Raw genomic sequence first — 113862 nt, 5'->3', positions numbered from 1 at the left:
TCGACCTGTATGCGCCGAGCATTCCGGCCATCGGTCGAGAACTCAACGTCATGCCGAGCATGATGCAGAACACGATCACGATCACGCTCGTGTTCTATGCGATCGGCCAGCTCGCGTTCGGCATGCTGGCCGACTGGTGGGGCCGGCGCCCGTCGGTGCTCTTCGGCCTTGCGCTGTTCATCGCGGGCAGCGCGCTCGCCGTCGTCGCGCCGTCGTTCGAGGTGCTGATGGCGGGACGCGCGATCCAGGGCTTCGCGATCGGCTCATGCCAGGTCGTCGCGCGCGCCGTGCTGGTCGACCGGCTGAAGGGCGACCGCTTCCGCGTCGCGATCGTCTACCTCAGCCTGGCGTTCGGGCTCGGCCCGGTGATCGCGCCGTACATCGGCGGACACGTGCAGGAGTGGGCCGGCTGGCGCTGGAACTTCGTCGTGTACTGCGGCTACGGGCTCGTCGTGCTGTCGTTCGCGTTCGTGGGCCTGCGCGAGACGCTGCGGCCGGAGTTGCGGCGCACGCCGCGGCAAACCATCGCGGGCTATCGCGAGATCCTGTCCGATTCGCACTTCCAGTCGGCTGTCGCGATGCTCGGGATGAGCTTCTCGGCGTTCCTGATGTGGAACGTGATCGGGCCGTACATCGTGCAGTTCCGCCTCGGGCATTCCGCGTCGTACTTCGGCTCGACCGCGCTCGGCGTCGGGCTGTGCTACCTCGGCGGCACGACGCTGAACCGGAGCCTGATCCGGCGCTACAGCGGCGAGCAGCTGATGCGCGGCGGCATCGCGGTCTTTGCGCTCGGGGTGGCGTGCGTGGCGTCGAGCGGCGGCGAGCTGATCCTGGTGACCGCACTCGGCGGGATCATGCTGATCGCGTTTGCGCAGGGCTTCATCTTCTCCAACGCGATGGCGCGCTCGATGGCCCTGTTCCCGGGCCGCGCGGGCGCCGCCGCGAGCCTGCAGGGGTGCCTGATGCTTGCGCTCGGCTCGATCGTGTCGGGCGTCGTCAGCGCGCTGCCCATCGAGACGAATGGGGCGATTGCCGTCATGTTCGCGTGTCTGCTGGGCGTGACCATGATCGGCTTCAGGCAACTGCATCGCCTGCATCCGCAGGTGGCGCGATGAAGACCGCCGTCGCGCTCGCGCTGCGGCTCGTCCTCGGCGCGTTCTGGATCTGGGCCGGCTCGACGAAGATCGTCGGGCACTTCGATGCGGGGCCCTTCCTGGCCGCTGCCGTCTCGCGATCCACGGTGGCGCCCGAAGCCGTGCGGCTGGTGCTGGCCGGCGCGATCGGACACGTCGCGCTTCCGCACGTCGTCGCGGTCAACCTGGTCGTGCCCTGGCTCGAACTGGCGGCAGGGCTGTCGATCCTGCTCGGCATCGCGACCGCGTGGGGGGTTGCCGGCGCGGCGGCGATGTCGGTGCTGTTCCTCATGTGCGGGGCGGTCAGTACCAATCCATTGCTGCTGTTCGGCGCCGTCCTGTTGGCGATGTTTCACCCGTATGCGCGCGCATGGACCCTTCATGCGTCGCGATCGCCTGCCACGACTATCTGATCTCGTGGCGGGTGTCTTTTCGCCGCATGTCCCGTTCGTCGCGGGCATGCGGTTTTTTTCGTGTCAGGCGTGCGAAATATTTAAACGGGGATTCAAAAAATTGACATCCGGATGAAGCCGCTCCACACACACTGATGTCATGACTGATTCATTGGGGAGATATCGGTGAGACGCTCAATGTTTTTTACCGCGGGCGCGTTGATCGTCCTGTTTGGCGCGTTGTTCCTGTGGCGCACGGAACGTGTATCGGCTGCCGACCGGCCCGCGTCGCCACCGGCGCCGTTGCCGGTCGAAACCATCGTCGTGAATCCGGAGGCGACGGCGCCCACGCTCGACGCGGTCGGCTCGCTCGAAGCGGTACGGCAGGTGACCATCGCGCCGGAAGTCGCGGGTCGCATCGTCGGCATCCAGTTCGTCGCGGGCTCGCGCGTGAGTGCCGGGCAAACACTCGTGCAGCTTTACGATGCGCCCGAGCAGGCGAAGCTCGCCGGGCTGCAGGCGAAGGCGGACTATACGCGCCGGCAGTTCGCACGCGCCGAGCAGCTCGTGCCGAACGGCGCCGAGCCGAAGGCGACGTTCGACGCACGCCGCTATGAACTCGACGCCGCGCGCGCCGATATCCGCGAGACCCAGGCGGTCATTACGCAGAAGTTGATCCGCGCGCCGTTCTCCGGCGTGATCGGCTTGCGCCGCGTGAACCTCGGGCAGTACCTGAACCCGGGCGACGCGATCGCGACGCTCACGGATCTCGACGTGTTGTACGCGAACTTCACGGTGCCGCAGAAGGCGTTGAGCCGCGTGGCGCTCGGCCAGACCGTGCGCGTGACGGCGGATGCGTATCCGGGCCGGACGTTCGAAGGGCGCGTGACCGCGATCGAGCCGCAGGTCGGCGACGAGACCCGCAACATCACCGTGCAGGCCACGGTGGCCAATGCCGGCCAGTTGCTGCGCCCGGGGATGTATATCGACGCGCATCTGGCGCTGCCGGGTCGCGACGCGGTGATCAGCGTGCCGGATACCGCGGTGCAGACCTCGCAGGCGGGCGACACCGTGGTCGTGGTCGAGCAGCGCGACGGGCGCGGTGTCGGCGTGGCGCGCGTGCGCCAGGTGCGGACCGGCGCGCGCGAGCGTGGCCGCATCGTCATCGACGACGGGCTGCGCGCCGGCGACGTGGTCGTGACGACCGGGCAGTTGCGCGTCGCGCCGGGCGCGAAGGTGCAGGCGCTGGCCGATGCGTCCACGCAACGGGAGACGGTGCGATGAGCCAGGCCACGCAAGGCGCGCGTTTCACCGACATCTTCGTGCGGCGGCCGGTGCTGTCGCTCGTGTGCAGCCTGCTGATCCTGCTGGTGGGCCTGCGCTCGCTCGGCGCGCTGCCGGTGCGCCAGTATCCGATGCTGGAGAGTGCGACGATCAGCGTCGAGACGGCCTATCCCGGTGCGTCACAGGCGTTGATGCAGGGTTTCGTGACGACGCCGATCGCACAGTCGATCGCGACGGCGGACGGCATCGAGTATCTGACCTCCACGTCCACGCAGGGCAAGAGCATCGTGAAGGCGCGGCTGCGCCTGAATGCGAACGCCGACCGCGCGATGACGGAAATCATGGCGAAGGTGCAGGAGGTCAAGTACAAGATGCCCGAGGGCGCGTACGACTCCGTGATCACCAAGCTCACCGACGCGCCCACCGCCGTCATGTATCTGGGCTTCTCGAGCGATACGTTGTCGATCCCCGAGATCACCGATTACGTGGTGCGGGTGGCGCAGCCGCTGGTCACCACGGTGCCGGGCGTCGCGTCGGCCGACATCGTCGGCGGCCAGAACCTCGCGATGCGGGTCTGGCTCGACGCGTCGCGGCTTGCCGCGCACGGGCTGTCGGCCGCCGATGTGTCGGCCGCGCTGAAGGCGAACAACGTGCAGGCCGCGCCGGGCCAGTTGAAGGGCGCGCTGACCGTCGCCGACATTTCCGCGAACACCGACCTGACCGACGTCGGTGCGTTCGGCAACCTCGTCGTGAAATCGGATGCGAACGGCAGTTTCGTGCGGTTGCGCGACGTCGCGACGATCGAGCTGGGTGGCCAGCAATACAACGCGAGCGCGCTGATGAACGGGCACCGCGCCGTCAACATCGCGATCAACGCGACACCGTCGGGCAACCCGCTCGACATCGTGCGCGGCGTACAGGCACTGTTGCCGACGATGGAGCGCAGCAAGCCGGCCAGCATCAGGATCGGCGACGTGTTCGACGTCGCGCGCTTCGTCAACGCGTCGATCGACGAGGTGCGCGAGACGATCATCGAGGCGATCGCGATCGTCGTGGTCGTGATCTTCCTGTTCCTCGGCTCGTTCCGCGCGGTCGTGATCCCTGTCGTGACGATTCCGCTCGCGCTCGTCGGCTCCGCCGCGCTGATGCTGGCCGCCGGTTTCTCGCTGAACCTGCTCACGCTGCTCGCGATGGTGCTGGCGATCGGGCTGGTGGTCGACGACGCGATCGTCGTCGTCGAGAACATTCACCGGCACATCGAATCCGGCGAGCCGCCCGCGCGCGCGGCGTTGCTCGGCGCGCGCGAGATCGCATCGCCGGTGATCGTGATGACCATCACGCTCATTGCGGTGTATGCGCCGATCGGGCTGATGGGCGGGCTGACCGGCTCGTTGTTCCGTGAGTTCGCTTTCACGCTCGCAGGGGCGGTGTGCGTGTCCGCGGTGATCGCGCTGACGCTTTCGCCGATGCTGAGCTCGCTGCTGCTCGACAGCCGGATGTCGGAGGGGCGCGTCGCGCGGGCGATCGAACACACGCTGTCGCGCGTCACGCACGGGTACCGGCGCCTGCTGCACGCGAGCCTCGGCGCTAGGCCGGCGGTGCTGGTGTTCGGCGCGGGCGTGCTGCTGGGCATCGGCGTGCTGTTCAGCGGCGTGAAGCGCGAACTGGCGCCGCAGGAGGACCAGGGCTCGATCATGCTGCAGGTGAAGGCGCCGCAGTATGCGAACCTCGACTATCTCGAACGCTATGCGCCGCAGATCGAGAAGGTGTTCCGCTCGCTGCCGGAAGCGGATACGAGCTTCGTGCTGAATGGCGTCGGGGGGGCCAACCTCGGCTTTGCCGGCGTGAACCTCGTCGACTGGTCGAAGCGTACACGCGGTGCGGCCGACCTGCAGGCGCTCGTGCAGGCGCGTGCGAACGCGATCGCGGGCGACCAGGTGTTCACGTTCCTGCTGCCGTCGCTGCCCGCGTCGAGCGGCGGCCTGCCGATCCAGATGGTGCTGCGCGCGCCCGCGGACTTCAAGGACATCTTCGCGACGATGGACAAGCTGAAGGCTGCCGCGACGAAGAGCGGACTGTTCGCGGTGGTCGACAGCGACCTGACGTTCGACAGCCGCGCGGTCGGCGTGACGATCGACCGCAACCAGGCGAATGCGCTCGGCGTGACGATGAAGGACATCGCCGATACGCTCGCGGTGCTCGTGGGCGAGAACTACGTGAACCGCTTCGACCACAACGGCCGCTCGTACGACGTGATTCCGCAGGTCGCGCGCGCGGAACGCCTGTCGTCCGAGATGCTGAACCGCTACTACGTGAAAACGCGCGGCGGCAAAATGGTGGCGCTGTCGACCGTCGTGCGCGTGTCGAACGGCAGCCAGGCGAACGCGCTCACGCAGTTCAACCAGTTGAACTCGGCGACATTGTCGGCGGTGGCCGCGCCCGGCGTGACGATGGGGCAGGCGGTCGAGTTTCTGCAGAAGCAGCCGCTGCCGGCCGGCTACGACATCGACTGGCTCGGCGAATCGCGGCAATACGTGCAGGAGGGCAATCGGCTGACGGTCACGTTCGTGTTCGCGCTCGTCGTCATCTTCCTGGTGCTTGCCGCCCAGTTCGAGAGCCTGCGCGATCCGCTCGTGATCCTCGTGTCGGTGCCGCTGTCGGTGTGCGGCGCGCTGGTGCCGCTGTACCTCGGCTTCGCGACGCTGAACATCTATACGCAGATCGGGCTCGTTACGCTGATCGGCCTGATTTCGAAGCACGGGATCCTGATGGTGAGCTTCGCGAACGAACTGCAACGCACGCAGCATCTCGACCGGCGCGCGGCGATCGAGCACGCGGCCGCGGTACGGCTGCGGCCGATCCTGATGACGACGGCCGCGATGGTCGCCGGGCTCGTGCCGCTGATTTTCGCGCGCGGCGCGGGCGCGGCCAGCCGCTTCGCGATCGGGATCACGGTCTCGACCGGGATGCTGGTCGGTACGCTGTTCACGCTGTTCGTGCTGCCGACCGTGTACACGCTGATCGCGAAACGCCATCGCGAGGCGGCGACCAGCGAGCGCGCCCGCGTGCTGGAGGCCGTATGAGCATGCAATCTGAAACGCGCGCCGCGGCGGTGCGCAACGGGAGCAACATGAGTCGAATTCGCCTCGCGGCCGTTGCGGCGGCCGCGCTCTTCGCAACGGGCTGCACGATGGCGCCGCGCTACACGCGGCCCGACGCACCGGTGGCGCAGGCGTTCCCGTCCGGCGGTGTCTATTCGACGCAGCCGGGCGCGGCGGCGGGTGCGCGCAGTGCGAACGGCCAGGCGGCGACCGCCATCGGCTGGCGCGAATTCTTCGCCGATCCGCGCCTGCAGCGGCTGATCGAGATCGCGCTGACGAACAATCGCGATCTGCGCGTGGCGGTGCTGAATATCGAGGCCGCGCGTGCGCAGTACCAGATCACGCGAGCGGGGCTGTTCCCGACGCTCGACGGCGTGGGGACGGGTAACATCCAGCGCTATCCGCAGGGTGTTTCTCCGACCGGGCAGGCCACGATCACCCGGACCTACGACGTCGGGCTTTCGGCGTCGTGGGAACTCGACCTGTTCGGCCGCGTGCAGAGCCTGAAGGACCAGGCGCTCGCGCAGTATCTGTCGACTGCCTACGCACGGCAGGCGTCGGAAATCTCGCTCGTGTCGCAGGTGGCCGACCAGTATCTGACGTTGCTGTCGACCGACGATCTGCTGAAGGTCACGGAGAACACGCTGAAGACGGCGCAGGACTCGTACAACCTGACGAAGCTGCAGTTCGACAACGGCACCGGCACGGAACTCGACCTGCGCCAGGCGCAGACGGTGGTCGAGCAGGCGCTGTCGAACCAGCAGGCGCAAGCACGGGCACGCGCGCAGGCGTTGAATGCGCTGGTGCTGCTGGTTGGCGAGCCGCTGCCGGACGACCTGCCCGCAGGCATGCCGCTCGACGCGCAGAACCTGCTGCCGGACGTGCCGGCCGGTTTGCCGTCGGATTTGCTGACGCGTCGCCCCGACGTGATGCAGGCCGAGCAGGCGCTGCTGGCTGCGAACGCGAATATCGGCGCGGCGCGTGCGGCGTTCTTCCCGAAGATCTCGCTGACTGCCGCGTTCGGCACCGCGAGCCCGACGTTGGGCGGCCTGTTCAAGGCCGGCACGGCGGCATGGTCGTTCGCGCCGAACATCGCGCTGCCGATCTTCGAGGGCGGGAAGAACATCGCGAACCTCGATCTCGCGAACGTGCAGAAGCGCATCGAGATCGCGAACTACGAGAAGGCGATCCAGTCGGCATTCCGCGAAGTGTCGGACGGCCTGGCCGCACGCGGTACGTACGACCAGCAGATCGCCGCGCTCGAGCGCAACGCGCACGCGCAGCAGCGCCGCTTCGACCTGTCGGACCTGCGCTACAAGAGCGGTGCCGACAGCTATCTGTCGGTGTTGACCGCACAAACGGACCTCTACACGGCGCAGCAGTCGCTGATCAATGCGCGTCTGGCGCGCTGGACGAACCTGGTCAGCCTGTACCGGGCGCTGGGGGGCGGATGGATCCAGCGTAGCGGCGAGATGCCGCGTCCGGCGGATCAGCCGATCGCATCCAGATAGGTGGAGATGCTCGACGAACGCGGGCCGCTGCAATCAGGCGGCTTGCGTTCGTTTCTGCTTGATCGCGAAAACAGCGGCTACTCGATTGCTCCCTGAAGAAGCAACACGCGTTTCCGCACGCGATGGAATGACAAGACGATGAAACGCGTCCTTGTTTATCGAAACATTCCATCGTAATTATCTGATTCAAAAGCGATTTTGATAAAAATCAAGACTATGTCGCTTGATTGATCGGATGTAATGCAACCGTCAATACAATGATTCGCGGCGGAAAGACCAAACGGCCTTTTCTGAGTTTCGCCCGGTGAAAAAATACGATCCGAGGTTTCGCGATGACGAATGACGACGTGCGCGGGCCGCGCGCGCCTGGCACTGGCATGCGGCCGCTCGAAGGCAAAAAGGGAATCGTCGTCGGCCTGGCGAACGAGCAGAGCATCGCCTGGGGATGTGCGCGCGCCTTTCACGCGGCGGGGGCCGAGCTGGCCGTGACCTGGCAATCCGACCGCGCGTTGCCGTACGTCGAGCCGCTGCTGGAGCAACTGAAGCCGGCGATCGCGATGCCGCTCGATGTCAGCCGGGCGGACCAGATGCGCGATGTGTTCGACACGATCGGCGAGCAGTGGGGCGGCCTCGATTTTCTGTTGCATGCCGTGGCCTTCGCACCCAGGGCCGACCTGCACGGGCGGGTCGTCGACAGTTCGCCGGAAGGGTTCGCACTCGCGATGGATACCTCCTGCCACTCGTTCGTCAGGTTGGCGAATCTTGCCGAGCCGTTGATGACCGCCGGTGGCTGCCTGATGGCAATGACCTATATCGGCGCCGACCAGGTCATCGCCGAGTATGGCGTGATGGGGCCGGTCAAGGCGGCGCTGGAGGCCGCCGTTCGCTATCTGGCCGTCGAACTGGGGCCGGCAGGCATCCGCGTGCATGCGGTTTCGCCCGGTGCATTGCCCACGCGCGCGGCCTCCGGGCTGCCGAACTTCGATCACCTGCTCGACGACACCGCACGGCGTGCGCCATTGCGCCGGCCGCTCGACATCGACGACGTCGGCGCGCTGTGCACCTTTCTCGCCAGCGATGCCGCACGCGCGATGACCGGCGGCGTTCACTACATCGATGCCGGGATGCACGTGCTCGGCTGACGCGAGACGGCCGCTCCCGGAATGTTTCGAGATTCACCTTGCCCCTCTGGAGGACAGTGTTATGGATGCTGCCACGCAACTGGCGCGCAGTCATGAGATCGCCGCGGAGATTGTCCACGTCCTGCAAAAGCGCACGCAGCACGCGCTGGAACAGTACGGAAAGCGGTTGAGCGAAGCATTCGACGGCAGCGACAGCCTTGGTCACGACCCGGGCGCCGCCCCTTTCGCCACGCCGTTTTCGCCGCTCGGCGCATGGCATTACGCGGTCGACGCCGTACAGCGTTCGCTGCTGTTCTGGGACACGCTGCGCGAGCGCGGCACGCAATACGTCGAGCGTGCGGCCCAGGGGCTCGCGCCGGTGCTTCACTTCGACTACGACGTCGTCCTCGACGGCCGGCAGTTCGAGCGGCCCGTCAATTACGCGCTCGTTCACATCCGGCCGCCGGAGGGCGTGATCGTCGACGCCGCCAAGCGGCCTTACCTGATCATCGATCCGCGCGCGGGGCATGGCCCCGGCATCGGCGGCTTCAAGGACGATTCACAGGTCGGCGTGGCGTTGCGCGCGGGGCATCCGGTGTACTTCGTCGTGTTCTTCCAGGAGCCCGAGCCCGGCCAGACGCTGCTCGACGTGTGTGCGGCGGAGCAGGTGTTTGTCCGGAAGGTGCGGGAGCGGCATCCGGACAGCCTCAAGCCGGCCATCGTCGGCAACTGCCAGGGCGGCTGGGCCGCGATGATGCTCGCAAGCTCGTCGGCGGACGACACGGGCCCGATCGTGATCAACGGTGCGCCGATGTCGTACTGGAGCGGCGCGTGGAGCGACGGGCCTGGCGACAATCCGATGCGCTATGCCGGCGGCCTGCTCGGCGGCACCTGGCTCGCGTCGTTCTCGTCGGACCTCGGCAACGGCAAGTTCGACGGCGCGTATCTCGTTCAGAACTTCGAGAACCTGAACCCGGCGAACACGTTGTGGGACAAGTATTACCACGTGTACGACAACATCGACACGGAGCCGCCGCGCTTCCTCGAGTTCGAGCGCTGGTGGGGCGGCTACTACCTGATGAACCGCGAAGAGATCGAATGGATCACGCGCAACCTGTTTATCGGCAACAAGCTCTGGTCCGGCGAGGTGCGGGACGGAGCGGGCAACGCGTTCGACCTGCGCAAGATCCGCTCGCCGATCATCCTGTTCGCGTCGATGGGCGACAACATCACGCCGCCGCAGCAGGCGTTCAACTGGGTCGCGGACATCTACGGCAGCACGGAGGAGATCAAGTCGCGCGGGCAGGTGATCATCGGGTTGATGGAGGAGGATGTCGGGCATCTCGGCATCTTCGTGTCGGGCAAGGTCGCGAAGAAGGAGCACGCGCAGATCGTCAGCGTGCTGGATGCCGTCGAAACGCTGCCGCCCGGTCTCTATGCGATGTCGATCGAGGAAGTGAAAGGCGCCGACGGGAAGGTCGGATATGACGTCACCTTTGCCGAGCACCGTCTCGAAGAAATCGCGCAATACTTCAATCGCTTCGGGCGCAAGGACGAACAGGCGTTCGAGGCCGTCGCCGAGCTGTCCGAATTCACGCAGCGCGCGTATGAACTGCTCATGCAGCCGTTCGTGCAGCAGGCATCGAACGAAACCACGGCGCGCCTGCTGCGCGATCTTCATCCGCTGCGCTTTCAGCGCTGGGCGTTTTCGGATCTGAACCCGTGGCTTGGCTGGCTGAAGCCGGCCGCCGACACGGTCAAGGCGAACCGCCAGCCGGCCGACGATATCGAGCCGTGGCGCAAGCTCGAACGCCGCGGTTCGGATGTCGTCAGCGCGTCGCTCGATTTTTTCCGTGCGATGCGCGACGCGAGCACCGAGTCGCTGTTCTTCACGCTGTACACGCAGCCTTTCATGCTTCATTTCGCGGAACGGTATCGCGACCATCATGCCGCTTCGCCGGTGGCGACGGACCCTCGCGACCTGCCGTTCGTGAAGGACGCGCTGGCGTCGATCGACCGGGGCGGTTACACCGAAGCGGTTGCGCGTGCAGCGTTTCTGCTCGAGCGCAGCGGCGAGCCGTTTCCGCTGGCGCAGCTTGCGACCGAGCGCGAACTCGCCGAAACCTACGCCGAGTATCTGCCGGACCTGCCGCCCGACCAGTGGCGGCGCATCTATGGCGAGCAGGAAATCATCGCGACTTATGCGCGGCAGCAGGCCGTCGCCACGCTGCCGGCGCTGCTGGCCCGGCCGGAAGACCGCCAGCGGCTGCTGACGTTGCTGGACAAGCTGCTGGGCGATCCGCGCGTGCAAAGCGCATCGGTGAGCGAGCAACAGTGGGCGGCGCTGCAACGCATCCGCGCGGTGCTGGGTGCACCGCCCGCGAAGCGGCCGGCCAAGGGGCCGGTAGCGGCCCTCGAACGTGTGCAGTGACGGACAGCCAGGAACCACGATGGAAAACAGACACGAGAAGTATCTTCGCCTCATCGAACACTGCCGGACGCTCGCGCCGATGCCGACGGCCGTCGCGCACCCGTGCGATCGAAGCTCGCTCGAGGGGGCACTGGAGGCGGCGCGCAAGGGGCTCATCGAACCGATCCTGGTCGGCCCGCGTGCCCGTATCGAAGCGACCGCCGCGGAGGCCGGGCTGTCGATCATCGATCACGAGATCGTCGATGCGCCGTACAGCGAGGCGTCGGCAGCAGCGGCGGTGCGGCTCGTCCGCGACGGGCGGGCGGCCGCGCTGATGAAGGGCAGCCTGCATACCGACGAGCTCATGGCCGAAGTGGTGCGTCACGATGCCGGATTGCGCACGGGCCGGCGCATCAGCCATTGCTTCGTCATGGACGTGCCCGCTCATGCCGATCCGCTCATCGTGACCGACGCGGCGATCAATATCGCGCCGACGCTCGAGGAAAAGGTCGACATCCTGCAGAACGCGATCGATCTCGCCCATGCGCTTGAATTTCCGCAGGTGCTTGTGGCGATCCTGTCGGCGATGGAGACGGTCAACCCGAAAGTGCCGTCGACGCTCGAAGCGGCCGCGCTGTGCAAGATGGTGGACCGGCGGCAGATTACCGGTGCGCTCGTCGACGGCCCGCTTGCGCTCGACAACGCGATCGATCCCGAGGCCGCGCGCATCAAGCAGATCGATTCGCCGGTGGCCGGGCATGCGAACGTGCTGATGGTGCCCGACCTCGAAGCAGGCAACATGCTCGCCAAGAGCCTGTCGTTCCTGGCCGGCGCGGACGCCGCGGGGATCGTGCTCGGTGCGCGCGTGCCGATCATCCTGACGAGTCGCGCCGATTCGCTGATCACCCGGCTCGCTTCGTGCGCGGTCGCGATGCTCGTCGCGAACGTGCGGCGTGAAGCGGCCGGGCGCGCGGGGTGATGCCATGGCAGACGTGATTCTGGTGTTGAATGCCGGCTCGTCGAGCATCAAGTTTTCCGCATTCGACGTGCAGGGCGACACGCTCGGGCTGATCGTGCACGGTCAGGTCGATGGTCTTTATACGGCCACCGTGCACTTCAGCGCCGTCGACCATCACGGGGAACATCACGAGCAGCAATGGGCCGGCGGCGAGGCGTTCGGCCATCAAGAAGGGCTCGAGCAGATCGCCGCGTTCCTGGAGGCTCACCAGGAAGGGCATCGTCTTGCGGCGGTGGGCCATCGCGTCGTGCATGGCGGGCAACGCTTCAGCGGCCCGGTGCGCGTCACGCCCGAGATCGTGGCCGAGCTGGAAAAGCTCACGCCGCTCGCGCCGTTGCATCAGCCGCACAACCTGACGCCGATCCGCATCCTCGAAGCGGTGCAGCCGGGTATCGAGCAGGTGGCCTGCTTCGACACGGCATTCCACTGCACGCAGCCCGCGGTGTCCCAGGCGTTCGCGCTGCCCGAGTCGATCACCAGCCGGGGCGTGCGCCGCTACGGCTTTCATGGGCTCTCGTACGAGTACATCGCAAGCGCGCTGCCCGACGTCGCGCCACGGGCGGCGCGCGGGCGCACGGTCGTCGCCCACCTCGGCAACGGCGCGAGCATGTGCGCGCTCGTGGCGGGCAAGAGCGTCGCGAGCACGATGGGGTTCACCGCCGTCGACGGGCTGCCGATGGGCACGCGCTGCGGCAATCTGGACCCGGGCGTCGTGCTCTTCCTGATGGAAGAACTCGGGATGGACGTGCACGCCGTCGAGGATCTGATCTATCGGCGCTCCGGGTTGCTCGGGGTGTCCGGCCTGTCGAGCGACATGCGCACGCTGCTCGCGAGCGACGATCCGCACGCGCGCTTCGCGATCGAGCTGTACGTCTACCGCATCGCGCGCGAGCTCGGGTCACTCGCCGCTGCCATGGAAGGCATCGACGCCATCGTTTTCACGGCGGGGATCGGCGAGCACGCGGCGGCGATTCGCGAAGGGGTGATGCGCCGCGCGGCGTGGCTCGGCGTCGAGATCGACGTCGAAGCGAACAACTCGGGCGGGCCGCTGGTCACGACGGCGTCGAGTCGTGTACCGGCGTGGGTGATCCCGACCAACGAGGAATGGATGATCGCGCAACATACGCGCCGGCTGATCCGGTGACGAGCAGGCGAACGCACAAGGAAAGGAGCCGCCATGGCCGAACTACTGCTGATCAACGTCGAAGAACACGCAGGCGACGACGAAGTCGGCGCGTTCCTGAAACGGCACGGATTCCCGCTGTTCGATTCGATCGAGCGCGTGCCGGCCGGGATTGGCGCCCCCATCGCGTTGCTCAGGTTCAATACGCTGTCGTCGGTGGCGATCTACACGCTGCGCGATCGGATCGACCACATATCGTGGCGGGGGCGGTCGATTCGTGCGCACATCCTGCCGGATCGGAAGGCGTGAGCGGCTTCTCGCGTCAGCGAGGTTGAGGGCGGGAATGCGGGCCGGCTCTCCCGCAGACAGGCATCTCCAGCACGATTTTTGAATCCCCGTGTGTCGTGTACGCACACAGATACGTTGGGATACAAAGCCTGCGGGCGGGTCGGGTATAAATCCGGTGACGCGATTCACACGGCGGCGCAGTGCCGGCGCCGCCGGCGAGAACGCCGATTCCCGAGTGCCCGCACGTGCCGTGGGCCGCCTTCCTTCGCGATCGACAATGGAGAACGAGTCATGCCTGAAACCGTGAACACCCGCCGCCGCCTGATCCTCGGTACGACGCTGGCAAGCCTGAGCCTCGCCGACCTCGGCTTCAGCGCCCTGGCGCATGCGCAGTCGGCGCCCGATGCCCCGCCTGCGAAGCGCACGGCCGGCGTCGCGTCGCTGGGCACGATCCACCAGATCGACGCGGGCGTGCTCAACGTCGGGTATGCGGACCTCGGGCCGAAGAACGGCCCCGTCGTGTTCCTGCTGCATGGCTGGCCGTACGACATCTACAGCTACGCGGAAGTCGCGCCGCTGCTCGTCGCGGCCGGCTATCGCGTGATCGTGCCGTACCTGCGCGGCTACGGGTCGACGACGTTCCGCTCGGCCGACACGGTGCGCAACGGCCAGCAGGCGGTCACGGCCGTCGACATCGTCGCGTTGATGGATGCATTGAAGATCGACCGCGCGGTGTTCGGCGGCTACGACTGGGGCGCGCGCACGGCCGACATCATCGCGGCGCTGTGGCCGCACCGCGTGAAGGCGCTGGTGTCGGTGAGCGGCTACCTGATCGGCAGCCAAGCGGCGAACGCCACGCCGCTGCCGCCACAGGCCGAGTTCCAGTGGTGGTATCAGTTCTATTTCTCGACCGAGCGCGGCGAACTCGGCTACACGCAGAACCGCGATGCGTTCAACAAGCTGATCTGGCAGCTCGCGTCGCCGAAATGGCAGTTCTCCGACGAAACCTATGCGCGCACGGCCGCGTCGTTCCAGAACCCCGATCACGTGGCCGTCGTGATCCACAACTATCGCTGGCGCCTCGGGCTCGCGAAGGGCGAAGCGCAGTACGACGACATCGAGCGCCGTCTCGCGGCCGGCCCCGCGATCACCGTGCCGACGATCACGATGGAAGGCGACGCGAACGGCGCGCCGCATCCGGCGCCGGCCGCCTACGCGAAGAAGTTCACCGGCAAGTACCAGCACCGCACGATCACCGGCGGCATCGGCCACAACCTGCCGCAGGAAGCGCCGCAGGCGTTTGCGGATGCGATCCTGCAAGTGGAGCATCTGTGATGCGGGCCCGCACGGAAGTGTGGCGGCGCGGCGCACGTCGTGCGCTCGGCGCGGGCGTGCTGCTGGCCGGTGTGCTGGCGGCGAACGGCCCGGCCGCGTTCGCGGAACAGCCGAAACCGGCCGCGGCCGCTTCGCCGATCTACGGCGTGACGATTCCGCCCGGCTACCGGAAGTGGGAAATGGTTGCGCCGGCCGAGGAAGCCGCACCGCTCGATGAGCTGCGTGTGGTGCTCGGCAACCCGGTCGCGATCCGCGCGCTCGAACAGGCGACGCTGCCGTTCCCGGACGGCACGATCCTCGTGAAGCTCGCGTACAAGCGCAAGCAGTCCGACGAGTTCGCGCCGGCGACGGTGCCGGGCCAGGCGACGACCGTGCAGGTGATGGTGAAGGACTCGCGCCGCTATGCGTCGACGGGCGGCTGGGGCTTCGGGCGCTTCATCAACGGCGTGCCGGCCGACATCGGCCAGCATCAGACGTGTTTTGCGTGCCACCAGGCGCGCGTGAAGAACCACGATTACGTGTTCACGCGGCTTGCGCCGTGACGTGCGTGGTGTGATGGGTTCGACGGAAAGGCGTGCCATGCGTGGCACGCCTTTTTTCATGATGAGTCGGTTTGGTATGCCATCGGTAGACGGGGCGGCAAACGATGCGGCAGTCCGGTTTGTATCGCACTGTATCTGCGGCCGTTCCTGAAAAACTGGCATGCAGAAAGCCCCGGTTTCGGAAACATGGCAGATACGTGCGCGGGTTCTACTGTCGACATGCAGGAAACGTTCGATGCCAGACGAACTGGATCGGATGCCGAATGATCGACTGACCCACCTCTCTCAAGGAGAACCCTCATGAAAGCCGCTCGACTCCTCGCCGTTGCCGTCCTCGCCGTCGCACCCGCCCTGTCGTTTGCCGATACCGGCCACGGCCTCACGCGCGCCGAAGTGCGCGCCGATCTCGTCCGCCTGGAGAAGGCGGGCTACAACCCGGCCAGCAGCGAAGCGAACTACCCGAACGATATCGCGGCCGCAGAGAACGCCGCCGCGCAGCAGGTCGCGCGTTCCGACCAGAACGGCCCGTCGAAATCGCAAGGCGACAGCGTCGCCGATGCGTCGACGCCGGCCGGCCATCACGACGCGTCCCAAGCGCGTTCCGCACGAAATGCGGCCGACGACCTGTACGCGCATTCGTGATGTGCTGCCGCGCTTGCCGCAGGCGGGCGCGGTCACCCCTGCAGCACTTCCCGTGAAAAACACAATGGAGCAAGGAGCATGACGATGGCCGGTTTGTTGAAACGCGTTCTGGTATCTGCCGCAGTGGTCGGCGGACTGTTCGGTGCGGTCGCGGCGCAGGCCGCGCCGAAAGAAGATCTGAAGGGCACGAACGTCGTGCTCGTGCACGGCGCGTTCGCCGACGGGTCGAGCTGGAACCGCGTGATTCCGCTGCTCGAGGCGCGCGGGCTGCACGTCGTATCGGTGCAGAACCCGCTGAGCTCGCTCGCCGACGATGCAGCCGCGACGAAGCGTACGGTGGACGCGCAGAAGGGGCCGGTCGTGCTGGTCGGCCATTCGTGGGCCGGCGTCGTGATCAGCGAGGCGGGCAACGACGACAAGGTGAAGTCGCTCGTGTACGTCGCCGCGTTCGCGCCCGACAACGGCCAGTCGATCGCCGACGTCACGCAGGGGCTGCCGGCGCCCGCGTGGGCCGGTGAGCTGCGCAAGGACGCGGGCGGTTTCGCCACGCTGTCGGACAAGGCGATCGCGCAGGATTTCGCGCCGGACCTGCCGCCCGCGCAGCAGCGCCTCGTTGCGGCGACCCAGGGGCCGTGGTATAGCGGTTGCATCTCGGAGAAGGTCACGCAGGCCGCGTGGCATGCGAAGCCGTCGACGTTCGTCGTCGCGACGCAGGACAAGATGATCGACCCGGCGCTGCAGGAAGCGATGGCGAAGCGGATCGGCGCGACGGTCACGCGCGTGAACGGCAGCCATGTGTCGATGCTGAGCCAGCCGAAGATTGTGGCCGACGCGATCATCGCGGCAGCCGAACGCGCGAAGCAGGATCAGCAGTGAGTGAACGCGGTGCCGCGCGTTCTCGTCGTCGGTGAGGCGTAGCGGCGTCAGTGATTGTGATGTCTTTCCACCAGGAGAAGTCATGACCGAACTCTGGCAATTGCCGGCAACCGAACTCGCGAAACGCGTGCGTCAGCGTGAAGTGTCAGCGCGCGAAGTGGCGGACGCGGTGCTCGATCGTCTCGATGCGGTGAATCCGGCGATCAACGCGGTGATCGAACACCGGCCCGACGATGTCCGGCGGCAAGCCGACGAAGTCGATCGCGCAATTGCGCGCGGCGACGATCCGGGGCCGCTCGCAGGCGTGCCCGTGACCGTGAAGATCAACGTCGACCAGGCGGAATTCGCGACGACCAACGGCACGCGCCTGCAGGAGAACCTGATCGCGCACGCCGACAGCCCGGTGGTCGGCAACATCAGAAAGGCCGGCGCAATCCTGCTCGGCCGCACCAATTCGCCGACGTTCGCGTTGCGCTGGTTCACGTCGAATCTCGTGCATGGCCACACGCGCAATCCGCGCAATCCGTCACTGACGCCGGGCGGATCGAGTGGCGGCGCGGCGGCAGCCGTGGCCGCCGGGATCGGCCCGCTTGCCGTCGGCACCGACATCGGTGGCTCGGTGAGGTACCCGGCCTACGCGTGCGGCGTGCATGGCATTCGTCCGTCGCTCGGCCGCGTGCCGGCGTTCAATGCATCGTCGCCCGAGCGTGCGATCGGCGCGCAGCTGATGTCGACGGCGGGGCCGATTGCACGCACGATCGACGATCTCTCTCTCGCGTTGCGTGCGTTCGCCGCGCCGGACCCGCGCGATCCGTGGCATGTGGCGGTGCCGTTCGACGGGCGCGAGGTGCCGAAGCGCGCGGCACTGTGCGTTCGGCCGGGTGGCTTGCAGGTCGTGCCCGAAGTCGAGGCCGCATTGCGCGATGCCGCACGGCGATTGATCGATGCGGGCTGGACCGTCGACGAGATCGACGATACGCCGCCGATGCGCGAAGCAGCGCTGTTGCAGGAGCAGCTCTGGCTCGGTGATGGATTCGACGCATTGACGAGCGCGGTCGCGAAAGATGGCGATCCGGGTGCGGCTGCCGTGGTCGAGGCCGTGCGCGGCAAGGTGCGCGACCTGCCGGCCGACGTGATCAGCCGCGCGCTCGTCCGGCGCACGACGCTGACGCGGCAGTGGCGGCTGTTTCTCGACGAGTATGCGGTGGTGCTGCTGCCGGTTTCATCGGAACTGCCGTTTCCCGACGATCTCGATCGGCAGGGACCCGACGGGTTCGATCGCGTGTGGGAGGCGCAGCTCACGTTGCGCGCGCTGCCGGCGATGGGGCTGCCGGGGTTGGCCGTGACGACGTCGCTCGTGAATGGCGTGCCGGTCGGCGTGCAGGTGGTTGCCGCGCATCATCGCGAGGATCTGTGCCTGCTCGCCGGGCGCGATATCGAAGCGCGCGGCGTGCCGGTCGCGCCGGTCGACCCGGTGCGTTAGCCGGTTGACGGACAGGCGAATGCGTCGACGATGCCCGTTCGGCATCGTGCCGATGCATTCCGCCAGCCGGCCGGCTTCATCGGTCGCTCCTGCCTGCGCGCCCGCGCATGCACCCCATTGAGGCATCATTGACGGCGTTTCGGGCAGGGCACCCTGGATGGTTTGGCATCCAAAGCATTACGCGTGGAAACCGGTACGCAGCGCGCGTTCGAAAGCAGCCCGACGTGAGCGCAGGGGTGCATCGGCATGCCATCACGCGACATGTGCGCCCGCCAGCGCCCGGGCACCTGGATATTCATCCGACGATTCAGCGTGCAAGCGTTGCACATCCCGTTATCACGGACTCGCGCGGATCACAACTCGCCGCTTCTGGAAACGTCCGTTACGGATTCTGCGTTAATCCCGGCGTCACTTTGGTCGTTATCGGGAAGTCGACCTTGCACGTGCCGTACCCGACTGGTTTCACGCGCATGCGTCGCATGCACCGGCGGCGTGCTCAACGCTCTCCTGACCATGATCAAGAATTTCAGCATTCGCACCCGTCTGGCGCTGGCGATGGGTTTTCTCGGAGTATTGCTGGTCGTCGGCGGCATCATCGGCGTGGTCGGCATGGCAATCGGAAACAACGACGTGAAGACGCTCTATTCCGAAAGGCTCGCTTCGTCGGAGGCGCTCGGGCAGGCGAACGTCGCGCTGTCGAGGACGCGCCTGTGGCTGTATCGCATCGCGCTCGATCCGGCCAGCGCCGAAGTTCCGCAGGAAACCGGTGTGGCCCGCGACATGCTGGCCGCATCGAGGAAGGCATGGGACGCCTATCGCGCGCTGCCGTTCTCCGGCCCCGAAGAGGCCCGCCGCGCGGCCGACGCCGGCAGCAAGTTCAAGGCGCTGGTCGACAACGGGCTGGAGCCGATGTTCGAGGTCATAGCCACCCATGATGCGGCCAAAATTCCGGAAGTCTGGCGACGCATCCCGCCGTCGCTGTTCATCGACGCGTCCGACGCCATGGATGCGCTCGGGCAGCTTCAGATCACGGCTTCGCGGGCGACGTTCGATGCCGCGCAGGCGCGCTTCCACTGGTTCATCGGCATGGCGGTCGCCGGGAGCCTGGTCGCGCTCGGCGCGGCCACGCTGACATGGTGGTCGCTGCAACGGGCGATCGGCACGCCGCTGGCGAACGCACTGGGCCATTTCGGCGCCATCGCCGAAGGCGACCTGACGACTCGGGTGGAGATTCATTCGACCGACGAAATGGGGCAACTGCTGACCGGCTTGCAGACGATGCAGGGCGAACTGCTCCAGACGATCCGGGCGGTGCAGAACGGCTCGCACGCGATCGACGCCGCCGCTCGGGAGATCGCGGCGGGCAACATGGATCTGTCCCAACGGACCGAGGAGCAGGCCGCGTCGCTGGAGGAGACGGCCGCGTCCATGGAGCAGCTGACGTCGACGGTTCGCCAGAACGCCGAGAACGCGAAGCAGGCCAGCCAGGTGGTGAGCGACGCGGCGCTGCTGACCGAGCAGGGCAATCAGGCCGCGCAAGAGGTCGTCAGGACGATGCGGGGGCTGTCGGAATCGTCAGGCAAGATCGCCGAGATCATCACGGTGATCGAAGGCATCGCATTCCAGACCAACATCCTGTCGTTGAACGCCGCGGTCGAAGCGGCCCGGGCCGGCGAACAGGGGCGCGGGTTCGCGGTCGTGGCGGGCGAAGTGCGCTCGCTGGCCCAGCGCAGTGCCGCGGCATCGCGTGAAATCAAGGAACTGATCACGGATTCGCTCAGGCGCGTCGACACCGGCGCACGGCAGGTCGATCGCGCGACGGGGACGATGACGGAAATACTGGCGTCGGTGCGACGGGTCGACGTACTGATGAGCGAGATTACCGCCGCGTCCGACGAGCAGTCGCGGGGCATCGAGCAAGTCAATCAGGCCGTCGCGCAGATGGATCAGGTGACGCAGCAGAACGCCGCGCTGGTGCAGCAGGCATCGGCAGCGGCAGCGGCGCTGAAAGCGCAGGCGGGGCAGCTGGAAGCGACGATCGCGGTATTCCGGATCGATGCCGCCCGAACCTGATTCGACGCAGGAACATCCGGTCGAGAAGGACGCTCCGTGTCGGGATCGTTCCCGCTCTGCGCGTCGCGGCCATGCTCCGGCAACTGGGCATCGAACCATCCGTGCCGCGCTTCGTGCGGGATGTGACTTTCCGCCGTCCGGCAGGCCGCGACAGCGGATCTCGATCGCGCCGGGCCGCCGCATCGCGCACGACAGCGATTGTTGACGACGCTGGAAAGGTCCAATCCAGAAGCGGTAATAGGTGCCGCGAATATGGCCGATTATTCTCCCGTTCGCAGTAATGGCGTCCGTCCACGAATGCTATCGGACTGCTTACAAAATCAATTGCTCAGGGAGGCCTTTCATGAGACGCACCGTTGTCACCGGTTGTATCGGCGCCGCTTTCACCATGTCAGCATCGTGCGCGTTCGCGCAGAGTTCGGTTACGTTGTATGGCCTCGTCGATACGGCGATCCGCTATCAGACGAATGCCGGCCCTGACGGCAAGGACCTGATCGGAATGACGGTCGGCCCGGAAACGCACAGCCGCTGGGGCTTGCGTGGCAGCGAGGATCTCGGCGGCGGGCTGTCGGCGATCTTCCGTCTCGAGAACGGCTTCGAGCTGGGCGATGGCAAGCTGCACGTCGCGAACACGCTGTTCAGCCGGCAGGCCTACGTGGGCCTGTCGAACGGCCGATATGGCACGCTGACGTTCGGCAACCAGTACGCGCCGCTGTACGACACGATGGGCGACGTATTCGATCCGATGACCGTCGGCGACTACTGGCAGGACAGCTGGGCGTACAACGGCATCGGCAACTACCTGACGGTGCCGAACTCGGTGAAGTACGCATTCACGTACAACGGGTTCAGCGTCGATGCGATCTACGGCTTCGGCAATCATGCCGGTGCGATGGGCCTCGACAGCACGTACGGTGTCGAGCTCACCTACGCGCACGGGCCCGCGTCGATCAACGCAGGCTTCCAGCAGACCTCGGTATCGTCCGTGAACGGCAGTGCGACCAACGGCGCGAAGGTGAACTTCCTGCACGTGAGCGGCGCGTATCAGGTTACGCCCTCCGTCCGCCTGCTGGCCGGCTGGCTGCACGGCCAGGACAAGACGGGCACGACCGACTTCAACATGCAGCAGGCCGGCGCACCGGCGTTGAGCGGCGGGAGCCCGAACCGCATCGACGACACGTTCTACGTCGGCGCCAACTGGCAGGCCACCGCGCCGCTGCTGATCACGGTGGCCGGCTATTACGGCCACGCACGCAACGCAAAGCGGCTCGACGGTACGCTCGGTTCGGGGATCAACTACTCGGCGACCGTGCTGGCCGAGTATGCGCTGTCCAAGCATACGGAGGTCTACGGCACGGTCGATTTCTCGCGCGGCAACGGTGCGTTCGCGGCCGACTATCCGGGCGCCACCAATCGGCTCACCGGCAAGGTCGACCAGATCGGCAGGACCAACAACGTCGGGGCGGCCGTCGGCCTGCGCCAGATGTTCTGACGGCACTGCGCACCGCGCCGCGAGCGTTTCTGCTGCGAAATTCAGAACCGGACGACCTGCTTCTGCTCGACGTTGAAGCCGTCGCGCAGCACACTCGCCGAATCCGCGAAGTAGCGGCGCGTTTCCGCCAGCAGGTCGGCGTTGCCGCGACGGCAGAACACCACGCCCGATCCTTCCTCCGTGAGCAGTTCGTCGATCAGCGATTCGGGTTGCCCGATATCGGCGAGATGGACGTTCTGCACGCCGTGCGCGAGCGCATCGAGCGCTTCCCGCACGCAGGCCGCTGCGGTTGCGGCCGGATGCTCGGCAAGCCATTGCTCGAGTTCCGTGATGCCGTAGAGCCCCGCGAGCTCGCCGAGCTCGCGCAGCAGCGTGCTTTCCACCATCATCACCAGCGTGACGGCGCCGGTGCGCTGCGCGAAGAGGCTGCCGAGCCGTTCCGCGCGCAGCAGGTGATCATGGCCTGCGTCGTCCGGGGCGATCGGCATCACGACGGGCACCAGCCCGTTCTCGAGAAACGCGTTCAGCGCGGTGCCGTCGAAGCGGGCGACCGCGCTCGTGTCGGTGCGGTCGGAATGGGCGCTCGCCACCAGCAGGCCGCCGTCGTGGCCGTCGATGCCGATCGCCTTGGCGCCGTGACTGCCGATCAGGCGCACCAGCTCATGATTGACGCCTGCCATCGCCGCGTGAACGGCATGGATCGATGGCGTACCGGGTGCGGCAGGCACGCCCTGCACGACGATCGGGCGAACGCCGGTGAGTGCGAGCAGCGCGACGTCCTGCGCGAATGCGTGGCGGGCGCGTGCGTCGCTCGCGGCGCCGCCTTCGACGATGACGACGGTCTGCCCGTCCAGGGCCTGCATGAACGGCAGCGAGCGCGCGAGGCCGGCTACGCGGCGCGACGTCAGAGTGGGACTTTCAGGGTCTGGGAACATGGGATTCCGAATGAATGAAGGGCGAGCCTGTCGCCGCACGTTGCGGCGTCAACGCGGCATCAATACGTGCGTTGCATCAGCTGGTGAATCTCGTCGGGCGTCAGCGCGTCGCGCGACGCCTGCCGGAACGGGCGTTCGCTGAGACAGCGCGCCGCGTCGGCGAACAGTTCGAGGTGCGCGCGGTTGTCTTCCTGCGGCAGCGCCAGCACGATGAATTCGCGCACGGGCTTGCGATCCGGTGCGTTGAAGGTGAACGGATACTGCGTGCGAACGAACAGCGCGATGGCCGAGCGGAGGCCGGCGACACGCGCATGCGGAATCGCGACGCCCTGGCCGAGGCCGGTCGAGCCGAGTTGCTCGCGCTTCGTCAGTTCGGTCCTGATCCGCTCCGCGGATACGCCACTGCTGCGCTCGATGTGGCGCGCGACGAGGTCGAACAGCTGGATCGCGCTTTCGACCGGTACGTCGAGCAGGATGTTGTCCAGCGGGCAGGCGTCGGCCAGCCGGGTCGCGAGCGGTGCGCCGCCGCGTCGGTAGGGAAGGTCGGGTTGGCCGCCGGCGGCGGCCTGCTGCGTTTGCATGCGGATCTCTCCGTGTCGGGATGACAGGGAAATCCTAGACAAAACCGCGTAAAGACGGTGTTAGATACGCGCGGGCCCGGCATTAAAATTGTGTATCGATCGCCGATGGAACCGGGCCCGGCACATACCGCTTCAGGTACCCGACAGCACGAACGGCAGCGTCGTCAGCAGAAACACCGAAATGCCGACCACCGGCGCGCCGAACGCGATCGCCGCGAACGCCACCGCCGCGCTGGTCAGCACGAGCGTTCTCGATACCCGTCGGTGCCGGCCGTGTGCAGCCGCCCTGTCATTGCGGATTGCATCGGTCCGCGCACCGATCACGTGTTTCCAGAACGTCAGGCCAAGCATGATTGCTCCTGTGTGAAAGTTGACCGGGACCGGGCGCGCGAGGCGCCCGTCAAGCGGGTCAGCAGCGCTTGAGCTTGAGCACGCGCGAGATCTGCCCGGGCGTGAAGCTGCTGTTGCGCACATAAGGCGCGCAGTCGAGCGGTGCGGTGAGCGATTCGCTGACGACGTACTGGCCGACGAAGCGGTACGCGTCGGTGGCCATGCGGATGAACACCGGAATCGCGTCGTGTTGTGCGGCGAGCGTCCTGCCTGCCGCCCGTGCGGACGCGCTGCCGTCGCAGAGGATCACGTCGGGTGCGTGCGGGTTGAGGTCCGTGCGCAGGCAAGCGGCCACGACCTTGCCGTTCTTCGTCGGCAGGAACGCCTGTTTGCTGCCGCCGCACGCGGTGTGGATGAATTCGCGGGTGTACTGCTTGTCGATCTCGAACATGTTCGGGCTCCGGTATCGGAAACTTCCGTCGGTTAAATCAGGTATGCAAAGTAATGAGACTGGATCGGCATGCGGGATGCGAGGCATTCCAGTCGAACGTTGCCGGGGCGGCGGATCGATGGCGTGTCGTGATACGGGAATTTCCGCGCGGATACGCTTGCATCGCGCGATGCGCGGTCAACGCATCGACGTCGTGTTCAAGCGTGCACGGGAAAGACTACGGCGCGCACCGTCCGCCTGTCGGCAGGACGGTGGCTCGGGAAAAGAGAGACGCAGGCGTCCTGCCAGTCAGGCAGAAAAACAACTCGGAGGGCGAGGACTTCGGATGCGCATGTGCGTACTCGGTGATGGATCGATTGCGAACACATTCTAGTGAACGCATGCGCGGGCGCAAGTAAAAAGGTCGTAAAGGTTGAGTGGCCCGTGCGGCCTGGCGCACAAAACAAAAAACGCGTGACGACTGTCGTCGCCACGCGCAATGGGAGTCTGCAAGGTGGCGCGCATGCCGGCGAACCGGCATACGCGTCGGGTCATCAGAAATCGAACCCCGGCCCACCCGCACTCGGGCCGCCCGGCGCTGCCGCCGGCGCCGCATCCTTCGGCGCTTCGAACACGGTCGCATCGGTCGTCAGCAACAGCCCCGCGACCGACGCCGCGTTCTGCAGCGCCGTGCGCGTGACCTTGGTCGGATCGAGCACGCCCGATTCGACGAGGTCGCCGTACTCGCCGGTCTGCGCGTTGTACCCGAAGTTGCCCGAGCCTTCGGCCACCTTCGCGACGACGACGCTCGCTTCCTCGCCCGCGTTCGTGACGATCTGGCGCAGCGGTTCCTCGAGCGCGCGCAGCACGATCTTGATGCCTGCGTTCTGGTCGGCGTTCACGCCCTGCAACTCGCGGATCGCCTGCCGCACGCGGATCAGCGCGACGCCGCCGCCCGGCACGATGCCTTCCTCGACAGCCGCGCGCGTGGCGTGCAGCGCGTCGTCGACGCGGTCCTTCTTCTCCTTCACTTCGATTTCGGTGGCCCCGCCGACCTTGATCACCGCGACACCGCCCGCGAGTTTCGCGACGCGTTCCTGCAGCTTTTCACGGTCGTAGTCCGACGTCGCTTCGTCGATCTGCACGCGGATCTGCTTCACGCGCGCTTCGATGTTCTTCGCATCGCCCGCGCCGTCGATCACGGTCGTGTTTTCCTTGCCGACCTCGATGCGCTTCGCCTGGCCGAGTTCGGCCAGCGTCGCCTTTTCGAGCGTCAGGCCCGTTTCCTCGGCGATTACCTGCCCGCCGGTGAGGATCGCGATGTCTTCGAGCAGCGCCTTGCGGCGGTCGCCGAAGCCCGGCGCCTTCACGGCGACCGTCTTCAGGATCCCGCGGATGTTGTTCACGACCAGCGTCGCGAGCGCTTCGCCTTCGACATCTTCCGCGATGATCAGCAGCGGCCGGCCCGACTTCGCGACCTGTTCGAGCACCGGCAGCAGGTCGCGGATGTTCGAGATCTTCTTGTCGTGCAGCAGGATGTAGGGGCTTTCGATCTCGGCGATCTGCTTGTCGGGATTGTTGATGAAGTACGGCGACAGGTAGCCGCGATCGAACTGCAGCCCCTCGACCACATCGAGCTCGTCTGCGAGCGACTTGCCGTCCTCGACTGTGATCACGCCTTCCTTGCCGACGCGGTCGATCGCTTCCGCGATGCGCTGGCCGATCGATTCCTCGCCGTTCGCGGAGATCGTCGCGACCTGCGCGATTTCCTTGCTCGTGGTGGTCGGCCGGCTGATCTTCTTCAGCTCGTCGACGGCCGCCGCGACGGCCTTGTCGATGCCACGCTTCAGGTCGAGCGGGTTGAGCCCGGCCGCGACGTATTTCTGGCCTTCACGAACGATCGCCTGTGCGAGCACGGTGGCCGTCGTGGTGCCGTCGCCGGCGGCGTCGCTGGTGCGCGATGCAACTTCCTTCACGAGCTGCGCGCCGATGTTCTGCAGCTTGTCCGCGAGTTCGATTTCCTTCGCGACCGACACGCCGTCCTTCGTGACGACGGGCGCGCCGAAGCTGCGTTCGAGCACGACGTTGCGGCCCTTCGGCCCGAGCGTGACCTTCACCGCGTTCGCGAGAATGTTCACGCCTTCCGTCAGCTTGGCCCGGGCGACGTCGCTGAAAATGATTTCCTTCGCTGCCATGATTGCGCTCCGTTATTGATTGACGACCGCGACGATGTCTTCCTCGCGCAGCACGAGAAACTCGTTGCCATCCACCTTGACGGCTTGCCCCGCGTATTTGCCGAACAGCACGCGTTCACCGACCTGCAGGTCGGGCACGATGCGCTGGCCGTCCGTATCCTTGCGGCCGGGGCCGACGGCGATGACTTCACCCTGGTCGGGCTTTTCCGCCGCGCTGTCGGGGATCACGATGCCCGATGCGGTGGTGGTTTCCTGGTCGAGTCGTTTCACGATCACGCGGTCGTGCAAGGGGCGTAGGCTCATTGGTTGTCCTGTGCTGATCCGTTGAAATTGGCTGGCACTCTTTAACAGAGAGTGCTGACGAGTATAAAAATGCGCGGCGGCGCAATCCAATAACGGATTCCGAAATGCATTTTCACGGAGGCGGTTTGGACGAAAGGCGGGAACGACGGGCAGGGCCGCGCGTCAGATCAGCAGCGACAGCGTCCTGAACAGCGCGAGATCCGCCTTGCGTGCCGATCGCGCATGCCGGCGGATCACGTGCAGCAGGCAGTCGATGAAGCAGCGCGCCGCGTCGCCGAGCGTGCTGCTGCGCCGCGTGACGATCCCGAGGTCGCGCGGCTCGAAGGTCTCTTTCAACTTCAACGCACGCATCCGTTCGCCGAACGACGGCACGGCCGCGAGGATCGTCGGACACCACGTGCACATGTCGGCCTGCTCGAGCATCGTCTGCAGCATCGCCACCGACTGCGCACGCACGATGCGCCGTTCGTCGATGTGGGCGCCGTGACGCGTGAACAGGTAATCGACGAGCGCAGCTTGCCCGTCGGCCGCGAAATTCAATACCCAGTCGTGGTCGAGCAGGTCGTGGATCGACCGCGCGTGCTCGAGCGGATGGCCGGCGCGCACCATGACCGCTGTCTCGTAGCGCAGCATCGGCTCGAACGCGAATTCCTGCGTGCCGCCCGGTTGCACGTGCCCGAGCGCGAAATCCATGCTGCCGTCGCGCAACAGCGGTTGCGCGACGGCCATCAGCGCTTCGTAGAGCTCCAGGCGTACGTCCGGCATCTGTTCACGAAAACGCAGCACCGCTTCCGCGAGGAAGGTCATCGTGAGCCACGGCGTGACGCCGATGCTCAGCCGGCCCTCGACGCGGCCGCGCATGCGCTCGAGATCGCTCTGCGCGTGTTCGAGCTGCTTCAGCACGAGCTTCGCGTGCGTGAGCAGCGTCTTGCCGTATTCGGTGAAGCCGATCCCCTCCGGCGCGCGGACCAGCAGCGGCAGGCGTTCGCTCGCTTCCAGCTCGCGCAGCGCACGCGTGACGGCCGCCTGCGACAGCCCGAGCGTGCGCGCCGCACCGCGGATGCTCCCCGCCTCCGCGCTCGCGACGAGCGCCTGCAGCTGATGCAGCTTGATCGTGCTCATGGTGCGCTACCCGACAACGAAAGGTTGTCATCATAACGAAACCGCGGCTGTTCGCCGGGATTTTCGCTGCCTACGATGCGGCCACGATCGGTCATTCGGGCGATCGGCAACCGGAACGCATCGAGGAGAATCGGGGTTGGACCACAAACACATCCAGCCGGAAATGGCGGCCATCGAGGCGGAAATGATCGCGCTGCGCCGCCGGCTGCACGCACATCCGGAGCTTGGCTTCGAGGAGCACGCGACGAGCGATCTCGTGGCCGGTTTCCTGACAACGTGGGGTTATCGGGTGACGCGCGGGCTCGGCGGCACGGGCGTGGTCGGCACCTTGACGCGCGGCCCCGGAAAGCGGCTCGGGCTGCGCGCGGACATGGATGCGCTGCCGATCCGCGAGACGACCGGGCTGCCGCACGCGAGCCGGTGCAACGGCGTGATGCATGCGTGCGGCCACGACGGTCATACGGCGATGCTGCTCGCGGCGGCGCGATGCCTGGCCGAGCGCGAGCGCTTCACAGGCACGCTGAACCTGATTTTCCAGCCGGCCGAGGAAGGGCTCGGCGGCGCGAAGCGGATGATCGACGACGGGCTGTTCGCGCAGTTTCCGTGCGATGCGGTGTTCGCGATGCACAACGTGCCGGGCCTGCCGGCCGGCGTGCTCGGTTTCTGCGACGGCCCGGCGATGGCCTCGGCCGACGAGGTGCGCGTGCGCGTGACCGGGCGCGGCGGGCATGGCGCGGCGCCGCATACGACGATCGATCCGGTGGTCGTGTGCGCGTCGATCGTGATGGCGCTGCAGACCGTCGTGTCGCGCAACGTGAACCCGCAGGAGCTGGCGATCGTGACGGCCGGCTCGATCCATGCGGGCACCGCGTCGAACGTGATTCCGTCGCACGCGGATCTGGCGCTCAGCGTGCGTGCGCTTTCGCCGGACGTGCGGGCGCTACTTGAACGGCGAATTCGCGAGATCGTGCACGGGCAGGCCGCGAGCTATGGTGCGACCGCGGAGATCGACTACCGGCACGAGTACCCGGTGCTCGTCAATCACGCCGCGGAGACCGCGTTTGCACGCGACGTCGCCCGCGAATGGGGCGGCGATGGCGCGCTGATCCCGCATCTGCGGCCGATCGCGGCCAGCGAGGACTTCGCGTTCATGCTGAACGCGTGCCCCGGCAGCTACCTGTCGATCGGCAACGGCGACGGCGCCGCCGGATGCGGGCTGCACCACCCCGGCTACGACTTCAACGACGCGTGCCTCGCCACTGGCGCGAGCTACTGGATTGCACTGGCGGAGCGCTACCTCGCGTGACGTGCCCGCACGATTTTGACTGACGATTCACACAAGGAAGGAGACTGGCAATGAAGCAGTGGAAACGGATGGCGGCGCTCGCGGTGGCGCTGGCGGCAGGGGCGGCGCATGCGGGCGACTGGGCGGGCAAGGAGATCCGCCTCGCGGTCGATCCGACCTACCCGCCGCTCGAATACAAGCTGCCCGACGGCACGCTGGCGGGTTTCGGGATCGACATCACGAACGCATTGTGCGCGGAGCTGCATGCGCGCTGCGTGTGGGTCGAGTCGAGCTTCGACGGGATGATTCCGGGGCTGCTCGCACGCAAGTTCGACGTGATTGCGTCGTCGATGACGATCACGCCGAAGCGGCAGCAGCAGATCGCATTCACGAACCGGATCTCGAATGCGCCGGCACGCCTTATCGCGCGCAAGGGCTCGCCGCTGCTGCCGACGGCCGACGCGCTGAAGGGCAAGCGTGTGGGCGTCGAGCAGGGTTCCGCGCAGGCTGACTATGCGATCGCGAACTGGCAGCGGGCCGGCGTGCAGATCGTGTCGTACCCGAACCAGGATCAGGTGTATGCCGATCTCGTGACGGGCCGGCTCGACGCAGCGTTCCAGGCGTCGATCGCGGCCAGCGACGGTTTCCTGAAGAAACCGCAGGGCAAGGATTTCGCGTTCGTCGGCGCGGCAATCGACGACGTGAAGTATTTCGGGCAGGGCGACGGGCTCGGGCTGCGCAAGCAGGACAACGACCTGCGTGACGCCTTCAACCGCGCGCTTGCGGCGATCCTCGCGAACGGCACGTACCAGCGCATCAACAACAAGTATTTCGACTTCGACATTTACGGCGCGAAGTAAGCGGCGACACCCGGAAGGCGGGCAGTCACGACACTATAAATAAGGAACACGAATGAACTGGAGATTGGCTTTCGTCGCGGTCCCGGCGCTGTGTGCAGCGCCCGCGTTCGCGCAAGGCAGCGTCACGTTGTACGGCCTCGTCGATGCCGGCATCGACTACACGAGCAACGTTGGCGGCCGCGGTGCGTGGCAGATGGCGAGCGGCTTCGCGCAAGGCAGCCGCTGGGGGTTGAAGGGCACCGAGGACCTGGGCGGCGGCTACAGCGCGCTGTTCCAGCTCGAAAACGGCTTCAACGTGAACAACGGCACGCTCGCGCAGGGCGGCCGCATGTTCGGGCGGCAGGCGTACGTGGGGCTCGGCAGCGCGCGGTTCGGCACGCTGACGCTCGGCCGGCAATACGATGCGGTGGTCGACTATCTCGCGCCGACGACCGCGAACGGCAGCTGGGGCGTCTATCCGTTCTCGCATCCGCTCGACAACGACAACACCGGCAACACGTTTCGCGTGAACAACACGGTGAAGTACGCGAGCCCGGATTTCGCCGGCTTCTCGTTCGGTGCCACGTACGGTTTCAGCAACGACACGGGATTCGCGAACAACCGTCAGTGGAGCGTCGGCGCGCAGTACGAGCAGGGCGGCTTGCTGGTCGGCGCGGCCTTCCTGAATGCGGACAACCCCGGCGCGACGTCGGGCGGCGCGATCGCGGGCTCGGGGTCGGTCGGCGCCGATGCGAACTTTGCGTCGGCGCGGCTGCGGATCTTCGGTGCGGGGATCAACTACACGGCGGGGCCCGCGACGGTCGGGTTCGCATACACGAACAGCAACGTCACGCGGCCGACCGCGAACGTCGGCTACCTGTTCGGCGACGAAACGATCCAGCCGGTGACCGGCCCGCTCGCGGGTGGCACGGTGTCGTCGATCAGGTACCAGAACGTCGAGGTGAACGGAAAATACCAGTTCACGCCGGCGCTGTTCATCGGTGCACAGTACGTGTACACGACGGTGCGCTACGACGCGACGACGGGCAGCGCGAAGCCGAAGATCCATTCGCTCGGGCTGATGGCCGACTACAGCCTGTCGAAGCGCACGGACGTGTACCTGATGGGCGCTTACCAGCGCATCGCGGGCGATGCGACGGGCTCGTCGTTCGACCAGGCTTACATTCCCGGCGCGGCGGACCTGTCGTCGACCTCGAAGCAACTGATGGTTCACGCGGGGATCCGTCACAAGTTCTGAAGGCGCGATGACGGAAGAGGCGGCGGGCCGAGTTCCCCGCCGCCTCGACGCGCCTACTGCGCGACGCGGATCACGACCTTGCCGAAGTGTTGACCCGACTGCAGGTACGCATACGCCTGCGGTGCGTCGTCGAAGCCGAACACGCGATCGACCACCGGCTTGATCCGCTTCGCGTCGACGAGCCGCACGACATCGTCGAGCATCGCGCGGCTGCCGACCATGATCCCGTGCAGCTGCCGGATCCCGCCGATCAGCGACAGCAGCCCGAGTTCGGGGCCGGCGAAGCTGCTGAGGCCGCCGATCACCGACACGATGCCGCCCATCTTCGTCGCGGCGACCGAGCGCGGCAGCGTATCCTTGCCGCCCACTTCGACGACGAGATCGGCCCCCGCCCCGCCGGTGAGCCGCAGCACTTCGTTTTGCCACTCGGGCGTCGCGCCATAGTTGATGGTTGCGTCCGCACCGAGTGTGCGGGCGCGCTCGAGCTTCGCATCGCTCGACGACGTGACGATGGTCCGCAGCCCCGCCGCATGCGCGAGCTGCAGCGCGACGATCGACACGCCGCCGGTGCCGAGCAGCACGACGGTCGCGCCGGGCTCGAGGCCACCGTCGCCGAACAACGCGTTCCAGGCGGTGATCCCGGCGCACGACAGCGTCGCCGCCTCGTCGTAGCTCAGATGCGCGGGAATCGCGACCAGCGCGGCTTCGTCGGATACGAAATGCTCGGCCAGCACGCCGTCGAATTGCGCGCCGGGCGACCCCGAGACCTTCTGTGGCGTGGGCGGCCCGTCGATCCAGTGCGGAAAGTACGTGTTGATCACGCGATCGCCCGGCTTGAAGCGCGTGACGTCGCGGCCGGTTTCGATGACTTCGCCGGCGCCGTCGGCCACCGGGATCAGCGCGTCCGTGCCGATGCCGAGATAGTCGCCGCGCGCGAACATCAGGTCGCGGTAGTTCAGCCCGGCCGAATGGATCTTCACGACGACCTCGGTCGGCCCGACCGCGCGGCGTGTCGCGTCGATGCGCCGAAGCGCGGCCGCGCCGTCGCCCGGTTTCACTTGCCATGCGTTCATGTCGACTCCTTTTCGAGATAGAGCGGACTATCATAGTGTTGCGCACGGGGACGCATTGGCGAGAATTCGGCCGGTGACTGTCGCCTGTGTGGACACAACCCTGTGACCCAACCGGAGCGGAATGGCATGGACGAGCGGCTGAGAGGCGTGGCCGAATTTGTCGACGTGGTGGAGTCGGGCAGCTTCGCGGCGGCGGCGCTGCGGCTCGGCGTCACGCGCTCGGCCGTGGCAAAGGTCGTCGCGCGGCTGGAACGCCGCCTCGGCGCGCGGCTCCTGCAGCGCACGACCCGCCAGCTCGGCCTGACCGACGAAGGGCTCGTCTATTACGAGCAATGCCGGCGGCTGCTGGCCGAACTCGGCGAGACGGAGGCCGCGCTCGACGCGGGGCAGCGCGAGCCGGCGGGGCGGCTGCGCGTCAGCGTGCCCGTGCTGTTCGGGCGGCAATGCGTGGCGCCCGTCATGCGGCGCCTCGTCGAGCGCCATCCGCGGCTCGAGATCGACGTGTCGTTCAGCGACCGTGTGGCCGACCTGGTCAACGACGGCTTCGACATCGCGGTGCGTATCGGCGAGCTGGCCGATACGAGTGCGCTGGTCGGGCGCAAGCTCGGCGTGCAACGCATGGGCATCTGCGCGTCGCCCGCGTATCTCGACCGTCATGGCCGGCCGGCGGGGCTCGACGCACTCGCGTCGCATGTCGGCATCGCGTATTCGCGCGGCGGGCAACCGACGCCGTGGCGGGTCGTCGGCGCGGACGGTGCGGTGCACGACCATCGCCCGTCCGGCCGCCTGCGGCTCGACGACCTGCAGGCGATCGCCGAGGCGGCCGCCGCCGGCGCGGGCCTCGCGTGGCTGCCGTGCTGGCTGATGGCGCCTTACCTGCGCGACGGCCGCCTCGCGCTCGTGATGGACAGCAACAGCGTGTCGGGCGCCGAAGTGTTCGCGGTGCGGCCGGCTTCGCGCCAGGTGCCGTCGAAGGTGCGTGTCGTCATCGATGCGCTCGTCGACGAAATACCGCGCATGCTGGCGTCGGATGATTGACGCGGGGGCGATGTGGCGTTCGCGCCGGGCCCGCGCCGCACCGGCTCAATTCGCGGCCCGCTGCGGATTGCAGTCCACCGAATACTCCGCTTGCTCGCCGTTGACGCGCAGCACCAGCGTCGCCTGGCAGATGTCGCTCGAATCGACGCTCAGCCGCAGCGTCGCGAGCGGCCGATCCTCGCCGCCGGCGAGTCGCGATTCGCCGGAGCGCGTCAGCGAGGCCGAGCCGGCGCCGCCGGTCTTGGTGATGCGCAGGCTGTATGACACGTCGACCGGCGCGGCCGACCGCACGTGCGGCACGATGTTCACGCCGCCGGCACTGGCGGCGATGTCGAAATAGGCGTCGAGATCGTGAATGCCAACCATGATCGTCCCCTGTCGAATGAAAAAAAGGCCGAACGGGCAATCGTCCGGCCTCTTCGTTACACCGGCGGTGCTCAGTGCTGCTTGATCGATGCGGTGTTGAAAGCGCCCGTCTGGCTGATGCTGGCGTAATTGCCGTTGCCTTGCTGCAGCAGCGTGGCGTTGTTGCTGAAGCCGATCTGCGTCACGTAACCCTGGTTGCCCGTGCCCGACACTTGCGACGCGTTGATGATGTTGAAGCCACCGGTTTGCGAGAGGTTCAGCAGGTCATCCGCACCCGTCTGCGACGCATTGGCGTAGTTGCCGATGGCGCCCGACTGGCTCACCGTCACCGCCGAGCTCGATGCCGATTGCGTCACGGACGCCAGGTTGTCCGCCGAAGACTGCGTGATGGATGCCGTCGAACCGGTCGAGCTGCTTTGCGTGATCGACGCCGTGTTGAACGCGGCCGTTTGCGTGATGGACGCGCCGTTGCCGTAGCCGTATTGCTGCGTGATCGCTGCGTTGTTCGACGCGGCCGACTGGTTGATCGTCGCGCTGTCGCCGGACTCGAACCACTGGTTGACCGTGGCGTTGTTGCCGTCGGCGGTCTGCGTGATCGACGTCGCGTTGCCGGCCGCGAGAAGTTGGTTCACCGTTGCGTTGTTGCCGCTCACGCCGCCCGATTGCGAAATCGTCGTCGTGTTGCCGCCGCCGAACGACGAGTTCACGGTGGCCGTTTCGGTGCCGCTCTGGGTCGTCGTGACCTGGTCGCCAACTTCGGCGAACTGCGTCACGCTGGCGTTGGTCGTGCCGCCCGTTTGCGTGATCGACGTCGCGTTGCCGCCGCCCCAGGTCGTCTGGACGTTCGCGGTGCCGTTGTTGCCGGTCTGCGTGATGCCGACGGTGTTGCCGACCGTGTCCGTCTGCGCGACGGTCGCGTTGTTGGCGATCGCCGACTGGCTCGGCGAGCCCTGGTTGATCGTCACGGCGTTCCAGCCGCCACCCTGCTGCGAGATCGACGCGCTGTCGATGTAGCTGTACTGGTTGATCGTGTTGATGTCGTATTGCGGGCCGCCCGTGTAGGCCGACGTCGTCTGCGTGATGGTCGCCGAGAAGTCGCCGCCACCGGACTGCGTCACGTAGTTCCGCTCATGCGACGTGCCCGTCTGCGACACGTTCACGCTCGAATACGGCTCCGCCCACCAGGAGGTCTGCTGGATCACGGTCGTGTCGCCGCTGCCGCCCGCGGTCGTCACGTTGGCGACGAACCCGTAACGGGGATCGTCGCCGGCTGCCGACTGGTTGATCGACACCGAATCACCGCTCGTCGCCGTCTGTTCGACGGTTGCCGAGTTGAAGCTGCCGTATTGCCCGATGTTCACGGTGTTACCCGACGAATCGGCCTGTGCGGCAGCCGATGCGAGCATCAGCACTGCGATTGCGATTGCAGACTTGGTCACCTTCATTTGTTGCTCCTGATTCGAAAGAAAATTCGCCGGAAAAGTGGGTCTTCGCCGGCACCCCCGCCAATTGAGGACGCTCTCACGTCCCACACGTCACACCACTTGAAGCAAAGCACTTGCACACTGCGTAACCGTTACCGCGTCAGCACCGTGGCGCGCGCACCGTTGCCGCTCTGGATCACCTGGATGCCGGTGTTCGATCCGCCCTGCACGATGTTCACCGCGTTGTTGCTGCCGTTCTGCGTGACGCGCGCCGACAGCGACGTGCCGACCTGCGTCGACTCGACCGAATTGCCGCTGCCGTTCTGTTGCACCTGCAACGTGTTGCCGTTGCCGCGCTGCGTCGCATTCAACGTGTTGCCGACGCCGACCTGCGACGCCGCGATCCAGTTCTGCGCACCGGTCTGCCGTGCGACGATCGCGTTGCCGTCGCCGGCCTGCCAGACCAGCGCACCGTTGTGGCCCGCCTGGTCGAGCGACGCGGCATTGCCGACACCGGCCTGCCGGACCGCGACGATGTTGCCGCTGTAGTCGAACGCCGGTTCGGGCGGGCCGAGATCGTTGAGCGGCACGGGAGCTGCCGCGGCAGCCTGCATCGTTGTCGCTGCCCATACGGTCGCGAGCACCCGCCACGCCGCGCGGGCGCGCCCGTTCCGATCACGCTGTCGATTCATCATGTTTTCTCCGCTGGCCGGCCTGCTGCCGGTTAATGAGTGGACGCGCCCTGGCGATCGATCTTCTGCGGGTCGTACGCGGTGTTCGCGTCCTCCATGTCCTGCGCGTATTTCCGGTCTTCCTGCAGATACCGCTGCATCGTCGGGTCGTACCAGTCCTGGTCGTTCTTCAGCGCCCACGTCTGGTTCGCGACCCCCTGGACGATCAGGTGCGTGAGCGCCGATTCGATCGCTTCGTTCACGCAGATCTGCGCGGGTTCGTTACGCGTCAGCCCGGCTTCCGCCTGCAGCAGGTCCTTGAAGCCGACGAAGCGATAGATGCCCGTGTCGACCTGATAGGAGTAGACGGTCTTGGTCGTCGACACGCTGTTGAGCACCTGGCCCGTGCGGATATCGATCGCGCGCAGGTTGACGGTGACCTGGTCGATCCGGTACTGCGTCGACCCGCTGATCCCGAGGTAGGCGACGCCGGCCCCGCCGGTCCGGACGTTCGTGTCGTAGCCGACGATGCCGCCCTCGAGCACGATGTTCGCGGGCATCAGCGGCGCCATCGCATCGTTCTGCGCCTTCTTCGCATCCGCGCCGTCGGTGGCGCGCATGATCTTGCGTTCGGTCAGCAGGTCCTGCAGGTTCTCGCGTTCCACCGGCGTGAACCATCCGGAGTCGCGCATCGCCTTGACGAGGAACGACGCGCCGCCCTGCGTGACCTGCGACGAGAACGAGCTGTCCGGCGATGCCTTGTACTGCCCCGTCAGGTCGCGAAAGCCGTACACCGCAGCGACGATCTTGCCCTTCGGCGGCGGCAGGTGCGTGAGGTCGCGCGTGGTGCGCGTCGGCGGCGTCAGCGTCGCGTTGCTCAAGGCCGGCATCGGCCGCGTGACGCAGCCGACCAGCGACAGCAGCAACAGCGCGCCCATGGCGACCCGTGTCATCCCCGTGTTGAAGCGTGTGCGTTCAGCATTGTTTTTCATGATTCGCTCAGTCGTTTTTCTGATTCATTGGCCGTTGCTGACGATGAACGTCGAGGTCGCACCCGTCGTCTTGTCGGTGGTCGTCACTTGCAGGTTGCCGTTGCCGGCCGCACTCACGACGATCGTGAAGTTGCCCGTGCTGATCGTCCCCGGCTTGAGCTCGCCGTTGGTGCCGACGATCGAGTTCGTCACCGAGCCGGCGACACGTGACAGGATCGCCTGCTGCAGCTGCGCATTGAACTGGTCGAGCGACGACGTGGACGTCGGCGACGAAAAGGCCGACAGCGACGGATCCGTGTGCTTGTTCTGCGCGTTGGCCTCGTTGAGCAGGTTGGGGCCGTTCGCCGGGTTGCCGCCGAAGTTCGGGTTGTTCGGCTGATAAACCAGCGTCGACGACCACGCATAGGGCGACACCGCGGTCATCGCGACCAGCGCGATCAAGCTCAATCTGATTCGATTCATTTTCTCCAACCCCTGTTTTTTGATTAATCGACTAAATCTCGTCTTTGGACAGATCCGAATCGGGAAACAGCAAATTCGACAGATCGTCCTGAATGACGGTTTGAAAGGAGATATTGGCGGCGCTTTCGGCCACGGCCTTGACGTTTGCCCGCGCAATCGGCAGGAAGGTCTGGAATACGCGCTTTTGCTGGAACTCGACCCAGATCAGGCTGCCGTAACGCCCGGACGGGCGTTCGTGAATGGCGACCATGTAGCGCTCGCTCAGCGGGATTTCCGACCACGTCTGCGAGAAGTAGGTATAGAAATCGCGGCCGGCGAGCGTCACGGCATCGGTCGTGACCGTGCCGCCGAGCTGGTCTTCCGGAAGGGCGTGGCGGGCGGCGGCCCGGGCACCGGCCGGCGCGGTGCCGATGGCCGGCTTCGCCGCGGCCGGGCCGGCGCCGGGCGCGGGCTTCGGTGCTTCGAGCACGCGTTCGGCGTTCAGCAGCGTCGAGGGCGGCGCAATCGGATGTCCGCCGTTCGCCGCGGCCGCAGGCGGCGCGTCGACGGTGTCCTGGGCCTGCGCGCGTGCCGTCGCGAATAGCGACAGGCACGTCACGGCCCCCCAGGCCAATCGCCTGCTTGCGCTCGAAACCATTTCCCCGACCCCCGGATCAATTTTTACGAAATATGGCGCCGCCCGTTTTGCGGGTTATTCGTTCCTGGTCGAACGCGGCACATGGTGGGGGGAGTGAGCAAGAGGCATGCCTGCCGTTGTTTTAAACGGTTTACTTTTTTAAGTCGTTATTCGTCTAATTTTTCGGATGCATATTTCCGTCACGTAAAACGTTTGCGAGTTGGATATTCATTAACAGTCTTTCTTTTATAAATGGAGTATTACAAATTTAATCAGACGATATTTTTGGAAAATCGTGATTTGGAAATTCCCGGCGATGCTGATGCGGAGAAAACGTAACGTGTTGCTACGGGTTCGCTCGTAACGACACGACGTAACGTCCCGTTACGCACGTAGAATCGTCCGACGAAAGCGCGGGTTCCGGGCTTGTGCGCCGGCAACCTCACGCCACGCTACTCACGTGAACGCACTTCGGGAGCACACATGTCATCTCGCACCTATCTCGTCACCGGCGCATCGCGCGGCATCGGCCTCGCGATCAGCACGTTGCTCGCACGGCGCGGCCATCGCGTCATCGGTCTTGCGCGTCACGCGCAGGGCATCGACTTCCCCGGCGAATTGCGCGCATGCGATCTCGCCGACCTCGAACAGACGGCGGCCGTTCTTGCACGCATCAGCGAGCAGCACGATGTCGACGGCATCGTGAACAACGCGGGCATCGTGTTGCCGCAACCGCTCGGGCAGATCGATTTCCGGTCGCTGCAGACCGTGTTCGATCTCAACGTGCGGGCCGCTGTCCAGGTGACGCAACACTTTGCCGAGGCGATGAAGGCACGCGGCCACGGGCGCATCGTCAATATCTGCAGCCGCGCGATTTTCGGCGGCCTCGATCGCACCGCGTATTCCGCCGCGAAGAGTGCGCTCGTCGGCTGCACGCACACGTGGGCGCTCGAACTCGCCGAACATGGCGTGACCGTCAACGCGGTGGCGCCGGGTCCGATCGAGACGGAACTGTTCCGGCAGACGCGGCCCGTCGGCAGCGAAGCCGAACGCAAGGTGCTCGCGACGATTCCCGCGCGCCGGCTCGGCACGCCCGACGACGTGGCCGCGGCGATTGCATTCTTCCTGTCGGACGAAGCCGGCTTCGTCACCGGGCAGGTGCTGGCCGTGGACGGCGGCGGCAGTCTCGGCGGGCGTAGTTGACGCCAACGCCGACGCATCGGGCGCCATCGGCGCGGCGCCCGGCGGCGGCCGGTTTCGGCGCGCCTCGCGGGGGCGCACATGTGCGCGCGCTGATGGCCGGTCTTCCGCTTGCGCGCATATTCCGCCACCCCGTTAGCATGTGACGAATCGGACTTTGGGTGCTGCGCATGCGACGCTAAGATCGCCGATCCCGTAGATCGAGCGTTCAGAACAATGAAAAAGTCAGCGTCGCCGTTACATGCTTTTCGTTTCCGTGTCGTCTGCGCCGCGATTGCCGGCGCGATGTCGCTCGCGTCGTGCGGCGGCGTCGACAGCGATACGCCGTCGCCGCCGACGAACACCACGCCGCCGCTGGCCGCGAAACGCCCGAACATCCTGTACATCATGGCCGACGATCTCGGCTATTCCGACATCCATGCATTCGGCGGCGAGATCAACACGCCGAACCTCGACGCGCTCGTCGCGTCGGGCCGCATCCTGTCGAACCATCACACGGGCACCGTCTGCGCGATCACGCGCGCGATGCTGGTGTCCGGCACCGACCACCATCTCGTCGGCGAAGGCACGATGGGCGTACCGACCGACGAGCGGCGCGGGCTGCCCGGCTACGAGGGCTACCTGAACGACCGTGCATTGTCGTTCGCACAACTATTGAAGGACGCCGGCTACCACACGTACATCGCGGGCAAGTGGCACATCGGCTCGGGAATCGTCGGCAGCGCGACGGGCAGCGGGCAGACGCCCGACCAGTGGGGCTTCGAGCGCAGCTACGTGCTGCTCGGCGGCGCGGCGACGAACCACTTCGCGCACGAGCCGGCCGGCTCGTCGAACTACACGGAAGACGGCCGCTACGTGCAGCCCGGTCAACCCGGGCAGCCGGGCGGAACGGGCGGCAGCCCGGCCGTGTTCTATTCGACCGATTTCTATACGCAGAAGCTGATCTCGTACATCGATGCGAACAAGCGGGACGGCAAGCCGTTCTTCGCGTACGCGGCCTACACGTCGCCGCACTGGCCGCTGCAGGTGCCCGAGCCGTGGCTGCACAAGTACGCGGGCGCGTACGACGCAGGCTACGACGCGATCCGCAACGCGCGGATCGCGCGGCAGAAGGCGCTCGGCCTGATTCCCGCCGATTTCAAGCCGTTCGACGGCTTGCCTGAAACCACGGCCGCGTCGCCCGCGACCGCGAACAACGGCGCGGCCGGCGCGAAATACATCAGCGCGGTGCACACGGCTGCGGACGGCTACAGCGACTACGGCCCCGGCAAGGTCGACAAGCTGTGGTCGAGCCTGTCGCCGGCCGAGCGCAAGGCTCAGGCGCGCTACATGGAGATCTATGCGGGGATGGTCGAGAACCTCGACTACAACATCGGCCTGCTGATCCAGCACCTGAAGGACATCGGCGAATACGACAACACGTTCATCATGTTCCAGTCGGACAACGGCGCGGAAGGCTGGCCGATCGATTCGGGCGCCGACCCGACGGCGACCGATACCGCGAACGGGCAGGACCCGATCTATTCGACGCTCGGCACCGACAACGGCAAGCAGAACGCGCAGCGCCTGCAGTACGGATTGCGCTGGGCCGAAGTGAGCGCGTCGCCGTTCCGGCTTACCAAGGGCTATTCGGCCGAAGGCGGCGTATCGACGCCGACGATCGTGCGCCTGCCGGGCCAGACGCAGCAGCTGCCGACGCTTCGCGCCTTCACGCACGTGACCGACAACACGGCGACGTTCCTCGCGGTCGCGGGCGTCACGCCGCCGTCGCAGCCGGCGCCGCCGCTCGTCAACACGCTGACGGGCGTCGACCAGAACAAGGGCAAGGTGATCTACAACAACCGCTATGTGTATCCGGTCACGGGCCAGTCGCTGCTGCCGGTGCTGACGGGTACGGCGACGGGCGAGGTGCATACCGCGCCGTTCGGCGACGAAGCGTACGGCCGCGCGTACCTGCGCAGCGCCGACGGCCGCTGGAAGGCGTTGTGGACCGAGCCGCCGCTCGGGCCGCTCGACGGCCACTGGCAGCTGTACGACCTCGCGGCGGATCGCGGCGAGACGACCGACGTGTCCGCGCAGAACCCGTCGGTGATCAGCACGCTCGTCGACCAGTGGAAGACCTACATGAGCAACGTCGGCGGTGTCGAGCCGCTGCGTCCGCGCGGCTACTACTGAACCCGGGAGCGACACGATGCGGGTCCGGTTCTGGACGATCGGCGCGGCGCTGGCCGCCACGCTGTTCGCCGCCGCGTTCGCGGCCGGCTATGCGAACCCCGTCGCACCGGCGGGCGGCGCATTCGACGACGCGAATCGCGGCCGCGCGCTCGCGCCGCTCGGCTCGGAGCAACAGTGCGCGCGCTATTCGGGGCTGCCGGCAGGGTGGCGCGACGACCCGAAGGCCGGGATGGTGCACCTGCGCGGCGGCGCGTTCGTGTTCGGCAGCACGCGCGGCTATGCGGACGAGCGCCCGGCCGGCGACGGACGCACGCGTGTCGGCGGGTTCTGGATCGACCAGACCGACGTGACGATCGCGCAGTTCGCCGCGTTCGTGCAGGCGACCGGCTACGTGACCGAGGCCGAGCAGCAGGATGGGGCGGCCGTGTTTCATGTGCCGACGCGCGACGAGATGAACGCGCGCGACCTGGCATGGTGGTCGTGGGTGAAGGGCGCCTCGTGGCGTCATCCGCGCGGGCCGGGCAGCCATGTCGACGGGCTCGGCAACCTGCCCGTCACGCTCGTCACGCAGCGCGATGCGCTCGCGTATGCGCGCTGGCTCGGCCGCGACCTGCCGACCGAAGCCGAGTGGGAATACGCGGGCAAGGCCGGCCGCGACGACGCATCGCTCGACGCGGCGCCGCGCGATGCGCGGGGCAAGCCGGCCGCGAACTACTGGCAGGGCGTGTTCCCGGTGCTCGACACGGCCGAGGACGGCCACGCGGGGCTCGCGCCGGTCGGCTGCTACGCGGCGAACGGGTTCCGGCTCTACGACATGATCGGCAATGCATGGGAATGGACCAAGGATGCGTACACGGGCCCGCACCAGTCGCATACGAACGGCGACACGGCGGCCGTCGCGCCGCCGACGCGCCGGCACGATACGCCGATGGTCATCAAGGGCGGCTCGTTCCTGTGCTCGCGCGACTACTGCGTGCGCTATCGCGCGTCGTCGCGCGAACAGCAGGAAGCCGATCTCGGCGCGTCGCATATCGGGTTTCGCACGATTCTGAGGGATGCGTCATGAAGCGCGTCGTGGTTTGCGTGGGCGCGTGGCTGATGGCGGCGTGCGCGGTCGTTCATTCGGGTTTGACCGTGGCCGCCGAATCGGCCGCACCGACCGCACCGGCCGCACCGGCGGTGCGTGTCGGCGTGACGCGCGGCGTGCATGCGCAGATCCTGGACGAAGTGAAGCGGGTCGCCGCATCGCGAGGATTCGGCATCGACGTCGTCGAATTCGACGATGCATCGCGCATCGACGCGGCGCTGGCCGACGGCCGCATCGACGCTGCCAGCTTCGAGGATGCACATCAGCTTGCCGCGACGCGCGCGCAGAAACGCTACGCGCTGACCGAAGTCGCGCCGACCGTCACGCTGCCGATGGCGCTCTACTCGCGCAAGCTGAAGAACCTGAACGAACTGCAGCCCGGTGCGACGGTCGCGATTCCCGCCGATCCGCGCGGGATGGCACGCGCGCTCGTGCTGCTGCAGAACGACACGCTGGTGACGCTGCGCGAGCGGGCCGGCCTGCGTGCGACGTTGCGCGACGTGACCGGCAACCGGCTCGGGTTGAGGCTCGTCGCGCTGCGTCGCGATCGCCTTCATGCTGCGCTCGACACGGCCGCGTTCGTCGCGATCGACAGCGACGATGCCGCGCGTGCCGGGCTGCAACCCGCACGCGACAGCATCAGCATCGAGGATGCGCGCTCGCCGTATGCGAACGTGCTGACGGTGCGCGATGCCGATCGCGCGAAGCCGTGGGTCGCGCAACTCGTCGCCGCGTATCACTCGGACGATGTCGCGCGCTTCATCCTCACGCGCTACCAGGATTCGGTGCGGCGGCCGTGGTAGATACCTGGCTGCTCGCGTGCAACGCTTGCGGACGCTGCTGCAACAGCGCACCGACGCTGTCGTTGCGCGAACTGTTCCGGCATCGGCATCGCTTCGTCGGTGCGCTGACGATCCGCCGCGTGCCGAAGCGGCGAACGGGTGAGCGCTGGCGCGCGGGCGGCCGCGAGTACGCGCTCGACGCGGAAGACGTCGCGGCTTCCGATGCGCTGTCGGCACGGCTGTTTCATCGCACCGGCGGCGCGGGGAGCGAATGGATCGCGCTGACGCTGCAGGGCTACGACTATCCGTCGCTCGGCCGTTGCGCGGCGCTGGCCGACGACGGACGCTGCAGCGTGCATGCGGACAAGCCGTCGATTTGCCGCGCGGTGCCGCTCGATCCGATGCTGCCGGATCGCTTGCAGTCCCGCGTGCTGGCCGCGCGGCGCGTCGATGCGGGATGGCTCGGCGCGAACTGCATTGTCGAAACGGCGAGCGCGCAATCGTCAGTTGAATCGTCATTCCCGATTCCGCTGGTGACGGCCGGACAGGTCGCGGACCGCGCGGCGCTCGACGCACATCGCGATGCGCTGGTATTCGAGCGCGCGGTGTGGCGGGATGCCGTGTTCGCCTCGTTGACCGATGGCGGGCAGGACGTGCGCCATGCACTGTCGCGGCTCGCGCCCGGCGGCTACCTGACCGTGTCGATCGTGCCGGTGCTGCTGGCCGTCTCACAGGTGTCCGAGTATTGCCGTACACGCTGCATCGAGGTCATCGACGCGCAACTCGCGTTGATCGGTATGAACATTGAAACGGCACTCGCGCGCCGGCATGCCGACGACCGGCCCGCGACGCGCGAGTTGCGCGGCTTCGCGCAGGCGCTTGAACGAGCACGGCACGCACTGGCTGCGATGCCGGCGCCCGTGGCCGGCATTCGTGAGGACGCAGCGCGCATCGACGCGTGGCTCGCCGACCGGCCCGACGTCGATACGCTCGCCGCGTAACGACGGCGGCCTGCCGTACCTGCCTTACAATCGGCGCTCTTTCAATCGCTTTCGATGGAGCGGGCATGTACGCGTCGACCTTCATTTTCCGAGCCGGGCAATACGACGACGAATTCCACCGGCTCGACCGGCAGATCGCCGACATGGCGCGCGCAACGCCCGGCTACCTCGGCGAGGAGACGTGGGAGAACGCCGAATCGGGGCTGATCCAGAACGTCTATTACTGGGAATCGGAGGCGGCGCTGCAGCAACTGATGCAGCACCCGGCGCATCTCGAGGCAAAGACGAAACAGGCGCGCTGGCTGGACGGCTATCGCGTCGTGATTTCGAAAGTGTTGCGCGAGTACGGCGACGGCAAGCTCATGCAGCCGCATGCGGGCCAATCTGCCTGAATGGCTGTCTGATATGCCGCTGCGCAGAAAACGGCGGGGCTGTAGAAGTGGGGTTACTACGCGGGTGCGAAGCGGTGGAAGCTCGCGTACACGCTGCAGAACGGGTTGAACCTCGGTCAGCCGTATTCGGTCGCCGGTTACCCGGCGGGCAACAATTCGGCGACGGGCCTGCCGTGGGCACCTGACGGACCGCGTCGAGCGCGACGGCACGGTGACGATCCGGGCGATTACGTCGACCGTCAGCGGCAACGGCGACGTCGGTGCGGATCCGAACCGGCTGGTTGCGGTGCGTGACGTGTTGAAGAACACGAGCGCGACGACGGCGGCGCATGAACAATTCGCAGTGCTGCGGACTGCGAAGTTTGAGGAAGTGCTGCGGGGGATCGAGTTCGCGCCGGGGACGGATACGGGGCGGTGGCAATAAAGAAGATGAGCGCCCGGCTGGCTGATGCCGGGTGATACAGGCACGGTCACGCGTTTCCGTGGCCGTGCCTTTCAACGTGGTGGTGACACGCACGCGTCGCCGGCGATTGTGGGCGATTCGCGCGGCGATGTCGAATGCTTGCCGGATGCGAGCTCGCCACCCGCCGGCCTGCTCCGCGTCACAGCGCCTCAACCAGCAACCGCTTGCTCTTCTCGCAATACTCGTGACAAGCCGCCCGCGCCGCGATCGATGCGCCGTGCACGAACCGCGGCGCATCGGCCCGCCGCGACATCGACACGACGATCGACGGCGGCGACGGCTGCAGCGGCAGCTCCACGACTTCACCGCTTTCGATCAACGCGTCGACGAACAGCACCGGAATCGCCGCCACGCCAAACCCGTCGCGCACGAGCTGCACGATTACCGAGATCGACGGCGATCCGGTGATGCGCGTGTCCGACAGCGGCACGCCGTGCGCGTGCGCGAGCGTGCGGACGATATCCTCCAGCGCACGATGCGGCGCCGTACCGCGCCCGTAGGTGAGAATCGGCTGCCGCAGCACCTGCCTGGCGAGCCCCGCGCGCGTGTTCGGCAACAGCCCCGCGCGCGCGATCCAGCGCACCGGATAGTTCGCGAGCGCATCGCACACGACCGACGCCTCGTCGCTGCCTTCCACGCGGATGATCAGGTCGAGTTCGCCGGCCATCAGCCGGCGCTGCAGCACGACGCTGACGTCGACGGTCAGGTCGATCTCGAGCTGCGGATAGTCGGCCGCCAGCCGCCGCATGTAGTGCGGCAGCCAGCTGTGCACGACGGTCTCGATCACGCCGAGCCGCAGCTTGCCGCGCAGCGCACTCTCGCCGGATGCCGCGGCTTGCAGCTCCTGGGTTGCCTCGACCACGGCCTTCGCATAGCCGAGCAGGTATTCGCCGTTCGGCGTGAGCCGGAATTCGCGGCTGTCGCGGTCGACGAGTACCGTCTGCAGTTCGTCCTCGAGCGCCTTCAGGCGCTGCGAGATCGCGGCCGGCGTCGCGTGCAGCGCGGCGGCCGTCGTGCGGAAATTGCGCAGCTTCGCGAGCGTGACGAAGGTTTCGAGAAAACGCGTGTTCATGGCGGCCGGACGGAGGGTGAGCGCGCACTTTGCCGGTGAGGAAAAGTGAACGGAGCCGGGGAAAACCCCGAGATCCGTTAAGAAATTCTATACACGAAGCGCAGAAAAACTCGTTGGCGACAAAATTTTTTCTTTTCTATTCTTCGCCGTATCCGATGACACGGCACCGTCATCCCGACGACATACCGATCTGCGACACAACCTCATGACGCCTTCCGAATTCCGCCAGTCCGTGCGCCGCGGCGCGTTCCGCGGCCCGACCGCCGGCCATTGCGGCCCGTACGCGCAAGCGAACCTCGCGATCCTGCCCGAGGTGGTCGCGCACGATTTCCTGCGCTTCTGCCAGGCGAACCCGAAAGCCTGCCCGCTGCTGGGCGTCGGCGAACCGGGCGCGTTCCGGGTCGATGCGCTCGGCGAGGATCTCGACATCCGCACCGACGTGCCGAGCTACAACGTGTACCGCGACGGCCGCCTGACCGAAAGCGTCGAGTCGCTCGAAGCGCTGTGGCGCGACGATTTCGTCGTATTCGCGATCGGCTGCTCGTTCTCGTTCGAGGACATGCTGGCCCGCGAAGGAATCGGCCTGCGCCACGTCGAAGAGGGGCGCAACGTGCCGATGTACCGCACGTCGATTCCGAATCGACGTGCGGGGATCTTCGGCGGCCAGCTCGTCGTGTCGATGCGGCCGATGCGCGGCGCCGACGCGATCCGCGCGGTGCAGATCACGAGCCGGTTTCCGGGCGTGCACGGCGCGCCGATCCATCTCGGCGATCCGCGCGAGCTGGGCATCGCCGACCTGAACGCGCCCGAATTCGGCGACGCGGTGACGATCCGCGACGGCGAGCTGCCGGTGTTCTGGGCGTGCGGCGTGACGCCGCAAACCGCGCTGATGGACGCGAAGCTGCCGATCGCGATCGCGCACACGCCCGGCCACATGCTGATGACCGACATCACGAACGCGTCGCTGGCCGTTTTCTGACGCGCGGCGACGACCCGCACGACACACACACGCACACGACACCCCCGCACGCACGATCGCCCTTAGACGTCGCATAACGACAGGAGCACCACCATGGAAAGCAAGACCCTCGCGGCGAACGCCGCGGAGCCCGCGAGCCCCGAGCGTAACGGCCTGTTCTCGTGGTACGGGGACGCGCAGCCGCGCGAGCGCCGCGCGTTCTGGAGCTGCAAGGTCGGCTACATGCTCGACGGGATGGACACGCAGATGCTGTCGTTCGTGATCCCGACGCTCGTCGCGACCTGGGGCATTTCGCTCGCGGATGCGGGTTTCATCGGCACGATCACGCTGCTCGCTTCGGCGGCCGGCGGCTGGATCGCCGGCATCCTGTCCGACCGGATCGGCCGCGTGCGCACGCTGCAGCTCACCGTGCTGTGGTTCGCCGTGTTCACCGCGCTGTGCGGGCTCGCGCAGAACTACCACCAGCTGCTCGCGGCGCGCGCGCTGATGGGCTTCGGCTTCGGCGGCGAATGGACGGCCGGCGCGGTGCTGATCGGCGAAGTGATCCGTGCGCGCGACCGCGGCAAGGCGGTCGGCCTCGTGCAGTCGGGCTGGGCGATCGGCTGGGGGCTCTGCGCGCTGCTGTATGCGCTGCTGTTCTCGGTGCTGCCGGCCGAGCAGGCGTGGCGCGCGCTGTTCCTCGTCGGCCTCGCGCCCGCGCTGCTGGTCGTCGCGATCCGCCGCTACGTGAAGGAGCCGGACGTCTACGAGAAGGAGAAGGCCGCGCAGGCGAAAGTGGCCGATGCGCCGCGCCTCACCGAGATCTTCGCGCCGAAGCTGATCACGACGACGCTGCGCGCGGCGCTGCTGACGACGGGCGCGCAGGGCGGCTACTACGCGATCACGACGTGGCTGCCGACCTTCCTGAAGACCGAGCGGCACCTCACGGTGATGGGCACCGGCGGCTATCTCGCGATGATCATCTTCGGCTCGTGGGTCGGCTACCTGACGAGCGCGTACCTGACCGACCGCCTGGGCCGCAAGCCGAACTTCATCCTGTTCGCGGTCGGCTCGATGGTGATCGCGTTCGCGTACACGTCGCTGAACCTGACCAACGCGTCGATGCTGTGGCTCGGCTTTCCGCTCGGTTTCTTCGCGTCGGGCATCTTCTCGGGGATGGGCGCATTCCTCACCGAGCTGTTCCCGACCCGTGTGCGCGGCTCCGGCCAGGGCTTCTGCTACAACGTGGGCCGCGCGATCGGTGCGCTGTTCCCGTTCCTGATCGGCGCGCTGTCCAAGCAATACGGGCTCGGCACGAGCATCGGCATCTTCGCGGTCGCCGCGTACGGCGTGGTGATCGTCGCCGCGCTCACGCTGCCCGAGACGCGCGGCCGCGAACTCGACGCCGCGTAAGCGGCAAGGGCGGCCGGCCCTTCGTTTTCATTCCCCTTTATCGACTCCGTGACACGGCGCGCGACCCGCGCCGTGCGGCGGCGCTCGTCCCTCGATTCCACGACGCATCGACCCGACATCATGACTGACCGACACCTTTCCCCCGTTCCCTCCGACGCCGCGCGCTGGCAATTCTGGATCGACCGCGGCGGCACGTTCACCGACATCGTCGCGCGCCGGCCCGACGGCACGCTCGTCACGCACAAGCTGCTGTCGGAGAACCCGGAGCAATACCGCGACGCGGCCGTGGCCGGCATCCGCCACCTGCTCGGCCTCGCGGCCGGCGAGCCGATCACGCCCGAGCGCGTCGACATGGTGAAGATGGGCACGACGGTCGCGACCAACGCGCTGCTCGAACGCAAGGGCGAACGCACCGCGCTCGCGACGACGCGCGGCTTTCGCGACGTGCTGCGCATCGCGTACCAGAACCGGCCGCGCCTGTTCGACCTCGACATCGTGCTGCCCGACGCGCTGTACGAGACCGTCGTCGAGATCGACGAGCGCGTCGGCGCGCACGGCGAGGTGGTCGTGCCGCTCGACGTTCAGGGTGCCGAAGCGTCGTTGCGTCGCGTGTTCGACTCGGGCGTGCGTGCGCTGGCGATCGTGCTGATCCATGGCTATCGCTACACCGCGCACGAACGCATGCTGGCCGAACTCGCACGCCGGATCGGCTTCACGCAGGTGTCGGTGTCGCATGAGGTGTCGCCGCTGATGAAGATGGTGTCGCGCGGCGATACGACGGTGGTCGACGCGTATCTGTCGCCGATCCTGCGCCGCTATGTCGAGCAGGTCGCGCACGAGATGCCCGGCGTGAACCTGCAGTTCATGCAGAGCAGCGGCGGGCTGACGCGCGCCGATGCGTTCCAGGGCAAGGACGCGATCCTGTCGGGCCCGGCCGGCGGCATCGTCGGAATGGTGCGCGCCGCGCAGGCGGCCGGCTTCGAGCGCGTGATCGGCTTCGACATGGGCGGCACGTCGACCGACGTGTCGCACTACCACGGCGAGTTCGAGCGCGTGTTCGAGACGCAGGTGGCCGGCGTGCGGATGCGTGCGCCGATGATGAGCATCCATACGGTGGCCGCGGGCGGCGGCTCGGTGCTCGGCTTCGACGGCGCGCGGCTGCGCGTCGGGCCCGAGTCGGCCGGCGCGAACCCGGGGCCGGCCGCCTACCGGCGCGGCGGCCCGCTGACGGTGACCGACTGCAACGTGATGCTCGGCAAGATCCAGCCCGATCATTTCCCGCGCGTGTTCGGCCCGCACGCGGACGAACCGCTCGACCGCGACGGCGTGGTCGCGAAGTTCGCGGCGCTCGCCGACGAGATCCACGCGGCCACCGGGCGGCGCGAGACGCCCGAGGCGCTCGCCGAAGGCTTCCTGGAAATCGCGATCGGCAGCATGGCGAACGCGATCAAGAAGATTTCCGTGCAGCGCGGCCACGACGTGTCGCGCTACGTGCTGACGACGTTCGGCGGCGCGGGCGGCCAGCACGCGTGCGGCGTGGCCGATGCGCTCGGCATGACGCAGGTGTTCGCGCATCCGCTGGCGGGCGTGCTGTCGGCATACGGGATGGGCCTCGCCGACCAGACCGCGATGCGCGAGCGCGCGGTCGAGGCCGTGTTGTCCGACGATTCATTGCCGGCGCTGAATGCCGCGCTCGACCGGCTGGCCGACGAGGCCGCCGGCGCGCTGCTCGAACAGGGCGTGCCGCCGGAGCGGATCGCGACCGAGCGGCGCGTGCACCTGCGCTACCAGGGCACCGATTCGGCGCTCGACGTGCCGGCCGGCAGCGTCGAAGCGATGCAGCAGGCGTTCGAGGCCGCCTACCGGCAGCGCTACGCGTTCCTGATGCCGGGCACGCCGCTCGTCGCCGAACTCGCGTCGGTCGAGGCGATCGGCCGCTCCGACGCGCCGGTGGAGATCGCACCGCTCGCGCCGCGCAACGAGGGCGACGATGCCGCGCTGCGCGCCCATTCCGCGGTGCGCTTCTACTCCGGCGGCCAATGGCACGACGCGGCGCTCTACGTGCGCGACACGCTGCTGGCCGGCGACGCGATCGACGGCCCGGCGATCGTGGCGGAAAAGAACGGCACGACCGTCGTCGAGCCCGGCTGGCGTGCGCAGATGACCGCGCAGGGCAACCTCGTGCTGACGCGCACCACGCCGCTGCCGACGCGCCGTTCGCTCGGCACCGACGCCGACCCGGTGCGGCTCGAGATCTTCAACAACCTGTTCATGTCGATCGCCGAGCAGATGGGGCTGCGGCTGCAGAACACCGCGTACTCGGTGAACATCAAGGAGCGCCTCGACTTCTCGTGCGCGATCTTCGACGGCGACGGCAACCTGATCGCGAACGCGCCGCACATGCCCGTGCACCTCGGCTCGATGGGCGAGAGCATCCGCACGGTGATCGAGCGCAACCGCGGCCGCATGCGCGACGGCGACGTGTTCATGCTGAACGACCCGTATCACGGCGGCACGCACCTGCCGGACGTGACGGTCATCACGCCGGTGTTCGCGGACGGCTCGGACGCGCCGCTGTTCTACGTCGGCTCGCGCGGCCACCATGCGGACATCGGCGGCACGACGCCGGGCTCGATGCCGCCCGATTCGACCCACATCGACGAGGAGGGCGTGCTGATCGACAACTGGCAGCTCGTGTCGGCCGGCACGCTGCGCGATGCGCAAACCCGCGCGCTGCTCGCGTCTGGCCGCTACCCGGCACGCAACGTCGAGCAGAACATGGCCGACCTGCGTGCGCAGGTCGCCGCGAACCAGAAGGGCGTCGACGAGCTGCGCCGGATGGTCGCGCAGTTCGGCCGCGACGTCGTGCTCGCATTCATGGGGCACGTGCAGGACAACGCGGAAGAAGCCGTGCGGCGCGTGATCGGCGCGCTGCAGGACGGCGCGTACCGCTATCCGCTCGACAACGGCGCGGAGATTCGCGTCGCGATTCGCGTCGACCGGGCGGCGCGGCGCGCGGAAATCGATTTCACGGGCACGTCCGCGCAGCTCGACAACAACTTCAACGCGCCGAAAGCCGTGTGCATGGCCGCCGTGCTGTACGTGTTCCGCACGCTGGTCGGCGACGACATCCCGCTGAACGCCGGCTGCCTGAAGCCGCTCACGGTGATCGTGCCCGCGCGCTCGATGCTGAACCCCGAGTATCCGGCGGCGGTCGTGTCGGGTAACGTCGAGACGTCGTCGACCATCACCAACGCGCTGTACGGGGCGCTCGGCTGCGTCGCGTCGAGCCAGGGAACGATGAATAACTTCACATTCGGCAACGATCAGTACCAGTACTACGAGACGATTGCGGGCGGCAGCGGTGCCGGTGACGGGTTCGCGGGCGTCGGCGCGGTGCAGACGCACATGACGAACTCGCGGCTCACCGATCCGGAGGTGCTCGAATGGCGCTACCCGGTGCGGCTCGACTCGCACCGGATCCGCGCCGGGTCGGGCGGCGGCGGGCGCTGGCGCGGCGGCGACGGCGCGGTGCGGCGGATCCGCTTCCTGGAGCCGATGACCGCGTCGATCCTGTCGAACAACCGGATCCACGCGCCGTTCGGCGCGGCGGGCGGCGAGGCCGGCGCGCTCGGCCGCAACACGATCGAGCGCGCGGACGGCACGGTCGAGGCGCTCGACCATATCGGCCGCGCGCAGATGGCGCCGGGCGATGTATTCGTCGTCGAAACGCCGGGCGGCGGCGGATACGGCACGGCGGGCTAGGCCGTGCAGCCGACGCGCGAACGACATTGCAACGGACTGTGGAATAAACCCGCGCATTAACGCACGAAAGGAATCAAAATCGACGAAAAATCGGGTCGCCGAACGGCGATCCGACCCTGTCGACGCGGTCGCGTCACCGCGCGCTCCCTGAATGCTGGAGCCCGCCGCAAACGCCCGCCTGGCGGGGCACTCAGCCAATTCGCCGAACCCGTTGCGCACCGCCGCAACCGCGACTGAACCGGCTGCCGATCATGAAAAGTCCGGCTTGCCAATCGAGTCCCAATTCCTTGACACTCTGCTCTAAATGTGAGTGCCAATTCTGATCGTCATTTGATAAGATTGGTCTCATCATTCGTTAGGCAGCACCTGCGCGCATGACGCGCGAACGCCGGGTCGCATTAGCGGGAAACAAGTACGGGACGAGGCCCATCATCACGGCAATCACGGCCGCCTTTCCGGGCGCGCATCGCGCGCGGTCCGGCAGGGCGGTCGGCCGGCTCGCCTCCGTCTACACTGTGCGTTTTTTCTGGATCGGGGCGTCTCCATGGATGACGAAAACGATAGCGCGGTGCTCGAGGCGCACGTCGGTACGCGCAGCCCCTGCTGGCGTCTCGGCAGCGACAGCAATGCACTCGAACTGGCGGCCGTTCGCGGCCTGACCAACGTCGCCGTCGCGCTGACGGGCGAACAGGCCGAGCGCATCCGCGCGCTGACCGGCGTCACGTCGCACGTCGTGCTCGACATCACGCTGTTCGGCGAGCCGGTTCGCCTCCATCTCGTCGGCCGGAAGGTCGACACGACCAACTGGGCCGGCACGGCGTCCGCCTATTCCGATGCCGAGTCCGTCGCGTGCGATCTCGCGCACGGGCTCGCGTTCGCCGAGCAGGTCGTGTCCGAAGTGAATTCGCTCGTCGTGATCCTCGATCGCAACGGGATGGTGCAGCGCTTCAACCGCCTGTGCGAGGAAGTGACGGGCAAGCGCGAGGTCGACGTGATCGGCCGCAGCGCGTTCGAGCTGTTCATGAGCCCGGAGCAGGGCGCGCAGTCGCGCAGCAACATCACGGGTTTTTTCGCGAGCAACCATTCGTTCGCGGTCGAGCGCTACATCAACACGGTCAACGGGCCGCGCCTGTTCCAGTTCCGCAACAAGTTCGTGCAGAGCGGCAGCGGCGTCGACGAGCAGTTCCTGATCTGCTCGGGCATCGACATCACCGAGGAGCGCAGCGCGCAGCAGCGGCTCATCGAACTCGCGAACACCGACGTGCTGACCGGCCTGCCGAACCGCCATGCGATCAGCGAGCGCATCCACGCGGCAATCGCCGCCGAGACCGCCGCGACGCGCGGGCAGGTCGGCATCCTGTTCCTCGATCTCGACAACTTCAAGCGCGTCAACGATCACTACGGGCACATCACCGGCGACCGGCTGCTGCAGGACGTGTCGGGGATCATCAGCGGCTGCCTGCCGTCCGGCGCGACGCTCGCGCGGCTCGGCGGCGACGAATTCCTCGTGCTGTTCGAGCACGGCACGCGGCCGTTGCTCGAAGCGACCGCGCAGATCATTCTCGAACGGCTGCGCACGCCGATTCATCTCGGGCTGATGGAGGTCTACACGAGCTGCTCGATCGGCATCGCGATGCATCCGCAGCACGGCGATTCGCTCGAGACGCTGATCCGCAGCGCGGACACCGCGATGTACGTCGCGAAGGAAGAGGGCAAGCATACGTACCGCGTGTTCTCGCTGGAGATGAACCAGAAGGTCGCGAAGTACATGTGGCTCGACACGAACCTGCGCAAGGCGCTCGAAGAGGAGCAGTTCGTGCTGCACTACCAGCCGGTCGTCGATATCGCGACCGGCGACGTGCACGGCGTCGAGGCGCTGATCCGCTGGCAGTCGCCCGATCGCGGGCTCGTCGCGCCGGTCGAGTTCATCCGTTTCGCGGAGGAGTCGGGCCTGATCGCACCGCTCGGGCGCTGGGTGATGCGTACCGCGGCCGCGCAGGCCGCTGCGTGGAAGGCGAAGGGGCTCGGCATCCGGATCGCGGTGAACGTGTCCGCGCGGCAATTGCAGGACATGAACATCGTGCACCAGATGGCGTCGATCCTCGACGCCGCGGGGCTCAAGCCCGGCCTGCTCGACATCGAGCTGACCGAGAGCTGCTTCATCGAGGACGAGGATGCGGCCAACGGGCTGATGCGGCAGTTCCGCCAGCTCGGCGCGCAGATCCATCTCGACGATTTCGGCACCGGCTATTCGTCGCTGTCGCAGTTGTCGCGCCTGCCGCTCGATGCGATCAAGCTCGACCGCAGCTTCATCACGGGCATCGACCGTAATCCGCGCTCGCAGGCGCTGGTGCGCTCGGTCGTGTCGCTCGCGAAGGCGCTGAATTTCGCGGTGGTCGCCGAAGGCGTCGAAACGCATGCGGAAGCCGAATTCCTCAAGCAGCTCGACGTCGATCACGCACAGGGCTACTACTACGCGCGCCCGATGCCGGCACAGGCGTTCGAGGCGTGGCTCGCGGAGACGAGGAAGCTCAGGCTGATCGCCTGAGCTTCGTTCACGAACAGGCGCCGCCGGCGAGCGGCGGCGCCCGTCGCACTACACCGTGCGCAGCTTCGACACGCGCCGGTTCTGCAGCATCACGAGGCGTTCCATGTACGCGAGATCCTTCGGCTCGATCGTGAACGCCGCATGCACCCACGCTTCCGTGATGTCCATCAGCTCGGAGCGCGTCAGCTGGAACACCCGCTCGCGCGCGCGCAGCATCGCGCGCACGCCGTTCAGCTTCGGCTTCGTCACGTCGATGAAGGTGCGCGTCGCGAGATACGCGTCACCCGCATCGAAGGTCTGGTCGACCAGCCCGCGATCCTCGTACCACTCGGAGGCGTGCGCTTCACCGGTCGAGATCAGTTGTTCCGCAACGCCCCGATCGGCCTTGCGCGCGACGAGCGAATAGCCGCCCATGCCCGGGAACAGGTTGAACGCGATCTCGGGAAACCCGAGCTTCACGCCCTTCTGCGCGAGCACGTAGTGATGCGCGAGCGCGGCCTCGAAACCACCGCCGAGCGCGCTGCCCTCGACCATCGCGATCGAGATCGCCCCGGTGCCGAAGCCCGTGTAGATCTCGTACACGCCGTCGATGCACGAGCGCGCATAGGCCATCAGCAGGTCGCGCTTGCCGCTGCGGATCGCGTCGACGAAAAAGCTCAGGTCGCCGCCGACGTTGAACAGCTCGGGGACGAGCGAGCCCGTCACCCAGAAGTCGAACGGCAGGCCCGAGTCGCGTGCGACGCGCGCGAGATGGATGATGTCGGTAACGAGTTGCTGGTTGAAGCACGGCCGCGGCTCCGATCGCAGCATCATCCACATGACATTACGTCCTTCTTCATAAAAGGCAGTCAGTTGCGTGAGTTCGCCGGCTTCATAAAACGGGCGGCACGCGGGATGGGATTGGAGTTGCATGGTATGTCCTCGTGAGATGTGGTTTTCGAAGACCGTCGCGCCCGGTGCCGAGCGGGAGGCGAGTGTCCCGCAGGGTGCCGGGCGCGAGGCATCGCCATTGTTGCGCGCACACAAAAGTCGAATTGCGAGGAACCACGCACGACCGGGGCGCGGGTGGCGATCGCATCGGTGCGCGCGGGAAAGGTGGCGGCGCGCACGACAGGCCGGTATCGGGCGAAGGTGGGCGGCGCGTCGGACGAGGTTGGCAGGCGTGTGACAGCGGGCGGAAAGGTAGCCGGGCAGGTTCGCCGTGTTGCGCGAATGCGTGTACACGGCCGATCCGGCGCGTGGCCGCCGGCGTTGTCCGCTTACATGCTGAAAGCGGTGCCGGCCCGCCGTGCGGCCCCTATGGAAGATGCGGACTGGCGCCGCGCCCGTGCGTCGATTAGCTTTAAAGGATCACGCAGCGCGTGTCACCGGGCGCGCCGGGAGGGGACCATGACCACGTTCCAGAAGGTGTGGCAGTTGCTCGTCGGAAAGCCGCTCGACCCGCTCGATCCGCGCACGCGGCATGCGATCGCCGTGACGCCGCTGCTCGCCTGGGTCGGGCTCGGCGCCGACGGGCTGTCGTCGTCGTGCTACGGCCCGGAAGAAGCGTTTCTCGCGCTGGCGCACCACACGCCGCTCGCGCTGTTCCTCGCGCTCGCGACCGCGGCGACCGTGTTCGTCATCGCGCTCGGCTACAACCAGGTGATCGAGCTGTTCCCGACGGGCGGCGGCGGCTACCGCGTCGCGACGTCGCTGCTCGGCTCGAAGCCGGGGCTGGTATCCGGCGCCGCGCTGCTGGTCGACTACGTGCTGACCGTCGCGACATCGCTCGCGAGCGGTGTCGACGCGTTCTTCAGCCTGTTGCCGGTGAGTGCGCAGGCGTTCAAGCTCACGACCGAGATCGTGCTGATCCTGCTGATGACGGGGCTCAATTTCCGCGGGATGCGCGAATCGATCATGGTGCTGCTGCCGATCTTCATCGGCTTCGTGGTCCTGCATTTCGCGCTGATCGTGTATGGCGTCGCCGTGCACGGCAGCAGCCTCGCGATGGTGGTGCCCGACGCCGTGCACGAAGCGCACGGCATGTCGCAGTCGCTCGGCCTGTTCGTGCTGCTCGCGCTGCTGATGCGCGCGTTCTCGCTCGGCGGCGGCACCTACACGGGCCTCGAGGCCGTGTCGAACAACGTGAACATGCTGGCGGATCCGCGCGTGCCGAACGGCAAGGTGACGATGTGGTACATGTCGACGTCGCTCGCGTTCACGGCCGGCGGCATCATCCTGCTGTACATGCTGTGGCATGCGCGGCCCGTCGAAGGCCAGACGCTCAACGCGGTCGTGTTCGGCAGCGTGATCGATCATCTCGGGCTCGGCTCGGCATTTGCGCGCCACGCATTGCTCGCGGCCGTGCTCGCGTTCGAGGCCGGGCTGCTGATGGTCGGCGCGCAGACGGGCTTCCTCGACGGCCCGGCCGTGCTGTCGAACATGGCGTCAGATTCATGGGTGCCGCGCCATTTCCGCGACCTGTCGGGGCGCCTCGTGCGGCAGAACGGCATCATCGTCGTCGGGCTGTCGAGCCTGCTGATCCTCTTGTGGACGCACGGCAGCGTCGACGTGCTCGTCGTGCTGTACAGCATCAACGTGTTCCTCACGTTCAGCCTGTCGCTGCTCGGGCTGTGCACGTACTGGTGGCGTCATCGCAGCCAGCAGGGCTGGGCCAAGCACTTCTTCCTGTCGGCGCTCGGGCTGAGCGTGACGGCGACCGTGCTCGTCATCACGCTGATCGAGAAGTTCACGGCGGGCGGCTGGCTCACGGTGCTCGTGACGAGCGCGGTGATCGCGCTGTGCTTCATGATCAACCGGCACTACGCCTATACGCGTGCGCAGCTCGCGAAGGAAGACGCGCTGTTCTCAGGGAAGGCGCCCGAAGTCGACGAGGCGAGCGCGCCAGGCAAGCCCGACCCGTCGCAGCCGACGGCCGTGCTGCTGGTCGGCAAGCATCGCGGCGCGAGCATGCACGCGCTGCTGTGGGTCAACCGGCTGTTTCCCGGGCACTTTCGCAACGTGATCTTCCTCGCGGTCGGCGAAGTCGACGCGAAGGCGTACGACGGTCACGAGCATCTCGAACGGCTGCGCCACGCGATCACCGAATCGCTCGACTACTATGTCGCGCACTGCCGCCGCCACGGCATCGCGGCCGATTACCGGATCGCGTTCGGCACGAATCCCGTCGTCGAATTCATGAACCTTGCTTCGTCGACGCTCGACGAATACCCGAATGCCGTGTGCTTCGCGAGCAAGCTGATCTTCCGGCGCGTGAATTTCCTCACGGCCTGGCTGCACAACCAGACGCCCGTCGAGCTGCAGGCGCGCCTGCACGTCGAGGGCAAGCAGATGGTGCTGCTGCCGATGAACGTCGGGTAGCGGCGGGCGAAACGGCTCACCCGGCTGATGAAAACGATCGCGGCAAGCGCACGGGCGACTGCAAATGACGCGCTGACACGGGCGCGCCCATGGTGCCGGCGACGGTCGGCCGGGCCGTCACGGATGGTCGCGCTTGCGCGCGCGATGCGGCCGCCGCAGGTGCGCGTGGCGATACGTTGCCCGCAGCCGCTCGCGCCGCCCCCGCTCGTAGAAGAACAGCCCCAGCAGCGCAGCGAACGCCAGCAGCATGACGAATTGCACGATTCCGTTTGCCATATCGCCTCCGGCAGCATGGGCGGCCGCTGCTTCGCACGCCAGCCGTCGCCCGTGAAGACGTTTTCATTGTAGAAGCCGCCGCGCAGACCGTCGCTTGACGCTCGCGCACGGGGCGCACAAACTGGCCGGCACGCGTGCGTGCCGCGCCGGTCCGGGTTGCGCGGCCGCGTTTTCACGCGCATGGCGCGACGAGGTGCGTTGTGGTGCCCTTTTATCCCCGAGTGTTCGGCTGGACGCTTGCCGGCGCGCTCGCGCTCGGCCTGCCGGACGCGCATGCCGCACCGCCTGGCGCATCGCAGCCCGCGGACGTCGCCGCCGACACGGGCGGCGGCGCGCCCGTCACGGTCGTCAGCGACGTCCACGAATTCGTGATCCAGCACGACGGCTCGCTCGACGAGCACGACGATTCGACGCTGCGCGCGAACGACGCGAACGGCATCGATGCCATCGCGCAGCGCTACGTGTGGTTCGACAGGAATCTCGAGAAGGTGGACCTGCTCGCGGCCGAGACGATCGACCGCGACGGGGTCGCGCATCCGGTCGGCGCGGACGGGATCCGCGACGTGCAGGAACCGCGCTCGGCCGGCGCGCCGACGTTCCAGGACGGGCTGCTGCGCACCGTCGTGTTTCCCGGCGTCGAAGCCGGGTCGAGCACGCGGGTGGCGTTCCGCAAGACCCGCACGAAGCCGGTCAACCGCTGCTACTTCGGCTATACCGTGGAGCCGTCGCGGGAGCCGGTCGACAGCCAGCGGCTGATCTTCGACGTGCCGGCCGACATGCCGCTGTATGCGGATGCGCGCGGCTACGTCGCGCTGCCGCCGGTCACCGCGAACGGCCGCACGCGCTACGAATTCGACTACCGGCACGGCCCGTACGACCGCATCGAAAGCGGCGCGGTCGGCTACGCGACCTACGGCGACCGGCTCGTCGTGTCGACGCTGCCCGACTACGCGGCGTTCGCCGCGCGCTATCGCAACGCGGCCGTCGATCCGGGCGCCGACGATCCGGCCGTGGCACAACTGGCGCGCGCGCTCACCGCGGGCGCCGCCGATCCGCGCGACAAGGCGCGCCTCCTGTACGACTGGGTGCAGGCGAACATCCGCTACGTCGGGCTGTTTCTCGGCGAAACGGCCGCCGCGCCGCATCGCGTGACGGACATCCTGCGCAACCGCTACGGCGACTGCAAGGATCATGTCGCGCTGTTCGGCGCGCTGCTCGCGGCGGTCGGCATTCGCAGCGAGCCGGTGCTGCTCAATCTCGGGTCCGTCTACACGCTGCCGTCGGTGCCCGGTTACGGCGGCGGGGCGATCAACCACGCGATCACGTGGCTGCCCGATCTCGCGCGTTATGCGGACACGACGACGGCCGGCATCGCATTCGGCTATCTGCCGCCGATCGTGATGGACCGTCCCGCGCTGCTGGTCGACACCGGCGTGCTGTCGCGCACGCCGGCCACGCAGCCGCGCGGCCGCCTTGCGCGGGTCGAGATCGATGCGGCCGGGGCGGGCGCGACGCGTTTTCATGCGTACGTCGAGGACGACGGCTGGACGGCCGAGCTCGAGCGCAACCTGTTTCGCCGCGCGACGCCCGACTCCGTCGCCCAGCTCGCGAACAACCGTCTGCGGCAAAGCGGCCTGCGCGGCCGCGCGCAACTGTCGACCAGCGACCGGCGCGTGACCGACGGACCGTTCGACGTGACGATGTCGGGCACGCTCGATCATTTCGTGTGGCCTGACGGCACGACTGCGGTGCCCGCGCTGTCGAGCCTGACGGGCGGCATCGCGACGCAGGTCGAGAACTGGCTCGCCGAGCCCGTGCGCACGCAGCCGTGGGGCTGCATCGGCGGCACGTTCGACGAGACCGGCCAGATCGCGCTGCCGGCGGACGTCGCGGTGACCGACCTGCCGGCCGATACGGCCGTGCACGACCGCTTCGTCGACTTCACGTCGCATTACGTATTCGACGCGGCTGCGCGCGTCGTGCAGGTCACGCGGCGAATGACCGCGGATTTCGGCCGTCAGGTGTGTTCGGCGGACGAATTCACGGCGCTGCGTGCGTCGCTCGAACGCATCGAACGCGACACGCAGGCGCAGATCGTCGTGCGGGCGAAAGGGCGTTGAACGGGCAGGGAACGTGAGCGCATCGAGGCGATCGCTCGACGCGCAGGAGGGACATCATGACGGAACGGGATCACGAGATCGCCGATCTCTCGAAGGAATTGCTGGGCCGGATCGTGCAAGGCACCGTGGCGAGCGGCGCGGTCGTCGATGCTGAGCTGTGCGCGGCGCTTGCCGTGCAGTGCGCGACGGCGCTGGTCGACAGGCTGGACGCGCGCAGCGACTGAGCGCTGCCGTCACGCGCGACGGCAATGGGGGCGACGCGTGGCGGCCGCGGCCGGCATCACGCATGAGGCGTGACGCGCGCCACGTCACGCATTACGCTTCGACCCGCGCGTCGCCGTCCGCGCGCACGGCGCCCGGCGGCTTGCCCACCACGCGCTTGAACGCGCGGCTGAACGCGGCGAGCGAGCCGTAGCCGAGCCGGTACGCGACGGCCTCGATCGTCTCGTGGTCGCGTGTGATCCATTGCGCGGCGAGCCGCATCCGCAGCTCGGTCAGGTAGCGCACCGGCGTCATCCCGGTGGCTGCGAGAAAGCGTTCGGCGAACACCGAACGCGACACGCCCGCTTCGGTCGCGAGTTCCGCCACGCTCCAGTTGCGGCCCGGATCGCGATGCAGCGCGACGATCGCGCGGCCGAGCTTCGGCTCGCGCAGCGCCTGCACCCAGCCCGTCGCATCACCGCATCCGCATTCGACCCAGCCGCGCACGATGAACGCCGCGACCACGTCCGCCAGCCGCGCGAGGATGCCCGCGAAACCCGCGCGCGCCGAGCACGCTTCGCGCTCCATCGCGTCGAGCATCGGGCGGATTTCCGGGTAGCGCGCGAGCAGCGTGCCGACGTGCATGAACTCGGGCATCGTGCCGACGAGCGGCTGCATGCCGCCGAGATCGAGCTCCATGCACGCGCTGAAGATCAGCGCATCGCCGGCGCCCGGCTCGGCCGTCGCGCAACGGGCGGGCGACACGCCGGCCGACGCCACCGACGCGACCGTATCGCAGATCTTCGCGACCTCGAAGCCGTTGATCTCGCGGCACGGTGCATCGGGGTCCGACAGCAGCGCGTGCATGCCGCCGCGCGGCAGCAGGATCGCGTCGCCGGCTTCGAGCCGCATCGTGGCGCCCGACGCGTCGCGCAGCAGCACGGGCCCGCGCCCGACGAAATGGAACTGCGCGCGCCCCGTCCCATGGCCGAAATTCAGCCCGAACGGCCGCGCGACCTGGATGCGGCGGTACTGGACGCCGCTCAGGCGCATCCCCAGCAGCAGCTCGCTGACGAGGTCGTGCACATCGGGGATGGGCGGAAGCAGGGGCTCGGACATATCGAGATTCGGACGAACGATCAACAAGAACGGATTGTATGTCATAGACCGTCCTGATGTGGTTCCTTACGATACGCCCTCATCAGTACTTTCCCTAACCGACACGGAACCACGCATGAATCCCGGAACCTCCACGGCCGCCTCGACGGCGGCCCCCCGCGAACCGGCCTGGGGCGCGGTATTCGCGATGACGCTCGGCGTGTTCGGGCTCGTCACGGCCGAATTCCTGCCGGCCAGCCTGCTGACGCCGATGGCCGACAGCCTCGGCGTGACCGAAGGCGTGGCCGGGCAGGCCGTCACGGCCACCGCGACGGTCGCGCTGGTCACGAGCCTGCTGATCTCGGCGCTGACGCGCACGATCGACCGGCGGCGCGTGCTGCTCGTGTTCTCGGTGCTGCTCGTTGCGTCGAACCTGGCGGTCGCGTTCGCGCCGAACCTGGCGATGCTGCTGATCGGCCGCGTCGTGCTCGGCATCGCGCTCGGCGGCTTCTGGACGATGGCGACGGCCACCGCGATGCGGCTCGTGCCGACCGCGATGGTGCCGCGTGCGCTGTCGATCATCTTCAGCGGCGTGGCGGTCGCGACGATCGCGTCCGCGCCGATGGGCAGCTACTTCGGTCACCTGATCGGCTGGCGCAACGTGTTCCTGATCGCGGCCGCGCTCGGCGGCATCGCGTTCGTGTCGCAGATCCTCACGCTGCCGTCGATGCCGCCGAGCGGCACGACGCGGCTGCGCACGCTGATCGACGTGCTGCGCCGGCCGACCGTCGGCCTCGGCATGTTCGCGACGATCCTCGTGTTCACCGGGCACTTCGCGTTCTTCACGTACCTGCGGCCGTTCCTCGAACAGGTCGCGGGCGTCGGCGTGAACGGGCTGTCGGCGATCCTGCTCGGCTACGGCATCGCGAACTTCGTCGGCACGTCGCTTGCCGGCCGCGTGCTCGAACACCGGTTGCGGCCGATGCTGATCGGAATGCCCGCGCTGATGGTCGTGCTCGGCGTCGCGCTCGTCGCGCTCGGCCGCGCGCCGATGATCGACGCGGTACTCGTCGCGTTGTGGGGGATGGCGTTCGGCGGCGTGCCCGTCGCGTGGTCGACGTGGGTCACGCGTACCGTGCCGGATGAGGCCGAGAGCGCGGGCGGGCTGATCGTCGCGGCGATCCAGCTTGCAATCGCGACGGGCGCGGCAGCCGGCGGCGTCGTGTTCGACGCGAACGGGGCCGCCGGCGTCTTCGTCGCGGCAGCCGTCGTGCTGGCCGTTGCGGTCGCAACGATCGTGACCGGCGTACCGAAGCGCGTCGGCGTGGTGTCCGCGCTGGCGGAATGACGTTGTACCGTCGGGCCGCCCGGCCCGCCGCTCAGCGCACCGGTGCGTGCGTGTCGAGCAACTGCCGGTGGCGCGTTTCGGTCGCATCGTCGGCAGGGAACATGCATTCCATGCGCAACTCCTGCGCGGCGGCGCTTTGCGGCGTTCCTACCGTCGTGACCAGCGAGAAGTAACGCAGCACGATGCCTTCGTGCACGAAGCCGATCGGGATGACCGGCAGCGACGGTGCGGCGGCCGGCGCCGGCGGCGTTTTCCAGTCGCGCGGCGCACCGGGGCTCGCGAGCAGGTCGTCGAGCAACTGCCGTGTGTCGTCATCGATCACGCGGCCGACCGCTTCGCGATGCACGCGTTGCAGCAGGCTGCGCGACACCGTCTCCCAGTCGGCCAGGAACGGCCGCATGCCGTGCGGATCGAACATCAGGCGCAGCAGGTTGCGCGGGCCGTCGCGCGCGGCCATGTCGATGAAGCAGTTGAAGAAGCGCGGCGCCGCGTCGTTGGTCATCAGCACGTTCCAGTGGCGATCCATCACGATCGCCGGAAACGGATCGTGCTGGCGCACGACCCGTTCGAGCGCGCCGATCACGCCCTGCATCTCCTGCGCATCCCACGGCGCTTCCGAATACACCGGCGCATAGCCGGCCGCGAGCAGCAGCGCGTTGCGCTCGCGCAGCGGCACGTCCAGCGTTTGCGCGAGCGTCAGCAGCGTGTCGCGGCCCGGCACGCTGCGTCCGCTTTCGATGAAGCTGATCTGGCGCTGCGAGATGCCCGCGTCGAGCGACAGGTCGAGCTGGCTCACGCCGCGCACGTCGCGCCAATAGCGCAGCAACTGGCCGAGTTCGTGCGGCGGCGCGTGCGGTTCGCGGCGGCTGGCGTTCATCGTGCCTCCCAGGGCGTTCCGTGAAGGACGCGATCGACTATATCGGACTCACGCGGCGTTCGCATGCCACGCGAACGCGTCGAACGGCGCTTCGAGCGCGGGCTTCGTCACGCTGCCGACGTAGTTCGTGATCGTCGATGCGGCGACCACCGCGATCACTTCCAGCAACTGTTCCGCGCTGAAGCCGGCGTCGAGGAACGACTGCCGGTCGGCGTCGGCCAGGCGGCCGCGGGTGTCGATCAGCTTGCGTGCCGTGGCCGACAGCGCGGCCAGTGTCGCGTCGCCGGGCAGGGCGCCGCGGCGGATCGCGTCGACGTCGGCGTGGGTCACACCCTGTTTCAGCGCAAGCGCGGTATGGAAGGCGACCGGCCATTCGCTCGCATTCGTGACCGCGTTGGTGAGCAGGAGCGTCTGGATCTGCGGCTCGGTGAGGCTGCTGGCGTGCACGCGCTCGAACAGGCCGATGAAGCCGTTGATCAGCACCGGGGAAGCGGCCATGGCCGCTGCGATGTTCGGGACGATGCCGAAGGCTTGCTGGAGCTGCTGGAGGACGGGCCGGGATGCGGCCGGCGCCGAGTCGATCGTATGAAGCGGATAGGCGGACATGATGTCTCCGGAGGATGCGCGCCGCCGGAATGGCGGCGCGACACCCGAAGCGTAGGAGCGGCCGTGTCGTGCGCCAATTACATGCGATGTAATCGTCCGGTGCGCGCGTGACGCCGTCCGTCTTGCAAATCCCTCAGCCGCCTTGCCTGACCATCTCCGCCAGCGTCTTCATCGCCTGCAGGTACGGATACGGCCCGTGGCTGATGCGGGCCACGCCGTAATCCGCGAATTCGGCGAGCGTCGGCGTCTCCGTGACGCGCATCACGTTCACCGGCAGCGGCGACGCGGCTGTCAACGCGCGAATGAGTGCCGGCGCGCGCAACCCCGGCACGAACAGCCCATCGGCGCCGGCCGCGGCATACGCGCGTGCGCGGGCCAGCGTGGCGTCGAGGAGGCGTTCGTCGTGCGTGTCGGCCGGCGCGTTGAAGAACACGTCGGTACGCGCGTTGACGAAGTAGTCGGCGCCCGCGCGATCGGCAGCCTGCCGTGCTGCCGCGAGACGGGCCGCCGCTGCGTCGACGTCACGCAATTCACCGGTCGCCGGGAAGCTGTCTTCGAGATTGCAGCCGATCGCGCCGGCCTTGATGCTGAGCGCGATCGTTTCGGCGACGTCTTCCGGCCGCTCGCCGTACCCGCTTTCGAGATCGACGGTAACGGGGAGGTCCGTCGCGCGCGTGATCCGCTCGAGCACCTCCATCATCAGCGCGCGCGGCATCTGCTCGCCATCGCCGAACCCGTTGGCCGCGGCGACCGACCAGCTGCCGGTCGCCAGTGCGACGGCGCCCGCGTCGGCTGCCGTGCGTGCGCTGCCGGCGTCCCACACGTTGAACAGCGCCAGCGGGTGGCCCGCGCGGTGAAGCGAACGGAAATACGCGCCTTTCTCATTGCTGCTCATGTTTGCGTCTCCTTGTGGAAAACCGGGTCGGTTGTCGTGCCGAACGATACTGCCACCGTATCGAGCGCCGCGAGGAAATCGCGTGCGTCGAACAACTCGCCGAGACTGCGCACACCGCCCGACACCACGGTATTGCCGGCTATCAGCCGGGCGGCTGCCTCGACGATGATCGGTGCGCTGACCGCGTAGATGTCGCGCCCGAGCGCCGTCGCACGGTGCGTCGTGCCGCCCTGCACGACGATCGCGTCCATCGCGAACTGCTGCGCCGAGCGGCCCATCTCGTCGGCCGGCTCGGGCGGCGGCGTGGCGGCATCGCGCACGTCGCGCAGCGCGACGGTGGCGAGCCACGATTCGATCGTATCGATGCGCAGGTGACGCGACAATGTCATCACTTCCGAAAACGGCAGCAGCGTCACGCCGACGCGGCCGATCGGCCGCGGGAACGGCCACGCGCGTTCGCGTGCGGGCGACGGCACCGGTGCCGGCTTGCCGCCCTTCTGCACGAGCCGCGCCGCGCGATTGCGTTCGCCCGTCACGCGCGTGCCGTGCGTCGGGTGCCAGCTGTCGAGCCCGGTCGCGATATCGACGCGCTCGATCGGCCGGTTCGGGTCGACGACCGCCGTGACGAGCAGGTCTGCCAGGCCGCCGTAGAACGCCGCGGCCGGCACGAGCGTCACGCCCGCGGCGCGCGCCCGCGCATCGCAGTGTTCGGCCAGCGCCAGCACCGACGGTTGCTCGGCCGTCAGGTCGAGATAGGGGATGCCGGCCCGCAGCGCGGCATCGGCCAGCGGCAACGCAGTATCGAGGTACGGGCCCGCGCAGTTGATCACCGCCGCCGCGCCGCGCAACGCGGCGTCGAGCGCGGCCGGATCATCGATCGCGGCGACGCGTGCGAGCGTCGCGTCGCCGCCGTCCTTCGCGAGCCGCGCGGCATCGCGTCCGATGCGGATCGCGTGCAGGCCCCGCTGCGCCAGCTCCGCGACGACGAACCGCCCGGTGTGGCCCGTGGCGCCATAGACTGCAACCGTCATTCGATCACCCATGATCCACTCCGCTACAGAACGGTCTGTTTTATAGTACAGACCTGTAGCGTCGTCAAGCACGCGGTGCTATGATCGCTTCACTGTTGCGGGAGTGGGCGGCCGGCAAGGCCGGGTCGGAATGAAAAAGGAAACAGGGTCACCAGGGAACGCGCCCGATACGCGCGAACGCATTCTGCAAACGGCCAGCGAGCTGTTCTATCGGGAGGGTACGCGCGCGGTCGGCGTGGACCTGATCGTCGCGCAGGCCGGTGTGGCGAAGACGAGCCTCTATCGTCATTTCACGACGAAGGACGACCTGATCGAAGCGTTCCTGCTGCGCGAGGACGCCGATTTCTGGGCGCATTGGGATGCGGTGGCCGCGCAGTACCGGCGCACGCCGCGCGAGGAACTGGAAGCGCAGCTGCAATGGATCGGCGAGCGCATTGCGCGCCCCGGCTATCGCGGCTGCCCGCAGATCAACATCGCCGCCGAATACGCGGACGGCAACCATCCGGCTCGCAAGGTGGCCGTCGCGCACAAGCAGGAACTCCGGCGCCGGCTGGCCGAGCTGGCGGCGGCGATCGGCGTCGACGAGCCGGAGACCTTCGCACTGCGGCTCGCGACCGTGATCGACGGCGCGCTGAGCAGCGGGCAGGCGCTGCATGCGCATGGGCCTGTGGCCTTCCTTCAGGAATTCGCACAGCTGCTGTTGCCGAAGAAGGGCCGGAAGTAGCCCGCCTGGCCGCAGCGATCCGCGCGCCGGTTCGGTTCAATCGCGGGCGGCCGGATCGACCGACAGCGCGCGCAACTGGCCGCGCAACTGATCGACTTCGCCTGGCGCGAACGGCCGTTCGATCTCGGCATGCGTCTGCTGCCACAGCGGAAACGCTTCGGCCAGCAGGTCGTGGCCGGCCTGCGTCAGTTCGAGCAGGCGGCTGCGCCGGTCGTCCGGATCCTGGATGATCGTGACCAGGCCGCGCCGCTCGAGCGGCTTGAGCGCGGCCGTGAGCGTGGTGCGATCCATCGCGAGCAGCGACGCGACCGATTTCATCGGCGCCGGCTGGGGCCGGTTCAGCGACATCAGCAACGAAAACTGGCCGTTGGTGAGATCCAGCGGGCGCAGCACATCGTCGAAGATCCGCGCAAGATTACGCGCCGCGCGCTGCATGTGCAGGCACAGGCAGCAATCGCGCACCATCAGCGTCGTTTCGAAGGGGAGCTTTTCTTTTCGTGCCATGTTGCAATTGTGTTGATATCAACCTATCGTGTCAAGGTCGAGGCGCGGCAGCCCGTCGCGTCCGTCACCGGAGGAGACAGCATGAGTGCTCAACAGCAGTTGTATCTCGCGGTATTTCTCGGGACCAAGGACAGCCCGGCCATGAAAGCGTGGATCGCGCTGCCGGACGAGGAGCGGCGCACGCGCGAGCGCGACGGCATCGCCGCATGGCATGCGTGGGTCGACCGGCATCGCGACGCGATCGTCGAGATGGGCGGGCCGCTCGGCAAGACGAAGACCATCGATGCCGCCGGCGTCAAGGACACGGCGAACGCGATGAGCGGCTTTACCGTCGTGCGGGCAGCCTCGCACGAAGCCGCGGCCGCGCTGTTCGAAGGTCATCCGCATTTCACGCTGTTCCCGGGCGTGGCGATCGACGTGATGCCGGTGCTGGCGATTCCCGGCGCGTGAACGACGGGCGAGGCCACGCGTCGTGTATCGGCGATGCGCCGTGGCCGGCAGGCGGAAGTTTTCCCGACACTCTGGATGGAGACTGGCGATGAAGCTTTACGGATTTGCCGGCACCCGCTCGCAACGCGCGCTGTGGGGGCTGAAGGAACTGGATGCCGATTTCGAGTTCATCTCGGTGAACCTGCTCCAGGGCGAACACAAGCGGCCGGAATTCCTGCGCCTCAATCCGGCCGGCAAGGTGCCCGTGCTGGTGGACGGCGATCTCGTGATTCCCGAATCGGCCGCGATCGTGCTGTATCTCGCGGACAAGTACCCGCAGAAGGCGCTGCTGCCGGTCGATCCGGCGCTGCGTGCGGAGGCTTACCGGTGGGTCATGTTCGCGGTGACGGAGCTCGAGCAGCCGCTGTGGCGGATCACGCGGCACTCGTTCATCTATCCGCCGGAGAAGCGCTCGCCGGCCGATATCGAACTGGCGCGGGAGGATTTCAGGACGATGGCCGCGATCCTCGACAAGCATCTCGAAGGGCGCGAGTTCATCGTCGGCGATACGCTGACGGTGGCCGATTGCGTGACGGCTTACCTGATCGACTGGGCCGGCGAGTGCAACCTGATCGAATCGTTTCCGCAGTTGCGTGCGTATCTCGAACGGTTGTATGCGCGGCCGAAGGCGCCGCAGCGGATCGCGGACGCGCGCAAGGCGGCGTGAACGGGCGGCGGCCGGTCATGCGTTGCATCGGCATGGCAGACCGTTACGTTGGTGCGGGTGGCGAGCGGCAGTCTCGGCGCGCTTCAGGATGGTGAAGCGTGCGTCGCGAACGCGGCGCACGCAAACGCTCACGCCACGTCGTCAGGCCCGCCGAGCATGCGGCACAGCATCGACAGGTCGCTGAGCGTGACGTGCGGCGTCGCGGCCTGTTGCTGCACGCGCTCCGCTTCCGGATGCGTATCGCGCACCACCCACGCTGCCTGAAGCCCTGCATTCAATGCGCCGACGATATCGAGGTGGTAATCGTCGCCGACATGCAGCAGTTCCGCCGGCTGCACGTCGAGCGCCGCCGCCGCCGCATGGAAGATCCCGGGCTCCGGCTTCGCGACGCCGAACGCCTGCGCGCTGAGCGTCGCACGAAAGAATTCGCCGCCGCCGGTCAGCCGCAGATCGGCGTTGCCGTTGGTCACCGCGATCAACGGAAACCGCGCGCTCAACCACGCGAGCGCCGGCAATGCATCTTCATAGAATTCGACCCGGTTGCGTGCGGCATAGAAGGCGGCGTACGCACGGTCGGTGAGCGCGACATCTTCGTTCGCCTGCTCCAGCGCAAGCCGGATCGAGCCGATTCTCATCGCACGGAAGTCGCCGGCGAGGTCGGGGCACAATCGTTCGTATTCCTCACGCAAGTCGCTGAGCGCCTGCTGCGTGGGCAGCACTTGCTCGGTGCCGGGCGCGTGCTCGATCAGCCACGTGCGAAGCTCCCCTTCGGCCCGTACGACGGAAGGCCCGAACGGCCACAGGGTGTCGTCCAGGTCGAACGAGAGCGCGGAAACTTGGGGGAGACGCATGGAGGTTGACGGGGAATTTCGTTTACCAGGGCCACGGAATGGCGAGTCCCGTGCCGTTTTCGAGGGCCTGCCGATACAGGAAGCGTGCGACGGTCAGGTCCTGAAGCGCGAGCCCGGTCATGTCGAAGACGGTGATCTCGTGCGGCGCGCGGTCGACCGTCGCGGTTCCCGCGAGGATGTCACCGATTTCCGTGCGTGGCAAATCCGGCGCCCACTGGCACTCGCCGATGCTGCGCGCCTGGTCATGATCGTCCACGACGATGCGTGCGCGCTCCAGCACGCCTGCCGGCAGCTCGCGCTTGCCGGCGGTATCGGTGCCCACGCAGGTCAGGTGGGTGCCCGGCCGGACCGCATCCGCATCGAACAGCGGGCCGCCGCCGGGCGTTGCCGTGATGACTACATCGCTATTGGCCACCGCGTCGTTCCGGTCGCGCGCCACGCCGATCGTGCATCGTTCCCGGAAGGCGGATTCGAACACCGGGTCGGGCGCGCCGCTGACGGTCACGTACTGCACGGTGCACCGTTGCGGCAGCAGCCCGAGTGCGTAGTCGAGCTGGACGCGCGCCTGCACGCCGGTGCCGAACACGCAGATTCGCGCGCTGTCGCGACGCGCGAGCAGTTGCAGCCCGAGGCCGCCGGCGGCGCCGGTTCGCGCGGTGGTGATCGCATTGCCGTCCATGATGCACAGCGGCCGGCCCGTGGCCGGGTCGAACAGCGCGACGGTGGCCTGATGCGGTTCGCCGCCGAGCCCGCGGTTGCCGGGCCAGAATCCGGCCGCCTTGAAACCGAGCAGGTCCTGATCCGCGACATCGCCCGACTTGATGCCGAACACGCCGCCGGTGTGCAGCTTCTCGCGCACCACCGGGAACACGCGTCCGGCCCGTTGGCTATGCAGCACGAAGGCTTCACGAACGGCCGCCGTCACTTGCGCGGCCTGGAGGGCGGGCGCGACGGCATCGCGGTCGAGAAGCAGGAGTCGGTCGTCTGTCGGCATGTTCAGGCAAGCGCGTTCGGCGCCAGGCAAATCAGGGTTGTTTAAATTTTGTCCAGATTTGGACAAATAGTCAATGAATCGACGGGACGGCGCGGGTGCGCGGTTTTGCTCACCACCCGTAGAAGCGCGGCCACGTCTGCGCGCCGCCGTCTTCGCCGATCGCCTGATACTCGGGATGCTGCGCCCCGGTGGCGCACGCGTGATTCGGCAGGATGCGCAGGCGGGTGCCGATCGGAAACTGCTGCGCGATGCCGGCGTCGGGCGTGCCCGCGCGCGACACGATCCCGTGCTCCTGGTTGGCGGCGCTCATCAGGTAGTCGCCGAGCACGTCGCCGTGTTCGGTGCAAACCTGCCCGTAGCCGAAGTCGTGCGCCTGGCGCTGCGTGCCGCGGTCGCGGCTCATCGCCATCCAGCCTGCGTCGACGATCGCCCAGCCTTTCTCTTCCTGGTGCCCGATGACGGTGGTCAGCACCGACAGCGCGATGTCGGACAGGTCGCACACGCCGATGTTGTGCATCACGAGGTCGAACATCACGTACACGCCGGCGCGCACTTCGGTGACGCCTTCGAGATGTTCCGCCGCGAGGGCAGTGGGTGTCGAGCCGATGCTCACGACCGGGCAGGGCAGCCCGGCCGCCCGAAGGCGCTCCGCCGCCCGCACGGTGCGGCTGCGTTCCTGTTCGGCGATCGCCGCCAGCGCGTCGGGCGTGCTGTATTCGTAGCTGGAGCCCGCGTGCGCGAGCACCCCGCCGAGCACCATCCCGCCGTCGGCCAGTGCGCGGCCCACGTCGATCAGCAGGTCGGCGTCGGGCGGAATCCCCGAGCGGTGGCCGTCGACGTCGACCTCGATCCACACTTCGAAGCGCTCGCCGTGCGCGCGCCCGAATTCGGCGATCGCTTGCGCGGCCGGCAGGCTGTCGGCGACGAGTTTCAGGTCGCAACCCTGCCGGCGCAGCGCGAGCGCCTGGCCCAGCTTCGCGGGCACCATGCCGACGGCGTAGACGATGTCCCGGATACCGTGCGCGAAAAACTGTTCGGCTTCCTTGAGCGTCGACACTGTGATGCCCTGCGCGCCTGCCGCGATCTGGGCGTCGACCACTTGCGTGCTTTTGGTGGTCTTGACGTGCGGCCGGAACCGGACGCCGAGCGCGTCCAGGTGCGCCTGCATGCGGCCGATGTTGTGCTGCATGCGGCCGACGTCGATCAGGGCGGCCGGGGTGTTGAGAGTTTGAAGGTCCACGATGCGTTGCCTCGGAAGGTTGCCGATGTGAGCACTGTAGAGGCGTCGACGGACTGCGTGTTTAACGCGTGGCTAATTCGGCATTAAACGCTGTTTAATCGGCTGGATCGCGTGGATGCGTGGTGCGGCTCATGCGTTGCCGCGCCACGGCGGCGGGCTGAGAAACCGCGTCGCGGCTTCGAGAAACACCCGTTGCCGCGCGGAACGGCCGGTGCGCGACGGCAGCAGCGCCGTCACCGGCGCGGGCGGCAGATGCCAGTCGGGCAGCAACCGCACGAGCTTGCCGTTCGCCAGCAGCGGCGCGACGTCCCACTCGGAGCGCTCGACGATCCCGAGCCCGGCCAGCGCCCATTCCGTGATGACGGTGCCGTCGTTCGAGGACAGCGCGCCGCTGACGCGGATCACGGCGGAGCGGCGCGGTTCGCCCTTGACGTCGCCGCCTTGCGAGAAGCGCCAGCGCGGGATGTCCTCGTCGTTCTCGCGCAGGCACAGGCAGTCGTAGCCGGCCAGGTCGGACGGGTGGTTCAGTTCCTTGATGCGGCGCGCATAGGCGGGGCTCGCGCACAGGAAGCGCTCGTTGGGCGCGAGCGGATACCCGATCCACGACGACGACTTGAGGCTGCCGACGTGAACGACCACGTCGGCGCCCGACGCGCTGGTCAACGGGCTCTCCGACAGATGGAGCGATATTTCCAGTTTCGGATGCGCGCATTGCAGGTCGCGCACGATCCGGGCGACGTACTTTCTGCCGAAGCCGAGCGGGGCGACGACGCGCAGCGTGCCCTGCACGTCGCCGTGGTCGCCTGCAATGCTGACCGGCAGCGCCTCCACGCGCTCGAGGATGTCGACGGCTTCCTGGTACAGCCGCTGCCCTTCGTCGGTCAACGCGATTCCTTTCGGCTGCCGCACGGCGAGCCGTGCGTTCAAGCGCGCTTCCATCCGCTGCAGGCGAATCGTGACGGCGGGCGGTGTGAGATCGAGCAGCCGCGCGGCCGAGGCCAGCGAGCGCGACGTGCCGATCGCGCGGACGAGTCGAAGGTCGTCGAGGTCGAGCATTTCATGTCTCTTAATGCTGGATGTGCCGAGCATTAAACCGCACATCGCGACGCGAATCCATCGATGCGGCTCCAGATCGCGTCGGTCGCGCATGAATCGGATTGCTTGGCCGCTTCGAACGACACGGCCGGCGATGCCCCGCACCGTTACCGGTCGAGCCCGAAAATCAGCGACCGATGCGCGGCCACCCCGGCCATCACGCCCGACGCCGATGCGAACGTCGCATTGGTCATCGGCGTCGACGCGTCGCCGGCGGCGAATACGCCGGCGACGCTCGTCTGCTTCATTGCGTCGACGCGCACGACCGGGCCGAGCGGCCCGTCGTCGAACGCGCAGCCGAGCTGCTGCGCGAGATCGCACGCCATCGCCGTGTGCGCGCCGACGAACAGTGCATCGACCGGCACCACCTGCCCATCGGCGAGCCTCAACGCTTCGATCCGCGGCGCATCGCCGAGGATCTCCACGACCGGTGAGCGCTCGATGCGCACGCCGCGCGCATCGAGTAACGCCGCTTCCTCCTCGTTCGCATCGACCACGCCCTGTGTAAACCACGTCGTCGGGCCCCAGTCCGGAATCAGGATCGCCTGATGCACCGATAGCGGATGCGAGGCCAACACGCCGAGCCGCTGGCCGCTCACCTCGTACCCATGGCAATACGGGCAATGCAGCACGCTGACACCCCAGCGTTCCGCGAGCCCCGGCAGCGCGGGCAACTCGTCGCGGATGCCGGTCGCGAGGATCAACCGGTCGGCGCTCGCACGGCTGCCGTCGGCCAGCGTCACGTGGAAGCGGCCGTCCGCGTCGCGCTCGGCCGTGCGCACATCGCCCGCGATTCGCTGCACGGTCGGATACGCGGCGAGCTGCGCGGCGGCTTCGTCGACGATCTGCGCGGGCGGCTTGCCGTCCTGCCCGAAAAAGCCGTGCGCGTGCGCGGCAAAGCGGTTGCGCGGCCGACCGGCATCGATCACGAGCACGCCGCGGCGCGCCCGCGCAAGCTGCATCGCGGCCGACAGCCCTGCAAAGCTGCCGCCGATCACGATCACTTCATGATGGTCATGCATGCACCGACTCCTGTCCTGAACCTGCGTGAATGACGGACGTGTTCCGATGGTGGCCACGGCAACTCAACTCACGAAACACGAGAAGTTGCATGATAGGGCGATGGTATCATTCACGCAACTTCAAAAGTTTCGAGAGAGGGGAGCGCCGCTCGTGAGAACCGATAGCCGCTTGTCGCGCATGCTGCATGCGCTGATCCACATGGATCAGGTCGACGGCCCGATGACGTCCGAAGCGATCGCGACGATGCTGTGCACGAATCCGGTGGTCGTGCGGCGCCTGCTCGGCGGCTTGCGCGATTGCGGCTACGTGCAGTCGGAGAAGGGGCATGGCGGCGGCTGGGTGCTGAGCGTCGCGCTCGACGACATCACGCTGCTCGACGTCTATCGCGCGGTGGGCGAGCCGCCGCTGTTCTCCGATCTGGTGACCGACGACGAGGCCGAATGCCTGGTCGAGCAGGCCGTCAATGCGCACCTGTCGGCCACGTTGAAGGAGGCCGAGACGACGCTGCTCGCCCGCTTCGGCGAAGTCACGCTCGGCATGCTGTCGCGCGATTTCGAGGCGAAGCACGCGAAGCGGCGCAAGCCGCGCTGACGCGTCGCAGCATCGCGGCCGGGCGTCGCGCAGCGGGCGCGCCGATGCGGCCGAAACTGCTGCGCCGCGATGGTCTGTCCCCCAACTTCTGCCCGGTTCGCCCGCCACAGGGCAAAATACGGGTTTTCCGCACCCGCGAGGGCGCGACCGAATCACGCGCCGGGCGGCGGCAGTGCGCAATCCGCACGCTGCCGCCGGGCGCCCAGGCAAGAAACGCTCGCCATGTCGCGAGCCCACAGGAGTCCAGACCCCATGCCCGAATCCAACCTGTCCTTCTTCGGCCGGCTGTCGCTGGCCGTCGGCACGTTCTTCTCCGTGCTCGGCAACCGCGAGTTCGCGGCCGGCGTGCTGCGCGTGCGCGATGGCGCCCCGGCACCGGTCGCGCCGGTGCCGGCCGCCGCACCGGCCCCGGCCCCCGCTGCCGCGCCCGTGAAGGCGCCGGCGCCCGAGCTGCGCGAAGCGAGCCCGCAGGCCGCGCTGCAACTGCTCGGCCTGCTGCAGCGCGATGCGCGCTTCATCGACTTCGTCGAGGAAGACATCGCCGGCTACGCGGACGCCGACATCGGCGCGGCCGCGCGCCTCGTGCACGACGGCTGCCGTGCCGCGCTGCGCGAACACTTCACGATCGTGCCGGTGCGCGACGAAGCCGAAGGCAGCCGCGTGACGCTGCCGGCCGGTTTCGACGCGACGGCCGTGCGCGTGACGGGCAACGTGGTCGGCGCCGCGCCGTTCACGGGCACCGTCAGCCATCGCGGCTGGCGGGTCGCCGACGTGCGCCTGCCGAAGCTGACGGGCAGCCACGACGCCTCGGTCGTCGCACCGGCGGAGGTGGAACTGTGAGCGATCCGCGCTATTCGATCGGTATCGATCTCGGTACGACCCATTGCGCGCTGTCGTACGTCGACAGCGCCGCGAGCGACGGCGAAACCATCACGCAGCAGGTGCTGCCGATCGCGCAACTCACCGCGCCCGGCGCGCTGGAGTCGCGCGACCTGCTGCCGTCGTTCCTCTACCTGCCGCATGAAAGCGAACTCACGCAGGGCGACCTGACGCTGCCGTGGACGGCCTCGCGCGCCTTCGCGGTCGGCGAAATGGCCCGCACGCGCGGCGCCGGCACGCCGATCCGCCTCGTGTCGAGCGCGAAGAGCTGGCTGTGCCACCCGGGCGTCGATCGCCGCGCGGCGATCCTGCCGAGCGATGCGCCGCCGGAAGTGTCGCGCGTGTCGCCGCTGGAAAGCTCGATCCGCTACCTGACGCACCTGCGCGAAGCGTGGGACCACACGCATCCCGACGCGCCGTTCGCCGACCAGGACGTGACGGTCACGATCCCCGCGTCGTTCGATCCGGCCGCGCGCGAACTGACGGCCGAGGCCGCCCGCGCCGCCGGCTACTCGCGGATGACGCTGCTCGAGGAGCCGCAGGCCGCGCTGTACAGCTGGATCCAGAAGAGCCAGGGCGGCTGGCGCAAGCAGGTGCAGGTCGGCGACCTGATCCTGTGCGTCGACGTGGGCGGCGGCACGACCGACCTGTCGCTGATCGCGGTGGTCGAGCGTGAAGGCAATCTCGAACTGCATCGCGTGGCGGTCGGCGAGCACATCCTGCTCGGCGGCGACAACATGGACCTCGCGCTCGCGCATATCGTCGCGCGCAAGCTCGCGCAGCAGGGCACGCAGGCCGATCCGTGGCAACTGCGCGCGCTCACGTACGCATGCCGTTCCGCGAAGGAAACGCTGCTGTCCGACCCGACGACCGACGCGGTGCCGCTCGTCGTGCCGAGCCGCGGCTCGAAGCTGATCGGCGGCTCGATCCGCACGGAGCTGACGCGCGCCGAACTCACGCAGACGATCCTCGAAGGCTTTTTCCCGCAAGTCGATGCAGCCGCGCGCCCGGTGAGCCGTGCGCGCGTCGGCCTGACGCAGCTCGGCCTCCCGTATGCGCAGGACGCGGGCATCACGCGCCATCTCGCGGCGTTCCTCGGCCGCCAGGTCGCGGCGCTCGACGCGCTCGAAGGCGTGCAGCGCACGCTGCCGCAAGGCGCGACGTTCCTGCATCCGACCGCCGTGCTGTTCAACGGCGGCGTGTTCAAGTCGGCGCTGCTCACGCAGCGCGTGCTCGATACGCTCAACAGCTGGCTCGCGGCCGAAGGCGCGCCGCCCGCCCGTCTGCTCGAAGGCGCGGATCTCGATCTCGCGGTCGCGCGCGGCGCGGCTTACTACGGCTACGTGAAGCGCGGCCGTGGCGTGCGCATTCGCGGCGGCACGGCGCGTGCGTACTACGTCGCGATCGAATCGGCGATGCCCGCGGTGCCGGGGCTCGAACCGCCGGTGCAGGCGCTGTGCGTCGCGCCGTTCGGGATGGAGGAAGGCTCGGACGCGGCGCTGCCGCCGCAGGAGTTCGGCCTCGTCGTCGGCGAACCGGTGCAGTTCCGCTTCTTCGGTTCGTCGGTGCGCCGCCAGGATCAGGTCGGCACGCTGCTCGACTACTGGTCGCCGGAAGAGTTGCAGGAACTGGAGGAAATCCAGGCGACGCTGCCCGCCGAAGGGCGCACCGTCGGTGAAGTCGTGCCCGTGAAGCTGCATGCGCGCGTGACCGAAGCCGGCACGCTCGAACTCGAGGCGATCCCGAGCGGCACGAACGAGCGCTGGAAGGTCGAGTTCGACGTGCGCGGCGCCGCCTGAGCGCGATGAAGCGCTATACGGTCGGGATCGACCTCGGCACGAGCAATACGGTCGTCGCATACGTCGAGGCCGGTTCCGACGCGATCCGCGTGTTCGACGTCGAGCAACTGGGCGGCCCCGGTGCGGTGGCCGCGCAGCCGCTGCTGCCGTCGGTGCGCTATCACCCGGCGGCGGGCGAGCTGCCGCCGGACGCGCTGCGGTTGCCGTGGGCGGCCGATTCGAAGGCTGGTTCGAAGACGGGTTCGAAGGCTGATCCGTTGGCCAACGCGAATGCGGCCGGTGCACTGCCGGCCGTGATCGGTCGCTATGCACGCACGCTCGGCGCCCAGGTGCCGGGCCGGCTCGTGACGAGCGCGAAGAGCTGGCTGTCGCACGCGTCGGTCGACCGGCTCGCGGCGATCTTGCCGTGGGGCGCGGCCGACGGCGTCGACAAGGTGTCGCCGGTCGACGCGAGCGCGAGCTATCTCGCACACGTGCGTGCCGCGTGGGACGCACGCTTTCCCGATGCGCCGCTCGCGAAGCAGGACGTCATCCTGACGGTGCCTGCGTCGTTCGACGACGGCGCGCGCGCGTTGACGGTCGAGGCCGCCAAACGCGCGAAACTGCCGGCGCTGCGGTTGCTGGAAGAACCGCAGGCCGCGTTCTACGACTGGCTGTACGGCCAGCGCGCGTCGCTGCGCGACACGTTCGCCGCGGCGCGGCGCGTGCTGATCTGCGACGTCGGCGGCGGCACGACCGACCTCACGCTCGTCGATGTCGCGCCCGGCGACGACGGCGAGCCGACCTTCACGCGCGTGGGCGTCGGCAATCACCTGATGCTCGGCGGCGACAACATGGACCTCGCGCTCGCGCGCCTGGTCGAGTCGCGGCTGACCGAGCCCGGCGCGCGGCTGTCCGCAGCGAGCCTGTCGCAGCTCGTCGAGCGTTGCCGGGCCGCGAAGGAGCGGCTGCTCGGCGACGATGCGCCTGAATCCGTCAACGTCACGCTGCTCGGCGCGGGCAGCAAGCTCGTCGGCGGCGCACGTTCGGCCGAGCTGACGCGGCAGGAAGTCGAGCAGATCGTCGTCGACGGTTTCTTCCCGCAGGTCGAAGCCGGCGAACTGCCGCGCCGTGCGCGCGCCGCGATCGTCGAATTCGGGCTGCCGTATGCGAGCGACGCGGCCGTCACGCGGCACGTCGCCGCGTTCCTGAACCAGCATGCGGAAGGCCCGCTGCCCGACACGCTGCTGCTCAACGGTGGCGTGTTCCGTGCGGGCGCGCTCGCCGGCCGTCTCGCGCAGACGCTCGGCGCGTGGCGCGGCGCGCCGCTCGACGTGCTGCACAACGCGCATCCGGACGTGGCGGTCGCGCGCGGCGCGGTGGCCTACGGGCTCGCGCGCGCCGGGCATGCGCCGCGTATCGGCGGCGGATCCGCGCGCAGCTATTTCCTCGTGCTCGACGATGGCGCCGAAGGCGCGGCCGCGCGCGGCGTGTGCCTGCTGCCGCGCGGCGCGGAGGAGGGCCACGAGATCCGGCTCGACGATCGCACCTTCGCGCTGCAGCTCGGGCAGCCGGTGCGTTTCCACCTCGTGTCGACGGTGGCTGACACCACGTACCGGCCCGGCGATCTCGTCGATCTCGACGGCGGCGATTTCGTGCGGCTGCCACCGATCGCGACGGTCGTCGACGCGAAGGCGGGCGGCGACGCACGCGAAACGCCGGTGAAGCTCACCGCGTCGCTGACCGAGGTCGGCACGCTCGAAATGCACTGCATCGCGACCGACGATGTGTCGCGCCGCTGGCGGCTCGAATTCCAGTTGCGCGGCGATGCGCCCGCGCAGGGCGACGACGCTGCGCTCGCGCGGCATCCGCGGCTCGACCAGGCACTCGAACTGATCGAGCGCTCGTTCGGCAGCAAGGCCGCCGGCGTCACGCCGAAAGACACACGCCGGTTGCGCGCGCAGCTCGAACAGGTGCTCGGCGCTCGGGAAGAGTGGGACGTTGCGCTCGCGCGTGAATTGTTCGATGCGTTGCTCGCGCGCGCGCGGCGGCGCCGGCGCTCGGCCGATCACGAACGTGCGTGGCTGAACCTCGCCGGCTATTGTCTGCGCCCGGGGTTCGGCCATCCGCTCGATGCATGGCGCATCGAGCAGCTGTGGCCGCTGTTCGACGACGGGATCCAGTATGTGACCGACGCTCAGGTGTGGTCCGAGTGGTGGACGTTGTGGCGGCGCGTGGCCGGCGGCCTCGACGACGATGCGCAGACCCAGGTGCGTGACGCGATCGCATTCCTCGAACCGACCGACGACAAGCGGCGCAAGCTGCCGTTCGATCCGGGCAAGGTCGGGCCGGCGGATATGACGCGGCTGTCCGCGTCGCTCGAACGACTGCCCGTCGAGCGCAAGGTCGAGCTGGCCGAGCGGCTGATCGCGCAATTGCAGAAGCCGGGCGAACGTGCGCTGTGTGCGTGGGCACTTGGGCGCATCGGCGCGCGCCGGCCGTTCTACGGCAGCGCGCACGGCGTCGTGCCGGCGGAAGTCGCCAATGGCTGGCTCGATGCGCTGTTCGCGCTCGACTGGAAACAGGTCGAACCGGCCGCGTTCGCGGCTGCTCAGATTGCGCGGATGACCGGAGACCGTTCGCGCGACCTGCCGGACGACACACGCGAGGCCGTGATCAAGCGCCTGTCGGCTGCGAATGCATCGGCGGCGTGGATCGACATGGTGCGCGAGGCGATTGCGTTCGACGAAGCCGACACGGTGCGCGTGTTCGGCGAAACGCTGCCGGCGGGATTGAAGCTGCTCGCCGGGTGACGGACGTCACGGAACGGATGCTCCGGCCTCGTTCGCAGGACGAAGCATCCGGTTGTGTCGGTCAATGCGCGGCGTGTTCGCCGTTTCCTTCAGGCAGGCGAAACCGCTTCGCGCTGCCGTTCCACCGATTCGATTTCCGATACATCGCGCGCGGCCGAACGCCGCGCCAGATGAATCCCCGCGAGCATGCAACGCACCGATCCGCCGGCCAGTTCGATCGTCGGCACGTCGAGCGGCAGCAGCCGTGCGGACCGCTCGATCACGATGCGCTGATCGCGCGTGAGACAGTCGAACGCACGTCGCGACAACGCGAGCACACGCCCTTCCTTGCCCGACAATTCCAGCGTATTGCCCGCGAAGTTCGCGATCTGCGACGCATCGAGCGCGATCACCGTGCGTCCCGTTTCGGCCAGCCGTTGCGCGATTTCTTCACGACGGCGGCTGTCGGCAATGAGTTCGAGGCCGACCATCGCGAACTCGGTCGCGACGCTCATCATCACGTTCGTGTGATAGATCGGTCGCCCGTCGGCGTCGGCCGTATCGAAGCAGATCGGCTCGAAATTGAAGTTCGTGCAGAAGCGTTCGAGCGCGACCGGATCGGCACGGCGCGAACGCGCGGTGTAGGCGATCCGCGCGACGTGGTCGAGCACCATCGCGCCGGTGCCTTCGAGGAACACGTCGTCGTATTCGAGGCCCGAGTAGTCGATCACGTCCTGCACGCGATATTCGGCCTTCAGCATCTCGACGATGTCGGCGCGCCGCTCGCGACGCCGGTTCGCGCTGAACATCGGATACAGCGCGACGTGGCCGCCCGGGTGCGTCGAGAACCAGTTGTTCGGGAACACGGAGTCGGGCGTGTCACGCTCGCCGTGGTCGTCGAACACGTGCACACGCACGCCTGCATCGGCGAGCGTCTGCGCGGCGGCCGTGACTTCGTCGCGCGCGGCGGCGGACACGGATGCCGCGCCGTGCGCGCCTTCCGCGGCGGACGTGCGCTGGAACGCGTTGTCGGCCGCGGTCTGCGGGTTCGGCAGGAAGCGGTGCGGCCGGATCATCACGACGGCGGCCGGCGCCTGGATCGATACGAGATTCATGGAAGGCGGGAGCGAAAGGCAGCGGGGCCGGGCGGCGCCTGGGCCGCCCGGGGATGACGGTCAGCGTGCGAGCGCGGCGACGGCTTCTGTCGCGTACGCCGCGTGACCCTGCGCGATCGCGGCCGGGTCGTCGATCAGCGCGAACAGGTTCTTCGGGTCGACGGCCGGCGGAATCAGCGCGATCTCGACGCCCGCGTTGTGCTGCTGCGCGAGCGCATACAGGTAGCGCAACGCAGAGTAATCCTCGAGCGCGAAACCGACCGAGTCGAACACCGTGACTTCGTCCGCGCGTTCGCGGCCGGTCGTCTCGCCCTGCAGCACGCGCCACAGCTCGGTGACGGGGAAGTCGGCCGGCATCTGCTGGATCTCGCCCTCGATGCGCGATTGCGGCTCGAATTCGACGAACACGCGGCCCGCATGCAGCACGCCCGCCTCGAGTTCGGTCTTGCCCGGGCAATCGCCGCCCACGGCGTTCAGATGCATGCCGGGTTCGATCATGTCGGCCGTGACGATCGTCGCGTACGCCTTGTCGGCGGTGACGGTCGTCACGATGTCGGCGCCGCGCACGGCGTCGGCGGTCGACGCGGCGCGCACCACGCGCAACGTGGGATACGCGGCGAGGTTCTGCACGAGCTTGTCGGTCGCGTGCGGATCGACGTCGAACACGCGGATTTCGTCGATGCCGAGCAGCGTATGGAACGCGATCGCCTGGAATTCGCTCTGCGCGCCGTTGCCGATCAGCGCCATCGTGCGTGAATCGGGGCGGGCGAGGGCTTGCGCGGCGAGCACCGACGTGGCGGCCGTGCGCAGCGCGGTGGTCAGCGTGAGTTCGGCGAGCAGCAGCGGGTAGCCGGTATCGACTTCGGCGAGCGCGCCGAACGCCATCACCGTGTGCATCCCGCGCGCGGCGTTGACGGGGTGGCCGTTCACGTACTTGAACGCGAACAGCGACGCGTTCGCGACGGGCATCAGTTCGATCACGCCGTCGCGCGAGTGGCACGCGACGCGCGGCGACTTGTCGAAGTCGGCCCACTGCAGGTAATCGGCGCGCAGCGTGTCGACGAGCTCGCTGAGGAACGTCGTGACGCCGGTTTTGGCGATCAGTCGGGCGGTGGCGGGAACGTCGAGGAAGCGGGTCATGCGTCTGTCTCCAGTTTTCTCAGTGCCGGTACGGGTGTCCCTGGCGTTCTGGTCGACCGGGCGATGCCCGGGCGCGCGTCCCGGCTTCCTGGAAAGCGGCGGCGTGGCCTGTCGCGCCGGTCGATAGAGTCATTATTTCCGCGAGTCGAGCCAACAAAAAGACGGCAAAAGTGGCAGATTTATCGATAGACTTGGCAAACTGCTTGCCACATATGGCAATTTGATCAGGTTGCACGCGCCGGAATGCCAGGGTTCCGGCACGCTGCGGCCGGTTCACGTTCAACAGGAAGGCTTGTTCATGATCACGCTCGACGACGTCGACCGGCAGCTCATCGCGCTGCTGCGCGACAACGCGCGACTGCCCGTCGTCGCGCTGGCGAAGGAATTGCGCGTCGCGCGCGCGACCGTGCAGAACCGGCTGACGCGGCTGGAGAAGAACGGCGTGATCGTCGGCTATACGGTGCGGCTCAAGCCGGCGGCGGAACGGCACCGGATCCGCGCGCTGATGTCGATCGCCGTGCAGGGCAATCGCGGCGCGGAAGTGGTGAAGGTGCTGCGCGGGCATCCGAACATCGCGTCGATCCACAGCACCAACGGGCGCTGGGATCTCGTCGCCGAGCTGCATGCCGATTCGCTCGAGCACTTCGATCGCGTGCTCGGCGCGATCCGTCTGATCGACGGGATCGCGAATACCGAGACGAGTATTTTGCTGTCGACGCACAAGGCGTGACGCGGGCAGGCGGCGCCTGCGCTCAGGTTTGCCCAGGCGTCAGGCGCTGGCCGCCGGCTCCGGAAACACCGGCTCGCCCAGCGTCAGCATCAGCCGGTTCGCCCACGCGAAGATCGCGACCGCGTGCGACAGATCGAGAATCTCCTCATGCGTCAGCCCTTCGGCTTCCAGTGCGGCGATATCGCTCGCATCGACCGCATCGGGCCGCTCCGTCAGCGCAATCGCATAGCGAATGATCGCCCGTTCGCGCGCCGTCGTGCCGGCCGTCGCCGGATCGTCGAACACCTGCTCGATCGCGTCGGTGCGTTTCACGAGCTGCGTAAAGCGCTGCGCATGCACGGACGCGCAGTACACGCAGCCGTTCACGCGCGACACGGCCGTGCTCGCCAGTTCTCGCTCCGCAGCGCGTGCGGCGCGGGATCGCGGCCGTGCCCGAGGCGCGGCGGCTGTTCGGCGACATGAGCGTGCGCGAGAACCTGCTGATGGGCGCGTACACGCGTAGCGACCGCACGGCGGTAGCGGAGGACTGCGAGCGCGTGCTCGACCTGTTTCCGCGCGTGCGCGAGCGGCTGACGCAGCGCGCGGGCACGCTGTCGGGCGGCGAGCAGCAGATGCTCGCGATGGCTCGGGCGCTGATGGCGCGGCCGAAGCTGATCTGCATGGACGAGCCGACGATGGGGCTGTCGCCGCTCTACGTCGACAAGGTGCTCGAGCTGATAGACGCGATCAACCGGCAGGGGGTGACCGTGTTCATGGTCGAGCAGAACGCGAGCCTCGCGCTGGAGATCGCGCACTACGGGTACGTGCTGCAGACGGGGCGCGTCGTGCTCGAAGGGCCTGCGAAGGCGCTGCTCGACGACGAGCGCGTGCGCGATGCATATCTCGGCGGGGAGGCGGTGGCGGCGTAGCGGGCGGGGCGGGCGTAGCGAAAAAACGCGATGCACGCCGGATTGTCAGGTAGATTGGCGCTCAGTCGCCATCACCGCCACCGGGAGCGCCGCACCATGTTGACCTATTCCGTTCAGAAAGTCGGCTACGCATTCGAGCAACTGGATCCGCAGGGCGCGACGGATTACGCGTCGTTCATGCAGGCGTTCGACGCGTTCCCGTGGGCGGCGCAGCATGCCGAATGGGACGACACGCAGGACGGCCCGTTGCCGGCGCTCGTGCTGCAGCATGCCGACGATCGGCGGGAGCTGTGGGTGACCGCGCTGAGCGATGCGCATGCGGACGGCTTCCAGCTGAATGCCGTCTCGATGCGGATGAAGAAGGGGTTGTTCGGGATCGGCAAGGGCAAGCTGGAGCAGCACGTCGATACGATCGACGTCAGGAAGCGCACCGACGTCGACACGTTGTGCCGGCTGTTCTGCGATCGTCAGTACGACGAGCTGGACCGGGCGGTGGCGCAGCACGTGGAGCGCAATCGCTTCGAAGACGGCAGCGACGATTGAGCGCCAACTGCGCACGCGCCTGAACCGGCGCGATCCGTCGACTCATGCGTGCTCTATGACGCTTCCACCGTCCGCGGAAACGTCAACACCACCGCAAACCCGCCTGCCTCGGGAAACGCGAACCCGACGCGCCCGCCGTGCGCCTTCATCACTTCCTGCACGATCGCGAGCCCGAGTCCCGACCCGGTGCGCCGCTCGCTGCCGTCCGGCGAGATCCGCACGAAGGGTTGCAGCGCGGCATCCCAGTGCTCGCGTGGAATCCCGCGGCCGTTGTCGGTGACGGTCAGCGTCACCGCATCGTCGGCGTTGCCCTGCGTCGCGACCGACACGACGATATCGTCCGCATGCCCATGCAGCAGCGCGTTGTGCAGCACGTTCGACAGCGCTTCCTGCAGGCTGATCGCGTCGCCGTCGATCCACGCGAGCGGCGCGTCGCTCGCGAACGCGACGGCCACGTCGCGCTCGCCGGCGAGCGGAATCGTGCGGCCCAGGACCTCTTTCGCGAGCGCGACGAGGTCGACCGGTTGCAGCGGCACGGCCTCGGTGCGATGAATCACCATCGCATGATTGAGCAGCTGGCCGGTGAGCCGGCCGACGTCCGAAGAGGTCGCACGCAACGCATCGAGCCGCGCCGCGTGACGCGCCGGGTCTGATTCGCCGTCGAGCAGTTCGATCTGCGCGTCGAGCCGCGCGAGCGGCGTGCGCATCTGGTGCGCGGCATCGGCGATGAAGCGCTGCATCGCGTTGATCCGCTCGGCGAGGCGGTGCATCAGCCCGTTGATCGACCCGATGATCGCGTCGATCTCGCTCGGCGTGTCGACGACCACCGGCCGCAGGTCGGCCGGGTCGCGCGCGGCGATGATCGTGCCGATCTGCGCGAGCGGGCGCAGCCCGCGCCGGATCGCGAGGCCGCTCGCGCCGATCGCGAGCACGCTCATCAGCAGGATCAGCGTCCATACCTTGATGCTCATGTCGTTCGTCAGCTGCTGGCGTGCATTGGTTGTCTGCGCAACCGTCACGAGCGCCCAGCCCGGCGTGCTTTCCTCGGGCATGTAGCGCGCGATCGTCGCGGTGCGCACCCGGTGCCCCTGGTAGACGGCATTCGCGAACGCGGGGCCCTGTTTCGCGGCAGCGAGCGTCGCGGGGCTCGCGAGATCGTTGTAGCCGGCCACGACGATGCCGCGCGAATCGACCACCTTGTAGTAGACGAGGTCGTAGCGCGACAGCGTCGACAGCGCGGCCACCGGCGGATTCAGCGCGAGTACGCCGCCTTGCACGTAGAGGTTTTCCGCGACCTGGATCGATGCGCCCGCAAGCAACTGGTCGTACGCGCGTTCGGCCGCGACGCCTGCGTAGTAGCGCGCGATCGCCGCGAGCGCGAGCGCGCCGGTCGCGACGACGAGCGCGATGAAGAGCAGCGTGCGCCCGAACAGCGTCTTCGGGAACCAGTCAGTGCGCCGCAATCTGATACCCCATTCCGCGCGCGGTACGGATTTCGACCGAGCTGCCCTGCAGCTTCTTGCGCACGCGTGTCACGTACTGCTCGACCGCGTTCGTGGTCGGCTCGTTGCCGAAGCTGAACAGCTGGTTCAGCAGTTCGTCCTTCGAGAAGATCCGCTGCGGGCGGCTCGCGAGGATTTCGAGCAGCGCGAATTCCTGGCGCGACAGCGACAGCGGCCGGCCGTCGAGTTCCGTGAGGCGGCTGCTGCGGTCGATCACGAGGCCGCCGAGCGTCAGCACGTCGTTCGCGTGGCCGCTGTTGCGGCGCAGAAGTGCCTGCACGCGCGCATCGAGCTCGCGGTAGTCGAACGGCTTCACCAGGTAGTCGTCGGCGCCGAGGCCGAGGCCGCTCACGCGGTCGTCGATCGCCGAGCGCGCTGTGACGAGCAGCACGGGCGTCGTGCTGCCCGACGCGCGCAGGTGGCGCAGCACCGTGAAGCCGTCCATGCCGGGCAGGTTCGCGTCGAGCACGACGAGGTCGAAGCGCTCGACGCGCAGCAGCCCGTGCGCGGTCGCGCCGTCGGCTTCGAGATCGACGGCATGGCCGAGCCGCGCCAGGCGGTTGCGGATCGCCGCGCCGATTTCGGCATCGTCCTCCACGACGAGAATGCGCATGGTGCCGTTTCGCAGGTGGGTGGGTTAGGGGTTTTCCCGGGGCCGGGATGTCAGCATTTTCTCAGACTCGGTCGATAACCTGTGTCGAGCCGGATGCAGCACGCAAGGACGGCATTAATACCAGAAATATTCAAGGAGACGGCAACATGCAGCATGTCACGGGCACGACGAACGCGCGGCATGGCGCGACGCGGGCCTTCGCACGGCCGTTCGCCGTCCGTCGCACGGCGGCACGTGCATGACGACGTCGCCGCGCCGCCGCGCATTGATCGCTGCCGGCCTCGGCGTGCTCGCCGCGCCAGCGCTCGTGCGCGCGAAGCCGCGCGCGGTGCGGATTTCCAAAGGCTATGGCGTGCTGTATCTGCCGCTGCTCGTGATGGAGAAGCAGCGGCTGTTCGAGCGGCACGCGGCGCGCCACGGCGTGCGCGACGTCGCGGTCGACTGGGTGCTGCTCGACGGCGGCAATTCCGTCAACGACGCGATGATGGCCGGCACGCTCGATTTCGCGGGCGCCGGCGCACCGGGTTTCATCGAGCTGTGGGCGCGGGCGCGCGGCATTCCGAACGTCGAGGTGATCGGTATCAGCGGGCTGTCGACCACGTCGCTGTCGCTGAACGCGAACCGGCCGGGGCTCGTGTCGCTGCGCGACTTCACGCCGGCCGACCGGATCGCGGTGCCGGGCATCCGCACGTCGCTGTCGGCGGTGGTGCTGCAGATGGTCGCGAGCCGGCAGCTCGGCCCGAAGCATTTCGCGCAGCTCGATTCGATCACCGTGAACCTGCCGCATCCACAGGCGATGCAGGCGCTGATCCGCCGCGAGAACGGCGTCACCGCGCACTTCACGTCGCCGCCGTTCTCGACGCTCGAGCTGCGGCAGCCGGGCATCCACCGCGTCGTGAATTCGGTCGACGTGCTCGGCCCGATGACGCTCGACGTCGTGTTCGCGCCGAAGCGGCTCGTCGATACGGAGCCCGCGCTGGCCATCGCGTTTCTCGGCGCACTCGACGAAGCGAACCGGCTGATCGCGCAGGACCCGCGCGCGGCGGCGGCACTCTATGCGTCGTCGTCGGGTGTCGGCGTGTCGCACGATGACGTGATGCGGATGCTCGCCGCACCGGACACGCGCTTCTCGGTGCTGCCGAACCAACTGATGGACTACGTCGAATTCCTGTACCTCGCCGGCACGATCAAGGCGAAGCCGCGTGCGTGGCACGAGATGTTCGCGCCGATGCTCGACGACTACCGGTCGCGCTGACGCCGCCGCGCACTTTCATCGAAACACCTCGCGCCCGTGCGTTCGCCGCGCACGGAGCCGATTCAACCGACAAGCAACCGCCATGCAACCGTTTCACGCAAGGAGCCTCAAGTGAACGCCACTGAAACCCTGGACCCCGCGTCCGCCGAAGAGCAGCGCATCATGTCGAAGATGGCGCGGCGCCTGATGCCCATCCTCGTCGTGATGTTCCTGATCGCGTTCATCGACCGGCAGAACGTCGGCTTCGCGAAGCTGCAGATGGTGCACAGCCTCGGGATGACGGAAGCCGCGTTCGGGCTCGCGTCGTCGCTGTTCTTCATCGGCTACCTGCTGTTCGAGGTGCCGAGTACGCTCGCGCTGCATCGCTACGGCGCGCGCGTATGGCTCGCGCGGATCATGCTGACGTGGGGGCTCATCACGGTGCTGATGGGCTTCACGACGTCGATGCCCGCGTTTTGCGCGCTGCGCTTCGTGCTCGGCATCGCCGAAGCCGGCTTCTATCCGGGCGTGATCTATTACCTGACGCTGTGGTTTCCGCAGAGCTATCGCGCGAAGGTGCTCGGCATCTTCACGCTCGGCAGCGCGCTCGCGAACATGCTCGGCTCGCTGGTCGGCGGCGTGCTGCTGAGCCTGAACGGCGTGTGGGGGCTCGCGGGCTGGCAGTGGGTGTTCGTGGCGACGGGCATCCCGGCGGTGATCGTCGCGATCGTCGTGTTCCGCGTGCTGCCCGCGTCGGTGCGCGACGCACGTTTCCTCGACGACCGCGAGAAGCAGATCGTCGAGGCCGCGCTCGAACGCGAGAAGCCTGCGCAGGCCGAGCATGGGCGGCCGTGGAAGGCGCTGCTCGATCCGCGCGTGATGCTGTTCGCGGCGACCTACATGCTGATGTCGACGTCGCTGTACGGCGTGACGTACTGGCTGCCGACGCTCGTGAAGTCGTTCGGCGTGTCGAGCAGCACGAACGGATTCCTGAGCATGCTGCCGTGGGCGCTCGCGGTGGTGCTGCTGGTATGGCTGCCGGCGAAACTGCGCCGCGCGAAGAGCATCCTGCGCACGATCGCGATCGTCGCGGCGCTCGGCGCGCTCGGCTTCCTGCTGAGCCTCGTGCTGCCGTCGACGCCGCTGCGCTTCATCGCACTGGTGCTCGGCGGCGCATGCATCCCGCTGCTGTATCCGTGCTTCTGGTCGATGCCGCCGCGCTACTTCACCGGCGCGCGGGCGGCGGCGAGCGTCGCGGCGATCAACTCGATCGGCAACCTCGGCGGCTTCTTCAGCCAGAACCTGATGCCGTTTGCCGGCAAGGTGACGGGCACCGCGTTCGGGCCGATGATCGTGCCGATCGTGTGTCTCGCGCTGCTCGGGATCGGCGCGCTGGTCGCGTGGACGCGGTCGGAACGGGGGATGGTGGCGGCGCGGGCGTGAGGGTGCGCGGCGTGCCGGCGCGCGGCGTTACCGCTTCATCAACTGGTTCCCGACGACCGTGAAGTTGGCTGAAGCGTGCGTGTTCGACAGCAGGTATTCGAGCGCGTGGATGTCGGGGCGGTCGTCGTGAAATGCCTGTCGCCGTCGAAGATGAAGTTCCATGTAATGATGCCGCGGCTGGTGCCGGGATCGTCCACGTGAATCTCCTTCAGCGATGCGAGGGGAGCGGCGGCGCATCATCGCGGCACCCACCCGCACCACCACCTTCGCCGGGTGCCTACCCGCGCGCGCCCCCATCCCCGCCATGCGCGATCGTCACCTGCGCAGGCGACAGCGGAATCTCCACCTCGACCGTCGTCCCTTCGCCGAGCGTCGTCGTGATCCGCAGCGTGCCGCCGACGAGATACGCGCGCTCGCGCAACCCGACCAGCCCGAACGATCCCGACTTGCGCGGCACGCCGGGATCGAACCCCGCGCCGTCGTCGCGAATCGTCAGTTCGATCGCATTGCTCGCATGCACGAGTTCGACGTTCGCATGCGACGCGGCCGCGTGCCGCGCGACGTTCGCGAGCGCTTCCTGCGCGATCCGGAACACCGCCGTCGCGTAAGGCTCGTCGAGCTGCAGCTCGGGCGGATCGACGTGCAACGTGCATTCGATGCCGTGACGGTGCCGGAAATCCTCCACGAGCCACTGCATCGCCGCGGCGAAGCCGAGATCGTCGAGCATCAGCGGGCGCAGGTCCGACGCGATGCGGCGCGTCGCGGCCACTGCGCCGCGCGCCAGCGCGTGCATCGCCGCGATCTTGCGTGCCAGCTGCGCATCGTCCTGCGGCACGCGGTCGATCAGCCATTCGAGATCGTTCTTCAGCGTCGCGAGCGTCTGCGCGAGTTCGTCATGCAGCTCGCGTGCAATGCGGCGCTGCTCGGCTTCGCGTGCGCTCGCGCTGATCGCGGCGATCTCGCGCAACTCCTCGCGCGACGCCTGCAACGCCCGCTCGGCACGCACGCGGTCCTCGACTTCGCGACGCAGGTCGCGGTTCGACGCGCTCAGTTGCGCGGTGCGCGCGGCGACGCGCTGTTCGAGCCGTTCGTTCGCGTCGTTCAGTTGCGCGCTCTTCTGCACGACGAGCAGATGCTGGTAGCGCGCACCGGCCAGCGCGCGGACCGTCTGCGCATGCAGCCGGCCGTTCTCGAACAGCATCGCGAACAGCACGACGCCGGACGCGACGAGACCGTACGCGCGTCCCGCGTAGAAGCCGAGGTCGTAGCGCCCGTGATTCAGCATCGACGACAGCGCGATGTCGAACAGCCACGCGACGAGCACCGTCATGACCCACAGGTCGAGCACGGAATGGCGCCGCCGCCGCTGCCACATCAGCATCAGCGCGATCAGATTCAGCCCCCAGACGACCGTGATCGCGTTCGTCATCGTCGCGGCCATCCGGTTGCCGTTCATGATGCGCGGCAGCAGGTCGTGGCCGGCCGTGGCAAGCAGCGCGAGCGCGACCGTCGCGCCGACGGCGGCCGCAATGCACAGCCCGATGGGAATCGCCGCGCGGCGCTGCGGGGCCGGGATCGGGCTCGGCGCACGCGACTTCGCGCGCAGCAGCGCATACGCGGCGACCGCCAGCGGAAAGCCGCTGTGCCAGAACAGGTACAACCAGGCGGTGGTCTGGTCGCCGGCGCCGAGCAGGCCGGTCGGCGCGAACAGCCCGGGAAAGGTCAGCATGTGGGTGCCGGCCATGAAGCCCGTGAACAGGTAGCCGCCCGCGAGCACGAGCAGTGGCCGCTGGCGCAGGATCGCGTACTGGCCGAGCAGCAGGCCGGCGGTCACCATGTCGTTGACGACGATTGCCGACTGGTACACGGGGATGAACGCCCAGCCCGGCGCAAGCGGCTTGCCCGCGAACGGTGCAAGCACGGCGAAGATCACGGCGGAGATGAGCACGGTCGCGAGCGCGAACCGCCGTTCGCGCCGGCCCGGCGGCAGCGACGACATGAACAGGCGCGACGCGTCCGTGTCGTCGTCGTCCGGGGGCGAGGGCGGGAAGCGGAAGGCGGCGGTCATGCGTCGCCGCCGGGGTCGAGTTCGTGGCGCACCGCGTAGCGGACCAGCGCGGCTTCGTGCGGCAGCTCCATCTTCTCGAGGATCCGTGTCTTGTACGTGCTGACCGTCTTCGCGCTGAGCGCGAGTTCGGTCGCGATCTGCGTGACGGTCTGGCCCGCGACGATGCGGCGCATCACGTCGAACTCGCGCGCGGACAGCCGCTCGTGCGGCAGCGTCGCGGCCGGTGTGCGCAGCGTGAGCGCGAGGCTCTCGGCCGCCGACGGGCTCACGTAGACGCCGCCCGCGGCCACCTTGCCGACCGCCTCGACGAGCTCGGCGGTCGCGCTGTCCTTCGTCAGGTAGCCGGTCGCGCCGGCCTTGAACGCGCGCGCCGCGTACTGCGCCTCCGCATGCATCGTCAGCACGAGCGTGCGCAGCGACGGCGCGTGGCGTTTCACCAGCCGGATCAGCTCGATGCCGGTCGGTGCGGGCATCGACAGGTCGAGCAGCAGCACATCGGCGGCGCCGCGCTCGACCAGCGCAAGCGTGGCCGAGCCGTCGCTCGCCTCGCCGACGATTTCGAAACCGCCTGCCGTTTCCAGGATGTGACGCAGTCCGTCCCGCATGACTGCATGATCGTCAGCCAGAATTACCCTGATCATCTAGCGATCCTCTTCGGGATGACACCGCGCCCTGCTGTCCGGTAGTCGCCGCGGCCGTTCTTCTGACCAATATATTCCGCCGAATCCGAAAACGGTACACATCCGGGAAATTTTCGAGATAGCCGAGCAGGGAATGTGTACTGGAACGAAATAATCCCAGGAAAAAAGTACGCGGCAGAGCAGGCGGGAATCAGGGTATTCCCTGAATATTATCGAGACCTGGAAAGGGCGGCGCGTCGCGTCGCGAGCCACCCCGCGAACCGCCCCGATTCGGGACTAAACTGGTGCCCGATGCCACTACAACTGTTCCCGGGAGCCCCGTGATGATCGATCTTGCCGATATCCTGCCGTCCGCACTGCCCGCAGCCGTCGCGTGGGCCGAAGCCGAGGCGGCGCGCGGGATCGCGCAGGGTGCGCCGCTGACGCCCGGGCAAGCCGACGATGCGCGCACGGTGGGCGTCGCGCAGCCGGAGCGGATCCGCGTCGTGATCGTCGACCGCATGCCGTTCCCCGAGGTGCCGTCGCTGGCCGCGATCGCCCGCGACACGGGGCTCCTGGCGCCGGGGACGATCGGGCTCACGCTCGGCCATGCGGTGTATGTGCTGCGCGGGCAGGACACGCGCCGCCTGCTGACCCACGAATTCCGCCACGTGCATCAGTACGAGGCCGCCGGTTCGATCGGCGCGTTTCTCGCGCGCTATCTGCAGGAGATCGCAACGGTCGGCTACCACGACGCGCCGCTCGAGGCCGACGCGCGGCAGCACGAGTTCGATTGACCTGCCCCGCCGGCGCGACCGCGCGCACCGCCCGATGAACATTCACGATGCCACCACCGACCTGGTGTTCGCACACCGGGGCGCCCCGCCGAGGCGCGTGCGATGAGCGGCACGATCCACGCGTGGATCGGCGCGATCAGCGCGCATCCGCTGCTCGTGCTCGCGATCGTGTTCGTGGCGGCGTGCGCGGAGGCGATCGCGTTGATCGGCACGGTCGTGCCGGCCGGCGCCGTGATGTTCGCGGCCGGTGCGCTGATCGGCGCGGGCGCGCTCGACGGCTGGACGACCATCGGTGTCGCGGCGGTCGGCGCCGTGATCGGCGACGGGATCAGCTACGAACTCGGGCGGCACTATCGCGGCGTGATCCGCAACGCATGGGCGCGCTTCGGCTACTCGGCCGCGTTCGCGCGCGGCGAGGAGTTCGTGCTGCGCCATGGCATGAAGAGCATCGTGCTCGCGCGTTTTCTTGCGCCGGTGCGCGCGGTCGTGCCGGTCGTCGTTGGCTGCGCGACGCTGCCGCGCCGGTCGTTCTATCCGGTCAACGTCGTCTCGGCGCTCATCTGGGCGCCCGTGCACGTCGCACCGGGCATCCTGTTCGGGGCGTCGGCCGCGCTGGCCGCGGCGATCAGCGTGCGGGTCGCCGTGATCCTGATGGTCGTCGCGGCGCTGGTCGCGCTCGTGTGGCTCGGCGTGCGCGTCGCATTGCGACGCGGCTGGCCGCTGCTGCGCCGTGCGCTCGTCGAAGGCGTGCACGCCTGCGCGCGCCGCTGGCCGCGCTTCGGCGCGCGGCTGCACGACGCGATCGCTTATGCGCGCGGCCTGCCGGGCGCGGTGCCGGTGCTTGCGCTGCTGTTCATCGGCTGCGTGTGGCTGTTCGCGGGCCTCGTGCAGGATGTCGTCGCGAACGATCCGCTGATGCACGCGGACATCGCGCTGTATGCGTTCCTGCAGAACCTGCGCACGCCACCGGTGGACGCCGCGATGCGCGCGCTTGCCGTGCTGCACGGGCACGATACGGGGCTGATCGTCGCGGCCGCGTTTCTGGTCTGGCTGATGATCCATCGCTGCTGGCTGACGGCTGCGTGGTGGCTCGTGACGGTCGGCGTCGCCGTCGTGCTCGTGCCGGTGTTCGGCGCGGGCCCACCCGGTGCGACGCCCGCGAGCCTGCCGCCCGGTGCGCTGCACGTACCGCTGCCCGATGCCGAAGCGGCGTTCGCGATGCTCGCGAGCAGCGCCCTCGGCTGGGTGCTCGCGCGCGACCGGCCCGCGCGGTGGCGGATCCCGGTCGTGACGGCGGTGGTGTTGTGGATCGTGCTCGGCGGCTTCGCGCGGCTGTATGTGGGCGACACATGGCTGTCGGGCCTGCTGGGCGGCTGGAGCCTCGGGCTCGCCTGGTTCGCGCTGCTGGCCGGCGCTTATGCGTACTGGCGCGTGCGCGAGCACGTGCAGCCGAGGGGCGCGCTCGTCGCGGTGATGGTGGTGCTCGCGACGGCCGGCGTGTGGACGGTGCCCGCGCAATGGCAACTCGACCGCGCGGCGCGCCCGCATGTCGGCGACGTGGTCGCGATGACCGTCGACCAGTGGCTGCGCGGCGGGTGGCAGCGCGTGCCGGTGCGGCGCACCGAGATCGGCGGCGACCGCGAGGAATATCTGCCGCTGCAATGGAGCGCGACGTCGGACACGCTCGACCGGCATCTCGCACAGGCCGGCTGGCAGCGCGCGACGCCGTGGTCGCCGGCCACCGCGCTGCGCTGGCTGCTGCCGCAGGCGCCGGCCGATGCGCTGCCGGTACTGCCGCGCTACACGCACGGCGAAAGCACGCGCCGCGTGTTCGTCCGCGTCGATCCGGGACAGCCGGAAAGCCGCCTCGTGCTGCGGCTGTGGCGTTATCCGTACGTGCTGCAGGACGCGCTCGGCATGCGGCCGCTGTGGTACGGCGCGCTGTATCGCGAAACGCTGCACCGGCCGGCAAGGCTGATGACGGTCGTGCGCACGACGACGATCGACGATGCGGCGACGATTGCGAAGGCGCTGGCGGTCGAGCCGGCGATCGAGCATCCGCCGGCGGGGATGACGAACGCGCCGGCGGAGATGCTGCTGGTGTGGATGGTTCGGCCGTGAAGGGAACGTCAGTTGGGGAGATGCGGCGATGAGGGGAGGTTGATCGCCTCCGTGATCGCATGCAGTACGAGCAGGGCGGCAGTGTGGCTATCGGGATGGCCGAGCGATTCCGTCGCGACCCTCGCATAGGCCGCAACAAGGTTAGAGTCCGCATGTAATTCGGCGACTTCCGCGTCGTGATGCGATACGGCGTTTTTGGGTTGAATCATGGTTGATCCGTTGATGGTGCCCGGTGGGACAGGGCTTAGCGAATGGCCTTTGACGTCGGCGTCACGCTCGAATCGCTACACAAGCGCTCGCATCCTCCGTCGCATATCGGCACCAGCGTTACGGCAATTTGATTGAGTGAGGGATGTCCGTCGTTGCCGACATCAGGGTGCTTGATGGTCCTCGTATCTACCCAGATGTTCCGTTCGCGGATGCCCAACTGGATCAGGTAGGCTTTCAGCGCAACAGCGCGCAGTTGCGCCAGGGTGGCTGGATTCCGCTCCCCCACGTAACCCCCTGCGTAGACGATTCCGCGGATGTCGACGTCCGGCCAACTGCGGGCCTCCAGAACCATTTCAGCGATCCTTAACCGAGCCGTGTTGGGGATGTCGATGGAGTTCAGTGGCAACGAATCTGCCATGTCCGCCGAAATGGTGCAGGCGTATGTAAGCGGCGCTGCGGCGAATATTGAAAGCGCGAACAGGGTTGCGGAGAGAACATGTCGCATCACGCGAGTTCCTTATTCGTCGAAGCCGACGTAGCACGCCAGACTGTCCGCGTTGCGAATGGCATTGTCGGGGTTGGATTGCGCCCAGAAGCTTAGCCCGATTGAGACGCCATACATCTCGTCTGTCGAGTCGAACACGTCCGTGAAATGCGTGCATTCGTGAATGAGCGTGAGCAGTTGACAGCCGCGCCAGCGTTGCGCGGGCGGTGACGTGCAGAAGTGTGAATAGATCGCAATGATACGTTTTTCGGAATCGGGCTTACATACCGCAGCGTCGGTGTGTCCGTTGTCCGGGAATACAGTGCACGTGATGTTTTGTTGTTTCTGCTTATCCCACCTGATGACGTTCTCCGGCTTGAGCGATTGCATGACATCCAGCAGCTTTGGCATTCCGATTCGAAGGGTATCGCGCGTCACCTTGTCGCTTCGGCCGAACCACTTGCGCACGCGCAACTGTTCAGTCTCGTCCCATCTTCCCAGTCCGGCAACACGATCCTGAATCAAAGGGATGGCCATGTCGCGAAGTCGGGCGATCGATGCCCGGAATGTCTTGTTCGACATGTTTTGGCATATTGGTGTTAGGTCTAGTTCGATATCCCTGACTGATCCCGCTGTCGTGTTGGTAGAAACCGTACCGATCGGCTCCCAACCGTCGTCGTACATCGATTCCGTATTGTCGTTGCACATTCGTTATTGCCCCCGGTATATCTTGATTTCTATTGCGTCGTGACCGGATGTCTCGACTCGACATGTCAGTCCTTGTCCATCGGTGCATCCTTCAACAAGCCGACCTGACGAATCCATGATCCGATATCGGATGTTTGCGAGAGGCCGTCCGGAGAATCGATCGATCAATCGGATCTGTTCGTCGTGAATCGACGATGTCGGCGTTGCGGAGCGCCGACGCGGGGCACTCGACTCAGCAGGGTGTGTGCGTCCCGAGGACTCCAGAAATATCCCGGGGTCGTTGCCTGCGATGACGCGATTTTTCTTGCATGGGCAAGCTACCCAGTCACCGTCGACAACTACGTTTCGGCCGTTTTCGGAGAAACTCTCTCCGGAAGCAATAATTTCGAAGTTGCCGTCACAATTCCCGCATGTCGCCTTGTCTCCGCTCAATGCGACTCTCTTTTCATTGTCGTAGATCGTCGAAGAAGTCGCGATGACGAAGCCTCGCGTTGTCGTCGGATCGTTATCCCTGACTGCGGCCTTGATCATAGCCCCTCCCTTTATTGATACCTGTTACCACACGGCCAGTACCGGGAAGGAGGCCCACCAGGTTGATGGTAGCGAGTGTCTTCCGACCGTGAAAAAGGCGGAGACGAGCGCTCTTTCTGCTTCTCATCCCGTCGTGTGTTCAATTGATTTGGGATGCTGATGATAAGATCGAAACGTCTCGAGAGGTCGTGTTATTGAGATGGGTTGGGGTAGATTGTTGCCAATTGTCAGCGCGACCAGAGAGGCATGAACAACATGCAATCGGTGTGGTTTCAGTCAATTTTGACCGGGACGTAACTGGTTTTTTGAAGCGACCGAGGTAGACATATCTGTCTGGCCCCCGACCGCTTGTTCCATTAACTTCTTCTTTATCCCAATGCCACCCGCTGCGCCGCAAACCCCGCCAGCGTCCGCAGCGCATCGCGTGCCGACCGCAGATAAAACGCCTGCAGATGAAACACGTGCCAGCGCGCCGCATGAATCTCCAGCCGGCACGGCACGCCACAGGCCTGCGCATGACGGGCCAGCCGCTGCGCATCCGACAGCAGGACCTCCTGGTCGCCGGCCTGGACGAGCATCGGCGGCAGGCCGCGCAGGTCGGTGTCGAGCGGGCCGCGGGCCGCCACTGAACCGGCGCCGTGATACCAGCGCAGCCCTTGTTCGAGCCAGCCGCGGCGGATCATCGGATCGTCGTGACGGCGCGTAGCCAGCGTCGCGCCGCCGAGCGCGGGATCGGTCACGGGCGAGATCAGCAGCAGCGCGGCGGCAGCCGGCTCGCCGCGCTCGCGCAGCGCAATGGCCAGTGCCAGCGCCAGCGCACCGCCGGCCGAATCGCCGGCGATCACGATCCGGTGCGGCGCATGGCCCTGCGCGCGCATGGCATCGTAGACGGCCAGTGCATCGTCGAGCGCGGCCGGGCTCGGATGCTCGGGGGCCAGCCGGTAATCGGGCACCCACACCGGCAGGCCGGCCTCGTTCGCGAGCCGCGTCGTCACGCCGCGATGCGTGTGCGGGCCGCCGAGACAGAATGCGCCGCCGTGCAGGTAGAGGATCGCGCCGCCCGTGTCGCCGCGTTTCGGCGCGACCACTTCGACCGGCACGCGGTGCGCGGACGTGCGGTAGCGCAGCGTGCCGCTCGTGCCCGGCATCAGCGGCGACAGCAGCGCAACGACACGGCGCTGCATGCGCGCGCCGAACGGCGGCCCGATCAGCGGCCGGAAGGCCACCCGCAGGAAGCCGCGCAGCGATGCGGCCGTGAGGGCCTCCAGCCGCCCGGCGGGCGGCGCGATCACCACGTCGCGCGCCGGTGCGACCGACCCGGGCAGCGGATGCGTGAAGCGGTAAGCGGACATCCCGGTGAAGCGCGTGATCCACCGGTAGGTCAGCGTGAAGCCCGGCCAGTTCGTGCTGTTGTGACCCGACGCATCGACGTACCAGCTTTTGCAGCTGTTCCACACCGAACCTTCGAGCCGTTGCTGCACATGCACGTTGAAGCGCCGGTAGCGGCGCGCGTCGACGTCGATCTCGCGCGCACCGTCGCGCCGCATCGCACGCACGCAGCGCATCACGTGCGCGATCTGGCTTTCGAGCATGTACACGATCGAGTTATGGCCGAGGTTGGTGTTCGGGCCGTACAGCATGAAGAAGTTCGGAAAGCCGGGCACGGTGAGCCCGAGATACGCCTGCGCACCGCGCCGCCACGCGTCGTTCAGGTCGAGCCCGTCGCGGCCCGTGATGCGCATCGGCGACAGGAACTCGGTCGCGGCGAAACCCGTGCCGTACACGATCGCGTCGACCGGATGGTGCATGCCGTCGGCGGTCTCGATGCCGCCCTCCGTCACGCGCCGGATCGGCTGCGTGACGAGTTCGACGTTGTCGCGGCTCATCGCGGCAAGGTAGTCGCTCGACAGCAGGATGCGCTTGCAGCCGATCGGGTAGTCGGGGGTGAGCCGCGCACGCAACGCGGGGTCCGGCACGTCGCGCGCGAGCAGCGCGTGGAACGGCCGGCCGACCGCGATCTTCATCAACGTGTGCAGGCGCGTGAACGCGATCGCGCGCGATTCATAGCGCAGGTAGATCGAGGCGCGATGCAGCTTCATCGCCCACGGCAACCGGCGGAACAGCGCTTTCTCCCACGGGCGGTACGCGCGGTCGGGGCGCGGCATCACATAGGCCGGCGAACGCTGGAATACGACCAGCTGCTTCACGTCGCCCGCGATCGCCGGGACGAACTGGATCGCCGACGCGCCGGTGCCCACGACCGCCACGCGCTTGCCGGCTAGCGAATAGTCGTGATCCCAGTGCGCGGAGTGGAATGCGCGGCCGCGAAACGTGTCGATGCCGGGCAGGTCGGGCATCGCGGGGCGGCTCAACTGCCCGGTGCCGCTGACGAGCACGGCGGCGCTGAGCGTCGTGCCGTCGGCGAGCGTGACGCGCCACAGCGCGGCGGCTTCGTCGTAGCGGGCGTGCGCGACCTCGGCGCCGAAACGCAGGTAGCGTGCGAGCCCGTACTTGCGCGCGCAATGCTGCAGGTACGCATGGATTTCGGGCTGCGGCGCGAACACGCGCGACCACGCCGGATTGGGCTCGAACGAAAACGAGTACAGGTGCGAGGGCACGTCGCAGGCGGCGCCCGGGTAGCGGTTGTCGCGCCATACGCCGCCGACATCGTGCGAGCGTTCGACGATCGTGAAGTCGTGGATGCCGGCGCGTTGCAGCGCGATCGCCATGCCGATACCGGCGAAGCCGGCGCCGATGATGATCGCCGAGAGCGGGGCGGCGGAGCCGGCGGCGCGAGCGGTATCAGGCGACAACATGGCGGGTCTCCTCCGGCTGGACGGCATCGTGTGCGGCATGCACGGCAGGAGCGGTGTCGCGATCCGTCGCAATCCTGACGGTTTCGTCTCGCGGCTGTACCGACGTGCGGCACACGCCGCGGATCAGGTCGACGGCCTTCTCGGCGATCATGATCGTCGGCGCGTTGGTGTTGCCGCCGATGAGTGTCGGCATCACCGACGCATCGACGATGCGCAGCCCCTGGAGGCCGTGCACGCGCAGTTGCGGATCGACGACGGCGAGCGCGTCGTGCCCCATCCGGCACGTGCCGACCGGGTGATACACGGTGTCGGTGCGTCGCCGCAGCACGTCGCGGATTTCGTCGTCGGTGTCGACGTTCGCGGTGAACAGGTCGCGCGTGGTCCAGCCGGCGAGCGCCGGCGCTTCCATCAGCCGTCGTGTGAGGCGGAAGCCCGCGACCATGTCGTCGAGGTCGCGCGGGTCGTCGAAGAACGCGGGATCGATGCGCGGCGCCGCGAGCGGATCGGCGCTGTTCAGCGTGACCGAGCCGCGGCTGCGCGGGCGCAGCAGGCACACGTGGCACGACAGCCCGTGGCCGGCGTGCAGCTTGCGCGCGTGATCGTCGACGAGCGCGACGACGAAGTGCAGCTGGATGTCCGGCGCGTCGAGCTCGGCGCGCGTCTTCAGGAAGCCGCCGCCTTCCGCGAAATTCGACGTCAGCATCCCGCGCCGTTCGCGGCGAAAACGTGCCAGCTCGCGCAACATGCGCAGGCCGCCGCCCACGGACACGCCCATCGTGTCGACGCTGCGCGTGCGGTAGCCGAAGATGAAATCCGGATGATCCTGCAGGTTGCGGCCGACGCCGGGCAGATCGGCGTGCACGGCGATGCCCTGTTGCTGGAGCGCGCGGCCCGGGCCGACACCCGACAGCATCAGCAACTGCGGTGTTTGCAAGGCGCCGGCCGCGAGCACGACTTCACGCCGCGCGCGCAGCGTGCGGACCTCGCCGCGCTGCCGCACCTCGACGCCGATCGCGCGCGTGCCGTCGAACAGGATGCGCAGCACCTGCGCGTGCGTCTCGACCGTCAGGTTGTCGCGGCGGCCGACGTGCGGCAGCAGGTACGCGCGCGCCGCGCTCCACCGTTCGCCGTGCTTCTGCGTGACCTGGTAGATGCCGATGCCTTCCTGCTGCGCGCCGTTGAAATCGTCGGTGAGCGGCAGGCCGGCCTGCTGCGCGGCCTCGAGGTAGCGCGCATGGAACGGGTTGCCGGTGCGCAGGTCGCTCACCCACAGCGGGCCGTCGCGGCCGTGCCACGCATCGTCGAAGCGCTCGTTGTGCTCGCTCAGGCGGAAGTACGGCAGGACGTCGTCGTAGCCCCAGCCTTCGTTGCCGAGCGCGGCCCAGCCGTCGTAGTCGACGCGATGGCCGCGGATATAGACCATCGCGTTGATGGCCGACGAACCGCCCAGCACCTTGCCGCGCGGCTGGTAGCCGATGCGCCCGCCGAGGCCCGGCTGCGGCACCGTGTCGAAGGCCCAGTTGTTGATGCGGGTCGGCATCATCGCGACCGCGCCGGTCGGCACGTTGACGAGCGTGCCGTCGCCGCGGCCGCCGGCCTCGAGCACGCAGACGGTCACGGCCGGGTCCTCGGTCAGCCGCCCGGCGACGACGCTGCCGCCCGAACCGCCGCCCACGACGATGTAGTCGAAAGTCTTGCTCATGGATTCGTTCTCCGATGGTCGAAGGATCAAGCGGGGCGCGGCAGCGTGCACGGGCGGCCGGTGTGTGCCAGGCGGGGCGCGAGTGGCGGCGCGGGGGCGCGGGCGAACGTGGTGAATTCGGCGCGCCGGCATGTGAAGCAGGCTGCGGGATCGGTCGGGCGACTCGGTCGCATGGTGTCTCCTCCGGAGGGCGATGGCGTCGTTCGGGCGACGACTGGATGACGCCGATGGTGCTGGCCGCATGGGAAAACACCAATGCTGCTTCGGGACAATTGTTTTAGTATTTGGGCCAAATCGGCGCTTCGAGGGTTTCTCCGCATGAGCTTCTGGGATTTCACCCGGAGTCCGGCCAGTGCCCGGCTGCTGGTCGATTTCGGCGACGAGCGCGGCGTGCCGCACACGACGCTGCTGGCCGGCACCGGGCTCGCGGACGCGCAGCTCGACGATCCGAAGGTCGAGGTGACGGCCGCGCAGGAATTGCGGCTGACCGGCAACCTGCTGCGCGCGCTCGGGCGCGCGCCGGGCCTCGGGTTCGAGGTCGGCCAGCGTTATCACTTCTCCGCGTACGGGGTGTGGGGCTACGGGCTGATCGCCAGCGCGACCGCACGCGACGCGCTCGCGCTGGCGCTGCGCTTCCTGCCGCTTACCTATGCGTTCACGGTGATCACCTACCGAGAGGAAGACGGCACGTGCGAGCTCGGTTTCGGCGCGCCGGAACTCGATGGCCCGCTGAGCCGGTTCCTCGTCGAGCGCGACATGGCGGCCGCGGCCGTGCTGCTGCAGGAAATCGGCGACGACACATTCGCGTTGTCGCGCTTCACGGTGCAGGCGGCGCGCACGCCCGCCATGGCGGTGCCGCGCATCGCCGGCGTCGAGCCTGCCTTTTCGGCGCGCGCGAACAGCCTCGCTTTCGACCGCGTGTTTCTCGACCGGCTGCTGCCGCACGCGAATCCGCTGACGGTGTCGATGTGCGAACAGATGTGCGGCCAGTTGCTCGAAGCACGGCGTGCGCGCGTGGGCACGTCGGAGATGGTGCGCCAGTACCTGAGCGCGACGCCCGGCCCCGCGCCGTTCTCGCTCGAGGACATGGCGCGGCTGATGAACACGAGCCCGCGCACGCTCAAGCGCCGGTTGCAGGAGGAGGGCACGACGTTCCGGGCGCTGCTCGCGCAGGCGCGCGGCGCGATGGCCGAGACGTTGCTCGGCGACGCGCGCCTGTCGCTCGCCGAAGTGGCGGAGCGGCTCGGCTTCAGCGACCTGTCGAGCTTCTCGCAGGCGTTCAAGCGCTGGTACGGCGTGCCGCCGGGCGCATATCGCAGCGCGGCGCAACGAGGCAGCGGCCGTTCCTGAATCACGGTACGATCGCTGGCATTCCTGCCGACAGTCCAATCACGAGAGAACCCGCATGATCACGCTTCGCCCGATGACCGACGACGATTTTCCGCGCTTCTGGCCGACCTATCGCGCCATCGTCGCTGCTCAGGAAACCTACGCATTCGATCCTGCGCCCACACAGGAAGCGGCGCGCGCATTGTGGCTCGATGCGCCGCTCTGCACGTGGATCGCCGAAGAGGACGGCGTGGTCCTGGGCTCGTACTACCTGAAGGCGAACGCAGGCGGCCCCGGCAATCACGTGAGCAACTGCGGCTACATGGTGAGCGAGGCCGCGCGCGGCCGTGGCGTCGCGCGCGTGATGTGCGAGCACTCGCAGCAGGTCGCGCGCGAGCGCGGCTTCCTCGCGATGCAGTTCAACTCGGTGGTGTCGACGAACGAGGTGGCGGTCGCGCTATGGCAGAAGCTGGGATTTGAAATCGTCGGGCGCCTGCCGCGTGCGTATCGTCACGCGCGGCTCGGCTTCGTCGACAGCATCGTGATGTACAAGTGGCTCGGCGACCCGCAGGCCGCCGAAGCCTGAGTGCGCAGCCGTTTCGTCAGACGGCGAACGCGCCGTCGAACACGATCCGCTCGTCGAGCGCGAGCGTGCCGCGCGCGAAGATCAGGTCGAGATGGTGGCTGCCGTTTTCGCCGCCGCCGAGCCCGAGGTGCAGGCCCGGATGGCGTTCCTCGAACCCCGCGTTGCGGCCGTACAACCCGCGAATCCCGAGGTTCGTGCCGATGCCGAATTCCTCGATCCGCCGGTGATTCGGATGCCGGTCGAGATAAGTCGAGAAGTCGCGCCGGAAGCCTTCGTTGCCGGTGTCGAACCCGACGATCGTACTGTTTTCGACCCGCAGCGTGGCGAGCTGCTCGGCCACCTTGTACTTGATCGCGAACGGCACGGTGCCGAGAAACGTGCCGCTGAAGACGACCGAGCCGTTGAGGTCGGTGACGTGCGTCGCGATCTCGCCGGGCACGACGTCGAGGTTGCCCATTCCGTCCACGCTCGTCCATTTCTGGTCCGGCGCGAGCGAGCCCGTCAGCGTGTTGCCGGCTTCGTCGATGAAGCGGATCTGCGAGGCGTGCGCGGCTGCGTCGATCAGCCGGCCGTTGCGCGCCGCGATGTCGTCGAGCGATTCGGCGAACGCCTCGTCGAGATGCGGTCCGTAATCCTTGAACAGCACCGACTTGCTCCAGTGCTCGACGATCGCAGGGCGGATCGCGGCGAGGAACGGCGGCCCGCTCGGCGACGGCGCGGGCAGGCACGACGAGTCGTACAGCAGCACGAACAGATCGGCACGATCGAGCGCGGCGGCAATGTCGGCGGGTGGGGTGCTTTCGAGGCAGAGTGTGGTCGCGTCGAGCGAATCGGGCAGGGCGGAAAACGCGCGCAACGCGATGTCGCGGTTGCGGGTGTCATGGCCGACCAGCAGTTTTCCCGACTCGCCGCGCGCCAGCTTGTCGCGCAGCGCGGGGTGGAAGCCCAGTGCGCGGTGCAGGTTCAGCATGCGTGTCTCCGGAGGCGGCGGAAGGGCCGCAGCCCTTCCGCGAGAACGGGTGGCCCGCTCAGACCGGCCAGAGCGCGGTGCCGAACGGCACCACGGCGTCCTCGACCATCATGTCGACGGCCTCGGGGTGTGTGTCTTCCTGCATCCAGTCAAGCAATTCGATCTGCTGGGTGTCCTGCATGTCAATTCTCCTGTGGTGAACATGAGTGATTCAACATGAAAGCGCGGCTAAAAAGTTGCCACTCCTCATCACGCTTTTTGTGAATGCGCGGCGAGTGGCGTTGATATTAGTCTGACGAATTTGCGAATGCAATGCGTTGCAAGGTTTTTAGCCAAGACGTGCTAAACACGGGGATTTGCGGATCGCGTGCCGTAATACACGGATAAAGCGAATGATGGATTCGATGTCATTTTTTCAATGATATGAATCTCGAGCGAGGCATTGCATCCGGCGATTTTTCATCGGAAATTCAATCGCCGCGATCATCGTGATCGATGGCGTTCGCCGCGACCGTGCATGCGCGCGAACGTGTCGCCGGTCATCGGCGGCGCGCCGGCGGCCCGATGCCCGAGTCAACCGAGCAGCGCCTTGCCGAGCGGCTTGGCCGGCTCGGACCGCAGCACCAGCGACGTCGTGACCGCGCCGAAGCGGGCAATCGCATCGATGATGGTTTCCAGTTGTCCCGGTGTCGGCACCAGGACCTTCAGCATGAAGCAATCCTCGCCGGTCATCCGGTGGACCTCGATGACGTGCGGCATTTCCGCGAACGCGCGCAGCGCAGGCTTGATGTGTTCGTGCGTCGTCTTCAACCGGATGATGGCCATCATCCCCAACCCCAGCGCGGCCGGGTCGATCCGCGCGCCGTAGCCCGCGATGATGCCGCGCTCCTCGAGGCGCTTGACGCGCTCCGACGTGGCCGGCTGCGACAGGCCGATACGGCGCCCCACTTCGGACAGCGGCATCCGCGCATTTTCCTGCAGCGCCTCGAGGATCGAAAGATCCAGGCGATCGAGCTCTCCGTTCGACATGTCCGCTTTCCCGCTCCGTTAATTCATCGGCATATTGTCTCAATATCCGATGATTTGCCATTCCCGGCCGGTTTCCGGCAAGCCAGACTGCGAGCTCGCTTATTCATGGAGACGGAGATGGACCAGACGATCGTGATCGTGCCGGGGATCGGCAACTCGGGACCGGATCATTGGCAGAGCCACTGGGAGGCTGCGCTGCCGGGCGCCGTGCGCATGGCGCCGGCGTCATGGGATGCGCCCGACCTGCGCGACTGGATGGCGGCGCTCGATGAAGCCGTTGCGCAAGCCGCGACGCCGCCGGTGTTGATCTGTCATTCGCTGGGTTGCCTGCTGTTCGCGCACTGGCGTGCGGCGTCGACGCGCGTCGTGCGCGGTGCGTGGCTCGTGGCGGTGCCCGATCCGGGCGGCCCGCGTTTTCCGGTTGCGGCCGGTGCGTTCGCGGATGTGCCGGGCGGCGATTTCGGTGACGCGCCGGTGCTGGCGATCGCCAGTTCGGAGGATGGGTACGACCCGTCCGGGCGCGGCATTGCGTGGGCAAGCGAGCGTGGCGCGACACCGCTGGTGCTCGGCCCGCGCGGCCATCTGAATGCGGAGGCGGGATTGGCGGAATGGCCCGAGGGGCGCGCTTTGTTCACCGCCTTCATGGCCGGATTGCGGCGGTAGCGCGGGCAAATGGCCGACCTGCTCACGCGACGGACTGCGGCGGGCGAGGCATGGACGATCCGGCTGCTGCGGCCGGGTTTCTGGTGGCCACGCATGCCGGCCCGCGACGGCTCGAGTATGATCGTCCGACAAAATCGGAAGCCTCGACAGTCGGGATCGCCGCGTGCGGAACATCGGTGCCGCCGTCACGACGCGTCACGGCTTCGAACGACACAGGAGACACGCGATGCGCGCAGCGCCGCAACCGGAACATGCCGGCCCGTCGCGGCCGGGCACCGGCGCGACCAGCACCTACCCGGACCGTGACCCCGATCGCATCGCCGCGTGGCGGCTCGCGATCTGCCTGTCGCTCGGCAGCGCGATCGCGCTCGGCCTCGCGCGTTTTTCGTATGCGCTGCTGCTGCCGCCGATGAAGGCCGATCTCGGCTGGACGTTCGCGCAGGCCGGCGCGCTGAACACCGCGAACGCGGCCGGCTACCTGGTCGGTGCCCTCGCGTTTCCGTTGCTGTCGCGGCGCTGGCGAGCCGGCTCGCTGCTCGCGGCCGGGTGCGTGCTGACCGCGTTGCTGATGGCCGCGTGCGGGCTCACGTCCGGCATGCACGCGCTGCTCGTGCAGCGGCTCGCGACCGGCGTCGGCAGCGCGCTGATCTTCATCAGCGGCGGCGTGCTGGCCGCGCGGCTCGCGTCGGCATCGCCGCGCGATGCGGGTTTGCTGCTCGGCCTCTACTACGGCGGCACCGGATGGGGCATCGTCGCCGCGTCGCTGCTCGTGCCGGCGACGCTCTCACGCAGTGTGCATGGCTGGCAGCCCGCGTGGTTCGCGCTCGCACTCGCGTGCGTGCTGTTCTCGGCGGTGGCCGGGTCGGCCGCACGCCGCATCGAGCGCGTGCATGCGGCTCCGAACGCCCCGCGGGACGGTGCGGTGCCCGCCGCGACCGCGAGCCCCGCGCGCTTCGCACTCGCGCTGGCCGGTTACGGCCTGTTCGGCGTCGGCTATATCGGCTACATGACCTTCATCGTCGCGCTGCTGCGCGGCGCGGGAATGAGCGGCACGGTGGTCGCCGCGTTCTACGTGATGCTCGGCGTCGCGACCGTCGTGTCGGCGCGGCTATGGTCGGGGCTGCTCGACCGGATGCGCGGCGGCCAGGCGCTCGCCGTGCTCAACGCGCTGCTCGGCATCGCGACGCTGATGCCGGCGATGTTCGTGCATCCGGTGGCGGCGTTCGCGTCGGGCGTGCTGTTCGGCGCGACGTTCCTGTCGGCCGTCGCGTCGACGACGGCTTTCGTGCGCCACAACCTGCCGCCCGACGGCTGGGCGAAGGGGATCAGCGCGTTCACGACGGTCTTCGCATTCGGGCAGATCGCCGGGCCGGTTGCGATCGGCTGGGTGTCGGACAGTGCAGGGCTCGCGCGCGGGCTCGTGTATTCGGCGCTGACGCTGTTCGCCGGCGCCGCGCTCGCGGCCGGGCAGCGCGCGTTGCGTGCCGCCGCGTAATCACGCGCGAGAGGCGGCAATCACCGCACGCACGCCGTGCGCGACACGCGATGAAACGCACGGCTGAAGTAGATCAGGCTGTCGCCGTCGTCGCGCACGCGGATCGACGTCGCCTCGATGAACATCACCGAATGCGAGCCGACTTCCTTCATGTCGGCGATCGTGCCCTGCAGGCTCGCGAGCGCGTCGCGCAGCACGGGCACGTCCTGGTCGCCGCGATCCCACACGGGCAGGTCGAAGCGCCGCTCCATCGGCAGGTCGGTAAGCCCCGCGAAATGCCGTGCGAGCTGCTCGTGTTCGGCCGGCAGCACGTTGATGCAGACGTGGCGATTGCGTTCGAACGTCGCACGCATCGCGCTGGAGCGGTTCAGGCACACGAGCAGCGTCGGCGGCGTGTCGGTGACGGAGCACACGGCGCTCGCGGTGATGCCGCAGCGGCCGTGCGGCCCGGCGGTGGTGATCACGTTGACGGCCGCGCCGAGGTGGGCCATCGCTTGCCGGAAGGCCTTCTGTGCGTCGGTCGGCTCGACGCGTGCCGGTCGCTGGATATCGGTCGTGGAAGACATGGGCGCTCCTGGTTGGACGAACGCGGTGATCGCGTGGCGCTGCCGGTGCAGCGCCGGATCGCCGACGATGGTCCAAGCGTACGACGCGAAAATGCCGGCGACCATTCGCACGATTGACGATGGAGATGGCGTTCTCGCCAACGCGTCTAAAGGTTCTACCTAGATGCGCGCCGTGCCGCGCGAAAATATGGGAGATTGCACGTTCATGCGGCACGTGAAGGGGTTTTCAGCGGGTTTTCGGCTCGTTATGATGTGCCGCACACCCCAGCGAACGACGCGTGCGACGAGCCGGAACCGGCCCCGTATGCGGCGCGTGCGATACCGATACCGATATTCAGTGAGACACCCGCGATGACGTCACCCGCACCGATCGTATACATCGTCGACGACGACAACGGCATGCGGACGTCGCTCGCGTGGCTGCTCGAATCGGTCGGCATCGCGTCCGAAGGGTTCGCGAACGCCATCGATTTCCTCGCGCGCTTCGACGTGAACCTGCCCGCGTGCCTGGTGCTCGACGTGCGGATGCCGGAGAAGAGCGGCTTCGACGTGCAGGCGGAACTGAACGCGCGTGGCGCGACGCTGCCGGTGATCTTCGTCAGCGGGCACGGCGATATCCCGATGTCCGTGCGCGCGCTGCAGAACGGCGCGATCGATTTCGTCGAGAAGCCGTACAACTCGCAGCAGATGCTCGAGCGCGTGCAACGCGCGCTGCGGCTCGCGCAGCAGCGGCATGCGGTGAGCCAGCGTCACCGCGAGCTGCGCCAGCGGCTCGATGCGCTGACCGCGCGCGAGAAGGAAGTGTTGCGCGGCGTGGTGGACGGCAAGGGCAGCAAGCAGATCGCGTCGGATCTGTCGATCAGCGTGAAGACCGTCGACGTGCATCGCGCGAGCATCAAGGAGAAGCTCGGCGCGACGTCGATCGCCGCGCTCGTGCGCGACGTGATGGTCGTGTGGGGCGACGACGGGGAAGCGTCGCGATAGGGCCTCGCCGGGGCTTCGGCGAGGCACCGCACGCAATGCACGGCGCTCAGCGGTCAGCGCATGTACAACCCGCCGTTGATGTCCCAGCACGCGCCGTTCGCGAAATGCGCGTCGCCCGACGCGAGCAGCACGGCCGCGTCCGCAACGAAGCCGGCCGAGCCGAGCTTGCCGCCCGGCAGGCTCGCGAGCACCTGACGCAGCTTCTCCGGCGCGACGCTTTCATACACGATCGGCAGATCGAGCGGGCCCGGCGAGATCGCGTTGACGGTCACGCCCTGCGCGGCGAGATCGCGCGCGAACACCTTGGTCAGCGTCAGCGTGCCGCCCTTGGCGGCCGCGTAGTGCGCGCCCGTCGCCGAGCCGCCGTTCTGCCCGGCGAGCGATGCGATGTTGACGATGCGGCCCGCGCCGCGCGTCGCGAAATACTGGCCGAACACCTGGCAGCCGAACAGCACGCTGCGCAGGTTCACGTCGATCACCTGGTCGAACTGCTCGGCCGTGATCTCCATCGCGGGGACGACCTTCGATGCGCCCGCGTTGTTCACGAGCACGTCGATCGTGCCCCAGCGCGCGACGAGCGCGTCGCGCGCGGCTTCGAAATCGCGTTTCGACGTGACGTCGAGCGGCAGCGCGATCGCGCGTTCGCCGCTCGGGTCGAGTTCGCGCGCATGCGCGTGGATGGCGTCGGCGGCGATATCGGCCAGCGCGACGCGGTAACCGGCCGCATGAAAACGTTCGGCGATGACGGCGCCGAGCCCGCGCGCGGCGCCGGTGACGAGGACGACTCGGTCTGACATGGTGTGTGCTTCCGTGGTTCGCGAGTGCGCATCCGTCGATGTCGCGCCCGCATCATGGTTCATGAGGCGAGTGCCGTCTCGAAGTGTGCCGCAATCGCGCAGACGTGTTCGTCCGCCCCCTTGCGGCCGATGATTTGCAGGCCGGCCTTCAGCGGCGAACCGGCCAGCGGCAGCGGCAGGCTGAGTGCCGGATGGCCGCTCAGGTTGAACGGCCGGATCAGCGACGACATCGCGATCACCGATACGCCATCGCGCGCCTGCTGCAGCGTGATCGGCAGCGCGGGCAGCGTCGGCAGCACGAGCACGTCCGCATGCTCGAGCGCGGCGTCGACCTGTGCGGTGAAGCGTGCGCGCACGGCTTCGGCTTCTTTCAATGCCGCAGGCGCGGTCGTTGCGGCCGCACGCAATCGTGCATCGAGGTCGGCGCCGAGCTTGCCGGTTTCGACGAGATGGCCGAATGCGCGCGACGTTTCCGCGTTGATCACGGTGAGCCCTGCGACGAATGAAGCCGGCATTTCGTCGAGCACGACCGCGTGCGCGTGCAGGCCCGACGCGCGTACGGCCGCGTCGAGCGCGGTGGCGATGGCCGGGTCGGCATCGACCGTGACGTGCGCCACCGTACGGCCTGCCGCCGAGGCCGAAGCTTGTGCACGATCGAAGCCCGGCGCGATCGCGGCCATTACCGCAACCAGCGTGCGGATATCGCGTGCGAACGGCCCGACGCAATCGAGCGTCGTTTCGACGGGTGCGACGCCGCGCCGCGACACGCGGCCGAACGTCGGCTTCAGTCCGGCCACGCCGCAGCAGGCAGCCGGCCCGCGGATCGAGCCGCCCGTGTCGGTGCCGAGCGCCGCATCGACCATGCCGAGTCCGACGAGCGAAGCGGAGCCGCTCGACGAGCCGCCCGGAATGCGCGTCGCGTCCTGCGGATTGACCGGCGTGCCCGTGTAGTCGTTGATGCCGGTCATGCCGAACGCAAGCTCGTGCATGTTCGCCTTGCCGGCGATCTGCCAGCCCGCATCGAGCAGCAGGCGGACGACGTCCGCGTGCTGCATGGCCGGCGGTGCATCGGCGAGCGCACGGCTCGCCGCGCGGGTCGGATAGCCTGCGATGTCGATCGTGTCCTTGATCGCGATCGTGGGGCCGGGGCCGCCGAGCGTGAAGGTGTCGATGAAGCCTGTCATGGTCGGTATCGTGAGCAAGCGTTGAAAAGCATCAGGACCGTGGCGCGGCGGCGAGCGGCCAGGGGCCGTCGAGCACGCGTTCGGTGCGGAAATGGCGGATCAGCCACGCAGAGCCGTCGCCGGCCAGCGCGAAATCGACGGTCAGCCGCGCGGCGATCAGTTCGGCCGAGCCGTCCGCGTAGCGCGACGCCTGCAGCATGATCCAGCGGCCGCGCGCGCTCGCGTTGCCGGCGCCGATCTCGATCGACTCGGAGGTCAGGAAGTGCAGGTTCGCCGCGAAATGCGGATCGGGCGGCAGGTAGCGGCCCAGCATCGCGACGATCGCGGCCGTGCCTTCGAGGCGGCCGAACTTGCGCGCGTACTGCGGGCCGATGCCTTCCCACACGGCATCGGCCGTGAACAGCTCGGCGAGCGACGGACCGTCGCCAGCATCCTCCGGCACGTCGCACAGCGCCATGTAGCGCGTGATCGTCGCGCGCACCGCGCGCTCGGCGTCGAGCGCCGCCAGGCGCTGCGCGAGCGTATCGATCAGGCCGGGAGACGGGCCGGTCATCGCGCGCCTCACGCCGCCGACTTCGCGGCCGGCGGCACCGTCAGCGCACGGCCGACGCGCGCTTCGATCTTGCCGTAGCGCCACAGGTTGTATTCGCCGACCGGCGTCGTGCGATACAGGTTGCACACGGCGACCGTCGTGTCGAAGTCGGCGACGTCGGCCATGATGTAGAAGGTCCACGGCGCGCCGTCGGCCTGGCCGACCACGAGGCGGTCGTCATCCATCACGCCGAGCACGCGCACGCCGGGCATCGCTTCGACGGCGGCGAGCATCGCGCCGTACGCCTGCCACACTTCGCCGATCTTCTCGCGCGGCAGGTCGAAGAAGTTTTGCGACACGCCGCAGCAGAACAGGACGCGCAGCGGCAGCGGATTCGAATCGGACATCTGAGGTTCTCCAGGAGAAACGGTTGAAGGTACGAGCCGGCCGGCGAAGGTGCTTCGGCATCGGCGTCATGCGTGTTCAAAAAGGCTTCGGGAAAACGCGGGTTACAGGTAGCCGGGGAACGGCGTGACGCCGGTAAACACCGCGCCGGCGCCGTCGAAGTTGCCTTCGCCGAGAAACGCGTGCTGCGTGACGACCATCGCATCGCGCAGCAGCCGCTGCAGCGGGTGCGTGCGATAGATCGCCGCCGTGCCGCCGAGGCGGTACGCGCGTTCGACGACGCTCGCGCCTTCGCGTGCGATCTGCGTGGCCGCGAGCCGCAGCAGGCTGACCTGGTCGGGCGTCACCGGGTTGCCGGCGAGGATCGATTGCCACACGCCGTCGGTTGCGTCGTAGAAGAACGCGCGCGCCGAGCGCAGTTGCGCTTCGGCCTTCGCGAGTTCGATGCGGTAGTACGCGCGATCGGCGAGGCGCGGTGCACCCGTCGTCGTCTGCCGGCCGCCCGACATCCGGTTCACGACGTCGAGCGCCGCGCGTGCGAGGCCGAGGTTCACGACGGCCAGCACCTGCGCCGCATACGCGACGGTCGGATAGCGGTACAGCGGCTCGTCGACGGTCGGCTCGCCGCCGCGCACGAAGGTCCACGCTTCGGGCACGAAGCGGTCGTCCACGCGCAGGTCATGGCTGCCGGTGCCCTGCATGCCGACCACGCTCCAGTTCTCGACGATCTCGACTTCGGCTGCGCGGAACACGGCCGTGCGCGGCTTGTTCGGCGCGGCGTCCTGCGCACCCGGCACGGCGATGCCGACGCCGAGCCAGTCGGCCCCCTTGCAGCCGCTCGCGAATTTCCACGTGCCGTTCACGCGCCAGCCGCCCGCTGCGGGCTGGGCCGGCTGCACCGGGAACAGGCCGCCCGCGAACACCTGGTCGGGGCCGCTCGCGTACAGTTCGGCCTGGGTGTCGAGCGGCAGCGCGGCGAGATACACGTTCGCGGAGCCGAAGCTCGCGACCCACGCGGCCGAGCCGTCGGCGGTCGCGATCCGTTCGATCATGTCGAGGAACGCGGTCGGCGCGAGCGCATCGCCGCCGAAGCGGCGCGGCGTGCCCGCGCGATAGATGCCGGCCTCCTTGAACAAGGCGATCACGTCGCGCGGCACGTGCGACAGGCGGTCGAATTCTTCGCGGCGCGCGGCAACCGTCTCGATCACGGCGTCGAGCGGCGACAGCCGGGCGGCCGGTTCGCCGGCCGCGTGGGGAGCGCTCGGTGCGGTGTCGAGGGCGAGGGCGGCGTGGGGCATGGCTGTCTCCTGGGGCGGACTGGGGTTCGAATGCGGGGTGGTCACGACGATGCAACCAGTCTAGAAACGCCGAAAACGCGCAGCAATTGGTGCGTTGGGCCGTGCGACTGGTGACGTTCCGTGCCGCACTAAAGAAATCTTCAGATGCGGGCGGCGCGCGCCGGTGCTATGTTGGGTTTCCGGCTGCGCGATGCCGCGCGGCCTCATCCGAAGCCGATCATGAGTTTTCCCGACGAAGACGATTTCCACCGGCTGCTCGACGCGCTGACGACCTGTGTGCTGCTGCATGACGCGCACACCAAGGCGATCGTGTGGGCGAACCGTGCCGCGTGCATCGCGCTCGGCTTTTCGGTCGAGGAACTGCTGCCGCTGAAGGCGCCGGACATGACGCGCCCCGAACCGAAATACCAGCGCGAGATCGCCGTGAGCGCGTGGGACCGCGCGCTCGTCGACGGGCCGCAGGTGTACGAGTGGTGCTACCGGTCGCGCACGGGCGTCGACATGCTGTCCGAGGCGACCGCCACCTACGTGCCGCTGCGCGGGCGCGACGTCGTGATGGTGCAGTTCCGCGACATCAGCGCGGAAGAGGCGGTGCGCCAGCAACTGCGCCGCTACGAGGCGCGGCTGCGCGAATTCATGCAGGACCTCGACGAAGGCATCGCGGTCGTCACGCCGCACGGCGGCGTGCAGTTCATCAGCG

The 113862-nt window shown here is 67.8% G+C and carries 105 protein-coding genes and 2 pseudogenes (2 of these 107 running past the window's edge); 56 read left to right on the top strand and 51 right to left on the bottom strand.

Annotated features, from left to right (window positions below; all coding sequences use genetic code 11):
• The 17 genes from C5O79_RS21500 to C5O79_RS21420 all read left to right on the top strand — a co-directional run.
• Positions 1-1115, top strand: the 3' portion of a protein-coding gene (locus C5O79_RS21500) for a multidrug effflux MFS transporter (protein ID WP_047851834.1). It extends 76 nt beyond the left edge of the window; the window shows 1115 of its 1191 coding nt (coding positions 77-1191); its start codon lies beyond the left edge, outside the window; it ends in the stop codon at positions 1113-1115.
• A complete protein-coding gene (locus tag C5O79_RS21495) occupies positions 1112-1546 on the top strand; it encodes a DoxX family membrane protein (RefSeq protein WP_122474871.1) in 435 nt (144 codons plus the stop codon). The genes C5O79_RS21500 and C5O79_RS21495 overlap by 4 nt, the downstream gene beginning before the upstream one ends.
• A gap of 177 nt (positions 1547-1723) precedes the next feature.
• A complete protein-coding gene (locus C5O79_RS21490; RefSeq protein ID WP_174242130.1) occupies positions 1724-2809 on the top strand; it encodes an efflux RND transporter periplasmic adaptor subunit in 1086 nt (361 codons plus the stop codon).
• On the top strand, positions 2806-5892 hold the full coding sequence (locus C5O79_RS21485) for an efflux RND transporter permease subunit (RefSeq protein WP_131931695.1): 3087 nt from the start codon (positions 2806-2808) through the stop codon (positions 5890-5892). Before C5O79_RS21490 ends, C5O79_RS21485 begins: the two co-directional genes overlap by 4 nt.
• 47 nt (positions 5893-5939) lie before the next feature.
• A complete protein-coding gene (locus tag C5O79_RS21480) occupies positions 5940-7421 on the top strand; it encodes an efflux transporter outer membrane subunit (RefSeq protein WP_131931693.1) in 1482 nt (493 codons plus the stop codon).
• 377 nt (positions 7422-7798) lie between these two features.
• Positions 7799-8563: an enoyl-ACP reductase FabI gene (fabI, locus tag C5O79_RS21475; RefSeq protein ID WP_131931743.1), complete on the top strand. Its 765-nt coding sequence runs from the start codon at positions 7799-7801 to the stop codon at positions 8561-8563.
• Between the two features lie 61 nt (positions 8564-8624).
• Positions 8625-10973, top strand: coding sequence for a DUF3141 domain-containing protein (locus C5O79_RS21470; RefSeq protein ID WP_131931691.1), 2349 nt, complete (start codon positions 8625-8627; stop codon positions 10971-10973).
• Positions 10974-10992: 19 nt separating this feature from the next.
• Positions 10993-11931, top strand: a complete 939-nt coding sequence (locus C5O79_RS21465; protein ID WP_046549237.1) for a phosphate acetyltransferase — start codon at positions 10993-10995, stop codon at positions 11929-11931.
• Between the two features lie 4 nt (positions 11932-11935).
• Positions 11936-13114 carry an acetate/propionate family kinase gene (locus tag C5O79_RS21460; protein WP_131931689.1) on the top strand — a complete coding sequence of 393 codons (1179 nt, stop codon included), beginning with the start codon at positions 11936-11938 and terminating at the stop codon, positions 13112-13114.
• Positions 13115-13147: 33 nt separating this feature from the next.
• On the top strand, positions 13148-13402 hold the full coding sequence (locus tag C5O79_RS38190; protein WP_046549238.1) for a hypothetical protein: 255 nt from the start codon (positions 13148-13150) through the stop codon (positions 13400-13402).
• 270 nt (positions 13403-13672) lie between these two features.
• Positions 13673-14716, top strand: a complete 1044-nt coding sequence (locus C5O79_RS21450) for an alpha/beta hydrolase (RefSeq protein ID WP_131931687.1) — start codon at positions 13673-13675, stop codon at positions 14714-14716.
• Positions 14716-15258, top strand: coding sequence for a cytochrome P460 family protein (locus tag C5O79_RS21445; RefSeq protein ID WP_046549240.1), 543 nt, complete (start codon positions 14716-14718; stop codon positions 15256-15258). Before C5O79_RS21450 ends, C5O79_RS21445 begins: the two co-directional genes overlap by 1 nt.
• 300 nt (positions 15259-15558) lie before the next feature.
• Positions 15559-15900: a DUF4148 domain-containing protein gene (locus C5O79_RS21440; protein WP_124493514.1), complete on the top strand. Its 342-nt coding sequence runs from the start codon at positions 15559-15561 to the stop codon at positions 15898-15900.
• Between the two features lie 84 nt (positions 15901-15984).
• On the top strand, positions 15985-16776 hold the full coding sequence (locus tag C5O79_RS21435) for an alpha/beta hydrolase (RefSeq protein ID WP_046549551.1): 792 nt from the start codon (positions 15985-15987) through the stop codon (positions 16774-16776).
• Between the two features lie 82 nt (positions 16777-16858).
• Positions 16859-18259: an amidase family protein gene (locus C5O79_RS21430; RefSeq protein ID WP_124647755.1), complete on the top strand. Its 1401-nt coding sequence runs from the start codon at positions 16859-16861 to the stop codon at positions 18257-18259.
• Positions 18260-18505: 246 nt separating this feature from the next.
• Positions 18506-20332: a methyl-accepting chemotaxis protein gene (locus C5O79_RS21425; RefSeq protein ID WP_276321194.1), complete on the top strand. Its 1827-nt coding sequence runs from the start codon at positions 18506-18508 to the stop codon at positions 20330-20332.
• A 343-nt stretch (positions 20333-20675) separates the two neighbouring features.
• A complete protein-coding gene (locus C5O79_RS21420) occupies positions 20676-21824 on the top strand; it encodes a porin (protein WP_131931685.1) in 1149 nt (382 codons plus the stop codon).
• 41 nt (positions 21825-21865) lie between these two features.
• Here C5O79_RS21420 and C5O79_RS21415 read toward each other — a convergent pair whose 3' ends face one another.
• From C5O79_RS21415 to C5O79_RS21385, 7 genes are all read right to left on the bottom strand, one after another.
• Positions 21866-22759: an acetylglutamate kinase gene (locus C5O79_RS21415; RefSeq protein WP_131931683.1), complete on the bottom strand. Its 894-nt coding sequence runs from the start codon at positions 22757-22759 to the stop codon at positions 21866-21868.
• 59 nt (positions 22760-22818) lie between these two features.
• Complete coding sequence (locus C5O79_RS21410; protein ID WP_131931681.1) at positions 22819-23340, bottom strand: PTS sugar transporter subunit IIA; 522 nt, start codon at positions 23338-23340, stop codon at positions 22819-22821.
• Between the two features lie 132 nt (positions 23341-23472).
• Complete coding sequence (locus C5O79_RS21405; protein WP_226235799.1) at positions 23473-23691, bottom strand: hypothetical protein; 219 nt, start codon at positions 23689-23691, stop codon at positions 23473-23475.
• Between the two features lie 58 nt (positions 23692-23749).
• Positions 23750-24121, bottom strand: coding sequence for a DUF6697 family protein (locus tag C5O79_RS21400; protein WP_046549250.1), 372 nt, complete (start codon positions 24119-24121; stop codon positions 23750-23752).
• Positions 24122-24654: 533 nt separating this feature from the next.
• A complete protein-coding gene (groL, locus tag C5O79_RS21395) occupies positions 24655-26295 on the bottom strand; it encodes a chaperonin GroEL (protein WP_122474889.1) in 1641 nt (546 codons plus the stop codon).
• 12 nt (positions 26296-26307) lie between these two features.
• A complete protein-coding gene (locus tag C5O79_RS21390) occupies positions 26308-26598 on the bottom strand; it encodes a co-chaperone GroES (protein WP_011694564.1) in 291 nt (96 codons plus the stop codon).
• A gap of 162 nt (positions 26599-26760) precedes the next feature.
• A complete protein-coding gene (locus C5O79_RS21385; protein WP_122474890.1) occupies positions 26761-27720 on the bottom strand; it encodes a LysR substrate-binding domain-containing protein in 960 nt (319 codons plus the stop codon).
• 184 nt (positions 27721-27904) lie between these two features.
• Here C5O79_RS21385 and C5O79_RS21380 point away from each other — a divergent pair, with 184 nt between their 5' ends.
• The 3 genes from C5O79_RS21380 to C5O79_RS21370 are packed head-to-tail and all read left to right on the top strand — an operon-like array spanning position 27905 to position 31102.
• The gene (locus tag C5O79_RS21380) at positions 27905-29026 is read left to right on the top strand and encodes a M20 aminoacylase family protein (protein WP_122477307.1); all 1122 of its coding nucleotides are present in this window, start codon (positions 27905-27907) and stop codon (positions 29024-29026) included.
• A gap of 50 nt (positions 29027-29076) precedes the next feature.
• Positions 29077-29865: an ABC transporter substrate-binding protein gene (locus tag C5O79_RS21375; RefSeq protein WP_122474891.1), complete on the top strand. Its 789-nt coding sequence runs from the start codon at positions 29077-29079 to the stop codon at positions 29863-29865.
• A gap of 52 nt (positions 29866-29917) precedes the next feature.
• The gene (locus C5O79_RS21370) at positions 29918-31102 is read left to right on the top strand and encodes a porin (RefSeq protein ID WP_122474893.1); all 1185 of its coding nucleotides are present in this window, start codon (positions 29918-29920) and stop codon (positions 31100-31102) included.
• Positions 31103-31155: 53 nt separating this feature from the next.
• Here the strand turns inward: C5O79_RS21370 and C5O79_RS21365 are convergent, their stop codons facing one another.
• Entirely contained in the window at positions 31156-32175 is a 1020-nt protein-coding gene (locus tag C5O79_RS21365) for an NAD(P)-dependent alcohol dehydrogenase (protein ID WP_122474895.1), read from the bottom strand.
• Positions 32176-32301: 126 nt separating this feature from the next.
• Here C5O79_RS21365 and C5O79_RS21360 point away from each other — a divergent pair, with 126 nt between their 5' ends.
• Positions 32302-33213, top strand: coding sequence for a LysR family transcriptional regulator (locus C5O79_RS21360; RefSeq protein ID WP_046549257.1), 912 nt, complete (start codon positions 32302-32304; stop codon positions 33211-33213).
• A gap of 45 nt (positions 33214-33258) precedes the next feature.
• On the opposite strand, the gene csgH is transcribed toward C5O79_RS21360, so the two are convergent.
• From csgH to C5O79_RS21330, 6 genes are all read right to left on the bottom strand, one after another.
• Positions 33259-33579 carry a curli-like amyloid fiber formation chaperone CsgH gene (gene csgH, locus C5O79_RS21355; RefSeq protein WP_122474897.1) on the bottom strand — a complete coding sequence of 107 codons (321 nt, stop codon included), beginning with the start codon at positions 33577-33579 and terminating at the stop codon, positions 33259-33261.
• Positions 33580-33650: 71 nt separating this feature from the next.
• Positions 33651-35024 carry a hypothetical protein gene (locus tag C5O79_RS21350; protein ID WP_122474899.1) on the bottom strand — a complete coding sequence of 458 codons (1374 nt, stop codon included), beginning with the start codon at positions 35022-35024 and terminating at the stop codon, positions 33651-33653.
• Between the two features lie 131 nt (positions 35025-35155).
• Positions 35156-35698 carry a hypothetical protein gene (locus tag C5O79_RS21345; RefSeq protein ID WP_122474901.1) on the bottom strand — a complete coding sequence of 181 codons (543 nt, stop codon included), beginning with the start codon at positions 35696-35698 and terminating at the stop codon, positions 35156-35158.
• Between the two features lie 29 nt (positions 35699-35727).
• Positions 35728-36666 (bottom strand): CsgG/HfaB family protein, encoded by a 939-nt coding sequence (locus tag C5O79_RS21340; RefSeq protein ID WP_174242131.1) that lies wholly within the window; start codon positions 36664-36666, stop codon positions 35728-35730.
• Positions 36667-36690: 24 nt separating this feature from the next.
• Positions 36691-37128, bottom strand: coding sequence for a curli assembly protein CsgF (locus C5O79_RS21335; protein ID WP_039354434.1), 438 nt, complete (start codon positions 37126-37128; stop codon positions 36691-36693).
• Positions 37129-37159: 31 nt separating this feature from the next.
• Positions 37160-37597 carry a CsgE family curli-type amyloid fiber assembly protein gene (locus C5O79_RS21330; RefSeq protein WP_163009011.1) on the bottom strand — a complete coding sequence of 146 codons (438 nt, stop codon included), beginning with the start codon at positions 37595-37597 and terminating at the stop codon, positions 37160-37162.
• A 630-nt stretch (positions 37598-38227) separates the two neighbouring features.
• On the opposite strand from C5O79_RS21330, the gene C5O79_RS21325 reads away from it, so the two are divergent.
• From C5O79_RS21325 to C5O79_RS38615, 7 genes are all read left to right on the top strand, one after another.
• Positions 38228-38947: an SDR family oxidoreductase gene (locus C5O79_RS21325; RefSeq protein ID WP_131931679.1), complete on the top strand. Its 720-nt coding sequence runs from the start codon at positions 38228-38230 to the stop codon at positions 38945-38947.
• A 213-nt stretch (positions 38948-39160) separates the two neighbouring features.
• Positions 39161-41119, top strand: coding sequence for an arylsulfatase (locus tag C5O79_RS21320; RefSeq protein ID WP_122474905.1), 1959 nt, complete (start codon positions 39161-39163; stop codon positions 41117-41119).
• A 16-nt stretch (positions 41120-41135) separates the two neighbouring features.
• Positions 41136-42185, top strand: a complete 1050-nt coding sequence (locus tag C5O79_RS21315) for a formylglycine-generating enzyme family protein (RefSeq protein ID WP_039354440.1) — start codon at positions 41136-41138, stop codon at positions 42183-42185.
• Complete coding sequence (locus tag C5O79_RS21310) at positions 42182-43009, top strand: MetQ/NlpA family lipoprotein (protein ID WP_122474907.1); 828 nt, start codon at positions 42182-42184, stop codon at positions 43007-43009. Before C5O79_RS21315 ends, C5O79_RS21310 begins: the two co-directional genes overlap by 4 nt.
• Positions 43003-43989, top strand: a complete 987-nt coding sequence (locus C5O79_RS21305; protein ID WP_122474909.1) for a YkgJ family cysteine cluster protein — start codon at positions 43003-43005, stop codon at positions 43987-43989. Before C5O79_RS21310 ends, C5O79_RS21305 begins: the two co-directional genes overlap by 7 nt.
• A 65-nt stretch (positions 43990-44054) precedes the next feature.
• Positions 44055-44381, top strand: coding sequence for an antibiotic biosynthesis monooxygenase (locus tag C5O79_RS21300; protein WP_046549265.1), 327 nt, complete (start codon positions 44055-44057; stop codon positions 44379-44381).
• Between the two features lie 211 nt (positions 44382-44592).
• Complete coding sequence (locus C5O79_RS38615) at positions 44593-44805, top strand: hypothetical protein (protein ID WP_226148172.1); 213 nt, start codon at positions 44593-44595, stop codon at positions 44803-44805.
• A 178-nt stretch (positions 44806-44983) separates the two neighbouring features.
• Here the strand turns inward: C5O79_RS38615 and C5O79_RS21290 are convergent, their stop codons facing one another.
• Positions 44984-45916: a LysR family transcriptional regulator gene (locus tag C5O79_RS21290; protein WP_046549267.1), complete on the bottom strand. Its 933-nt coding sequence runs from the start codon at positions 45914-45916 to the stop codon at positions 44984-44986.
• 205 nt (positions 45917-46121) lie between these two features.
• Between C5O79_RS21290 and C5O79_RS21280 the strand changes: the two genes are divergently transcribed.
• The 4 genes from C5O79_RS21280 to pdeR all read left to right on the top strand — a co-directional run bounded on the left by C5O79_RS21280 (position 46122) and on the right by pdeR (position 54600).
• A complete protein-coding gene (locus C5O79_RS21280) occupies positions 46122-46895 on the top strand; it encodes a putative hydro-lyase (RefSeq protein ID WP_046549268.1) in 774 nt (257 codons plus the stop codon).
• Positions 46896-46988: 93 nt separating this feature from the next.
• A complete protein-coding gene (locus C5O79_RS21275) occupies positions 46989-48287 on the top strand; it encodes an MFS transporter (RefSeq protein ID WP_046549269.1) in 1299 nt (432 codons plus the stop codon).
• A 120-nt stretch (positions 48288-48407) separates the two neighbouring features.
• Positions 48408-52052, top strand: a complete 3645-nt coding sequence (locus C5O79_RS21270) for a hydantoinase B/oxoprolinase family protein (RefSeq protein ID WP_122474911.1) — start codon at positions 48408-48410, stop codon at positions 52050-52052.
• A 544-nt stretch (positions 52053-52596) separates the two neighbouring features.
• Entirely contained in the window at positions 52597-54600 is a 2004-nt protein-coding gene (gene pdeR, locus C5O79_RS21265; RefSeq protein ID WP_047851808.1) for a cyclic di-GMP phosphodiesterase, read from the top strand.
• A gap of 48 nt (positions 54601-54648) precedes the next feature.
• Here the strand turns inward: pdeR and C5O79_RS21260 are convergent, their stop codons facing one another.
• Complete coding sequence (locus tag C5O79_RS21260) at positions 54649-55512, bottom strand: crotonase/enoyl-CoA hydratase family protein (RefSeq protein ID WP_039354460.1); 864 nt, start codon at positions 55510-55512, stop codon at positions 54649-54651.
• Between the two features lie 477 nt (positions 55513-55989).
• Between C5O79_RS21260 and C5O79_RS21255 the strand changes: the two genes are divergently transcribed.
• Positions 55990-57960, top strand: a complete 1971-nt coding sequence (locus C5O79_RS21255) for an APC family permease (RefSeq protein WP_046549272.1) — start codon at positions 55990-55992, stop codon at positions 57958-57960.
• A gap of 117 nt (positions 57961-58077) precedes the next feature.
• On the opposite strand, the gene C5O79_RS38185 is transcribed toward C5O79_RS21255, so the two are convergent.
• Positions 58078-58236: a hypothetical protein gene (locus C5O79_RS38185; protein ID WP_160310340.1), complete on the bottom strand. Its 159-nt coding sequence runs from the start codon at positions 58234-58236 to the stop codon at positions 58078-58080.
• A 200-nt stretch (positions 58237-58436) separates the two neighbouring features.
• On the opposite strand from C5O79_RS38185, the gene C5O79_RS21250 reads away from it, so the two are divergent.
• Positions 58437-60356: a DUF3857 domain-containing protein gene (locus C5O79_RS21250; protein ID WP_122474920.1), complete on the top strand. Its 1920-nt coding sequence runs from the start codon at positions 58437-58439 to the stop codon at positions 60354-60356.
• A 56-nt stretch (positions 60357-60412) separates the two neighbouring features.
• Positions 60413-60580: a hypothetical protein gene (locus C5O79_RS38180; protein WP_163009012.1), complete on the top strand. Its 168-nt coding sequence runs from the start codon at positions 60413-60415 to the stop codon at positions 60578-60580.
• A 91-nt stretch (positions 60581-60671) separates the two neighbouring features.
• On the opposite strand, the gene C5O79_RS21245 is transcribed toward C5O79_RS38180, so the two are convergent.
• On the bottom strand, positions 60672-61721 hold the full coding sequence (locus tag C5O79_RS21245) for an AraC family transcriptional regulator (RefSeq protein WP_122474922.1): 1050 nt from the start codon (positions 61719-61721) through the stop codon (positions 60672-60674).
• Between the two features lie 70 nt (positions 61722-61791).
• Here C5O79_RS21245 and C5O79_RS21240 point away from each other — a divergent pair, with 70 nt between their 5' ends.
• A complete protein-coding gene (locus tag C5O79_RS21240) occupies positions 61792-63003 on the top strand; it encodes an MFS transporter (protein ID WP_046549275.1) in 1212 nt (403 codons plus the stop codon).
• A gap of 31 nt (positions 63004-63034) precedes the next feature.
• Here the strand turns inward: C5O79_RS21240 and C5O79_RS21235 are convergent, their stop codons facing one another.
• The 4 genes from C5O79_RS21235 to C5O79_RS21220 all read right to left on the bottom strand — a co-directional run bounded on the left by C5O79_RS21235 (position 63035) and on the right by C5O79_RS21220 (position 66424).
• Positions 63035-63880, bottom strand: coding sequence for a helix-turn-helix transcriptional regulator (locus C5O79_RS21235; protein ID WP_122474924.1), 846 nt, complete (start codon positions 63878-63880; stop codon positions 63035-63037).
• 48 nt (positions 63881-63928) lie between these two features.
• Positions 63929-64486: a carboxymuconolactone decarboxylase gene (locus C5O79_RS21230; RefSeq protein ID WP_047851804.1), complete on the bottom strand. Its 558-nt coding sequence runs from the start codon at positions 64484-64486 to the stop codon at positions 63929-63931.
• Positions 64487-64619: 133 nt separating this feature from the next.
• On the bottom strand, positions 64620-65381 hold the full coding sequence (locus tag C5O79_RS21225; RefSeq protein WP_046549278.1) for an isocitrate lyase/phosphoenolpyruvate mutase family protein: 762 nt from the start codon (positions 65379-65381) through the stop codon (positions 64620-64622).
• Positions 65378-66424, bottom strand: a complete 1047-nt coding sequence (locus C5O79_RS21220) for a saccharopine dehydrogenase NADP-binding domain-containing protein (protein ID WP_131931677.1) — start codon at positions 66422-66424, stop codon at positions 65378-65380. The genes C5O79_RS21225 and C5O79_RS21220 overlap by 4 nt, the downstream gene beginning before the upstream one ends.
• A 118-nt stretch (positions 66425-66542) precedes the next feature.
• On the opposite strand from C5O79_RS21220, the gene C5O79_RS21215 reads away from it, so the two are divergent.
• On the top strand, positions 66543-67136 hold the full coding sequence (locus C5O79_RS21215) for a TetR/AcrR family transcriptional regulator (RefSeq protein WP_122474930.1): 594 nt from the start codon (positions 66543-66545) through the stop codon (positions 67134-67136).
• A gap of 36 nt (positions 67137-67172) precedes the next feature.
• On the opposite strand, the gene C5O79_RS21210 is transcribed toward C5O79_RS21215, so the two are convergent.
• Complete coding sequence (locus C5O79_RS21210; protein WP_046549281.1) at positions 67173-67640, bottom strand: MarR family transcriptional regulator; 468 nt, start codon at positions 67638-67640, stop codon at positions 67173-67175.
• A gap of 81 nt (positions 67641-67721) precedes the next feature.
• Here C5O79_RS21210 and C5O79_RS21205 point away from each other — a divergent pair, with 81 nt between their 5' ends.
• Both C5O79_RS21205 and C5O79_RS21200 read left to right on the top strand, forming a co-directional pair.
• The gene (locus C5O79_RS21205; RefSeq protein WP_046549282.1) at positions 67722-68090 is read left to right on the top strand and encodes a hypothetical protein; all 369 of its coding nucleotides are present in this window, start codon (positions 67722-67724) and stop codon (positions 68088-68090) included.
• 88 nt (positions 68091-68178) lie between these two features.
• Positions 68179-68796 carry a glutathione S-transferase family protein gene (locus tag C5O79_RS21200; RefSeq protein ID WP_039354480.1) on the top strand — a complete coding sequence of 206 codons (618 nt, stop codon included), beginning with the start codon at positions 68179-68181 and terminating at the stop codon, positions 68794-68796.
• A 128-nt stretch (positions 68797-68924) separates the two neighbouring features.
• Here the strand turns inward: C5O79_RS21200 and C5O79_RS21195 are convergent, their stop codons facing one another.
• The 5 genes from C5O79_RS21195 to C5O79_RS21175 form a co-directional block, all read right to left on the bottom strand.
• Positions 68925-69647 carry an HAD-IA family hydrolase gene (locus C5O79_RS21195; RefSeq protein WP_131931675.1) on the bottom strand — a complete coding sequence of 241 codons (723 nt, stop codon included), beginning with the start codon at positions 69645-69647 and terminating at the stop codon, positions 68925-68927.
• Positions 69648-69669: 22 nt separating this feature from the next.
• Positions 69670-70641 (bottom strand): ornithine cyclodeaminase family protein, encoded by a 972-nt coding sequence (locus C5O79_RS21190; RefSeq protein ID WP_124471762.1) that lies wholly within the window; start codon positions 70639-70641, stop codon positions 69670-69672.
• Positions 70642-70750: 109 nt separating this feature from the next.
• Positions 70751-71881: a DSD1 family PLP-dependent enzyme gene (locus tag C5O79_RS21185; RefSeq protein ID WP_047851795.1), complete on the bottom strand. Its 1131-nt coding sequence runs from the start codon at positions 71879-71881 to the stop codon at positions 70751-70753.
• Positions 71882-72010: 129 nt separating this feature from the next.
• Complete coding sequence (locus C5O79_RS21180) at positions 72011-72970, bottom strand: LysR family transcriptional regulator (RefSeq protein WP_071333684.1); 960 nt, start codon at positions 72968-72970, stop codon at positions 72011-72013.
• A gap of 113 nt (positions 72971-73083) precedes the next feature.
• Positions 73084-73998 (bottom strand): NAD(P)/FAD-dependent oxidoreductase, encoded by a 915-nt coding sequence (locus tag C5O79_RS21175; protein WP_131931673.1) that lies wholly within the window; start codon positions 73996-73998, stop codon positions 73084-73086.
• Positions 73999-74149: 151 nt separating this feature from the next.
• Here C5O79_RS21175 and C5O79_RS21170 point away from each other — a divergent pair, with 151 nt between their 5' ends.
• The 4 genes from C5O79_RS21170 (at position 74150) to C5O79_RS21155 (ending at position 80060) form a co-directional block, all read left to right on the top strand.
• The gene (locus C5O79_RS21170) at positions 74150-74590 is read left to right on the top strand and encodes an Rrf2 family transcriptional regulator (RefSeq protein WP_046549289.1); all 441 of its coding nucleotides are present in this window, start codon (positions 74150-74152) and stop codon (positions 74588-74590) included.
• A 252-nt stretch (positions 74591-74842) separates the two neighbouring features.
• A complete protein-coding gene (locus tag C5O79_RS21165) occupies positions 74843-75430 on the top strand; it encodes a DUF2760 domain-containing protein (RefSeq protein ID WP_124493538.1) in 588 nt (195 codons plus the stop codon).
• Positions 75427-77268 (top strand): Hsp70 family protein, encoded by a 1842-nt coding sequence (locus C5O79_RS21160; protein WP_124471759.1) that lies wholly within the window; start codon positions 75427-75429, stop codon positions 77266-77268. Before C5O79_RS21165 ends, C5O79_RS21160 begins: the two co-directional genes overlap by 4 nt.
• A gap of 5 nt (positions 77269-77273) precedes the next feature.
• Positions 77274-80060 carry an Hsp70 family protein gene (locus C5O79_RS21155; RefSeq protein WP_131931671.1) on the top strand — a complete coding sequence of 929 codons (2787 nt, stop codon included), beginning with the start codon at positions 77274-77276 and terminating at the stop codon, positions 80058-80060.
• Positions 80061-80149: 89 nt separating this feature from the next.
• On the opposite strand, the gene C5O79_RS21150 is transcribed toward C5O79_RS21155, so the two are convergent.
• Positions 80150-81154, bottom strand: coding sequence for an arginine deiminase-related protein (locus tag C5O79_RS21150; RefSeq protein WP_122474948.1), 1005 nt, complete (start codon positions 81152-81154; stop codon positions 80150-80152).
• Between the two features lie 60 nt (positions 81155-81214).
• Positions 81215-82294: an ornithine cyclodeaminase gene (locus C5O79_RS21145; RefSeq protein WP_046549294.1), complete on the bottom strand. Its 1080-nt coding sequence runs from the start codon at positions 82292-82294 to the stop codon at positions 81215-81217.
• A 298-nt stretch (positions 82295-82592) separates the two neighbouring features.
• Between C5O79_RS21145 and C5O79_RS21140 the strand changes: the two genes are divergently transcribed.
• Positions 82593-83024 carry an Lrp/AsnC family transcriptional regulator gene (locus C5O79_RS21140; protein ID WP_046549556.1) on the top strand — a complete coding sequence of 144 codons (432 nt, stop codon included), beginning with the start codon at positions 82593-82595 and terminating at the stop codon, positions 83022-83024.
• A 39-nt stretch (positions 83025-83063) separates the two neighbouring features.
• Here C5O79_RS21140 and C5O79_RS21135 read toward each other — a convergent pair.
• A pseudogene (locus tag C5O79_RS21135) lies at positions 83064-83426 on the bottom strand (peroxidase-related enzyme); the annotation flags it as partial.
• Here C5O79_RS21135 and C5O79_RS21130 point away from each other — a divergent pair.
• Both C5O79_RS21130 and C5O79_RS21125 read left to right on the top strand, forming a co-directional pair.
• Positions 83423-83932, top strand: a pseudogene (locus C5O79_RS21130) (ATP-binding cassette domain-containing protein); the annotation flags it as partial. The pseudogenes C5O79_RS21135 and C5O79_RS21130 overlap by 4 nt on opposite strands.
• Before the next feature lie 96 nt (positions 83933-84028).
• The gene (locus C5O79_RS21125) at positions 84029-84475 is read left to right on the top strand and encodes a hypothetical protein (protein ID WP_122474950.1); all 447 of its coding nucleotides are present in this window, start codon (positions 84029-84031) and stop codon (positions 84473-84475) included.
• A gap of 53 nt (positions 84476-84528) precedes the next feature.
• Here C5O79_RS21125 and C5O79_RS21120 read toward each other — a convergent pair whose 3' ends face one another.
• Together C5O79_RS21120 and C5O79_RS21115 are read right to left on the bottom strand one after the other, a co-directional pair.
• Entirely contained in the window at positions 84529-85938 is a 1410-nt protein-coding gene (locus C5O79_RS21120) for a sensor histidine kinase (RefSeq protein ID WP_131931669.1), read from the bottom strand.
• On the bottom strand, positions 85925-86590 hold the full coding sequence (locus C5O79_RS21115) for a response regulator transcription factor (RefSeq protein WP_131931666.1): 666 nt from the start codon (positions 86588-86590) through the stop codon (positions 85925-85927). The genes C5O79_RS21120 and C5O79_RS21115 overlap by 14 nt, the downstream gene beginning before the upstream one ends.
• Positions 86591-86828: 238 nt before the next feature.
• Here C5O79_RS21115 and C5O79_RS21110 point away from each other — a divergent pair, with 238 nt between their 5' ends.
• Entirely contained in the window at positions 86829-87845 is a 1017-nt protein-coding gene (locus C5O79_RS21110) for an ABC transporter substrate-binding protein (RefSeq protein ID WP_046549298.1), read from the top strand.
• Positions 87846-87956: 111 nt separating this feature from the next.
• The gene (locus C5O79_RS21105) at positions 87957-89267 is read left to right on the top strand and encodes an MFS transporter (protein ID WP_122474952.1); all 1311 of its coding nucleotides are present in this window, start codon (positions 87957-87959) and stop codon (positions 89265-89267) included.
• A 27-nt stretch (positions 89268-89294) separates the two neighbouring features.
• Here C5O79_RS21105 and C5O79_RS38830 read toward each other — a convergent pair whose 3' ends face one another.
• The 3 genes from C5O79_RS38830 to C5O79_RS21095 all read right to left on the bottom strand — a co-directional run bounded on the left by C5O79_RS38830 (position 89295) and on the right by C5O79_RS21095 (position 91976).
• Positions 89295-89429, bottom strand: a complete 135-nt coding sequence (locus C5O79_RS38830; protein ID WP_276321193.1) for a hypothetical protein — start codon at positions 89427-89429, stop codon at positions 89295-89297.
• A 115-nt stretch (positions 89430-89544) separates the two neighbouring features.
• Entirely contained in the window at positions 89545-91335 is a 1791-nt protein-coding gene (locus C5O79_RS21100) for a sensor histidine kinase (RefSeq protein WP_046549299.1), read from the bottom strand.
• On the bottom strand, positions 91332-91976 hold the full coding sequence (locus tag C5O79_RS21095; protein ID WP_039354556.1) for a response regulator transcription factor: 645 nt from the start codon (positions 91974-91976) through the stop codon (positions 91332-91334). Before C5O79_RS21095 ends, C5O79_RS21100 begins: the two co-directional genes overlap by 4 nt.
• A gap of 323 nt (positions 91977-92299) precedes the next feature.
• Here C5O79_RS21095 and C5O79_RS21085 point away from each other — a divergent pair, with 323 nt between their 5' ends.
• Positions 92300-92752 (top strand): hypothetical protein, encoded by a 453-nt coding sequence (locus tag C5O79_RS21085; RefSeq protein WP_039354559.1) that lies wholly within the window; start codon positions 92300-92302, stop codon positions 92750-92752.
• A gap of 102 nt (positions 92753-92854) precedes the next feature.
• Positions 92855-94873, top strand: a complete 2019-nt coding sequence (locus C5O79_RS21080; RefSeq protein WP_131931664.1) for an LssY C-terminal domain-containing protein — start codon at positions 92855-92857, stop codon at positions 94871-94873.
• Between the two features lie 8 nt (positions 94874-94881).
• Here the strand turns inward: C5O79_RS21080 and C5O79_RS21075 are convergent, their stop codons facing one another.
• From C5O79_RS21075 to C5O79_RS21050, 6 genes are all read right to left on the bottom strand, one after another.
• Positions 94882-95082: a hypothetical protein gene (locus C5O79_RS21075; RefSeq protein WP_124493545.1), complete on the bottom strand. Its 201-nt coding sequence runs from the start codon at positions 95080-95082 to the stop codon at positions 94882-94884.
• A gap of 35 nt (positions 95083-95117) precedes the next feature.
• Positions 95118-95588, bottom strand: a complete 471-nt coding sequence (locus tag C5O79_RS21070) for a hypothetical protein (protein ID WP_122474954.1) — start codon at positions 95586-95588, stop codon at positions 95118-95120.
• A gap of 12 nt (positions 95589-95600) precedes the next feature.
• Positions 95601-96149, bottom strand: coding sequence for a M35 family metallo-endopeptidase (locus tag C5O79_RS21065; RefSeq protein WP_240687915.1), 549 nt, complete (start codon positions 96147-96149; stop codon positions 95601-95603).
• Positions 96150-96278: 129 nt separating this feature from the next.
• Complete coding sequence (locus C5O79_RS21060) at positions 96279-96806, bottom strand: PAAR domain-containing protein (RefSeq protein WP_124493548.1); 528 nt, start codon at positions 96804-96806, stop codon at positions 96279-96281.
• Between the two features lie 368 nt (positions 96807-97174).
• Positions 97175-99622, bottom strand: coding sequence for an alpha/beta hydrolase fold domain-containing protein (locus C5O79_RS21055; RefSeq protein ID WP_131931661.1), 2448 nt, complete (start codon positions 99620-99622; stop codon positions 97175-97177).
• Positions 99609-101324, bottom strand: coding sequence for a choline dehydrogenase (locus C5O79_RS21050; RefSeq protein WP_131931659.1), 1716 nt, complete (start codon positions 101322-101324; stop codon positions 99609-99611). Before C5O79_RS21050 ends, C5O79_RS21055 begins: the two co-directional genes overlap by 14 nt.
• A gap of 318 nt (positions 101325-101642) precedes the next feature.
• Here C5O79_RS21050 and C5O79_RS21045 point away from each other — a divergent pair, with 318 nt between their 5' ends.
• Together C5O79_RS21045 and C5O79_RS21040 are read left to right on the top strand one after the other, a co-directional pair.
• Entirely contained in the window at positions 101643-102674 is a 1032-nt protein-coding gene (locus tag C5O79_RS21045) for an AraC family transcriptional regulator (protein ID WP_046549304.1), read from the top strand.
• A 55-nt stretch (positions 102675-102729) separates the two neighbouring features.
• Positions 102730-103239, top strand: a complete 510-nt coding sequence (locus C5O79_RS21040; RefSeq protein WP_131931657.1) for an N-acetyltransferase — start codon at positions 102730-102732, stop codon at positions 103237-103239.
• 16 nt (positions 103240-103255) lie between these two features.
• Here the strand turns inward: C5O79_RS21040 and C5O79_RS21035 are convergent, their stop codons facing one another.
• The 3 genes from C5O79_RS21035 to C5O79_RS21030 all read right to left on the bottom strand — a co-directional run bounded on the left by C5O79_RS21035 (position 103256) and on the right by C5O79_RS21030 (position 105238).
• A complete protein-coding gene (locus C5O79_RS21035; protein ID WP_046549306.1) occupies positions 103256-104209 on the bottom strand; it encodes a leucyl aminopeptidase (aminopeptidase T) in 954 nt (317 codons plus the stop codon).
• A 58-nt stretch (positions 104210-104267) separates the two neighbouring features.
• On the bottom strand, positions 104268-104390 hold the full coding sequence (locus C5O79_RS38825) for a hypothetical protein (protein WP_006766865.1): 123 nt from the start codon (positions 104388-104390) through the stop codon (positions 104268-104270).
• Positions 104391-104782: 392 nt separating this feature from the next.
• Complete coding sequence (locus C5O79_RS21030) at positions 104783-105238, bottom strand: Lrp/AsnC family transcriptional regulator (protein ID WP_046549307.1); 456 nt, start codon at positions 105236-105238, stop codon at positions 104783-104785.
• 117 nt (positions 105239-105355) lie between these two features.
• Here C5O79_RS21030 and C5O79_RS21025 point away from each other — a divergent pair, with 117 nt between their 5' ends.
• Together C5O79_RS21025 and C5O79_RS21020 are read left to right on the top strand one after the other, a co-directional pair.
• The gene (locus C5O79_RS21025) at positions 105356-105901 is read left to right on the top strand and encodes an alpha/beta hydrolase (RefSeq protein WP_131931655.1); all 546 of its coding nucleotides are present in this window, start codon (positions 105356-105358) and stop codon (positions 105899-105901) included.
• 226 nt (positions 105902-106127) lie between these two features.
• Positions 106128-107396: a YbfB/YjiJ family MFS transporter gene (locus C5O79_RS21020; RefSeq protein ID WP_131931653.1), complete on the top strand. Its 1269-nt coding sequence runs from the start codon at positions 106128-106130 to the stop codon at positions 107394-107396.
• A 20-nt stretch (positions 107397-107416) separates the two neighbouring features.
• On the opposite strand, the gene hpaC is transcribed toward C5O79_RS21020, so the two are convergent.
• Complete coding sequence (hpaC, locus tag C5O79_RS21015; protein WP_131931651.1) at positions 107417-107962, bottom strand: 4-hydroxyphenylacetate 3-monooxygenase, reductase component; 546 nt, start codon at positions 107960-107962, stop codon at positions 107417-107419.
• A gap of 351 nt (positions 107963-108313) precedes the next feature.
• Between hpaC and C5O79_RS21010 the strand changes: the two genes are divergently transcribed.
• Positions 108314-108946 carry a response regulator gene (locus tag C5O79_RS21010; protein WP_124647762.1) on the top strand — a complete coding sequence of 211 codons (633 nt, stop codon included), beginning with the start codon at positions 108314-108316 and terminating at the stop codon, positions 108944-108946.
• 53 nt (positions 108947-108999) lie between these two features.
• Here the strand turns inward: C5O79_RS21010 and C5O79_RS21005 are convergent, their stop codons facing one another.
• The 5 genes from C5O79_RS21005 to C5O79_RS20985 form a co-directional block, all read right to left on the bottom strand.
• Complete coding sequence (locus C5O79_RS21005; RefSeq protein ID WP_046549559.1) at positions 109000-109743, bottom strand: SDR family oxidoreductase; 744 nt, start codon at positions 109741-109743, stop codon at positions 109000-109002.
• 59 nt (positions 109744-109802) lie between these two features.
• Positions 109803-110927: an amidase gene (locus C5O79_RS21000; RefSeq protein ID WP_131931649.1), complete on the bottom strand. Its 1125-nt coding sequence runs from the start codon at positions 110925-110927 to the stop codon at positions 109803-109805.
• Positions 110928-110958: 31 nt separating this feature from the next.
• Entirely contained in the window at positions 110959-111480 is a 522-nt protein-coding gene (locus C5O79_RS20995; RefSeq protein WP_131931647.1) for a nuclear transport factor 2 family protein, read from the bottom strand.
• 8 nt (positions 111481-111488) lie between these two features.
• The gene (locus C5O79_RS20990) at positions 111489-111866 is read right to left on the bottom strand and encodes a hypothetical protein (protein WP_131931645.1); all 378 of its coding nucleotides are present in this window, start codon (positions 111864-111866) and stop codon (positions 111489-111491) included.
• 102 nt (positions 111867-111968) lie between these two features.
• On the bottom strand, positions 111969-113162 hold the full coding sequence (locus C5O79_RS20985) for an acyl-CoA dehydrogenase family protein (protein WP_131931643.1): 1194 nt from the start codon (positions 113160-113162) through the stop codon (positions 111969-111971).
• A gap of 144 nt (positions 113163-113306) precedes the next feature.
• Between C5O79_RS20985 and C5O79_RS20980 the strand changes: the two genes are divergently transcribed.
• Positions 113307-113862, top strand: partial view of an ATP-binding protein gene (locus C5O79_RS20980; protein ID WP_131931641.1) — the start only. It continues 1010 nt past the right edge of the window; the window shows 556 of its 1566 coding nt (coding positions 1-556); the start codon lies at positions 113307-113309; its stop codon lies off the right edge, out of view.

Source organism: Burkholderia sp. SRS-25, from assembly GCF_004343765.1.
In the GTDB taxonomy this organism is placed as follows: domain Bacteria; phylum Pseudomonadota; class Gammaproteobacteria; order Burkholderiales; family Burkholderiaceae; genus Burkholderia; species Burkholderia contaminans.
This window is presented reverse-complemented; position numbering and strand designations above follow the sequence as displayed.

Bases quoted from the DNA above. Each gene is read 5' to 3' on its own strand.
- C5O79_RS21380 (WP_122477307.1), top strand. From the start codon at position 27,905: ATGATCGCGCTGCGCCGCCGGCTGCACGCACATCCGGAGCTTGGCTTC.
- C5O79_RS21035 (WP_046549306.1), bottom strand. From the start codon at position 104,209: ATGCTGAACCTGCACCGCGCACTGGGCTTCCACCCCGCGCTGCGCGAC.
- C5O79_RS21175 (WP_131931673.1), bottom strand. From the start codon at position 73,998: ATGCATGACCATCATGAAGTGATCGTGATCGGCGGCAGCTTTGCAGGG.
- C5O79_RS21080 (WP_131931664.1), top strand. From the start codon at position 92,855: ATGAGCGGCACGATCCACGCGTGGATCGGCGCGATCAGCGCGCATCCG.
- C5O79_RS21310 (WP_122474907.1), top strand. From the start codon at position 42,182: ATGAAGCGCGTCGTGGTTTGCGTGGGCGCGTGGCTGATGGCGGCGTGC.
- C5O79_RS21060 (WP_124493548.1), bottom strand. From the start codon at position 96,806: ATGATCAAGGCCGCAGTCAGGGATAACGATCCGACGACAACGCGAGGC.
- C5O79_RS21110 (WP_046549298.1), top strand. From the start codon at position 86,829: ATGACGACGTCGCCGCGCCGCCGCGCATTGATCGCTGCCGGCCTCGGC.
- C5O79_RS21405 (WP_226235799.1), bottom strand. From the start codon at position 23,691: ATGCTTGGCCTGACGTTCTGGAAACACGTGATCGGTGCGCGGACCGAT.
- C5O79_RS21245 (WP_122474922.1), bottom strand. From the start codon at position 61,721: ATGACATACAATCCGTTCTTGTTGATCGTTCGTCCGAATCTCGATATG.
- C5O79_RS20985 (WP_131931643.1), bottom strand. From the start codon at position 113,162: ATGCCCCACGCCGCCCTCGCCCTCGACACCGCACCGAGCGCTCCCCAC.
- C5O79_RS21230 (WP_047851804.1), bottom strand. From the start codon at position 64,486: ATGTCCGCCTATCCGCTTCATACGATCGACTCGGCGCCGGCCGCATCC.
- C5O79_RS21465 (WP_046549237.1), top strand. From the start codon at position 10,993: ATGGAAAACAGACACGAGAAGTATCTTCGCCTCATCGAACACTGCCGG.
- C5O79_RS21335 (WP_039354434.1), bottom strand. From the start codon at position 37,128: ATGAATCGAATCAGATTGAGCTTGATCGCGCTGGTCGCGATGACCGCG.
- C5O79_RS38190 (WP_046549238.1), top strand. From the start codon at position 13,148: ATGGCCGAACTACTGCTGATCAACGTCGAAGAACACGCAGGCGACGAC.
- C5O79_RS21180 (WP_071333684.1), bottom strand. From the start codon at position 72,970: ATGCTCGGCACATCCAGCATTAAGAGACATGAAATGCTCGACCTCGAC.
- C5O79_RS21005 (WP_046549559.1), bottom strand. From the start codon at position 109,743: ATGTCAGACCGAGTCGTCCTCGTCACCGGCGCCGCGCGCGGGCTCGGC.
- C5O79_RS21415 (WP_131931683.1), bottom strand. From the start codon at position 22,759: ATGTTCCCAGACCCTGAAAGTCCCACTCTGACGTCGCGCCGCGTAGCC.
- C5O79_RS21360 (WP_046549257.1), top strand. From the start codon at position 32,302: ATGGACGAGCGGCTGAGAGGCGTGGCCGAATTTGTCGACGTGGTGGAG.
- C5O79_RS21375 (WP_122474891.1), top strand. From the start codon at position 29,077: ATGAAGCAGTGGAAACGGATGGCGGCGCTCGCGGTGGCGCTGGCGGCA.
- C5O79_RS21445 (WP_046549240.1), top strand. From the start codon at position 14,716: ATGCGGGCCCGCACGGAAGTGTGGCGGCGCGGCGCACGTCGTGCGCTC.
- C5O79_RS21070 (WP_122474954.1), bottom strand. From the start codon at position 95,588: ATGCGACATGTTCTCTCCGCAACCCTGTTCGCGCTTTCAATATTCGCC.
- C5O79_RS21345 (WP_122474901.1), bottom strand. From the start codon at position 35,698: ATGATGAATCGACAGCGTGATCGGAACGGGCGCGCCCGCGCGGCGTGG.
- C5O79_RS21480 (WP_131931693.1), top strand. From the start codon at position 5,940: ATGAGTCGAATTCGCCTCGCGGCCGTTGCGGCGGCCGCGCTCTTCGCA.
- C5O79_RS20995 (WP_131931647.1), bottom strand. From the start codon at position 111,480: ATGACCGGCCCGTCTCCCGGCCTGATCGATACGCTCGCGCAGCGCCTG.
- C5O79_RS21270 (WP_122474911.1), top strand. From the start codon at position 48,408: ATGACTGACCGACACCTTTCCCCCGTTCCCTCCGACGCCGCGCGCTGG.
- C5O79_RS21495 (WP_122474871.1), top strand. From the start codon at position 1,112: ATGAAGACCGCCGTCGCGCTCGCGCTGCGGCTCGTCCTCGGCGCGTTC.
- C5O79_RS21195 (WP_131931675.1), bottom strand. From the start codon at position 69,647: ATGCGTCTCCCCCAAGTTTCCGCGCTCTCGTTCGACCTGGACGACACC.
- C5O79_RS21010 (WP_124647762.1), top strand. From the start codon at position 108,314: ATGACGTCACCCGCACCGATCGTATACATCGTCGACGACGACAACGGC.
- C5O79_RS21115 (WP_131931666.1), bottom strand. From the start codon at position 86,590: ATGCGCATTCTCGTCGTGGAGGACGATGCCGAAATCGGCGCGGCGATC.
- C5O79_RS38185 (WP_160310340.1), bottom strand. From the start codon at position 58,236: ATGGCAAACGGAATCGTGCAATTCGTCATGCTGCTGGCGTTCGCTGCG.
- pdeR (WP_047851808.1), top strand. From the start codon at position 52,597: ATGGATGACGAAAACGATAGCGCGGTGCTCGAGGCGCACGTCGGTACG.
- C5O79_RS21485 (WP_131931695.1), top strand. From the start codon at position 2,806: ATGAGCCAGGCCACGCAAGGCGCGCGTTTCACCGACATCTTCGTGCGG.
- C5O79_RS21085 (WP_039354559.1), top strand. From the start codon at position 92,300: ATGATCGATCTTGCCGATATCCTGCCGTCCGCACTGCCCGCAGCCGTC.
- C5O79_RS38825 (WP_006766865.1), bottom strand. From the start codon at position 104,390: ATGCAGGACACCCAGCAGATCGAATTGCTTGACTGGATGCAGGAAGAC.
- C5O79_RS21325 (WP_131931679.1), top strand. From the start codon at position 38,228: ATGTCATCTCGCACCTATCTCGTCACCGGCGCATCGCGCGGCATCGGC.
- C5O79_RS20990 (WP_131931645.1), bottom strand. From the start codon at position 111,866: ATGTCCGATTCGAATCCGCTGCCGCTGCGCGTCCTGTTCTGCTGCGGC.
- C5O79_RS21240 (WP_046549275.1), top strand. From the start codon at position 61,792: ATGAATCCCGGAACCTCCACGGCCGCCTCGACGGCGGCCCCCCGCGAA.
- C5O79_RS21225 (WP_046549278.1), bottom strand. From the start codon at position 65,381: ATGAGCAGCAATGAGAAAGGCGCGTATTTCCGTTCGCTTCACCGCGCG.
- C5O79_RS21145 (WP_046549294.1), bottom strand. From the start codon at position 82,294: ATGACCCGCTTCCTCGACGTTCCCGCCACCGCCCGACTGATCGCCAAA.
- C5O79_RS21235 (WP_122474924.1), bottom strand. From the start codon at position 63,880: ATGAACGCCAGCCGCCGCGAACCGCACGCGCCGCCGCACGAACTCGGC.
- C5O79_RS21150 (WP_122474948.1), bottom strand. From the start codon at position 81,154: ATGAATCTCGTATCGATCCAGGCGCCGGCCGCCGTCGTGATGATCCGG.
- C5O79_RS21390 (WP_011694564.1), bottom strand. From the start codon at position 26,598: ATGAGCCTACGCCCCTTGCACGACCGCGTGATCGTGAAACGACTCGAC.
- C5O79_RS21490 (WP_174242130.1), top strand. From the start codon at position 1,724: ATGTTTTTTACCGCGGGCGCGTTGATCGTCCTGTTTGGCGCGTTGTTC.
- C5O79_RS21275 (WP_046549269.1), top strand. From the start codon at position 46,989: ATGGAAAGCAAGACCCTCGCGGCGAACGCCGCGGAGCCCGCGAGCCCC.
- C5O79_RS21220 (WP_131931677.1), bottom strand. From the start codon at position 66,424: ATGGGTGATCGAATGACGGTTGCAGTCTATGGCGCCACGGGCCACACC.
- C5O79_RS21300 (WP_046549265.1), top strand. From the start codon at position 44,055: ATGTACGCGTCGACCTTCATTTTCCGAGCCGGGCAATACGACGACGAA.
- C5O79_RS21450 (WP_131931687.1), top strand. From the start codon at position 13,673: ATGCCTGAAACCGTGAACACCCGCCGCCGCCTGATCCTCGGTACGACG.
- C5O79_RS21215 (WP_122474930.1), top strand. From the start codon at position 66,543: ATGAAAAAGGAAACAGGGTCACCAGGGAACGCGCCCGATACGCGCGAA.
- hpaC (WP_131931651.1), bottom strand. From the start codon at position 107,962: ATGTCTTCCACGACCGATATCCAGCGACCGGCACGCGTCGAGCCGACC.
- C5O79_RS21255 (WP_046549272.1), top strand. From the start codon at position 55,990: ATGACCACGTTCCAGAAGGTGTGGCAGTTGCTCGTCGGAAAGCCGCTC.
- C5O79_RS21365 (WP_122474895.1), bottom strand. From the start codon at position 32,175: ATGAACGCATGGCAAGTGAAACCGGGCGACGGCGCGGCCGCGCTTCGG.
- csgH (WP_122474897.1), bottom strand. From the start codon at position 33,579: ATGGTTGGCATTCACGATCTCGACGCCTATTTCGACATCGCCGCCAGT.
- C5O79_RS21040 (WP_131931657.1), top strand. From the start codon at position 102,730: ATGATCACGCTTCGCCCGATGACCGACGACGATTTTCCGCGCTTCTGG.
- C5O79_RS21430 (WP_124647755.1), top strand. From the start codon at position 16,859: ATGACCGAACTCTGGCAATTGCCGGCAACCGAACTCGCGAAACGCGTG.
- C5O79_RS21050 (WP_131931659.1), bottom strand. From the start codon at position 101,324: ATGAGCAAGACTTTCGACTACATCGTCGTGGGCGGCGGTTCGGGCGGC.
- C5O79_RS21075 (WP_124493545.1), bottom strand. From the start codon at position 95,082: ATGATTCAACCCAAAAACGCCGTATCGCATCACGACGCGGAAGTCGCC.
- C5O79_RS21435 (WP_046549551.1), top strand. From the start codon at position 15,985: ATGGCCGGTTTGTTGAAACGCGTTCTGGTATCTGCCGCAGTGGTCGGC.
- C5O79_RS21385 (WP_122474890.1), bottom strand. From the start codon at position 27,720: ATGAGCACGATCAAGCTGCATCAGCTGCAGGCGCTCGTCGCGAGCGCG.
- C5O79_RS21045 (WP_046549304.1), top strand. From the start codon at position 101,643: ATGAGCTTCTGGGATTTCACCCGGAGTCCGGCCAGTGCCCGGCTGCTG.
- C5O79_RS38830 (WP_276321193.1), bottom strand. From the start codon at position 89,429: ATGGAACTTCATCTTCGACGGCGACAGGCATTTCACGACGACCGCCCC.
- C5O79_RS21125 (WP_122474950.1), top strand. From the start codon at position 84,029: ATGTTGACCTATTCCGTTCAGAAAGTCGGCTACGCATTCGAGCAACTG.
- C5O79_RS21065 (WP_240687915.1), bottom strand. From the start codon at position 96,149: ATGTCGAACAAGACATTCCGGGCATCGATCGCCCGACTTCGCGACATG.
- fabI (WP_131931743.1), top strand. From the start codon at position 7,799: ATGCGGCCGCTCGAAGGCAAAAAGGGAATCGTCGTCGGCCTGGCGAAC.
- C5O79_RS21320 (WP_122474905.1), top strand. From the start codon at position 39,161: ATGAAAAAGTCAGCGTCGCCGTTACATGCTTTTCGTTTCCGTGTCGTC.
- C5O79_RS21030 (WP_046549307.1), bottom strand. From the start codon at position 105,238: ATGTCGAACGGAGAGCTCGATCGCCTGGATCTTTCGATCCTCGAGGCG.
- C5O79_RS21315 (WP_039354440.1), top strand. From the start codon at position 41,136: ATGCGGGTCCGGTTCTGGACGATCGGCGCGGCGCTGGCCGCCACGCTG.
- C5O79_RS21055 (WP_131931661.1), bottom strand. From the start codon at position 99,622: ATGTTGTCGCCTGATACCGCTCGCGCCGCCGGCTCCGCCGCCCCGCTC.
- C5O79_RS21280 (WP_046549268.1), top strand. From the start codon at position 46,122: ATGACGCCTTCCGAATTCCGCCAGTCCGTGCGCCGCGGCGCGTTCCGC.
- C5O79_RS21340 (WP_174242131.1), bottom strand. From the start codon at position 36,666: ATGAAAAACAATGCTGAACGCACACGCTTCAACACGGGGATGACACGG.
- C5O79_RS21165 (WP_124493538.1), top strand. From the start codon at position 74,843: ATGCCCGAATCCAACCTGTCCTTCTTCGGCCGGCTGTCGCTGGCCGTC.
- C5O79_RS21000 (WP_131931649.1), bottom strand. From the start codon at position 110,927: ATGACAGGCTTCATCGACACCTTCACGCTCGGCGGCCCCGGCCCCACG.
- C5O79_RS21140 (WP_046549556.1), top strand. From the start codon at position 82,593: ATGATCACGCTCGACGACGTCGACCGGCAGCTCATCGCGCTGCTGCGC.
- C5O79_RS21440 (WP_124493514.1), top strand. From the start codon at position 15,559: ATGAAAGCCGCTCGACTCCTCGCCGTTGCCGTCCTCGCCGTCGCACCC.
- C5O79_RS21100 (WP_046549299.1), bottom strand. From the start codon at position 91,335: ATGACCGCCGCCTTCCGCTTCCCGCCCTCGCCCCCGGACGACGACGAC.
- groL (WP_122474889.1), bottom strand. From the start codon at position 26,295: ATGGCAGCGAAGGAAATCATTTTCAGCGACGTCGCCCGGGCCAAGCTG.
- C5O79_RS21190 (WP_124471762.1), bottom strand. From the start codon at position 70,641: ATGCCGACAGACGACCGACTCCTGCTTCTCGACCGCGATGCCGTCGCG.
- C5O79_RS21350 (WP_122474899.1), bottom strand. From the start codon at position 35,024: ATGAAGGTGACCAAGTCTGCAATCGCAATCGCAGTGCTGATGCTCGCA.
- C5O79_RS21420 (WP_131931685.1), top strand. From the start codon at position 20,676: ATGAGACGCACCGTTGTCACCGGTTGTATCGGCGCCGCTTTCACCATG.
- C5O79_RS21425 (WP_276321194.1), top strand. From the start codon at position 18,506: ATGCCATCACGCGACATGTGCGCCCGCCAGCGCCCGGGCACCTGGATA.
- C5O79_RS21020 (WP_131931653.1), top strand. From the start codon at position 106,128: ATGCGCGCAGCGCCGCAACCGGAACATGCCGGCCCGTCGCGGCCGGGC.
- C5O79_RS21470 (WP_131931691.1), top strand. From the start codon at position 8,625: ATGGATGCTGCCACGCAACTGGCGCGCAGTCATGAGATCGCCGCGGAG.
- C5O79_RS21370 (WP_122474893.1), top strand. From the start codon at position 29,918: ATGAACTGGAGATTGGCTTTCGTCGCGGTCCCGGCGCTGTGTGCAGCG.
- C5O79_RS21025 (WP_131931655.1), top strand. From the start codon at position 105,356: ATGGACCAGACGATCGTGATCGTGCCGGGGATCGGCAACTCGGGACCG.
- C5O79_RS38180 (WP_163009012.1), top strand. From the start codon at position 60,413: ATGACGGAACGGGATCACGAGATCGCCGATCTCTCGAAGGAATTGCTG.
- C5O79_RS21095 (WP_039354556.1), bottom strand. From the start codon at position 91,976: ATGATCAGGGTAATTCTGGCTGACGATCATGCAGTCATGCGGGACGGA.
- C5O79_RS21460 (WP_131931689.1), top strand. From the start codon at position 11,936: ATGGCAGACGTGATTCTGGTGTTGAATGCCGGCTCGTCGAGCATCAAG.
- C5O79_RS21410 (WP_131931681.1), bottom strand. From the start codon at position 23,340: ATGCAAACGCAGCAGGCCGCCGCCGGCGGCCAACCCGACCTTCCCTAC.
- C5O79_RS21400 (WP_046549250.1), bottom strand. From the start codon at position 24,121: ATGTTCGAGATCGACAAGCAGTACACCCGCGAATTCATCCACACCGCG.
- C5O79_RS21290 (WP_046549267.1), bottom strand. From the start codon at position 45,916: ATGAACACGCGTTTTCTCGAAACCTTCGTCACGCTCGCGAAGCTGCGC.
- C5O79_RS21155 (WP_131931671.1), top strand. From the start codon at position 77,274: ATGAAGCGCTATACGGTCGGGATCGACCTCGGCACGAGCAATACGGTC.
- C5O79_RS21200 (WP_039354480.1), top strand. From the start codon at position 68,179: ATGAAGCTTTACGGATTTGCCGGCACCCGCTCGCAACGCGCGCTGTGG.
- C5O79_RS21260 (WP_039354460.1), bottom strand. From the start codon at position 55,512: ATGCAACTCCAATCCCATCCCGCGTGCCGCCCGTTTTATGAAGCCGGC.
- C5O79_RS21210 (WP_046549281.1), bottom strand. From the start codon at position 67,640: ATGGCACGAAAAGAAAAGCTCCCCTTCGAAACGACGCTGATGGTGCGC.
- C5O79_RS21205 (WP_046549282.1), top strand. From the start codon at position 67,722: ATGAGTGCTCAACAGCAGTTGTATCTCGCGGTATTTCTCGGGACCAAG.